The organism is Conexibacter sp. JCM 18997, assembly GCF_055391915.1.
This window is the reverse complement of sequence record NZ_AP043885.1, coordinates 497,904-606,828: the sequence shown is the minus strand read 5'-3', so window position 1 is coordinate 606,828 and position 108,925 is coordinate 497,904. Positions and strand designations below refer to the sequence as shown.

Annotated in this window: 110 protein-coding genes and 5 tRNA genes (2 of these 115 only partly in view); 42 read left to right on the top strand and 73 right to left on the bottom strand. The window is 72.6% G+C overall.

What is annotated here, in order from left to right; genetic code table 11:
* Positions 1-55 carry the final stretch of an MFS transporter gene (locus ACZ5UI_RS03185; RefSeq protein WP_464194140.1) on the top strand. 1,373 nt of this gene lie to the left of the window's left edge, so 55 of the gene's 1,428 nt are visible here — the last part of the coding sequence; the start codon falls outside the window, past its left edge; its stop codon occupies positions 53-55.
* Here the strand turns inward: ACZ5UI_RS03185 and mftF are convergent.
* From mftF to mftA, 7 genes are read right to left on the bottom strand one after another with little or no spacing between them, the layout of a single operon-like run.
* Complete coding sequence (gene mftF, locus ACZ5UI_RS03180; protein ID WP_464194138.1) at positions 52-1,446, bottom strand: mycofactocin biosynthesis glycosyltransferase MftF; 1,395 nt, start codon at positions 1,444-1,446, stop codon at positions 52-54. The two genes, ACZ5UI_RS03185 and mftF, sit on opposite strands and share 4 nt — an antisense overlap.
* Positions 1,443-2,222, bottom strand: coding sequence for a mycofactocin-coupled SDR family oxidoreductase (locus ACZ5UI_RS03175; RefSeq protein WP_464194136.1), 780 nt, complete (start codon positions 2,220-2,222; stop codon positions 1,443-1,445). The genes mftF and ACZ5UI_RS03175 overlap by 4 nt, the downstream gene beginning before the upstream one ends.
* Entirely contained in the window at positions 2,219-2,914 is a 696-nt protein-coding gene (mftE, locus tag ACZ5UI_RS03170) for a mycofactocin biosynthesis peptidyl-dipeptidase MftE (protein ID WP_464194134.1), read from the bottom strand. Before mftE ends, ACZ5UI_RS03175 begins: the two co-directional genes overlap by 4 nt.
* Entirely contained in the window at positions 2,911-4,104 is a 1,194-nt protein-coding gene (mftD, locus tag ACZ5UI_RS03165) for a pre-mycofactocin synthase MftD (protein ID WP_464194132.1), read from the bottom strand. Before mftD ends, mftE begins: the two co-directional genes overlap by 4 nt.
* A complete protein-coding gene (gene mftC, locus ACZ5UI_RS03160) occupies positions 4,104-5,303 on the bottom strand; it encodes a mycofactocin radical SAM maturase (protein ID WP_464194130.1) in 1,200 nt (399 codons plus the stop codon). The genes mftD and mftC overlap by 1 nt, the downstream gene beginning before the upstream one ends.
* Positions 5,300-5,581 (bottom strand): mycofactocin biosynthesis chaperone MftB, encoded by a 282-nt coding sequence (gene mftB, locus ACZ5UI_RS03155; protein ID WP_464194128.1) that lies wholly within the window; start codon positions 5,579-5,581, stop codon positions 5,300-5,302. Before mftB ends, mftC begins: the two co-directional genes overlap by 4 nt.
* Before the next feature lie 10 nt (positions 5,582-5,591).
* Positions 5,592-5,729 carry a mycofactocin precursor MftA gene (gene mftA, locus ACZ5UI_RS03150; protein ID WP_464194126.1) on the bottom strand — a complete coding sequence of 46 codons (138 nt, stop codon included), beginning with the start codon at positions 5,727-5,729 and terminating at the stop codon, positions 5,592-5,594.
* An 87-nt stretch (positions 5,730-5,816) separates the two neighbouring features.
* On the opposite strand from mftA, the gene mftR reads away from it, so the two are divergent.
* Positions 5,817-6,449: a mycofactocin system transcriptional regulator gene (gene mftR / locus ACZ5UI_RS03145; RefSeq protein ID WP_464194124.1), complete on the top strand. Its 633-nt coding sequence runs from the start codon at positions 5,817-5,819 to the stop codon at positions 6,447-6,449.
* Here mftR and ACZ5UI_RS03140 read toward each other — a convergent pair whose 3' ends face one another.
* The 5 genes from ACZ5UI_RS03140 to ACZ5UI_RS03120 are packed head-to-tail and all read right to left on the bottom strand — an operon-like array spanning position 6,450 to position 12,589.
* On the bottom strand, positions 6,450-7,169 hold the full coding sequence (locus ACZ5UI_RS03140) for a hypothetical protein (protein ID WP_464194122.1): 720 nt from the start codon (positions 7,167-7,169) through the stop codon (positions 6,450-6,452).
* 53 nt (positions 7,170-7,222) lie between these two features.
* On the bottom strand, positions 7,223-8,815 hold the full coding sequence (aceB, locus tag ACZ5UI_RS03135) for a malate synthase A (protein ID WP_464194120.1): 1,593 nt from the start codon (positions 8,813-8,815) through the stop codon (positions 7,223-7,225).
* The gene (locus ACZ5UI_RS03130; RefSeq protein WP_464194118.1) at positions 8,812-10,083 is read right to left on the bottom strand and encodes a (Fe-S)-binding protein; all 1,272 of its coding nucleotides are present in this window, start codon (positions 10,081-10,083) and stop codon (positions 8,812-8,814) included. Before ACZ5UI_RS03130 ends, aceB begins: the two co-directional genes overlap by 4 nt.
* A gap of 8 nt (positions 10,084-10,091) precedes the next feature.
* Positions 10,092-11,177, bottom strand: coding sequence for an FAD-binding protein (locus tag ACZ5UI_RS03125; RefSeq protein WP_464194116.1), 1,086 nt, complete (start codon positions 11,175-11,177; stop codon positions 10,092-10,094).
* Positions 11,174-12,589: an FAD-binding oxidoreductase gene (locus tag ACZ5UI_RS03120; protein WP_464194114.1), complete on the bottom strand. Its 1,416-nt coding sequence runs from the start codon at positions 12,587-12,589 to the stop codon at positions 11,174-11,176. Before ACZ5UI_RS03120 ends, ACZ5UI_RS03125 begins: the two co-directional genes overlap by 4 nt.
* Positions 12,590-12,645: 56 nt before the next feature.
* On the opposite strand from ACZ5UI_RS03120, the gene ACZ5UI_RS03115 reads away from it, so the two are divergent.
* Entirely contained in the window at positions 12,646-13,278 is a 633-nt protein-coding gene (locus tag ACZ5UI_RS03115) for a GntR family transcriptional regulator (protein WP_464194112.1), read from the top strand.
* Between the two features lie 10 nt (positions 13,279-13,288).
* Here ACZ5UI_RS03115 and ACZ5UI_RS03110 read toward each other — a convergent pair whose 3' ends face one another.
* Complete coding sequence (locus tag ACZ5UI_RS03110) at positions 13,289-14,050, bottom strand: alpha/beta fold hydrolase (RefSeq protein WP_464194110.1); 762 nt, start codon at positions 14,048-14,050, stop codon at positions 13,289-13,291.
* Between the two features lie 113 nt (positions 14,051-14,163).
* On the opposite strand from ACZ5UI_RS03110, the gene ACZ5UI_RS03105 reads away from it, so the two are divergent.
* Positions 14,164-14,931, top strand: a complete 768-nt coding sequence (locus tag ACZ5UI_RS03105) for a FadR/GntR family transcriptional regulator (protein WP_464194108.1) — start codon at positions 14,164-14,166, stop codon at positions 14,929-14,931.
* Between the two features lie 18 nt (positions 14,932-14,949).
* Here the strand turns inward: ACZ5UI_RS03105 and ACZ5UI_RS03100 are convergent, their stop codons facing one another.
* Genes ACZ5UI_RS03100 through ACZ5UI_RS03035 form a run of 14 tightly spaced genes read right to left on the bottom strand, consistent with a single transcriptional unit; the run spans position 14,950 to position 27,527 of the window.
* On the bottom strand, positions 14,950-15,909 hold the full coding sequence (locus ACZ5UI_RS03100) for an LLM class flavin-dependent oxidoreductase (RefSeq protein WP_464194106.1): 960 nt from the start codon (positions 15,907-15,909) through the stop codon (positions 14,950-14,952).
* Complete coding sequence (locus tag ACZ5UI_RS03095; RefSeq protein WP_464194104.1) at positions 15,906-17,078, bottom strand: acetyl-CoA C-acyltransferase; 1,173 nt, start codon at positions 17,076-17,078, stop codon at positions 15,906-15,908. Before ACZ5UI_RS03095 ends, ACZ5UI_RS03100 begins: the two co-directional genes overlap by 4 nt.
* Positions 17,075-17,536: a MaoC family dehydratase gene (locus ACZ5UI_RS03090; RefSeq protein WP_464194102.1), complete on the bottom strand. Its 462-nt coding sequence runs from the start codon at positions 17,534-17,536 to the stop codon at positions 17,075-17,077. Before ACZ5UI_RS03090 ends, ACZ5UI_RS03095 begins: the two co-directional genes overlap by 4 nt.
* Positions 17,533-17,916, bottom strand: a complete 384-nt coding sequence (locus ACZ5UI_RS03085) for a RidA family protein (RefSeq protein ID WP_464194100.1) — start codon at positions 17,914-17,916, stop codon at positions 17,533-17,535. The genes ACZ5UI_RS03090 and ACZ5UI_RS03085 overlap by 4 nt, the downstream gene beginning before the upstream one ends.
* A gap of 1 nt (position 17,917) precedes the next feature.
* Positions 17,918-18,676 (bottom strand): enoyl-CoA hydratase-related protein, encoded by a 759-nt coding sequence (locus ACZ5UI_RS03080; protein ID WP_464194098.1) that lies wholly within the window; start codon positions 18,674-18,676, stop codon positions 17,918-17,920.
* Positions 18,673-19,761 carry a CaiB/BaiF CoA transferase family protein gene (locus ACZ5UI_RS03075; RefSeq protein ID WP_464194096.1) on the bottom strand — a complete coding sequence of 363 codons (1,089 nt, stop codon included), beginning with the start codon at positions 19,759-19,761 and terminating at the stop codon, positions 18,673-18,675. Before ACZ5UI_RS03075 ends, ACZ5UI_RS03080 begins: the two co-directional genes overlap by 4 nt.
* Positions 19,754-20,914, bottom strand: a complete 1,161-nt coding sequence (locus ACZ5UI_RS03070) for a CaiB/BaiF CoA transferase family protein (RefSeq protein ID WP_464194094.1) — start codon at positions 20,912-20,914, stop codon at positions 19,754-19,756. Before ACZ5UI_RS03070 ends, ACZ5UI_RS03075 begins: the two co-directional genes overlap by 8 nt.
* Positions 20,907-21,230: an EthD family reductase gene (locus tag ACZ5UI_RS03065; protein ID WP_464194092.1), complete on the bottom strand. Its 324-nt coding sequence runs from the start codon at positions 21,228-21,230 to the stop codon at positions 20,907-20,909. Before ACZ5UI_RS03065 ends, ACZ5UI_RS03070 begins: the two co-directional genes overlap by 8 nt.
* A gap of 9 nt (positions 21,231-21,239) precedes the next feature.
* On the bottom strand, positions 21,240-22,772 hold the full coding sequence (locus ACZ5UI_RS03060) for a class I adenylate-forming enzyme family protein (RefSeq protein ID WP_464194090.1): 1,533 nt from the start codon (positions 22,770-22,772) through the stop codon (positions 21,240-21,242).
* Positions 22,769-23,557, bottom strand: a complete 789-nt coding sequence (locus tag ACZ5UI_RS03055; RefSeq protein WP_464194088.1) for an N-acyl homoserine lactonase family protein — start codon at positions 23,555-23,557, stop codon at positions 22,769-22,771. The genes ACZ5UI_RS03060 and ACZ5UI_RS03055 overlap by 4 nt, the downstream gene beginning before the upstream one ends.
* Positions 23,550-23,867, bottom strand: a complete 318-nt coding sequence (locus tag ACZ5UI_RS03050; RefSeq protein ID WP_464194086.1) for an EthD domain-containing protein — start codon at positions 23,865-23,867, stop codon at positions 23,550-23,552. The genes ACZ5UI_RS03055 and ACZ5UI_RS03050 overlap by 8 nt, the downstream gene beginning before the upstream one ends.
* Before the next feature lie 2 nt (positions 23,868-23,869).
* Positions 23,870-25,381: a sugar ABC transporter ATP-binding protein gene (locus ACZ5UI_RS03045; RefSeq protein WP_464194084.1), complete on the bottom strand. Its 1,512-nt coding sequence runs from the start codon at positions 25,379-25,381 to the stop codon at positions 23,870-23,872.
* A complete protein-coding gene (locus ACZ5UI_RS03040) occupies positions 25,378-26,397 on the bottom strand; it encodes an ABC transporter permease (RefSeq protein ID WP_464194082.1) in 1,020 nt (339 codons plus the stop codon). Before ACZ5UI_RS03040 ends, ACZ5UI_RS03045 begins: the two co-directional genes overlap by 4 nt.
* An 8-nt stretch (positions 26,398-26,405) precedes the next feature.
* Positions 26,406-27,527, bottom strand: a complete 1,122-nt coding sequence (locus ACZ5UI_RS03035) for a sugar ABC transporter substrate-binding protein (protein ID WP_464194080.1) — start codon at positions 27,525-27,527, stop codon at positions 26,406-26,408.
* 347 nt (positions 27,528-27,874) lie between these two features.
* Here ACZ5UI_RS03035 and ACZ5UI_RS03030 point away from each other — a divergent pair, with 347 nt between their 5' ends.
* Genes ACZ5UI_RS03030 through ACZ5UI_RS03010 form a run of 5 tightly spaced genes read left to right on the top strand, consistent with a single transcriptional unit; the run spans position 27,875 to position 33,532 of the window.
* Complete coding sequence (locus tag ACZ5UI_RS03030) at positions 27,875-29,047, top strand: CaiB/BaiF CoA transferase family protein (protein ID WP_464194078.1); 1,173 nt, start codon at positions 27,875-27,877, stop codon at positions 29,045-29,047.
* Positions 29,044-29,895, top strand: coding sequence for an HpcH/HpaI aldolase/citrate lyase family protein (locus ACZ5UI_RS03025; RefSeq protein WP_464194077.1), 852 nt, complete (start codon positions 29,044-29,046; stop codon positions 29,893-29,895). The genes ACZ5UI_RS03030 and ACZ5UI_RS03025 overlap by 4 nt, the downstream gene beginning before the upstream one ends.
* The gene (locus ACZ5UI_RS03020) at positions 29,892-30,419 is read left to right on the top strand and encodes a MaoC family dehydratase (protein WP_464194074.1); all 528 of its coding nucleotides are present in this window, start codon (positions 29,892-29,894) and stop codon (positions 30,417-30,419) included. Before ACZ5UI_RS03025 ends, ACZ5UI_RS03020 begins: the two co-directional genes overlap by 4 nt.
* Positions 30,420-30,441: 22 nt before the next feature.
* Positions 30,442-31,590, top strand: coding sequence for an acyl-CoA dehydrogenase family protein (locus ACZ5UI_RS03015; protein ID WP_464197753.1), 1,149 nt, complete (start codon positions 30,442-30,444; stop codon positions 31,588-31,590).
* A gap of 10 nt (positions 31,591-31,600) precedes the next feature.
* Positions 31,601-33,532 carry an oxidoreductase gene (locus tag ACZ5UI_RS03010; RefSeq protein ID WP_464194072.1) on the top strand — a complete coding sequence of 644 codons (1,932 nt, stop codon included), beginning with the start codon at positions 31,601-31,603 and terminating at the stop codon, positions 33,530-33,532.
* Between the two features lie 25 nt (positions 33,533-33,557).
* On the opposite strand, the gene ACZ5UI_RS03005 is transcribed toward ACZ5UI_RS03010, so the two are convergent.
* Positions 33,558-34,682 (bottom strand): LLM class flavin-dependent oxidoreductase, encoded by a 1,125-nt coding sequence (locus ACZ5UI_RS03005; RefSeq protein ID WP_464194070.1) that lies wholly within the window; start codon positions 34,680-34,682, stop codon positions 33,558-33,560.
* 107 nt (positions 34,683-34,789) lie between these two features.
* Here ACZ5UI_RS03005 and ACZ5UI_RS03000 point away from each other — a divergent pair, with 107 nt between their 5' ends.
* Together ACZ5UI_RS03000 and ACZ5UI_RS02995 are read left to right on the top strand one after the other, a co-directional pair.
* Complete coding sequence (locus ACZ5UI_RS03000; RefSeq protein ID WP_464194068.1) at positions 34,790-35,782, top strand: LLM class flavin-dependent oxidoreductase; 993 nt, start codon at positions 34,790-34,792, stop codon at positions 35,780-35,782.
* 156 nt (positions 35,783-35,938) lie between these two features.
* Complete coding sequence (locus ACZ5UI_RS02995) at positions 35,939-36,928, top strand: VOC family protein (protein WP_464194066.1); 990 nt, start codon at positions 35,939-35,941, stop codon at positions 36,926-36,928.
* A 21-nt stretch (positions 36,929-36,949) separates the two neighbouring features.
* Here the strand turns inward: ACZ5UI_RS02995 and ACZ5UI_RS02990 are convergent, their stop codons facing one another.
* Genes ACZ5UI_RS02990 through ACZ5UI_RS02980 form a run of 3 tightly spaced genes read right to left on the bottom strand, consistent with a single transcriptional unit; the run spans position 36,950 to position 39,194 of the window.
* Positions 36,950-37,762: a L,D-transpeptidase gene (locus ACZ5UI_RS02990; RefSeq protein ID WP_464194064.1), complete on the bottom strand. Its 813-nt coding sequence runs from the start codon at positions 37,760-37,762 to the stop codon at positions 36,950-36,952.
* 3 nt (positions 37,763-37,765) lie between these two features.
* Positions 37,766-38,497, bottom strand: coding sequence for a ferritin-like domain-containing protein (locus ACZ5UI_RS02985; protein ID WP_464194062.1), 732 nt, complete (start codon positions 38,495-38,497; stop codon positions 37,766-37,768).
* Positions 38,498-38,510: 13 nt separating this feature from the next.
* Positions 38,511-39,194 (bottom strand): ferritin-like domain-containing protein, encoded by a 684-nt coding sequence (locus tag ACZ5UI_RS02980; protein ID WP_464194060.1) that lies wholly within the window; start codon positions 39,192-39,194, stop codon positions 38,511-38,513.
* Positions 39,195-39,467: 273 nt separating this feature from the next.
* Here ACZ5UI_RS02980 and ACZ5UI_RS02975 point away from each other — a divergent pair, with 273 nt between their 5' ends.
* The 4 genes from ACZ5UI_RS02975 (at position 39,468) to ACZ5UI_RS02960 (ending at position 42,360) form a co-directional block, all read left to right on the top strand.
* Positions 39,468-40,154, top strand: coding sequence for a ferritin-like domain-containing protein (locus ACZ5UI_RS02975; protein ID WP_464194058.1), 687 nt, complete (start codon positions 39,468-39,470; stop codon positions 40,152-40,154).
* A 136-nt stretch (positions 40,155-40,290) separates the two neighbouring features.
* Entirely contained in the window at positions 40,291-40,515 is a 225-nt protein-coding gene (locus tag ACZ5UI_RS02970; protein WP_464194056.1) for a Sec-independent protein translocase subunit TatA/TatB, read from the top strand.
* A gap of 18 nt (positions 40,516-40,533) precedes the next feature.
* Positions 40,534-41,505, top strand: a complete 972-nt coding sequence (gene tatC / locus ACZ5UI_RS02965; protein WP_464194054.1) for a twin-arginine translocase subunit TatC — start codon at positions 40,534-40,536, stop codon at positions 41,503-41,505.
* Between the two features lie 45 nt (positions 41,506-41,550).
* Positions 41,551-42,360, top strand: a complete 810-nt coding sequence (locus tag ACZ5UI_RS02960; RefSeq protein ID WP_464197751.1) for a PhzF family phenazine biosynthesis protein — start codon at positions 41,551-41,553, stop codon at positions 42,358-42,360.
* Here the strand turns inward: ACZ5UI_RS02960 and ACZ5UI_RS02955 are convergent.
* Genes ACZ5UI_RS02955 through ACZ5UI_RS02945 form a run of 3 tightly spaced genes read right to left on the bottom strand, consistent with a single transcriptional unit; the run spans position 42,346 to position 44,769 of the window.
* On the bottom strand, positions 42,346-42,795 hold the full coding sequence (locus tag ACZ5UI_RS02955; protein ID WP_464194052.1) for an N-acetyltransferase family protein: 450 nt from the start codon (positions 42,793-42,795) through the stop codon (positions 42,346-42,348). The genes ACZ5UI_RS02960 and ACZ5UI_RS02955 overlap by 15 nt on opposite strands.
* A gap of 29 nt (positions 42,796-42,824) precedes the next feature.
* Positions 42,825-43,280 carry a universal stress protein gene (locus ACZ5UI_RS02950; protein ID WP_464194050.1) on the bottom strand — a complete coding sequence of 152 codons (456 nt, stop codon included), beginning with the start codon at positions 43,278-43,280 and terminating at the stop codon, positions 42,825-42,827.
* 1 nt (position 43,281) lies between these two features.
* A complete protein-coding gene (locus ACZ5UI_RS02945; RefSeq protein WP_464194048.1) occupies positions 43,282-44,769 on the bottom strand; it encodes an MFS transporter in 1,488 nt (495 codons plus the stop codon).
* A 126-nt stretch (positions 44,770-44,895) separates the two neighbouring features.
* On the opposite strand from ACZ5UI_RS02945, the gene ACZ5UI_RS02940 reads away from it, so the two are divergent.
* A complete protein-coding gene (locus ACZ5UI_RS02940) occupies positions 44,896-45,471 on the top strand; it encodes a TetR family transcriptional regulator (protein WP_464194046.1) in 576 nt (191 codons plus the stop codon).
* On the opposite strand, the gene ACZ5UI_RS02935 is transcribed toward ACZ5UI_RS02940, so the two are convergent.
* The 5 genes from ACZ5UI_RS02935 to ACZ5UI_RS02915 form a co-directional block, all read right to left on the bottom strand.
* On the bottom strand, positions 45,468-46,406 hold the full coding sequence (locus ACZ5UI_RS02935; RefSeq protein WP_464194044.1) for a helix-turn-helix domain-containing protein: 939 nt from the start codon (positions 46,404-46,406) through the stop codon (positions 45,468-45,470). The genes ACZ5UI_RS02940 and ACZ5UI_RS02935 overlap by 4 nt on opposite strands.
* A gap of 13 nt (positions 46,407-46,419) precedes the next feature.
* On the bottom strand, positions 46,420-47,487 hold the full coding sequence (locus ACZ5UI_RS02930; protein ID WP_464194042.1) for a carbon-nitrogen hydrolase family protein: 1,068 nt from the start codon (positions 47,485-47,487) through the stop codon (positions 46,420-46,422).
* 140 nt (positions 47,488-47,627) lie between these two features.
* A tRNA-Pro gene (locus ACZ5UI_RS02925) sits at positions 47,628-47,701 on the bottom strand.
* A gap of 9 nt (positions 47,702-47,710) precedes the next feature.
* Positions 47,711-47,781, bottom strand: a tRNA-Gly gene (locus tag ACZ5UI_RS02920).
* A 23-nt stretch (positions 47,782-47,804) separates the two neighbouring features.
* The gene (locus ACZ5UI_RS02915) at positions 47,805-48,647 is read right to left on the bottom strand and encodes an SDR family oxidoreductase (RefSeq protein ID WP_464194040.1); all 843 of its coding nucleotides are present in this window, start codon (positions 48,645-48,647) and stop codon (positions 47,805-47,807) included.
* Between the two features lie 44 nt (positions 48,648-48,691).
* Between ACZ5UI_RS02915 and ACZ5UI_RS02910 the strand changes: the two genes are divergently transcribed.
* Positions 48,692-48,838 carry a hypothetical protein gene (locus ACZ5UI_RS02910; RefSeq protein ID WP_464194038.1) on the top strand — a complete coding sequence of 49 codons (147 nt, stop codon included), beginning with the start codon at positions 48,692-48,694 and terminating at the stop codon, positions 48,836-48,838.
* Between the two features lies 1 nt (position 48,839).
* On the opposite strand, the gene ACZ5UI_RS02905 is transcribed toward ACZ5UI_RS02910, so the two are convergent.
* Complete coding sequence (locus tag ACZ5UI_RS02905; protein ID WP_464194036.1) at positions 48,840-50,309, bottom strand: flavin monoamine oxidase family protein; 1,470 nt, start codon at positions 50,307-50,309, stop codon at positions 48,840-48,842.
* 158 nt (positions 50,310-50,467) lie between these two features.
* On the opposite strand from ACZ5UI_RS02905, the gene ACZ5UI_RS02900 reads away from it, so the two are divergent.
* Positions 50,468-50,539 (top strand) — tRNA-Trp (locus ACZ5UI_RS02900).
* A gap of 16 nt (positions 50,540-50,555) precedes the next feature.
* On the opposite strand, the gene ACZ5UI_RS02895 is transcribed toward ACZ5UI_RS02900, so the two are convergent.
* Positions 50,556-51,572, bottom strand: a complete 1,017-nt coding sequence (locus ACZ5UI_RS02895; protein WP_464194034.1) for a patatin-like phospholipase family protein — start codon at positions 51,570-51,572, stop codon at positions 50,556-50,558.
* Between the two features lie 87 nt (positions 51,573-51,659).
* Here ACZ5UI_RS02895 and ACZ5UI_RS02890 point away from each other — a divergent pair, with 87 nt between their 5' ends.
* The gene (locus ACZ5UI_RS02890; protein ID WP_464194032.1) at positions 51,660-52,223 is read left to right on the top strand and encodes a TetR/AcrR family transcriptional regulator; all 564 of its coding nucleotides are present in this window, start codon (positions 51,660-51,662) and stop codon (positions 52,221-52,223) included.
* A gap of 125 nt (positions 52,224-52,348) precedes the next feature.
* The gene (locus ACZ5UI_RS02885; protein WP_464197749.1) at positions 52,349-53,704 is read left to right on the top strand and encodes a DHA2 family efflux MFS transporter permease subunit; all 1,356 of its coding nucleotides are present in this window, start codon (positions 52,349-52,351) and stop codon (positions 53,702-53,704) included.
* Here the strand turns inward: ACZ5UI_RS02885 and ACZ5UI_RS02880 are convergent.
* Entirely contained in the window at positions 53,658-54,857 is a 1,200-nt protein-coding gene (locus tag ACZ5UI_RS02880) for a benzoate/H(+) symporter BenE family transporter (RefSeq protein WP_464194030.1), read from the bottom strand. The genes ACZ5UI_RS02885 and ACZ5UI_RS02880 overlap by 47 nt on opposite strands.
* The gene (locus ACZ5UI_RS02875; RefSeq protein ID WP_464194028.1) at positions 54,850-55,407 is read right to left on the bottom strand and encodes a helix-turn-helix domain-containing protein; all 558 of its coding nucleotides are present in this window, start codon (positions 55,405-55,407) and stop codon (positions 54,850-54,852) included. Before ACZ5UI_RS02875 ends, ACZ5UI_RS02880 begins: the two co-directional genes overlap by 8 nt.
* 110 nt (positions 55,408-55,517) lie before the next feature.
* Between ACZ5UI_RS02875 and ACZ5UI_RS02870 the strand changes: the two genes are divergently transcribed.
* From ACZ5UI_RS02870 to ACZ5UI_RS02860, 3 genes are read left to right on the top strand one after another with little or no spacing between them, the layout of a single operon-like run.
* On the top strand, positions 55,518-56,441 hold the full coding sequence (locus ACZ5UI_RS02870; RefSeq protein WP_464194026.1) for a VOC family protein: 924 nt from the start codon (positions 55,518-55,520) through the stop codon (positions 56,439-56,441).
* The gene (locus ACZ5UI_RS02865; protein ID WP_464194024.1) at positions 56,441-57,100 is read left to right on the top strand and encodes an alpha/beta hydrolase; all 660 of its coding nucleotides are present in this window, start codon (positions 56,441-56,443) and stop codon (positions 57,098-57,100) included. The genes ACZ5UI_RS02870 and ACZ5UI_RS02865 overlap by 1 nt, the downstream gene beginning before the upstream one ends.
* The gene (locus ACZ5UI_RS02860) at positions 57,100-58,074 is read left to right on the top strand and encodes an iron-containing alcohol dehydrogenase (protein WP_464194021.1); all 975 of its coding nucleotides are present in this window, start codon (positions 57,100-57,102) and stop codon (positions 58,072-58,074) included. Before ACZ5UI_RS02865 ends, ACZ5UI_RS02860 begins: the two co-directional genes overlap by 1 nt.
* Here ACZ5UI_RS02860 and ACZ5UI_RS02855 read toward each other — a convergent pair.
* The 3 genes from ACZ5UI_RS02855 to ACZ5UI_RS02845 all read right to left on the bottom strand — a co-directional run bounded on the left by ACZ5UI_RS02855 (position 58,053) and on the right by ACZ5UI_RS02845 (position 59,876).
* Positions 58,053-58,883 carry a hypothetical protein gene (locus ACZ5UI_RS02855; RefSeq protein ID WP_464194019.1) on the bottom strand — a complete coding sequence of 277 codons (831 nt, stop codon included), beginning with the start codon at positions 58,881-58,883 and terminating at the stop codon, positions 58,053-58,055. The genes ACZ5UI_RS02860 and ACZ5UI_RS02855 overlap by 22 nt on opposite strands.
* A complete protein-coding gene (locus ACZ5UI_RS02850; protein ID WP_464194017.1) occupies positions 58,880-59,746 on the bottom strand; it encodes a vacuolar protein sorting-associated family 26 protein in 867 nt (288 codons plus the stop codon). The genes ACZ5UI_RS02855 and ACZ5UI_RS02850 overlap by 4 nt, the downstream gene beginning before the upstream one ends.
* A 48-nt stretch (positions 59,747-59,794) precedes the next feature.
* A tRNA-Leu gene (locus tag ACZ5UI_RS02845) sits at positions 59,795-59,876 on the bottom strand.
* A gap of 21 nt (positions 59,877-59,897) precedes the next feature.
* Here ACZ5UI_RS02845 and ACZ5UI_RS02840 point away from each other — a divergent pair.
* Both ACZ5UI_RS02840 and ACZ5UI_RS02835 read left to right on the top strand, forming a co-directional pair.
* The gene (locus ACZ5UI_RS02840) at positions 59,898-60,389 is read left to right on the top strand and encodes a hypothetical protein (RefSeq protein WP_464194015.1); all 492 of its coding nucleotides are present in this window, start codon (positions 59,898-59,900) and stop codon (positions 60,387-60,389) included.
* A gap of 24 nt (positions 60,390-60,413) precedes the next feature.
* Positions 60,414-60,495: transfer RNA gene (locus ACZ5UI_RS02835), tRNA-Leu, on the top strand.
* A gap of 10 nt (positions 60,496-60,505) precedes the next feature.
* On the opposite strand, the gene ACZ5UI_RS02830 is transcribed toward ACZ5UI_RS02835, so the two are convergent.
* Both ACZ5UI_RS02830 and ACZ5UI_RS02825 read right to left on the bottom strand, forming a co-directional pair.
* A complete protein-coding gene (locus ACZ5UI_RS02830) occupies positions 60,506-61,291 on the bottom strand; it encodes an inositol monophosphatase family protein (protein ID WP_464194013.1) in 786 nt (261 codons plus the stop codon).
* Positions 61,288-62,682, bottom strand: coding sequence for an amidase (locus tag ACZ5UI_RS02825; protein WP_464194011.1), 1,395 nt, complete (start codon positions 62,680-62,682; stop codon positions 61,288-61,290). Before ACZ5UI_RS02825 ends, ACZ5UI_RS02830 begins: the two co-directional genes overlap by 4 nt.
* A gap of 114 nt (positions 62,683-62,796) precedes the next feature.
* Between ACZ5UI_RS02825 and ACZ5UI_RS02820 the strand changes: the two genes are divergently transcribed.
* From ACZ5UI_RS02820 to ACZ5UI_RS02810, 3 genes are read left to right on the top strand one after another with little or no spacing between them, the layout of a single operon-like run.
* Positions 62,797-63,879: a hypothetical protein gene (locus tag ACZ5UI_RS02820; RefSeq protein WP_464194009.1), complete on the top strand. Its 1,083-nt coding sequence runs from the start codon at positions 62,797-62,799 to the stop codon at positions 63,877-63,879.
* 40 nt (positions 63,880-63,919) lie between these two features.
* Entirely contained in the window at positions 63,920-65,617 is a 1,698-nt protein-coding gene (locus ACZ5UI_RS02815) for a putative bifunctional diguanylate cyclase/phosphodiesterase (RefSeq protein ID WP_464194007.1), read from the top strand.
* 13 nt (positions 65,618-65,630) lie between these two features.
* Positions 65,631-66,299 (top strand): DUF4389 domain-containing protein, encoded by a 669-nt coding sequence (locus ACZ5UI_RS02810; protein WP_464194005.1) that lies wholly within the window; start codon positions 65,631-65,633, stop codon positions 66,297-66,299.
* A 1-nt stretch (position 66,300) separates the two neighbouring features.
* Here the strand turns inward: ACZ5UI_RS02810 and ACZ5UI_RS02805 are convergent, their stop codons facing one another.
* Positions 66,301-67,011, bottom strand: a complete 711-nt coding sequence (locus tag ACZ5UI_RS02805; protein ID WP_464197747.1) for an alpha/beta fold hydrolase — start codon at positions 67,009-67,011, stop codon at positions 66,301-66,303.
* Between the two features lie 107 nt (positions 67,012-67,118).
* Positions 67,119-68,084, bottom strand: a complete 966-nt coding sequence (locus tag ACZ5UI_RS02800; RefSeq protein WP_464194003.1) for a hypothetical protein — start codon at positions 68,082-68,084, stop codon at positions 67,119-67,121.
* A gap of 26 nt (positions 68,085-68,110) precedes the next feature.
* Between ACZ5UI_RS02800 and ACZ5UI_RS02795 the strand changes: the two genes are divergently transcribed.
* On the top strand, positions 68,111-68,890 hold the full coding sequence (locus ACZ5UI_RS02795; RefSeq protein ID WP_464194001.1) for an enoyl-CoA hydratase/isomerase family protein: 780 nt from the start codon (positions 68,111-68,113) through the stop codon (positions 68,888-68,890).
* 51 nt (positions 68,891-68,941) lie between these two features.
* Here the strand turns inward: ACZ5UI_RS02795 and ACZ5UI_RS02790 are convergent, their stop codons facing one another.
* Both ACZ5UI_RS02790 and ACZ5UI_RS02785 read right to left on the bottom strand, forming a co-directional pair.
* Entirely contained in the window at positions 68,942-70,048 is a 1,107-nt protein-coding gene (locus ACZ5UI_RS02790) for a M28 family metallopeptidase (RefSeq protein WP_464193999.1), read from the bottom strand.
* A 4-nt stretch (positions 70,049-70,052) separates the two neighbouring features.
* Entirely contained in the window at positions 70,053-70,967 is a 915-nt protein-coding gene (locus ACZ5UI_RS02785; RefSeq protein WP_464193997.1) for a hydroxymethylglutaryl-CoA lyase, read from the bottom strand.
* 32 nt (positions 70,968-70,999) lie between these two features.
* Here ACZ5UI_RS02785 and ACZ5UI_RS02780 point away from each other — a divergent pair, with 32 nt between their 5' ends.
* From ACZ5UI_RS02780 to ACZ5UI_RS02745, 8 genes are all read left to right on the top strand, one after another.
* The gene (locus tag ACZ5UI_RS02780; protein WP_464193995.1) at positions 71,000-71,404 is read left to right on the top strand and encodes a TIGR03618 family F420-dependent PPOX class oxidoreductase; all 405 of its coding nucleotides are present in this window, start codon (positions 71,000-71,002) and stop codon (positions 71,402-71,404) included.
* Positions 71,401-72,312 (top strand): 2-phospho-L-lactate transferase CofD family protein, encoded by a 912-nt coding sequence (locus tag ACZ5UI_RS02775; protein WP_464193993.1) that lies wholly within the window; start codon positions 71,401-71,403, stop codon positions 72,310-72,312. The genes ACZ5UI_RS02780 and ACZ5UI_RS02775 overlap by 4 nt, the downstream gene beginning before the upstream one ends.
* Complete coding sequence (gene cofC, locus ACZ5UI_RS02770; RefSeq protein WP_464193991.1) at positions 72,309-72,941, top strand: 2-phospho-L-lactate guanylyltransferase; 633 nt, start codon at positions 72,309-72,311, stop codon at positions 72,939-72,941. The genes ACZ5UI_RS02775 and cofC overlap by 4 nt, the downstream gene beginning before the upstream one ends.
* Positions 72,934-73,686 (top strand): coenzyme F420-0:L-glutamate ligase, encoded by a 753-nt coding sequence (gene cofE / locus ACZ5UI_RS02765; protein ID WP_464193990.1) that lies wholly within the window; start codon positions 72,934-72,936, stop codon positions 73,684-73,686. Before cofC ends, cofE begins: the two co-directional genes overlap by 8 nt.
* A gap of 16 nt (positions 73,687-73,702) precedes the next feature.
* Complete coding sequence (locus ACZ5UI_RS02760; protein WP_464193988.1) at positions 73,703-74,704, top strand: TIGR03557 family F420-dependent LLM class oxidoreductase; 1,002 nt, start codon at positions 73,703-73,705, stop codon at positions 74,702-74,704.
* A complete protein-coding gene (locus ACZ5UI_RS02755) occupies positions 74,701-75,459 on the top strand; it encodes a class I SAM-dependent methyltransferase (protein WP_464193986.1) in 759 nt (252 codons plus the stop codon). Before ACZ5UI_RS02760 ends, ACZ5UI_RS02755 begins: the two co-directional genes overlap by 4 nt.
* Entirely contained in the window at positions 75,456-76,373 is a 918-nt protein-coding gene (locus ACZ5UI_RS02750; RefSeq protein WP_464193984.1) for an acetamidase/formamidase family protein, read from the top strand. Before ACZ5UI_RS02755 ends, ACZ5UI_RS02750 begins: the two co-directional genes overlap by 4 nt.
* 159 nt (positions 76,374-76,532) lie before the next feature.
* Positions 76,533-76,796, top strand: a complete 264-nt coding sequence (locus ACZ5UI_RS02745; protein WP_464193982.1) for a hypothetical protein — start codon at positions 76,533-76,535, stop codon at positions 76,794-76,796.
* Here ACZ5UI_RS02745 and ACZ5UI_RS02740 read toward each other — a convergent pair.
* Positions 76,789-77,205, bottom strand: coding sequence for a TIGR03668 family PPOX class F420-dependent oxidoreductase (locus tag ACZ5UI_RS02740; protein ID WP_464193980.1), 417 nt, complete (start codon positions 77,203-77,205; stop codon positions 76,789-76,791). The two genes, ACZ5UI_RS02745 and ACZ5UI_RS02740, sit on opposite strands and share 8 nt — an antisense overlap.
* 29 nt (positions 77,206-77,234) lie before the next feature.
* Between ACZ5UI_RS02740 and ACZ5UI_RS02735 the strand changes: the two genes are divergently transcribed.
* The gene (locus ACZ5UI_RS02735) at positions 77,235-78,194 is read left to right on the top strand and encodes a TIGR03560 family F420-dependent LLM class oxidoreductase (RefSeq protein ID WP_464193978.1); all 960 of its coding nucleotides are present in this window, start codon (positions 77,235-77,237) and stop codon (positions 78,192-78,194) included.
* On the opposite strand, the gene ligA is transcribed toward ACZ5UI_RS02735, so the two are convergent.
* Positions 78,191-80,185 (bottom strand): NAD-dependent DNA ligase LigA, encoded by a 1,995-nt coding sequence (ligA, locus tag ACZ5UI_RS02730; RefSeq protein ID WP_464193976.1) that lies wholly within the window; start codon positions 80,183-80,185, stop codon positions 78,191-78,193. The two genes, ACZ5UI_RS02735 and ligA, sit on opposite strands and share 4 nt — an antisense overlap.
* 79 nt (positions 80,186-80,264) lie before the next feature.
* Between ligA and ACZ5UI_RS02725 the strand changes: the two genes are divergently transcribed.
* Positions 80,265-80,588 (top strand): ArsR/SmtB family transcription factor, encoded by a 324-nt coding sequence (locus tag ACZ5UI_RS02725; RefSeq protein WP_464193974.1) that lies wholly within the window; start codon positions 80,265-80,267, stop codon positions 80,586-80,588.
* Positions 80,585-81,091: an SRPBCC domain-containing protein gene (locus tag ACZ5UI_RS02720; protein ID WP_464193972.1), complete on the top strand. Its 507-nt coding sequence runs from the start codon at positions 80,585-80,587 to the stop codon at positions 81,089-81,091. The genes ACZ5UI_RS02725 and ACZ5UI_RS02720 overlap by 4 nt, the downstream gene beginning before the upstream one ends.
* Before the next feature lie 4 nt (positions 81,092-81,095).
* Here ACZ5UI_RS02720 and ACZ5UI_RS02715 read toward each other — a convergent pair whose 3' ends face one another.
* Genes ACZ5UI_RS02715 through ACZ5UI_RS02670 form a run of 10 tightly spaced genes read right to left on the bottom strand, consistent with a single transcriptional unit; the run spans position 81,096 to position 95,002 of the window.
* Complete coding sequence (locus tag ACZ5UI_RS02715; RefSeq protein ID WP_464193970.1) at positions 81,096-82,727, bottom strand: alkaline phosphatase D family protein; 1,632 nt, start codon at positions 82,725-82,727, stop codon at positions 81,096-81,098.
* A 36-nt stretch (positions 82,728-82,763) separates the two neighbouring features.
* Positions 82,764-84,965 carry a 5-amino-6-(D-ribitylamino)uracil--L-tyrosine 4-hydroxyphenyl transferase CofH gene (gene cofH / locus ACZ5UI_RS02710; protein WP_464193968.1) on the bottom strand — a complete coding sequence of 734 codons (2,202 nt, stop codon included), beginning with the start codon at positions 84,963-84,965 and terminating at the stop codon, positions 82,764-82,766.
* Positions 84,966-84,987: 22 nt separating this feature from the next.
* Positions 84,988-86,997, bottom strand: coding sequence for a hydantoinase/oxoprolinase family protein (locus tag ACZ5UI_RS02705; protein ID WP_464193966.1), 2,010 nt, complete (start codon positions 86,995-86,997; stop codon positions 84,988-84,990).
* Between the two features lie 13 nt (positions 86,998-87,010).
* Positions 87,011-88,738 carry a hydantoinase B/oxoprolinase family protein gene (locus tag ACZ5UI_RS02700; protein ID WP_464193964.1) on the bottom strand — a complete coding sequence of 576 codons (1,728 nt, stop codon included), beginning with the start codon at positions 88,736-88,738 and terminating at the stop codon, positions 87,011-87,013.
* Positions 88,735-90,309, bottom strand: a complete 1,575-nt coding sequence (locus ACZ5UI_RS02695) for a hydantoinase/oxoprolinase N-terminal domain-containing protein (protein WP_464193962.1) — start codon at positions 90,307-90,309, stop codon at positions 88,735-88,737. Before ACZ5UI_RS02695 ends, ACZ5UI_RS02700 begins: the two co-directional genes overlap by 4 nt.
* A gap of 2 nt (positions 90,310-90,311) precedes the next feature.
* Complete coding sequence (locus tag ACZ5UI_RS02690; RefSeq protein ID WP_464193960.1) at positions 90,312-91,406, bottom strand: branched-chain amino acid ABC transporter permease; 1,095 nt, start codon at positions 91,404-91,406, stop codon at positions 90,312-90,314.
* A complete protein-coding gene (locus ACZ5UI_RS02685; RefSeq protein WP_464193958.1) occupies positions 91,406-92,290 on the bottom strand; it encodes a branched-chain amino acid ABC transporter permease in 885 nt (294 codons plus the stop codon). The genes ACZ5UI_RS02690 and ACZ5UI_RS02685 overlap by 1 nt, the downstream gene beginning before the upstream one ends.
* A 1-nt stretch (position 92,291) precedes the next feature.
* On the bottom strand, positions 92,292-92,993 hold the full coding sequence (locus ACZ5UI_RS02680; RefSeq protein WP_464193956.1) for an ABC transporter ATP-binding protein: 702 nt from the start codon (positions 92,991-92,993) through the stop codon (positions 92,292-92,294).
* Positions 92,986-93,735: an ABC transporter ATP-binding protein gene (locus ACZ5UI_RS02675; protein WP_464193954.1), complete on the bottom strand. Its 750-nt coding sequence runs from the start codon at positions 93,733-93,735 to the stop codon at positions 92,986-92,988. Before ACZ5UI_RS02675 ends, ACZ5UI_RS02680 begins: the two co-directional genes overlap by 8 nt.
* A 4-nt stretch (positions 93,736-93,739) precedes the next feature.
* Positions 93,740-95,002: an ABC transporter substrate-binding protein gene (locus ACZ5UI_RS02670; RefSeq protein WP_464197745.1), complete on the bottom strand. Its 1,263-nt coding sequence runs from the start codon at positions 95,000-95,002 to the stop codon at positions 93,740-93,742.
* Between the two features lie 297 nt (positions 95,003-95,299).
* Here ACZ5UI_RS02670 and ACZ5UI_RS02665 point away from each other — a divergent pair, with 297 nt between their 5' ends.
* Positions 95,300-97,054, top strand: a complete 1,755-nt coding sequence (locus ACZ5UI_RS02665) for a PucR family transcriptional regulator (RefSeq protein WP_464193952.1) — start codon at positions 95,300-95,302, stop codon at positions 97,052-97,054.
* 61 nt (positions 97,055-97,115) lie between these two features.
* On the opposite strand, the gene ACZ5UI_RS02660 is transcribed toward ACZ5UI_RS02665, so the two are convergent.
* The 9 genes from ACZ5UI_RS02660 to ACZ5UI_RS02620 all read right to left on the bottom strand — a co-directional run bounded on the left by ACZ5UI_RS02660 (position 97,116) and on the right by ACZ5UI_RS02620 (position 108,673).
* Positions 97,116-98,204, bottom strand: coding sequence for a DUF917 domain-containing protein (locus ACZ5UI_RS02660; protein WP_464193950.1), 1,089 nt, complete (start codon positions 98,202-98,204; stop codon positions 97,116-97,118).
* Complete coding sequence (locus ACZ5UI_RS02655; protein ID WP_464193948.1) at positions 98,188-99,756, bottom strand: hydantoinase/oxoprolinase N-terminal domain-containing protein; 1,569 nt, start codon at positions 99,754-99,756, stop codon at positions 98,188-98,190. Before ACZ5UI_RS02655 ends, ACZ5UI_RS02660 begins: the two co-directional genes overlap by 17 nt.
* Entirely contained in the window at positions 99,757-100,767 is a 1,011-nt protein-coding gene (locus tag ACZ5UI_RS02650) for an LLM class flavin-dependent oxidoreductase (RefSeq protein WP_464193946.1), read from the bottom strand.
* 12 nt (positions 100,768-100,779) lie between these two features.
* Positions 100,780-103,071: a xanthine dehydrogenase family protein molybdopterin-binding subunit gene (locus tag ACZ5UI_RS02645; protein WP_464193944.1), complete on the bottom strand. Its 2,292-nt coding sequence runs from the start codon at positions 103,069-103,071 to the stop codon at positions 100,780-100,782.
* A complete protein-coding gene (locus ACZ5UI_RS02640) occupies positions 103,068-103,532 on the bottom strand; it encodes a (2Fe-2S)-binding protein (protein ID WP_464193942.1) in 465 nt (154 codons plus the stop codon). The genes ACZ5UI_RS02645 and ACZ5UI_RS02640 overlap by 4 nt, the downstream gene beginning before the upstream one ends.
* Positions 103,529-104,431 carry an FAD binding domain-containing protein gene (locus tag ACZ5UI_RS02635; protein ID WP_464193940.1) on the bottom strand — a complete coding sequence of 301 codons (903 nt, stop codon included), beginning with the start codon at positions 104,429-104,431 and terminating at the stop codon, positions 103,529-103,531. Before ACZ5UI_RS02635 ends, ACZ5UI_RS02640 begins: the two co-directional genes overlap by 4 nt.
* Positions 104,432-104,506: 75 nt before the next feature.
* On the bottom strand, positions 104,507-104,827 hold the full coding sequence (locus ACZ5UI_RS02630; RefSeq protein WP_464193938.1) for a hypothetical protein: 321 nt from the start codon (positions 104,825-104,827) through the stop codon (positions 104,507-104,509).
* Between the two features lie 34 nt (positions 104,828-104,861).
* Positions 104,862-106,634 carry a hydantoinase B/oxoprolinase family protein gene (locus tag ACZ5UI_RS02625; RefSeq protein ID WP_464193936.1) on the bottom strand — a complete coding sequence of 591 codons (1,773 nt, stop codon included), beginning with the start codon at positions 106,632-106,634 and terminating at the stop codon, positions 104,862-104,864.
* Entirely contained in the window at positions 106,634-108,673 is a 2,040-nt protein-coding gene (locus tag ACZ5UI_RS02620; RefSeq protein WP_464193934.1) for a hydantoinase/oxoprolinase family protein, read from the bottom strand. The genes ACZ5UI_RS02625 and ACZ5UI_RS02620 overlap by 1 nt, the downstream gene beginning before the upstream one ends.
* 160 nt (positions 108,674-108,833) lie before the next feature.
* Between ACZ5UI_RS02620 and ACZ5UI_RS02615 the strand changes: the two genes are divergently transcribed.
* Positions 108,834-108,925, top strand: partial view of an ATP-binding protein gene (locus tag ACZ5UI_RS02615; RefSeq protein ID WP_464193932.1) — the start only. It continues 2,224 nt past the right edge of the window; only the first 92 of its 2,316 coding nucleotides appear in the window; the start codon lies at positions 108,834-108,836; its stop codon lies beyond the right edge, outside the window.

The window sequence follows — 108,925 nt, the reverse complement described above, 5'->3', positions numbered from 1 at the left end:
GCGGCGGCCGAGCGAGGCGCTGTCCGGCGCCACGCTGGCCGTCGAAGGCACCTAGCTTCCTGGGTCGCCGGCGTGCGCGCGCTTGCGCCGCGCGACCACCGGAACCAGCGGCGCCCACACCCGCTCGCGCAGACACCCCGCCCACACGCCCAGGCCGTAGGCGGCGTCGTCGGCCAGGCACAGCGCCGCCCAGCGCGCCGGGTCCAGTCGCGGACGCCGGCGGGCCCACTCGGCCAGCGGCGGCGCCAAGGTCAGGGCCAGCCCGGCGGGGCGGCTGCGCCGGTGCAGCAGCAGCGCGACGAGCGCGGCCGGCGCCAGCTGGGCCAGCGCGTGACCGGCACCCTGCACGGCGTAGCCCACGCCGCGCACCGGCCAGGTGGCCGGCTCCCACCCCGGGACGCCGGCGGCCCGCGCCCGGCGCAGCGCCATCACCGACTCGAACACGAGCAGCGCCGCCGCCGGCCGCGGCCGCCGGGCCAGCAGGCACGCGGCGGGCCCGACCGACCACGGTTCCAGAACCAGCGGGGCCATCCGGCCGGGATGCCGACGGGCCAGCGCCGCGGCGGACGTCCCGTAGCGGTAATGGCGCGCCATCAGGTCCCGCCAGCGCTCGGGCTCGCGATGCTCGACGCAGACGGCCGGCTCGTAGCGCACGGCGTGGCCCTGCTCATGCAGGCGCCAGACCAGATCCACGTCCTCGCCGTAGCGCAGCCGATCGTCGAAGCCGGCGTCCAGCGCGCTGCGGCGGACCACCAGCGCGGCGGTGGGGACGTAGGACACGCGCCCCATCGGGACCATGCGCGCGGGTGCCGGGCCGAGGTCCAGCGGCGAGCGGTCCGCGGCGAACGCGGCCAGCGCACCGGGCGCGGCGGCCGGACGGATGCGCGGCGCGACGGCGGCCACCTGCGGATCGGCGAAGTGGCCGAGGAGCCCGGCCAGCCAGTCCGCGGCGGGCCGGCAGTCGCTGTCCAGGAAGGCGACGAGCGGCGTGTCGACCAGCGCCAGGCCGGCGTTGCGCGCGCTCGCCGGGCCCCCGCTGGTCTCCAGTCGCACCAGGCGCGCGCCGTGGCGGGAACAGACCTCGGCCACCGCGGCCGGGTCGCGCGAGCCGTCGTCGACCACGATCGCGGGCGCGGCGGCACTCCTCAGACAGGCGTCGAGCAGCGCCGTCCGATCGCGGACGGGCACGACGACTGTCACGTCGTCAACGCCGGCGGGAGGTGGGGCCGGATGGGCCAACCCACCGTCCACGAGCGTGCGGGCCAGGCGACGCGCGGCGTCGCTCGGACCCGGGCCGCGATCCTCCATCGCCGCCACGGCCGCGGCCCCGGAGGCCGACAGCCGCAGGATGCGCATCGGCTGCCCGCCGACCAGCACGCGTCCCCCGGCCAGCACCCGCACCCCGGCGTCCAGCCGCAGCGGCAGGTCGGCCGGGAACGCCGTCACAGCGCGAGACCGCCGTCGACCGGGATCGTCGCCCCGGTCACGGCGGCGCCCTCCGGCCCGGCCAGCCAGACCAGCGCGGCGGCGATCTCGTCGGGCTCGAGCAGGCGCTCCAGCGGCTGCTGGGCCGAGAACGCCTCGGCGCTCTCCAGGTCGTACAGGCGCGCGCTCTCGTCGAGGATGCGCGTCGCGGTCGAGCCGGGTGACACCGCGTTGGCGGTCACGCCCGTCCCCCGTAGCTCGGCGGCCAGCCCACGCACGAGCCCCGCCACCCCGGCCTTGGCCGCGCAGTAGGCCGCCAGCATCGGCAAGCCGCGCGTCGCGGCGGTCGAGGCGACGGCCAGGAAGCGGCCGGAGCGCGGCTGCGGGCGGCGCAGCAGGGCGGGCACGCCAGCGCGTGCCGCGGCCAGCACGCCACCGAGGTTGACGTCGATCACCGCCTGCTCCTGCTCGATCGGCACCTCCCACAGCGGCACGCCGCCGGCGATCACGCCGGCCACGGCGATCACCGCGTCCAGGCCGCCGAAGCGCTCCTCGGCGGTGGCCACCGCGGAGGCCATCAGCGCCGCGTCGGTCACGTCGCCGATCACCGCCACCGCGTCGCGTGCGGCCGCCACGACGGCCTCGAGCTCGGCCTCGGTGCCCAGGCCGTAGGGCAGGCGCGGGTCGTCTGCGGCGAGGTCGACCGCGACGACCGACCAGCCCGCCGCGTCCAGGCCCGCCACCGTGGCCGCGCCGATGCCGCGGGCCGCGCCGGTGACCAGCGCGACGCGGGTCATGCCCACGCCCCAGGTCCGGCGGGCCAGTCGTCGACGACGCCGGCCAGGGCCGCGGTCGCGCGGGCCAGCAGGCGCTCGCCTTCGGCGGCGTCGGCACCCGTCGGGTCGCCGAGGATCCCGTTGTCGCTGACCGCGGCGACACCGCGCTCGCGCAGCGCGGGCAGCAGCGCGGCCAGCGGCCGCGTCGCGCCGGGCACCGCCCGGTCGGCGTGGACGCGCGCGGGATCGAGGGCCAGCATCACGGACGTCTCGATGTGACCGGCGTGGGCGTCGCCCTCCCACACCCGAGCCGGCGACCAGGCCCACACATCGCGGTCTTCGCCGCGCAGACGCTGGACGGCGCGCGTGACCGCGGGCTCGTTGCCGCCGTGGGCGCAGATCAGCAGCACCCGACCGAAGGTCTGCGTGGCCGAGCGCACGAGCTCGACGACGACGAGCTCGATCGCCTCCTGCCCGATCGACAGGGTCCCGGCGAACGCGCCGTGCTCGCCGCTGGAGCCGTAGGGCATCGCCGGCGCAGTGACGACGTCGGGTCGCGCCTGCGCCAGCCGCTGGGCCAGCGCCGCCGCGATGTCGGTGTCCGTGGAGAGCGGCAGATGCGGACCGTGCTGCTCGGTGGCTCCCAGCGGGATGACGAGCACCGCCTCGGTGGCCTCGAGCTCGGTCCAGGTGCGGTCGGCCAGCGCGGTCACGTCGCGACCGTGGGCGTCGCCTCTCCGAGCGCGCGCTCGAACCCGGGCGCGATCACCAGGTCCGCGGGCGTCAGGTCGTGGATCGAGGTGTGACCCAAGCCGCGCAGCGTCGCGTCCATGCCGCCCCGCAGCACGTCCAGGACGTTCTCCACGCCGGCCTGGCCGTTGGCCGCCAGCCCCCACAGGTAGGCGCGGCCGATCATCACCGCGCGGGCGCCGAGCGCGAGGGCCTTGACGACGTCGCTGCCGCGGCGGATGCCGCCGTCGAGCAGCACCTCGACCTGGTCGCCGACCGCGTCGGCGATGGCCGGCAGCGCCCGGATCGACGCCGGGGTGCCGTCGATGTTGTTGCCACCGTGGTTGGAGACGGAGATCGCGGTGGCGCCGGCCTCGACGGCCCGACGCGCTTCATCGACACGGATCACGCCCTTGACCATGAACGGGCCGTCCCACTGCTCGCGCAGCCAGGCGATGTCCTCCCAGGTGGGTGGCGGCGTGCCCATCCACTCGCCGTAGGCGCCGAAGAACCCGGGCGGCGCCTCACCGCCGACGGCCATGTTCGGGACGGTCAGGTCCGGGAGCGCGCGCGTGCGCGCGTAGTCCAGCAGCCACCGCGGGTGGCGCAGGCCGTCGGGCGCGAAGTCGCGGATCGCGCGCCAGTCCAGCCGCTCGGGGATCGATGGGCTGCCCCAGTCGCGACCGTGGGAGAACGACCAGTCCAGCGTGGCGATCACGCCGACGGCGCCCGCTGCCCTGGCCCGCTCCAGCCGCGCGACGATCTGCTCGCGCGAGCCGCACCAGTACACCTGGAAGAACGTCTGCGGGTTCGCCGCGACGACCTCCTCGACCGGCTTGCTGGCGAAGCTGCTGAGGCCCATCGCGGTGCCCCGCGCTGCGGCGGCGCGCGCCACCGCCACCTCGCCGTCCGGGTGCACGGCCTGCACGCCGGTGGGCGAGATGAGCACCGGCAGCGAGATGTCCTGGCCCATCACGCTCGTGGCCATCTCACGCCCGGCCGACTGGCCGGCGGTCCGCGGCGCGAACCCGAGCTCGTCGAAGGCCGCGAGGTTGTCGCGCAGCGTCACGCCCTTCTCCGCGCCGGCCACCAGCGCGCCGTAGACCGACGCGGGCAGCCGCTTCTTGGCCCGTCGTTCGGCGACGGCGACCGTCTCGAACCAGCCGCCGGCCATCAGGCGACGGGCTCGAAGCCGGCCAGCGGGTTCTCGTCGCAGGCCCGGTCGGGGCGCTCGCGACGGGGCCGGACCTTGGAATGGTCGACCGACGGCTTGGGCACGGACTTGGTGATGCTCAGCCCGGCCAGCGCCGACTCGCCGTGCCCGAGCACGCACTCGGGGTCCGGGCCGTCGAGCGGCAGGCCGGTGAAGAACTTCGCCGCCATGCAGCCGCCTCGGCAGGAGTCGAAGAACTGACAGCCCGAGCAGGCGCCGCCACCCTGGGGCTCGCGCAGCTGCAGGAACAGGTCCGACTCCCGCCACACGTGCTGGAAGCCGCCCGGCGAGCGCACGTTGCCGGCCAGGAACGAGTCGTGGATGGCGAACGGGCAGGCGTACACGTCGCCCACCGGATCGATCAGGCAGACCACGCGCCCGGCGCCGCACAGGTTCAACCCGGGCAGCGACTCGCCGTAGGCGGCCAGGTGGAAGAACGAGTCGCCGGTCAACACGCGGTCGCCGTTGGCCATCAGCCAGTCGTACAGCTGGCGCTGCTGGGCGGCGGTCGGGTGCAGCTCGTCCCACACGTCGGCGCCGCGCCCGGAGGGCCGCAGCCGCGTGATGCGCAGCTGCGCGCCGTAGCGCTCGGCGATCGCCTGGAAGTCGTCGAGCTGGTCGACGTTCTCGCGGGTGACGACGACCGACACCTTGAAGCCGGCCATGCCCGCCGCGTGCAGCCGCTCCATCGCGGTGATCGCGGTGTCGAACGATCCCGGCCCGCGCACGCGGTCGTTGACCGCCGCGGTGGCGCCGTCGAGCGAGATCTGCACGTCGACGTAGTCGCTGCCGGCCAGGCGCTGGGCGATCTCTTCGGTGATGCGGCTGCCGTTGGTGGAGAACTTCACCCCGACCTGATGGGCCGTGGCGTAGTCCAGCAGCTCCCAGAAGTCCTTGCGCACCGTCGGCTCGCCGCCGCCGATGTTCACGTAGAAGACCTGCATGCGCTGGAGCTCGTCGATGATGCCCTTGCACTCGTCGGTGCTCAGCTCGCGCGGGTCGCGGCGGCCGGAGCTGCTCAGGCAGTGCACGCACGCGAGGTTGCACGCGTAGGTCAGCTCCCAGGTCAGGCAGATCGGCGCGTCCAGGCCGCGCTCGAAGTGGTCGACCAGGCGCCCGACGGGCGCCGGCGCGGAGGCGACTGCGGTGGGCGGTGTCATGCCGCCTGCTCCCGCTCCACGATCATGTGCGTGTCGGCCAGCGTGCCCAGCGCCTGGGCGTAGCGGGGCAGCTCGCCCTCGTCGACGCCGGCCGCGCGACAGGCCTCCAGGCCCGTCGGGTGGTCACCCAGCGCTTGGACGACCCGCAGCAGCGTCGGGCTCTTCAGGAAGGACAGCCGGCGCGTGCCGAAGTGGTAGGCCAGCGCGCCGAAGGGCTCCGGACGCAGCGCGACGCTGGCGTCCAGGGCCCACGGCCGGGCCAGGTCGATCGTGGACATCCGCGGCGGCCTAGTAGACGCCGCACATGCCGTCGATCGAGACGTCCTCGACGAGCAGCTCCTCTTCGACGAGCACGGGCTCGGCGTCCTCGCGCGGGGCCTGCGCCTCGGTCTCGGGCGCGGCGACGGCGGTCGGGTCAGCATGCATGGGAAGCTCTCTCCTCACCAAGTGGTCAAATGCCGCCGTCATGATTACAGCATCGAGTGCCAAAAGCCAACCGTCGGGCGTGACGACGTGAGCGAGCGATGGGTCGGCGGTGCCCGAGGGCGGCCGCCGAGCACGAGCCGCGAGCAGGTCGCGCGGGTCGCGCTGGACCTGTTCGCCGAGCGTGGGTTCGAGGCGACAACGGTGGACGACGTGGCCGCGGCGCTGGGCGTCGGGCGGCGCACCGTGTTCCGGTACTTCCCGTCGAAGAACGACATGGTCTGGGGCGACTTCGACAGCGTCCTGGATCGCCTGCGGGCCGACCTGGCGGCGATCGGCGACGACGTCGGGGTGATGGAGGCGGTGGCGCGCGCAGCGGTGTCCTCCAACCGCTACCTGCCCGAGCAGTTGCCCGAGCTGCGCATCCGCATGACGCTGATCACCACCGTGCCGGCCCTGCAGGCGCACTCGATGCTGCGCTACGCCGCGTGGCGCGGCGTGATCGCCGAGTACGTCGCGTCCCGAACCGGCGGCGCCGCCGAGGATCTGATGCCTCAAACGGTCGCCCACGCGGCCCTCGGCGTGTCGACCGCTGCGTTCTCGTGCTGGGTCCACGACGCCGACCAGGACCTCGAACGCAACCTCGTCGAGGGCTACGGCGCGCTCGCCCACGGCTGGCCGACCCTGCCGAACGACCGACAGGCTCCGCCGTCCCGGACGTAGCTAGTCGGCGTAGGCCGTGCTGGCGCGGTCGACGCGGCCGCCCGGGCCGAAGCTGACCGTCAGGCTGTCGCCGTTCAGCGGCCACGCGTTGGCCTCGGGCCCGCCGATGGCCGGCGGGCCGAGCATGTCGAGCACCTCGGCCCGGCTGCGGCCGATCAGCGCGTCGCAGTCGATCAGCGTGTACGCCATCTGCGGGCGCTGGTCGATCTGCGTCGTCCAGCGTGCGTGGTCGAAGGCGAAGCGGTCGCAGTCGGCGTTGGTGGCCTCCACGGCGGCGCCGGCGACGGTGACGCCCAGCCCGGCCAGCACGACCAGGCCGGTGACCACGAGCCCGCCGACCTGACGCGGCGTCGGGCGCCAGACCGCCACGGCGGCGAACGCGACCGCCGCGCAGCCCAGCAGCAGCACGCCGAGGAAGGCGACCCACGTGCCGTCGACGCCCAGCGCCCGTGCGTCGGCCCAGGCCTGCCCGACCTCGACCGCGATCACCGCGCAGACGACGAGCTGCCCGACCGCGACCAGCGCCAGTCCCGCGGTGCCCCGCGCCCGCAGCGCCGGGTCGGCCAGGCCGAGGATCGAGCCCGTCATCGTCGCCGAGGCGGCGACGAGCAGGATGGCCAGCGTCGCGACCTGGCCGTCGCGGAAGGCCAGCGCGACCAGGATGCCCAGGCCCTGCACGCAGGCCAGGCACAACGCGACGGTCAGGGTGGCCATCCGCATGACTCAACCAACGCGAGGCGCCCGGCGAAGTTCCGCCGGGCGCGCCGCGCGCGTCAGTCCAGCAGCGCGTAGGCGGGCAGCGTGAGGAACTCGGGCATGTCGTCGCTGAGGGCGACCTGCTCGAACAGGGCGCGGGTCTCGTCGGGGCGGCCGGCCTGCCAGGTCTGCTCGTCGACGGAGGCGCGGATCGAGGCGATCTCCTCGTCCAGCAGCTCGGTGGCGAGCTCGCGGGTGATCACGCGCCCGTCGGTCAGGGTGGCGCCGTGGCGGATCCACTGCCACACCTGCGCGCGGCTGATCTCCGCGGTCGCCGCGTCCTCCATCAGGTTGTTCAGGCCGACCGCACCGCGACCGCCCAGCCAGAACGAGATGTACTGGAAGCCGACGTTGAGATCGTTGCGCAACCCGGCCTCGGTGATCTCCCCCGGCGTCGCGGCCAGATCGAGCAGCTCGGCGGCGGACACGTCGACCTCGTCGCGGCGGCGATCGATCTGGTTGGGCCGATCGCCCAACACCGCGTCAAACGCGGCCGTCGCCGTGGCCACCACATCCGGATGGGCGACCCAGGTGCCATCGAACCCGGCGGCGGCCTCGCGGTCCTTGTCGGCCTTGACCGCGGCGATCGCCCGATCGTTGGCCTCCACGTCCTTGCGCGACGGGATCAGCGCGGCCATCCCCCCCATCGCGAACGCCCCTCGCGCATGACACGTCTTGACCAGCAACTCGGTGTAGGCGCGCATGAACGGCACCGTCATCTTGATGTCCGTGCGATCCGGCAACACGAACTCGGGCCGGTCGCGGAACGTCTTGATGGCCGAGAAGATGTAGTCCCAGCGGCCCGCGTTCAGCCCGTAGGAATGCTCGCGCAGCTCGAACAGGATCTCGTCCATCTGAAACGCCGCCGGCAACGTCTCGATCAGCACCGTCGCGCGGAACGTGCCGGTCGCCATGCTCAGCGCCTCCTCCGCGAACGTCAGCACGTCGTTCCACAACCTGGCCTCGAGGTGGTGCTCCATCTTCGGCAGGTACAGATAGGCGCCGCGGCCCTGCCCGTGCAGCCGGGTCGCGCCGTGGAAGGCGAACAGGCCGAAGTCGACCAGCGACCCGACCGCCTCACGCCCACCGAACGACAGATGCCGCTCGGGCAGATGCCACCCCCGCGGCCGCGGCACCAACGTCGCCACCGTCTCGTTCAGCGCGTAGTGCCGGCCATCGGAGCTGTCATAGGTGATCGTCCCCTCGATCACGTCGATCAGGTTCACATGCCCGCCGACCTGGTTGCGCCACGTCGGCGAGTTGGCATCCTCGAAATCGGCCATGAACCCACGCGCACCCGAGTTCATCGCGTTGATCACCATCTTGCGATCCGTCGGCCCCGTGATCTCCACCCGCCGATCCAGATAGTCCGCCCGTGGGGCCGGCACCGACCAGTCCCCCGCCCGCACCTCCGCCGTCTCAGCCAGGAAGTCCAACGACCCACCCGCCGCAAGCTGCGCCCGCCGCTCCGCCCGCGCATCCAACAGCCCGTCACGCGTGCGCGCGAACCGGCCGTGCAGCTCCTCCAGGAAGGCCAGCGCCTGCGGCGTCAGGATCTCCTCACGCGACCGATCATCCAGCGTGGCATTGGCGGCGGTATCGGTGGTCATCGAGTGGTCACTCCGGCGTAGGCGCGGTCGAGGAACTGCATCGTGTGCAGCACGGGCAGGGGGCGGCCGAGCGCGCCCAGGTGCGCGCGCACCTGGGTCAGGCAGCCGATGTTGGCCGAGACGACGACGTCGGCGCCGCTGGCCAGCAGGTTGTTGGCCTTGCGCTCACCCAGGCGAGCGGCGACGTCGGGCTTCTCGACGTTGTAGGTGCCGGCCGACCCGCAGCACAGCTCCCACTCGGCCGGCTCGACGAGGCGGACGTTGGGGATCGCCCGCAGCAGCGAGCGCGGCTCGCGGCGCACGCCTTGGGCGTGGGCCAGATGGCAGGCGTCCTGGTAGGCCACGGCCACCTCGCCGTCCAGCGCGGGCGGCGCCTCGCGCAGCCCCAGCGCGGCCAGGAACACGGTCACGTCGACGACCCGCGCGGCCAGCGCCTCGGCGCGCGCCTCCTCGGGCTCGCCGGCGAAGAGCATCCCGTACTCGCGCATGCCCGACCCGCAGCCGGCCGCGGTGGTGATGACCGCGTCGGCGTCGAGGTCGAACGCGTCGAGGTTGTGGCGCGCGGTCGCGCGGGCCTGATCGAACGCGCCCGTGTGCGCGGCCAGCGAGCCGCAGCAGCGCTGCGCGCGCGGGATCAGCGTCTCGACCCCGTTGCGGGCCAGCACCCGCAGCGTGGCCCAGGCGATGTCGGGCTCGAGCACTTGCTGGGCGCAGCCCGACAGCAGCGCGACGCGCGCGCGGCGCTCGCCCTCGGCCGGGTGCACCTCGGGCAGCGGCTGGGCCTTGGGCAGGTCGTCGGGCAGCAGCCGCAGCATCGCCCCCATCGCCTCGGGCAGGCGGCCGGCCAGCGGCCGCGCCACGCGCCCCGCGCGGGCAGCGGCGCGGAAGCGACGCGGGTACGGGAGCGTGCGCAGGATCATCTCGCGCTCGACGCGGCGCATCGGTGGGCGCTTACGGCGCGCCTCGGCCCACCCGCGGAACGGGGTGATCAGCCCGCCGTAGTCGACGCCCGACGGGCACGCGGTCTGGCAGGCCTGGCAGCCGAGGCAGTTGTCGATGAAGGGCAGCGCGACCTCGAGCTCCATCGTGCCTTCGAGCACCTCCTTCATCAGGAAGATGCGCCCGCGGGGCGAGTCCATCTCCTCGCCCATGGTCGCGTAGGTCGGGCAGGTGGGCAGGCAGAAGCCGCAGTGCACGCAGGATCCGACCGCGCCGGCCATGCTCGGCCCCAGCGGCCCGAGCGTGTCGGTGGGAATCGTGTTGTGCATGCGGGCCTCTATGCCTCGGGGAAGCGGTGGTCAGGATCGAGCGCGGCGCGGATGCGCTGGGCGAACGCGCCCCCGCGCACGGCGCCCAGCACCGACGCGTTGCGCTCGCCGGTCAGGGTCATGCCGGCCAGGTCCAACGACCCCAGCACGGCGTCCAGGGCATCGAGCGCGTCGGGCGCATCGGGCCAGGCCACCCAGGCGACGTTGGCCGCGTTGGACAGGCGCCAGGCGGCGCCGGCGGCGTCCAGGGCCACGGCCAGCGCCGGGACCGACCGGGGCCGCAGGCCGACGCGCACGACGCGAGCGCCCTCGGGCACCCACAGCAGCTCGGACACGCCCTGCCAGTACGCCGTCTGCGCCGCCGGCTCGAGCGTCTCGGCCGCCAGGCCGACCAGCTCGGCCAGGCGCTGCGCGCGCGCGGCCAGCGGCGCGGCGCGCCCGCCCAGGCGGACGATCACCCGGCCGGGCGGCTCCAGCTCGATCGCGTCGGCCTCGATCGGGCCGCGCCCGAGCCGGGCGATCAGCGCCAGCGCCGCGGGCAGCCCGCCGGTCTCGAAGGCCAGCGTCGTGGTGGCCTGCGGCGCGGGCAGCACCTTCACCGACAGCTCGGCCAGGATCCCCAGTCGGCCGGCCGAGCCGACCAGCAGCTTGGGCAGGTCGAACCCGGCGGCGTTCTTGACCACGCGCCCGCCCGCGCGCACGAGCTGCCCGGTGCCGTCGACGAACTGCACGCCGAGCACGCAGTCGCGCACGCCGCCGTAGTGGTAGGCGCCCGGACCCGAGAGGCCCGCGGCCACGGTCCCGCCGAGCGTGGCGCCGCGGCGCACCAGCGGCGGATCGAAGGGCAGGTACTGGCCGTGGGCGCTCAGCGCGTCGGCCAGCTCGGCCAGCGGCGTGCCGGCGCGTGCGGTCAGGGTCAGCTCGGCCGGGTCGTACTCGACGATGCCGCGCAGGCCGCGCACGTCGAGCGCGACGGTGCCCGGCGGCGGGCTGCTCAGCGCGGGCTTGGTGCCGGCGCCGACGGCCAGCACGCTGGGCGCGGCCACGACGGCCTCGGCCAGCTCCTGTGCGGTCTCCACGGCCACCGCGCTCACGCGACCACGGCCTCGGGCGCCGCCGGCAGCATCTTGCCGCGGTTGGCCAGCTCGGCCGGGTCCACGGACGCGCGCACGCGGCGCATCAGCGCCAGGTCCTCCGGCGCGAACATCAGCTCCAGGTAGGCCAGCTTCTCGACGCCGACCCCGTGCTCGCCGGTGATCGAGCCGCCCAGCCGCACGCACAGCGCCAGGATCTCGCCGGCCAGCGCCTCGGCCCGCTCCAGCGCGCCCTCCTGGCTGCCGTCGAACAGGATCAGCGGGTGCAGGTTGCCGTCGCCCGCGTGGAACACGTTGGCCACGCGGATGCCGGTCTGCGCCGACATGCGCGCGATGTCGGCCAGCGCCTCGCCCAGGCGGGTGCGGGGCACGACGCCGTCCTGGACGATGTAGTCGGGCGACAGCCAGCCGACCGCGGAGAACGCGCTCTTGCGGCCCTTCCAGATCAGCGCGCGCTCGTCGGGGTCCTCGGTGGTCACGACCTCGCTGGCGCCCGACTGCTCCAGCAGCGCGCGCAGCGGCGCCTTGTCGGCGTCGACGACGTCGCGCTCGCCCTCCAGCTCGACGATCAGCAGCGCCGCGCCCTTGGGGTAGTTCGGCTTGACCGACGCCTCGGCGGCCTCGATGGCCAGCGCGTCCATGATCTCCATGGCCACCGGCAGCATGCCCGCGGCGATCACCGAGGCGACGGCGTCGCCGGCGGCCTCGAGGCTGCCGTAGACGGCCAGCGCCGTGTGCACCGACTCGGCCACCGGCACCAGCCGAACGGTGATCTCCAGGGCGATCCCCAGCAGGCCCTCCGAACCGCAGAACATGCCGGTCCAGTCGGGCCCGACCGGCTCGGTGCTGTCGCCGCCCAGCTCGACCAGCTCGCCGTCGGGCAGCACCGCGCGGATCCCCAGCACGTGGTTGGCCGTCATCCCGTGGCGCAGGCAGTGCGCGCCGCCGGAGTTGAAGGCCACGTTGCCGCCGATCGTGCAGACCGACTGGCTGGAGGGATCGGGCGCGTAGGCCAGGCCGTGGGCCGCGGCCGTGTCGGAGATGCGCAGGTTGATCGTGCCGGGCTCGACCACCGCGATGCGCTCGTCGGGGTCGATGCGCAGGACGCGGTCGAGCCGGTTCAGGGCGATCAGCACGCCGCCCTCGGGCGGCAGCGAGCCGCCCGACAGCGAGGTGCCGCTGCCCCGGGCCACGAACGGGACGCCGTGGCGATGGCAGGCCTGCACGACCCGCACCACCTCGTCGGCGGACTCGACCACCACGACGGCCAGCGGCCGGCGGTGGAAGGCGGTCAGCGCATCGGAGCCGTAGACGGCCATCTCGGCCGTGGACGTGAGCAGGCGCCGGCCCAGCCCGAGGGCCGCGAGATCGGCCAGCAGCGGCGTCGTCGAGGTGTTAGATGCGACTTGCATCTATGCTGTTGTGCCACACGCGCCGGGCGCTGTCAAGGATTGGATATAGATGCAACATGTCGGCAACCGCCACCGCCTACGCCTACGCCAAGCAGGGGATCCTCGAAGGTCGACTCGCCGGTGGCGAGCTGATCAGCGAGGGTGAGGTCGCCGCTCAGCTCGGTCTCAGCCGCACGCCGGTGCGCGAGGCCTTCCTGCTGCTGGAGGCCGAGGGCCTCCTGCGTCTCTACCCGAAACGCGGCGCGTTGGTCGTCCCCGTGTCGGCCACCGAGGTGTCCAGCGTGATGGAGACGCGCGTGCTGGTCGAGACGTTCGCGATCAACCGCGCGGCCCGGAGCGGCAGCGACCTGTCCGGCGCGCTCAGCGCCGCCATCGCCGCGCAGGAACGCTGCGTGCGCGACGGCGACCCGGCCGGCTTCGTCGAGGCCGACCGGGAGTTCCACCGGCTGCTGGTCGACGCCGGCGGCAACCCGATCCTGCTGTCGCTGTACGACTCGCTGCGCGACCGCCAGGCCCGCATGGGCCTGGCCGCGATGGCCCGCAGCGACGCGCGCACACGCCAGATCCTCGACGAGCACCGCGCGATCGCCGCGGCGGTGACCGAGGGCCGCGCCGCCGACGCCGTCGCCGCGCTCACCGCGCACCTGGCCGAGACGTTGCGCCTGCTGCGCGAGCAGCCGGCCGGCTGACGGGCGGCCGTCAGCCACGCAGGAACCGATCGACGGCCGCGACGAACGCGTCGGGCTGCTCGTCGACGACGAAGAACCCGCCCTCGGCCAGCTCCTCGTAGGTGATCCGGTCCGACAGCTCGGCCGCCTGCTCGCTCTGGTCGCGCAGCATCTCGCGCGGCCCGGCCAGCGACAGCATCGGCACGGGCAGCTGCTCCAGCAGCGCCGTGATGTCCGCCCGGCCCAGCGCGTGGTGCGCCTCGGCCCGCCGCTCACCGGTCTGCAGCACCTCGGTGATCGAGCGCACGACCACGTCGGGCAGCGGGGCGCCGTCGGCGCGATCCCAGAACCACTTCCAGCGCGCGATCACCTCACCCGCCGAGCGGTCGTAGGCGGGCGGCGCCTCGGTGGCCATCGCCTGCGCGGCGGCCTCGTCCATCAGCGGGACCCCCCACCCGACGATGCGCCCGACCCGGTCGGGGTGCGCCGCGGCCAGGGCGGCGGCGACGGCCACGCCGGCGTGATGTCCGACCAAGTCGTATTGCGCCACTCCAAGTGCCTGAGCGGTCGCGGCCACGACCGCGGCGTAATCGGACACGGTCGGCGCACCGGACGGCCACGGGTCCGACGTGCCGTGGCCGGGCAGGTCGAGTGCGATCACGTCGTAGCCCCGCGCGGCAAGGCCCGGCAGCACCGGATCCCACATGGCGTGGCTGGACGGCGACTGGTGCAGCAGGAGCAGCCCGCGGCCGCCGCCGGCGCGCCGATAGTGCACCTGTCCGGTCGGCGTCATCGCATACCCGCGATGCGGCGTGGCGGGCGGAATGTCTGACGTCGTCATCGACGTGTGCCTCCGATCGGTAGACGTTGTTCCCGTCCGTCGCGAAGGACAGATAGGGTGGCGCTGTGGCCGCGACCCCACAGACCAAGAGCCCCGTGTCGGTCCAGCGCGTGCGCAAGGCCTACGAGCAGGTCGCCGACCAGCTGCGGGAGCTGATCCTCGGCGGCGAGCTGAAGCCCGGCATGCGCCTGCCCACCGAGGTCAACCTCGCGCACGAGTTCGGCGTCAGCCGCGCGACGGTGCGCGAGGCGCTGCGCCTGCTGGCGGCCGAGCGGCTGATCGAGACGTCCAAGGGCACCGGCGGCGGCAGCTTCGTGACCGTGCCCAGCGTCGACCACATCTCGCAGTTCCTGCACGCCAACATCAACCTGCTGACCGCGCAGCAGGAGGTCTCGCTGGACGAGTTCCTCGAGCTGCGCGAGCTGCTCGAGGTCCCGGCCGCCCGCCTGGCCGCCAGCCGCGGCGACGTCGACATCCTGCACCGGCTGGACCTGGCCACGCCGGAGGGCAAGCTCGGCCTGACCCACAGCGAGCAGTTCGGGTTCAACAAGGAGTTCCACTCGATCCTCGTCGAGGCCTCCGGGAACACGCTGCTCTACGTCGCCGCCCAGCCGATCTTCACCGTGCTCCAGACCGCCCTGCAGCGCACCGCGCTCGGGCCCGCCTTCCACGAGCAGGTCCACCGCGACCATCAGCGCATCGAGGCCGCCGTGCGCGAGGGCGACGCCGACCGGGCCGAGCGCGAGATGCGCGAGCACCTGGCCTTCCTGCGCCCCCAGTACGAGCGCGTCTGGCGTCACGCCCGGCGGCGCGCCGACGACACCGCGGCCTGAGGCCGGACCCACCGGCGCTCAGGCTCCGGCCAGGCGCTCGAGCTGGTCGATCATCCCGTCGACCCCCTCGCGCTCGGCGTCGATGAAGTAGCAGGCGACCTCGTCGATGCCGTCGCCCCGCAGCGCGGTGATCTGCGCCTTCGCGGTCGCCGCGTCGTTGACGATCGACAGGCGCGCGCACATCTCGTCGCTGATCGCCGCGACCGCGGCGTCCTGGTCGCGGCGCTCCCATGCGGCGGCGACAGCGTCCATCTCCGCCCCGAAGCCCTGACGGCGGAAGTGCGCGCGGTAGGCCTTCGACGACCCGTACCAGGCCAGCTCGCGGCGCATCCACCCCCACGCGGCCTCCCGGTCGCGGTCGATCGCGATGCGCACGTAGGCGACGAGCTTGGCGCGGCCCTTGCGCTGCGCGATGCCGGCCAGGTGCTTGCGCGAGGAGAGCGTCAGGATGATGCCGTCCGCGCAGCGGGCGCCCAGCTCGACGGCCTTCGGCCCCAGCGCGGCGACGTAGATCGGCGGCGCCGGCACGCCGGTGACCGTGTGGTGGAACCCGTGCGAGCGCACCCAGCGCCCGTCGAAGGGCTGGCCCGCCCACGCCGCCCGGGTCGCGCGGATGGTCTCCTCCAGCTGGTCGAGCAGCCGGTTGGCGTCCTGGCCGTGCCAGCCGGCGACGATCGCCGGCGTGGAGGCGCCCAGGCCCAGCACCGCCCGGCCACCGGACAGGCCCTGCAGCGTCGCCGCGCCCATGGCCATCAGCGGCGGCGTGCGCGTGGCCACCGGGATCACGCCCGTGCCCAGCCGGATGCGCTCGGTCACCGGCGCCGCGGCGCAGGCCAGGCCGATCGCGTCGGCCCCCGCGATCTCGGTGAACCAGGCGGTCCCCAGCCCGAGCTCGTCGGCCCGCCGGGCCAAGCGCAGGTACTCGGGCAGAGGCTGCGGGTAGCGCGTCGGGAGGACGACGCCGATGCCGTCCGTCACGCCAGGCGCTCGACGATCATCGCCTGGCCCTGCCCGCCGCCCACGCACATCGTCTCCAGGCCGTAGCGGCCGCCGGCGATGTCGAGGTCGTTGAGCAAGGTGGTCATGATCCGCGCGCCGGTCATGCCGAACGGATGCCCGAGCGCGATCGCCCCGCCCCGCGGGTTCAGCCGCGGGTCGTCGGCGTCGCTGCCCAGCTCGCGCATCACCGGGATCACCTGGGCGGCGAACGCCTCGTTGAGCTCGATCGCGTCGAGGTCGTCCAGCGTCAGGCCCGCCCGGGTCAGCGCGCGGCGGACCGCCTCGACCGGGCCCATCCCCATCAGGGTCGGATCGAGCGCCGACACCGCCGAGGCGACGATCCGGGCGCGCGGCTGCAGCCCGAGCTGCTCAGCGCGCCGTTCGGAGACCACCAGCAGCGCGGCGGCGCCATCGTTCAACGGCGAGGAGTTGCCGGCGGTGACCGAGCCGGCCTCGTCGACCACCGGCTTGAGCTGGGCCAGCCCCTCCAGCGTCGAGGACGCGCGGGGCCCGTCGTCGACGGCGACCGTGACGCCCTCGGGCGTGGTCACGGGCACGATCTCGGCCGCGAAGCTGCCGTCGGCCTGCGCGGCGACCGCGCGCTCCTGGCTGCGCTGGCTGTAGGCGTCCATCTCCGCCCGCGAGATGCCGTAGCGCTCGGCCACGATCTCGGCGGTCTGGAGCATGGGCATGAACGCGTCGGCGATCACGTCGGCGCTCTGGCCGGTGTCCAGGCGCGGGTTCAGCGGCGCCAGGTCCAGGCCGCGGCCGACCCGGCTGACCGACTCCACACCGGCCACCACGTACGCGTCACCCTCCCCCGCGCGGACCGCGTGGTCGGCGCTGCGCAGCGCCTGCAGCGACGACGCGCAGGCGCGCGCCACGGTGTAGGCGGGCGTCGTGTCGGCCAGCCCGCTGAGGAAGACGACCTGACGGGCGACGTTGTAGCCCTGCTCGCCCCACGGGTACGCGCACCCGCAGATCAGCTCGTCGATGCCCGCCGCCTCGACCGCCGGGTGGCGGTCCAGCACCGCACGCACGACGCCGCCGACCAGGTCGTCGGCGCGGATCGTGGTCAGCGAGCCCTTGTAGGCGCGCCCGATCGGCGAGCGTGCCGCGTCGACGATGACCGCTGCGCCAGCGCTCATGCGGGCGCCCGCCAGCCGCGCCCCTTGATCAGGTAGACGTGCTCGCCGTCCAGCAGCCGCTCACCATCGCTGTTGATCACCGTCACGCGGATGCGCACGATCGCCTTCTCCCCGCGCTTGGGCTCGATCGACGTGACCTCGAAGCGCGGGGTGATCGTGTCACCGATCAGCGCCGCACGCTGGAACGTGGTGCGCTGCTCGACGAACGCGAGCATCGAGTCGTCCAGCTCGATCGAGATCGCCGAGCCGCCCAGCGCGGTCATCGAGGCCAGCAGCAGCCCGTGCGTGACGCGCTTGCCGAACGGGTGCTGGGCCGCGTAGTGATCGTCGTAGTGGATCGGGTGGTTGTCGCCCGTCAGCCCGGCGAAGGCGAAGAAGTGGGCGTCGTTGAGGGTCCGCGACGGGGACTCCCACGTCTCGCCCACGACGAAGTCCTCGTAGAAGCGCTGCTGCGTCACGACGCCAGCACCGCGACGAACTCGATCTCGATCAGCGCCCCGGGGCGCAGCAGGCCCGCGACCTGCACGCCGGTGGCGGCCGGGAACACGTCGCCGAAGAACTCGCGGCGGACCTTCGCGGTCCCGTTGTAGCCCTCGGTGGTGGTGAAGAAGTCGCGCGTCATGACCACGTCGGCCATCGACCCGCCCGCCACCTCCAGCACGTGCTTGGCCTTCTCGAAGATGTACCGCGTCTGGCCGACGATGTCGCCCGGGCAGGCGATCTGGCCGTCGTCGGTGGACGCGGTCATGCCCGACAGGTACAGGTGGTCGCCCGCGCGCACGGCCGGCGCGAACGTGTAGCCCTTGAAGTGATCCCAGCCGACGTCGAGGACCTCCATGTCAGCGGCCCTTGGCGAAGAACGCCTGGCCCGCCGCGGCGGAGTCCGGGTCCTTGCGCAGCTCGGCGGTCAGCCCGCACTCGTAGGCGTAGCCCTCCTTGAGCTCCATCATCTCCGTGCGGTTGAGCCCGTCCTTGGCCATGCGCACGGCGATCGGCAGCTTGGAGGCGATCTCCTCGGCGATCCTGCGCGCCGCGGGCATCAGCTCGTCGGGCTCGTGGATCGACTCGACGACGCCGAGGCGGTAGGCCTCCTGGGCGTTCATCGGCCAGCCCGTGTACATCATCAGGCGCGTGATGCCCTGCGGCGCGATGCGGGCCAGGTGCTTGGACCCGCCGAGCACGCCGAGGTTGACCTCGGGCAGGTGCAGCGTGGCCTTCGTGCTGGCCAGGCGGATGTCGGAGGCCGAGGCGAACGCGACGCCCGAGCCGATGGCCGGGCCGTTCATCGCGCAGATCACCGGTTGGGGCAGCTCGTAGACGAGGTCGACGCAGGCCTGGATCAGATCGGTGTTGGTGATCGCCGTCTCCGGCGTCATCGCCGCCAGCTCGTTGACGTCGGCGCCGGCCACGAACGCGCGCTGGCCCGCCCCGGTGAGGATCACGACGCGGACGGCCTCGTCGTCGGCGATCCGCTGGAACGTCTCGGTGATCTTCGCCACGTCGCTGAAGCGCAGGGCGTTGACCGGCGGGCGATCGATGGTGACCGTGGCGATGCCGAGGTCGTCGATCTCCAGGTGGACGGCGTCGTCGGTGCTCATGGGGTCTCCTTGTCGTGGAAGTCAGGTGCGTCGGCGCCCAGCGCCGGCGCGGGTCGGCGCAGCGACCACGGGCTGGCCGCCATGCGCCAGGGCGGGCCCGGGTGCACGGGACCGTCACCGTCGGGCAGCGCGGTGAAGAACTCGCGCGAGGCCAGCTGTCCGTCCTCGGCGTGCAGGTCGGCCATGTCGCGCACGAGCCCGACGGGCACCCGGCCGGCCTTCATGGCCGGGTAGATCTCCTCGGTGCGCAGCGCGGCGAACGTCGGCGCGGCCAGCGCGTCGACCTCGTCGGCGTGCGCGCGGCGCAGGTGCGGGCTGTCCCAGCGCGGGTCCTGCGCCCACGCGGGCTGGCCCATCTGCTCCTTGACCGTCTCCCACATGCGCGCCTGGGGCAGCGTCCCGACGAACAGCCAGTGGCCGTCGGCCAGCTGCTGCATGCCGACCCCGTGCACCGCCGGATGGTGCGTGCCCATCCGGCCGCGGTTGTGGTCGTCCATCTGCAGCGGCGTGACCGCGCACTCCAGCAGGATCGTGGCCACCTCCTGCAGCGAGACGTCGACGTGCTGGCCCTCCCCGGTGCGGCGGGCGTGCCAGAGCGCGATGAGCGTGGCCGAGAACGCGCTCAGCCCGGCCAGGTGCCACACCTGGTGGCCGCCGGGCACGAGCGGGGCGCGGTCGGGCAGGCCGGTCACGTGGGCCAGGCCGCCGGCGGCCGCGGCGATCAGGTCGCCGCCGCGCCAGCCGGCCCGCGGGCCCGTGTGGCCGAAGGGCGTGATCGTCGTGGCCACCAGCTGCGGGCGGCCGGCGGGCAGCGCCGCCAGCGCGTCGGGACCGAGGTCGCAGACCAGCACGTCGGCCTGTTCCAGCAGGCCCGCCAGCTGGGCGTCGTCGGCCACGACGGAGCGCTTGTTCGTGTTCAGGCCGGCGAACCAGTCGGGGTCCAGCTCGCGCAGCGGATCGCCCGCGGGCGGCTCGACCTTGACCACGTCGGCGCCGTAGTCGCCCAGCAGGCGGGCGCACAGCGGGCCCGAGGCCATCGACGCGAGCTCGACGACCCGCAGGCCGGCCAGCGGTCCGTCAGGCATGGGTCAGCTCCGCGAAGACCTCGTCGCTGTGCTCGCCGATCAGGGGCGCGGGGCGGCGGACGGTGGCCGGCGTGGCCGACAGCCGGGCCACCGGACCCTGCACCGTCAGCTCGCCGACGATCGGCTGGGGCAGCGTGCGCCACCAGCCGCGCGCGGCCAGCTGCGCGTCGGCCAGCACGTCGACGGTGTCCAGCACCCCGCAGGCGGGCACGCCGGCGGCCTGGAGGCGTTCGGCCAGCGCGTCGCGCTCCTGGGTGCTGGTCCAGTCGGCGATCTCGCCGTCCAGATCGCTGCGGCGGGCCAGCCGGTCGGCCAGCGTGGCGAAGCGGGCGTCCTGCGCCCAGCCCCGGCCGCTGACCTGCGCCAGCGCCAGCCACTCGGCCTCGTCGTGGCACTCGATCGCCACCCAGCGATCGGCTCCCGCGCAGGGGTAGATGCCGTGGGGCGACCACAGCGCGCTGGCGTTGCCCAGCGCCCCGGGCGAGACGCCGGTGCGCGCGTAGGCCATCAGCGGCTCGACCAGCAGGGTGGCGGTGATCTCCAGCATCGACAGGTCGATCCACTGGCCTTCGCCGGTGCGCTCGCGATGCAGCAGCGCGGCCATCACCGCGCCCACGCCGGCCAGGCCCGCAACCGAGTCGGGATAGGAGACGCCCGGCTTCATCGGCACGCCGTCGCCGTAGCCGGTCAGGGACATGAGCCCGCTCTCGGCCTCGATCTGCTGGCCGAAGGCGACGGCCGCGCGGTCGGGCCCGGTGGCGCCGAAGCCGGAGATCGAGAGCATCACCACGTCGGGGTTGCGGGCCCGGATCACGTCGTAGGACAGCCCGAGGCGGTCCAGCACGCCGGGCGCGAAGTTCTCCACGACGACGTCGGCCCCGGCGGCCAGCTCGAGCGCGCGGGCGACGTGGCCGGGCTCGCGCAGGTTCAGCGAGATCGAGCGCTTGTTGCGGTTGAGCTCGATGAAGTAGCCGGACGCGTCGAGGTCGGTCCCGTCGGGGTACGGGCCCATCGTGCGCGACACGTCGGGGCGCGTGTCGGACTCGACCTTGACGACGTCGGCGCCGAAGTCGCCGAGCATCTGCGTGCACATCGGCCCGGCCCAGGCCTGGGTGAAGTCCAGGACGCGCAGGCCGTGCAGGGCGTCAGTCAAGCGCGAGCTCCTGTTCTTCCTCGATCGTCACGTACAGGTTGAGCTCGCCGACCCAGGGACCGGACTCCGCGGCCAGCTCCTGGCCGGCAGGCGAGTTGACCGCCGCCTCGAGCGCCTCGACGTCGTCGAAGTACTGCTCGGCCATCCGGAACATCGGCGCCCCCAGCACGACCTGCTGCACGAGCGTCGTGGTGTACCGGCGCATCCCGGGCAGCTGCTTGGCCAGGGGCACGTGATGGTTCCAGTACCAGTCGTCGTACTTGGCCATGTCCATGCCCTCGGGCAGGGTCCAGGTGACCACCCACTTCGCGGCCATCGTCGTCTCCTAGATCTGCGCCTCGTGACCGGCCCACTCCCGGTCACGCAGGACGCGCTTGAGCAGCTTGCCGGTGCTGTTGCGGGGCAGCGCATCGGTCACCTCGACGTCGCGCGGGCGCTTGTAGGCGGCCAGGTGCGCCGTCGCCTCGGCGACGACGGCCCCGCCGTCGGCGCCGGGATCGGCCAGCACCAGGTAGGCCTTGATGCGCTCGCCCCAGTCGGGGTCCGGGATGCCCAGCACCGCGGTCTCGGCGATCGCCGGATGCGCCAGCAGCGCGTCCTCGATCTCCTGCGGGTAGATGTTGACCCCGCCCGAGATGATCATGTCCTTCTTGCGGTCGACGATGTAGACGTAGCCGTCCTCGTCCACGCGCGCGAGGTCGCCCGCGCTGACCCAGCCGTCGACCAACGCCTCAGCGGTCGCGTCGGGCCGGTTGTGGTAGCCGTCGAACAGGTACGGCGAGCGCGAGAACAGCTCGCCCACCTCGCCGGCGGGCAGCGGGCTGCCCTCCTTGTCGCGCACCTCCACCTCGGTCAGCAGCAGCGGCTGGCCGGCGCAGCGCACCTTGCGCAGCTGGTCGGGCGGGCGCAGGTTGGTGACGATGCCCGCCTCGGTCGAGCCGTAGAACTCGTGCAACTGGAGACCCGGCGCGACGCGCAGGATCGCCTCCTTGGTCGGCGTCGGCAGCGGCGCGGCGTTGGAGACAAGGACGCGCAGCGACGGGGGCGCGGCGGCGACCCCGTCGCGCGTCTCGGCCATGCGGCCAAGGATCGTGGGCACGACGAACGCGTTGGTGATGCCCTCGCGCTCGATCGTCTCCCACGCGACGTCGTGGTGGAAGCGGCGCATGATCACCATGCGCCCGCCGACGACGACCGGGGCCAGCACGAACACGAGCGGCCCGCCGTGGTGCATCGGCGTGAAGGTCAGCGTGACGTCGTCGGGGCCCAGGCCGTACTCGGCGCAGGCGGTGATCGCGGTCAGCACGCGCGAGGCCTGCGTGATGCGCGCGCCCTTGGGGCGCCCGGTGGTGCCCGACGTGTAGCCCAGGTAGAACACCGGCTCGTCGGACGGCGGCGGCGGGGTCGGTGAGCCGGCGGCGCTCCAGTCCAGGTAGGGACGCGTGTCGGCGGGCGCGTCGTCGCCGACGCAGATCAGCGCGATCTCCGCCACCCAGTCGCCGAGCTCGAGGATCTCGCGGACCGTGGTCGCGTACTCGGCGTCGTAGATCAGCGTGCGCGAGCCCGAGTCGACCAGCAGGTTGGCGATCTCGGCGGCCGAGGAGCGGAACGACAGGTGCGTGGCGACCACGCCGGCGCGGGCCAACCCGAAGATCACCTCGGCGTAGTCGACCGAGTTGGCCAGCAGCACACCGACGCGCTCACCGCTGCGCACCCCGTCGTCGAGGATCGCGTTGGCCACCCGGATCGAGCGGTCGCGGTACTCGGCGTAGGTCAGGCTGCGGGTCTCGTCGCTGACCGCGGGGCGGTCGGGGTAGCGGCGAGCGGAGACATCGAGCAGGTCGGTGACGCGCATCATGCGTACGACCCTCCTTCCTTCCAGCCCAGCTCCCCGAAGGTCTCTGGGTCATGCGTGTGAAACCAGCGGGCGTTCTCGGCCTCGCCGAGGGCAAGCAGGCGACGGCGGCTGCGCACGAACGCCGACGGGAACCAGATGATGCTGGGCAGCACCATCTCGTCGCGCGTGGAGTCCGACTGGCAGGCGTCGCCGGTGATGATCAGCGGCCCGGTCTCGGGCAGGCGCACGAGCAGCGACTGGTGGCCGGGCGTGTGGCCGGGCGTCTGCAGCAGCTGGATCGTGCCGTCGCCGTACAGGTCGTGGTCGCCGTCCAGCAGCTGGTAGCGCAGGTCGTCGAGCATCAGCTGGTCGAGCGGGTACTCGCGGACCATCGACGGGATGTCGGGCGAGCGGGCGTAGTCGTGCTCGACGCGCTGGACGACGAACGTCGCGTCGGGCAGCTCGGCGTTGGCCCCGCCGTGGTCGCCGTGCAGGTGGGTCATGACGACGTAGCGCACGTCGGAGGGCGCGATGCCGATGCTCTCCAGCTGCTTGGTCAGCTGGCGCTCCGGCGGGAACTCCGGCACGCCGAGGCGGTCCTCGCCGGTCCCCCAGGCCTCCGCCGCGGCGGTGATCACGCCGGCGTTCAGGCCGGTGTCGACCACGACGATCCCCTCGGGGTGGCGGATGACGCTCCAGGTCGTGGTGACCTTGATGCGCGTGCCACAGCCGACGCCGTTGGTGATGATCGACTGGTCCAGCCAGAAGTGGGCGGAGTTGAACGGGTGAAAGGTCAGCTCAGTCATCGACGTACACGCCCACGTTGGCGTTGGACAGGACGGGGACCCAGCGGTTGAAGTCCGCGCTGCAGGCCTCGCGCTGCGGCGTGGCCCAGCCGGCGGCGAACGCCTCGACGCTCTCCAGCTCGTACACGTTGAGGTACTTGGCGCCGGTGTCGGCGTTGGGGAACGGCCCGGCGTTGCGGTAGCGACGCACCCCGCGGTAGCCGGGCAGCGCCAGCGCCTCGGGCACGTGCACCTCGCTGTACCAGCGCTCGAACTCCGGCTCGCGGGCGGCATCGACGTCGAACGACGCGACGAACAGCGTGCTGGTCATGCTCAAAGCACCTCCTGGGGATCGCGCGCGCCGGTCATCTCGCCGACGATCGCGTGCTCGGTCACGTCTTCGCCGGTCAGCTCGGCCACCAGCGCGCCGCTGCGGAACACGAAGACGCGGTCGCACAGCAGCGACAGCTCCTCGGGCTCGCCGGAGCCGATGATGCAGGTGCGCCCCTCGGAGGCGAACCGGGCCAGCAGGTCGTGCAGGCCCTGGCGGGCGCCGACGTCGACGCCCACCGTCGGGTCCTCGAACACGAGCACCCGGCTGCCGCTGAGCATCAGCCGGCCGAACAGGACCCGCTGCTGGTTGCCGCCCGACAGGGCGCTGATCGGCTTGCGCAGGTGCTGGTCGACGGCCAGCTCGGTGGCGATCGGGGTCGCGGCGGCCAGCTCGCGGCGGCGGCTGATCATGCCGCCGCTGCCGACGTCGTCGAAGCTGGAGATGACCATGTTGCGCGCGACGCTGTCGTCGCTGAGCACCGCGTCGCGGCGGGCGGGCGGCAGGTACCCGACGCCGGCGCGCACGGCCGACCGGGCCGAGCGCACGGTCACGTCGCCCACGCGCACGCTGCCGCTGCTCGCCGGCTGGGCGCCGGAGATCGCGCCGAAGACGTCTTCCACGCCGGAGCCGGGCAAACCGGCCAGGCCGACGATCTCGCCGGGCCGGGCCACCAGGTTGACGTCCTGCACGCGCTCGCCGCAGACGCCCTCGAGCACGACCGCGGCCTCTTCGCCCATGCTCGGCTCGCGCACGGTCGGGCGCGCCTTCTCGGCGTCGGGCTCGCGCTCGCCCTTGGTCAGCTGGGCGGCCAGCGCGGGGCGGGTGATCGCGGCGTCGCGCATGACCTCCACGACCGCGCCGTCGCGCATGACCGTCACCACCGGGCACAGTCGCACGACCTCGATCAGGCGGTGGGAGATGTAGAGCACGCCGAGGTCGTGGTCGCGCAGACGCTCGACGACCTCCAGCAGCGGCTCGGCGTGGTCGGGCGACATGCCCGCGGTGGGCTCGTCGAGCAGTAGCAGGCGCGCCTCGCGGTGCAGCGCCTGGGCGACCATGATCGCCTTCTGCTGGGAGGGCAGCAGCTCGCCCACCGCGCGGCTGACCGAGATGTCCAGCCCGAGGCGGTCGACCGCCGCCTGCGCGGCGCGCTTCTCGGCGCCGCGGTTGACGAAGCCCGCGCGCCGCGGCTCAGCGCCCAGGCAGACGGTCTGGGCCACCGACAGCTCGCCCGGCACGGCCAGCTCCTGGGGCACGGTCACGATGCCCCGGCCCAGGCCGTCGCGCATCGAGCTCAGCGAGATCTCCTCGCCGCCCAGCACGACGACGCCCTCGTCGGGGCTGAGCCGGCCGGTGAGGATGCCCACCAGCGTGCTCTTGCCGGCGCCGTTGGGCCCGATCAGCCCGTGGATCTGGCCGCTGCGCACCTCGATCGAGGCGTCACGGACGGCCTGCGTGCCGCCGAAGCGCTTGGAGACCCCGTGCGCCGCGAGGAGGACCTCGCCGCTCATCGGATCTGGCGGGCCAGCAGCACGGCGATGGCGAGCACGCCACCCTCGATCACCTGCACCTGCCAGGCGGGCTGGCCGAGCATCGTCAGCCCGGTCTCCAGCACGCCGATGAAGGCGACGCCGAACAGGGTCGACAGCGCGCCGAACCGGCCGAGGCCGACGGCGGCGGCGCCCAGGAAGGCGGCGGTGTAGGGCGACAGCAGCAGGCCCGCACCGCTGTCGGGGTAGTACTGCGAGGCCTTCGACATGAGGACCACGCCGGCCAGGCCGGAGAGGCCGCCGACGATCACGAAGGCGAGCACGCGCTCGCGGCCGACCGGGAGGCCGGCCAGCTCGGCGGCGCGCCGGTTGGCGCCGATCGCCCGCAGCCGGCGGCCGAAGGTCGTGAACTCCATGAGCACGTAGACGGCGAGCGTCACGACCAGCGCGATCAGCACCGCGCGGGGCACGCCCAGCGTCTCGCCCTGCGTCAGGTCGATGAAGTTCTGGGGCAGGCCGGGAACGACCTCGTCACCGCTGATCAACCGCTCGATGCCGGTGGCTATCGAGCCGAAGGCCAAGGTGATGATGAAGGCCGGCGCCTTTCCGTAGGCGACGGCGAGGCCGTTGCACAGGCCGACGGCGATGCCCACGACGATCGCGGCCACGATCGACAGGGCCATCGGCCAGTCGTTGTTGACCATCGTCAGCACGGCGGTCGCGCCGCTGAGCCCGACGGTCGCCGCGAAGGACAGGTCGAACTCGCCGATGGCCAGGACGACGGTCAGGCCGGCGCCCAGGATGAGCAGGATGCTCATCGAGTTCATGATCGCCTTGGCGTTGTCCCACGTCGGGAACGTCTCCGGCCGCAACGCGGCGAACAGGATGATGATCCCGAGGAAGAGCAGGATGCCGCCGCCGCGGGTGGCCTGCTTGAGCACCCGCTCACGACCGACCTTCCCCGGCCCGCGTCTGCGGGCCGGGGTCGGGGCCGAGGAGCCGGAGACCGGCGGCTTGATGCTGGCAGTCTGCTCCATGATGTCTCCTACTTGACGCCGTATTCCTGCTGCCACTGCGGCAGGAACTTGTTGACGTACTCCTCCAACGGCAGAGGTCCGTCCTGGCCCTCCGGCGGGATGTTGTCCTGCGTGATGATCTCGTAGGTGATGAGATCGGCCGGCGGCGTCTTGGGGATCGCCTCGCCGGTGGCGAAGTTCGCCGCCAGGCGGTCGGCGGCGTACGTGGCGCCGTAGGCGTGCGTCGTGTCGGTCAGCGCGACGATGTTCTTGTTGGCCCGCATCAGCGGGTTGTTGACCGAGTCGGCGTAGAACGAGTAGACGTCGGTCTGATCGGACTTGCCGGCCGACTTGATCGCCTGCACCGCACCGGCGGTGAACGTGTCGTAGACCGGGATGATCGCCGCGAGGTCCGGGTTCTGGGACATGATCGCCGCCGTCTTCTGCTCGGCGTCGGCGAAGGTCTGCTCGGTGGCCGGCTCAGCGACCACGTCCAGGCCGCAGTCCTCGGCGGCCTTCTTCATCACGTCGCCGCGGATCTTGCCGCTGTAGAACAGGTCGAAGCGCAGGATCGCGACCTTCGAGCCCGGCTTCTGGTCGGCGCAGACCTTCTCGCCCAGCACGTCGCTGAGCTTGGTGTCGTCCTCGTTGTAGACGCCCGACATCAGGTCGTCCAGACCGTGGGTGTTCTCGCCGCCCATGTTGATGACGGGGATGCCCTTCTTCTTGGCCGCCTCGAGCGGCGCCTTGATGAGGGCCGGCTCGGCCGTGGTGACGATCGCGTCGACGTTGTTGTTGATCGCCGCGGTCATCTGCTGGCTGACCGTCTGACCGTCGCCCTTGGCGTCGGTCGTGGTGACGTCCCAGCCCAGCTTGTCGGCGGCCATGTTGAAGACGTCGTTCATGCGCTTCTCGACCGGCGCCTGCAGGAAGATTTCGACGTAGGCGATCTTCTTGCCGCTGACGTCCTTGGTGCCGCTGGCCGTGGTGGAAGCGGCGGCGGTCGTCGACGCCGCCGCGGTCGACGCGTCGGATGTGGCCGACGTCGAGCTGTCTGAGTCGCTGCCGCATCCTGCGGCGACGAAGGTGATCGCGAGCGCCAGCGGGGCGAGCGTGAGACTCGAGAACCGGCGGACCGGCGAACTGCGCATCTGTGCTCCTTCGGGAGAGGACAAGTCGGCCTGTGTTCCGCCGGCCGAGACTTCGGAGGTCGGACACCTGACTGAGCACTTCCTATACGAGCCTCAGTTGCGTTGTCAACCCGATGTCGGACATCCACTGTCACCGCACGGACGCCCTTAGTGGAGCCAATGCCGACAAAACGCCGCAAACAAGCGACGCTTCGACATCATGGCCATACAGCTGAACACCAGGGCCAAAATTCGGGCGAAATTCCCGAGCAGAGAGCCGATCCAGGTGGCGCCGCGACCCGAGACGGTCATCGACGCTTGTCAAGCGATTCGACCGCGTATAGGTTGATGTCAGACTTATGCCTTCGATGGATGCACCACTGGCGGATCTGCGGATCCTGTCGATCGAGCAGTTCGGCGCCGGTCCGTGGGCGACGATGCAGCTGGCCGATCTCGGCGCGGACGTCGTCAAGATCGAGCACCCTGCCGATGGCGGCGACGTGGCCCGCGACGTGCCGCCGTACGCGACGGGCCAGGGCGACTCGCTCTACTTCGAGAGCTTCAACCGCAACAAGCGCAGCATCGCGCTGGACCTGCGCACCCCGACGGACCGCGGCGTCTTCGAGGACCTGGTCGCCCAGGCCGACGCCGTCTTCAGCAACCTGCGCGGCGACAAGCCCGCCGGCCTGGGCATCACCTACGCCGACCTCGCGCCCGTCAACCCGCGGATCGTCTGCTGCTCGCTGAGCGGCTTCGGGCAGACCGGGCCGCGCGCCGCCCAGGGCGCCTACGACCACGTGATCCAGGCGCTGTCGGGCTGGATGAGCATCACCGGCCAGCCCGACGGGCCGCCGTTGCGCACCGGGCTCGGCCTGGCCGACTTCGCCGGTGGCTACGCCGCCGCGCTGACCCTGCTGGCCGCCGTGCACCGGGCACGCCGTGACGGCGTCGGCGCCGACTGCGACGTGTCGCTGTTCGACACCGCGCTCTCGCTGCTGAACTACCAGGGCACCTGGGCGGCCACGCGCGACCACGTGGCCACCCGGCTGCCCGACTCGGCGCACGCCAGCGTCGTCCCCTTCCAGACCTTCGCCGCCGCCGACGGCTGGCTGGCCGTCGCCTGCCCCAAGCCGATCCTGTGGGAGCGGCTGTGCCAGGCGCTCGGTCGTCCCGACCTGCTGTCGGACCCGCGCTACGCCGACTACGCCGGCCGCGACGCCCACCGCGACACGCTGATCCCCGCGCTGTCGGCCGAGTTCGCCCGTCGCACCGTGGCCCACTGGCTGGAGCTCCTGCACGCGGCCGACGTCCCCGTCGCCCCGGTCAACGACATCGCCGAGGCGCTCAGCGACCCGCAGGCCGTGGCCCGCGGGGCGGTCGTCTCCTACGAGCACCCGCGCCTGGGCACGGTGCGCCAGCCCGCCTCGCCCCTGCGCGTCAGCGGCCACCAGGCGCCGACCCGGCCCGCCCCGGCGATGGGCGCCGACACCGACGCCGTGCTGGCCGGCTGGTGTGGCGTCACCCGGGAGCGCGTCGCGTGAGCGCGGTCGCCGAGCGCCTGGCCCGCGCCACCACCCTCCTGTTCACCCCCGCCGACAGCGGGCGCCGCCTGACCAAGGCGTTCGCCTCGCGGGCGGACATCGTGATCGCCGACCTCGAGGACGCGATCGCCCCCGACGCCAAGCAGGCCGCCCGCGACGGGCTGGCCGCGTTCGCCTGGCCCGCGGGGCCCGGACCGCTGCGCGGGGTGCGCATCAACGCGCCCGGCACGCCCGAGCACGCCGCCGACCTCGCGCTCGTGCAGGCGATCGGCGCCGACGTGGTGATGGTCCCCAAGGCCGATCCGGCCGCGCTGGCCCGCACCGACTGGCCCGCGCCGCTGATGCCGATCGTCGAGACCCCGGCCGCCGTGCGTGAGGCCTACGCGATCGCCCGCACCCCGGGCGTCGCGCGCATCCTGTTCGGCTCGATCGACCTGGCCACGACGCTGGGGGTCGACCACCGCGCCGGCGACGACGCGCTGCTGTTCGCGCGCTCCAGCCTGGTCGTCGACTGCGCCGCCGCAGGGATCGCGCCGCCGATGGACGGCGTGCACCTCGAGCTGCGCAACCGGGAGTCGCTGACCGCCGAGTGCGCCCGGGCCCGCGCGCTGGGCTTCACCGGCAAGGCCTGCCTGCACCCCGACCAGCTCGACACCGTCGCGCAGACCTTCGCGCCCAGCGCCGCCGAGGCCGACTGGGCCCGCCGCGTCGTCGCGGCCGCCCGGGCGGCGGCGGCCGACGGGCGCGGGGTGACCGTGGTCGACGGCGCGATGGTCGATGCGCCCGTGCTGGCCCGCGCCCAAGCCCTCATGCACCAGACCACGACACAGACCCGGAGAGCGCAGTGAGCACCGACACAGCCCCCAAGGATTGGCGCGGCCGGTACTTCGAGGACATCGAGGTCGGCGACGTCTACACGAGCCGGCTGGGCCGCACGGTGACCGAGACCGACAACGTCTGGTTCACCTGCCTGACGATGAACACCAACCAGATGCACTTCAACGCGGAGTACGCCAACGGCACCGCGTTCGGAAAGCCGCTGGTCAACAGCTGCCTGACCGTCGCGCTGGTCACCGGCCTGAGCGTCCCCGACACCAGCGAGAACGCCGCCGCCAACCTGGCCTGGACGGACATCACGCTGCCCCGGCCCGTCTACGTCGGCGACACGCTGTGGGCGCAGAGCGAGATCCTGGGCACGCGCGCGTCGGAGTCGCGCCCCAACGCCGGGATCGTCGACATGCGCACGCGCGGCATCAACCAGCGCGGCGAGGTCGTCATCGAGTTCAAGCGGACCTTCCTGCTGTACCGGCGCGACGCGCCAGAGGTCAGCGCGATGCACCCCACACCCAACGAGGAATGGCGAGTCGGATGAGGACAGAGCAGTGAGCTCGGCGATGACGGACGAGCTCAAGGAGATCCGCGCCGGCGTGCGCGCCCTGTGCGAGCGCTTCGACGGCAAGTACTGGCAGGCGCTGGAGCCCGACGGCTACCCCGAGGCGTTCGTCGCCGCGCTGACCGAGCACGGCTGGCTGGCGGCGCTCATCCCCGAGCAGTACGGCGGTGCCGGGCTGAACATCAGCGCGGCCAGCGCGATCCTCGAGGAGATCAACGCGTCGGGCGCCAACTCGAGCGCCTGTCACGCGCAGATGTACATCATGGGCGTGCTGCTGCGCCACGGCAGCGAGGAGCAGCGCGAGCGCTACCTGCCCGAGATCGCCTCCGGCGCCCTGCGCCTGCAGGCCTTCGGCGTGACCGAGCCGGGCGCCGGCTCGGACACCACGCAGATCGCCACCACGGCCAAGCGCACCGACGACGGCTGGGTGGTCAACGGCCAGAAGATCTGGATCTCCCGCGCGGAGCACTCCGACCTGATGCTGCTGCTGGCCCGCACCACGCCGCTGGACCAGATCGAGAAGAAGACCGACGGCCTGTCGACCTTCCTCGTCGACATGCGCCACGCCCGCGAGAACGGCATGACGATCACGCCGATCGACGTGATGCTCAACCATCACACGACGGAGATCTTCTTCGACGACGTGCCGCTGCCCGCCGATGCGCTGGTCGGCGAGGAGGGCAAGGGCTTCAAGCAGATCCTCACCGGCATGAACGCCGAGCGCATCCTGCTCGCCGCGGAGTGCGTGGGCGACGGGCGGTTCTTCATCGACCGCGCCGCCACCTACGCCTCCGAGCGCCAGGTGTTCGGCCGGCCGATCGGGGCCAACCAGGGCGTGCAGTTCCCGCTCGCGCACGCGTACGCGTCCGTGCGGGCCGCCGACCTGATGCGCCAGGAGGCCGCCCGGCTGTACGAGTCCGGTCAGCCCTGCGGCGCCGAGGCCAACATGGCCAAGCTGCTGGCTTCTGAGGCGTCGTGGGCTGCGGCCAACGCGTGCCTGGACACGCACGGCGGCTTCGGGTTCGCCCGCGAGTACGACATCGAGCGCAAGTTCCGCGAGACGCGGCTCTACAAGGTCGCGCCGGTCTCCAACAACCTCGTGCTCGCGCACCTGTCCCAGCACGTGCTCGGCCTGCCCCGCTCCTACTAGGAGGAATCGGATGACGATGTTCCCGGCGCTGGCCCAGCCGCTGCGGGTCGGCCCGCTGACCCTGCGCAACCGCCTGGTGCAGACCGGGCACGCGACCGCCATGGCCGACAACGGCCTGCCGGGCGAGCAGCTTGCCGCCTACTACGGCGAGCGCGCCCGCGGCGGGGTGGCGATGATCATCACCGAGGCCCAGAGCGTCCATCCGACCGCCTCGACGATGGCGCCGACGGTCGGCCTCTACCAGCCCGGGATCGTCGAGGCCTACCGGGCCATCTCCGACGACCTGCACGCCCACGACACGCGCTTCGTCGCGCAGCTGTGGCACTGCGGCAACAACACCGACAGCATGGTCATCGAGCGCGCCGCCTGGTCGTCGTCGGCCGTCGCGGGCCCGCTGAACCACGAGATCCCCCACGTGGTCTCCGAGGCGGAGATCGCCGAGCTCGTGCGCGCCTACGCCGACGGCGCCGCGGTGGCCCGCCGCGGGGGCGCCGACGGCGTCGAGATCCACATGGGCCACGGCTACCTGCCCCACCAGTTCCTCTCGCCGCTGTGGAACCAGCGCACCGACGCCTACGGCGGCTCGCCCGAGAAGCGGTTGCGGTTCCCGCTGGAGGTGCTGCTGGCGGTGGTCGAGGCGATCGGCCCCGACATGGCGCTCGGCGTGCGGCTCAGCGGCGAGGACGGGGTTCCCGGCGGCATGCAGCTGGCCGACACGATCGCCGTGGCCCGTCTGCTGACCCAGACCGGGCACGTGTCCTACCTGAACGTGTCCTACGGGACCTACGCGAACATGGAGATCCAGACCGCGCCGATGGGCATGCCGGCCGGGCACCTGGCGCCGCTGGCCGCCGCGGTCAAGGCGCAGGTCGACGTGCCGGTGCTGGCCGTCGGGCGCATGCTCAGCCCCGACGTCGGTCAGCGCCTGGTGGCCGACGGCTCGGCCGACCTGATCGGCATGGCCCGGGAGCTGATCTGCGACCCGGAGTACGCGGCCAAGGCGCTGAGCGGCCGCGGCGACGAGATCCGCCCGTGCATCGGGTGCAACCACTGCCAGTCGCGCCTGTGGTCGGCCAAGCACGTGACCTGCATCCACAACCCCGCGGCCGGGCGCGAACGCGAGCTGGGCCGGGCCACGCGGGCGGCCACGACCGCGCCCCGCGACGTGCTCGTCGTCGGTGGCGGCCCCGGCGGCATGGAGGCGGCGGTCGTCGCCGCCCAGGCCGGTCACCGGGTGCGCCTGATCGAGCGCGGCGCCGAGCTCGGCGGGCAACTGCGCTTCGCCTCGCGGCCGCCCTCGCGCCAGGAGGTGGCGAAGGTCATCGCCCACCGCATCGACCTGCTCGAGCGCCTGGCCGTCGACGTCTCGCTGGGCGCCGAGCTGGCGCCCGACGACATCGCCGGCCTGGACGTCGACGTGGTCGTGCTGGCCACCGGCTCGACGCCCAGCGCGCCCGGCGCGCTGACCAGCTGGGACGTGCTCGACGGGCGCCTGCCCGACGGCGACGGGACGGTGCTGGTCGTCGACCACGAAGGGCACGTGCAGGCGCTGGCGGTGGCCGACTTCCTGCTGGACGCCGGGCGCGACGTCGAGCTGGTGACGCCGCTGCCCCAGGTCGGGCTGCACGTCGGCGGCACGGCGTGGGCGCGGCTGATGCAGCTGGTCAGCCGGCGCGGCGCGCGCCTGTCGCCCAACACCGCGCTGGCCGAGGTCCTCCCCGGCGGCCGCGTCGAGCTGGCCGACACCTTCGGCGGACCGGGCCGCACGCTCGACGGCGTCGATGCCGTCGTGGTCTGCGGTCAGGCGGTGGCCAACGACGCGCTGCTGGCCCCGCTGCAGGCTCGCGCGGACCTGCAGGTGATCGCGGTCGGCGACTGCGTGGCCCCGCGGCACCTGGACATGGCGATCCTCGAAGGCCATCGCGCCGGCCGCTCGATCTGAGCGGCCGGCCCGGGCCGGGCGGCGCTCAGGCCGCCGGCGTGCCCACCGGGACGCGCAGCCCCGCCTGCTCGAGCAGCGGCAGCACCTGCTCGGCGAACAGGCCGATGCCCTCCTCGTAGTTGACCCACGAGAGGGTCGTCCCGTCCAGGCCCACCTCGGCCATGTCGATGAACTCCTGGGCGATCATCTCCGGGGTGCCGACGATCGCGCGCCCGCCCCAGCCGGCCACGGTGCGCTCGGCCATCTCGTTGCGCTCGAACACGGCGCCCGCGCCGCTGTTGACCGCGTAGATGTCCATCAGGTTGCGGCACGCGTCCCAGTCGCCGTTCTGGTGGACGTAGTAGTCGTAGAAGTCGCGCGCCTCCTGCTCGGTGTCGGCGCAGACGATCTGGCAGGCGGTGAACACGCGCAGGTCGCGACCGTAGGCGTCGCGCGCGTTGGCCTTCGTCTCGCTGACCATCGAGCGGGCGCGGTCCAGCGTGTCGACCGCGATGAAGCTGACGTCGGCGTGCTTGGCGGCGAAGTCGCGCCCGCGGGGGCTGACGCCGGCGGCCATCACAACGGGGTAGGGGTCCTGCAGCGGCCCGGGCTGCGAGTAGGCCGACGGGATGTCGAAGAACTCGCCGTGGAAGTCGAACGCCTCGGTCGACGCCGCCAGCTGCTTGAGCAGCGTCACGAACTCGTCGGCGTAGGCGTAGCGGCCCTCGTGGTCGCGCTGGTCGACGCCGAACATGCTGACCTCGTGCGGGTTCCAGCCCGCGACGAAGTTGATGCCGAAGCGCCCGCCGGAGATGTGGTCCAGCGTGGCGATCGCCTTGGCCATGCGGATCGGGTGCGCGGTGGGCATCGCGAACGTCGCGAACACGTCGATCTCGCTGGTCGCCGCGGCCAGGCCGGCGGCCCAGGTGAGCGTGTCGAACGACTCGCCGTTGAAGTTCGTCTCGCCGCCGAAACCGCGCCAGCGGTCGACGGGGATGACCGCGTCCAGGCCGGCGCGCTCGGCCGCCAGCGCGATGCGCAGGCTCTGGTCCCAGTCGGCCTCGACCGTTCCGGGGATCTTCGTCATGGTCAGGCCGCCGCGCATGTTGAAGCCGAACGCGGCGAGCTTGAACTGGTTGGGTCCGTCCAGGATCTTGGGGCGAGTCGACATGAGTCTGACTTTAGACAGCGACGCCTCGTATTGCCAGCATCAAAGCGCCGAATCATCGGCCATGGTCCTTGTACGTCCGGTCCAACGCGAATGTCATACTTCTGCCCATGCGCCTCGGCCTGACGCTCTCCCCGCTCTCCAACCATGGTCCCGATCCGGCGGCGCTGACCGCCTTGGCCCAGTCCGCGGAGGCCAACGGCCTCGACTCCGTGTGGATCGGCGAGGCCTACGGCTCCGACGCCGCGACCGTGCTGGCCTGGCTGGCCGCGGGCACGTCGCGGATCGGGCTGGGCTCGGCCGTCCTGCAGCTGCCGGGGCGCTCGGCGGCGATGACCGCCATGACCGCCGCGACGCTGGATCGGCTGTCGGGCGGGCGCGTGCGCGTGGGGCTCGGCGCGTCCAACGCGCTGGTCAGCGAGACCTGGCACGGCGTCGACCACGCGCGGCCGCTGACCCGCATGCGCGAGTACGTCGCCACCGTGCGCCAGGTGCTGGCCCGCGAGCGCGTCGGCGGCGGGCCGCTGCGGCTGACCATCGCGCCGGTGCAGGAGCGCGTGCCGATCCTGCTGGCCGGGCTGGGGCCGCGGGCGATCGCGCTGGCCGGCGAGATCGGCGACGGATGGCTGGGGATGTTCGTCGTGCCCGAGCACTTCGGCGCCGCGCGGGCCGCGTTGGAGCAGGGCGGGGCGCGCGCGGGGCGCGCGCTGGGCGAGGCCTTCGACGTCTCCCCCTGCGTCCCGCTCTGCCTGGACGACGACCTGGCCGGCGCGCGCGACGCGGTCCGCCCGCACGTCGCCCTGTACGTGGGCGCGATGGGCGCACCCGGCGCCAACCCGTACAACGCGGCGGCCGCCGGCTACGGGTTCGCCGACGCGGCCCGGACGGTCCAGGAGCACTACCTGGCCGGCCGCCGCGACGAGGCGATCGCCGCGGTGCCCGACGCGCTCGTCGACCTGCTCGCGCTGGTCGGTCCGGCCGACCGTGTGCGCGACCGCCTCGACGCGTTCCGCGCGATCGGCACCGGGACGCTGCAGCTGATGCCGTTCGAGCACGCGCGGCCGGCGGCCGAGCAGCTCGCCGTCGTCGCCGACCTCCTCTGACCGACGCTCGAGCCGCATCTGAGTCTCGGTCAGCGGGACCGAGATGCACCTCGGCGCGAAAAGCGCTCGGGCGGTGGCGTGCCTTGACAGCGGTCCGAGCCGCGCCCTAATCTTGGAACTCGAACTTGGATTCGGTTAATCGAGGAGAGAATCGGTATGACTGACGTGCTTCTGTCCCAGCTGGCGCACGCGGAGATCACCAGCCCCAAGCCGCAGGAGTCGCTGGACTGGTTCGTCAACGTGCTCGGCTTGGAGCTGACCGAGCAACAAGGGCAGTCGGCCTACCTGCGCGGCTGGGGCGACTACCTGCACCACACCCTGGTGCTCACCGAGGGCCCGGAGTCCACGCTGGACCACATCGGCTGGCGCACGTACGGCCCGGCCGACGTCGACACCATCGCCCAGCGCATCGACCCGGCGCTGACCGAGGGCCTGGGCTGGGTGGACGATTCGGTCGGCCACGGCCGCTCGTTCCGCTTCCGCGCGCCCATGGGCCACGTCAACGAGGTCTTCTGGGAGACCGACCTGTACGAGGCGCCGCCCGAGCTGCAGACCGACATGCAGTCGCGCCCGCAGAAGTACACGGGCCGCGGCGCCGCCGCGCGCTACATCGACCACGTGACGATCAACGCGCCGCAGCTCAAGGAGGAGATCGCGTTCTACAAGGCCAACCTCGGCCATCGGCACACCGCGTCGATCACCCCGGAGCCCGGCGTCCCCATGTTCTCGACGCTGACCTGCAACGCGATCCGCTCGACCCACGACCTCGCACTCGTGCCCGATGCTCCGTTCGCCCGCGGCCGCCTGAACCACGTCGCCTTCCGCGTCGACCAGAAGCTCGACGTCGAGCGCGCGGCCGACATCTTCCTGGCCAACGACACGCCGCTGGAGTTCGGTCCGGGCATCCACGGCATGGACGAGATCCAGTACCTGTACGTGCGCGAGCCGGGCGGCATCCGCATCGAGATCAACTCGGGTGGCTGGCAGAACTACATGCCCGACTGGGTCCCGCCGGATCACCTCCCGACCGAAGGCCCGACGACGTACTTCCGCAACGTCGTGATGCCCGACTCGATGATGGAGTCGTTCCCGTCGCTCGAGGTGGCCCGCGAGCACTTCACGAAGATCGGGCAGTTCGCCGAGTAGCCGGCGCCGCGCTGGGGGACGTCAGGCGCGGATGCGCACCGGCGTCCCCAGCGGCAGCTCGCCCGCGAGCTTGCGGATGACCGCGTTGCGCACGCGGATGCAGCCGTGCGAGACGTCGCTGCCCAGCGCGCTGGGCGCGTTGGTGCCGTGGATGCCGACCTGGCCGTCGCCGCCGGCGAAGCTGGTCAGCACGGGCGAGTAGGCCGACAGCCCGAACGCGTACGGACCGTAGAAGCCGTCGGGGTCCGGTGGCTTGAGCAGGTCGGTGATGAAGTAGGTGCCCTTGGGCGTCGGCGTCACCGACCGCCCGACGCCGATCTCCGCGCGGGCGATCACGCGCTTGCGGTCGTAGGCGATCAGCCGGTGCTTGCGCAGCTCGATCACGACGCGGTACGGCGTGGTCTGCAGGCGCACGCTCGACGCGCGCACCCAGGCGCGCTGGTCGCGGGCGCGGACGGGCACGTCCACGCGCAGCCAGTTCCCCTGACGGCGCAGCACGCGGAAGACGACCGGCAGGCGGTGGCCCTCCACGGTGCGACGCGTGATCCGCCGCTGCGGGCGCGCGTCATCCGGGCTGGCATAGACCGGCACCGATGCCGCCCGTCCGCGCGCGACGACCGCCGTGCCGCGGCCGGGATCGGCGGCCGCGGCGTCCGGCGAGAAGTCCGTCGAGCCGCCGACCGGCTCGGGCAGCGCAGCGGCGGAGGGCGTACCGCCCCCGCCGCCGCCACCCGACCGGTTGCTGCCCCCGTCGCCACTGATCGCGCCGCGCAGGACGAAGGTCCCGGCAGCGACGATCAGGACGACAAGTACGCCGACGACGACCCGGCGCATGACTCAGCCGGTCATCGCGGGCTGACCGCTGACCGACGAGCCACCCTCGGCCGAGGACGCGGTCGAGATGAACCCGGTGGCCTGCACCGCGGCCAGCACCTGGTCCATGGTCAGCGCCGGGTTCAGCGGCGTCGGAGAGGGCGACGGCGAGCCGCTGCCGTTCCCCAGGATCGAGGTCACCCAGGCGGCGTGCCGCGCTTCGACCGGATGGATCGTCAGCGCCGTGGCCAGGATGTCCTTGTTCTTGATGTTCGTGGCCTGCCCCTGGTAGGCCGAGACGCCGGTGTCCTCGAGGGTCTTGGCCGTCGTGGCGAACGTGTCGGGATCCGAGGTCGTGCCCTTGAAGTCGAACGACGGCTTCTTGACCGCCTTCGACCCCAGCGCCTTCTCCAGCGCGGCGACGTGCGCGTCCTCGTGCTCGCCCACCGTCTCACCGAACCGCTTGAGCTGGTCCTTGAGGCCGGCCTTGGCGTTGGCCTCCTTGTAGAAGGCCGCCTCCAGGTACTCGAGCGTGAGCGCGTAGTTGAGGATGTCGATGTCGCTGGAGCTCTGGGCGAACGCGGAGCTCGCCGCGAACCCACCCGGCACCGCGGCCACCGCGACGGCGCCGCCGGTGATGGCCAGGGCCCGGCGCAGGAACGCGCCGCGGGTGACCGGGTCGACCCGGGACGCGGCCTCGGCGATCGCCCCGTCGCGATCGAGCTCGTGCAGGGTCGGTCGAATGATGTTGCTCATGGTGTCGGCCTCCTCAGGACTTGATGAAGCCGGTGCCCTTGACGGCGTCGAGCACCGCGGACATCGACATGGGCTTGCTGAAGGCGTCCGGCGCGGGCAGTGGGCCCTTGCCGCCGCCGATGATGTCCGTCACCCACGCGGCGTGACGCGCCTCGACGGCGAGGATCGCCGCGGCCGCGGTGAGCACGGCGTCGGCCTGGATCTCCGGACCCTGGCCCTGGTAGGCCGCAACTCCCGTGTCCTCGAGCACCTTCGCGGTGTCGAGGAACGAGTCCATCGCGTCCGTGGTTCCCTTGAAGTCGAACTTCGGCTCGGCCACCGCGTCGGAGCCGAGGGTCTGCTTGAGCGCCGCCACGTGCGCGGCCTCGTCACCACCGGCGGTCTGCGCGAACACCAGCGTCTCGCCGCTGAGCTTGCCGCTGGCGATCGCCTCCGCGTAGAACGCCGACTCGAGGTACTCGAGCGTCAGCGCGTAGTTGAGGATCTTCTTGTCGGTCTTGCTCAGACCGCCCTGGGCGCCGGCCAGCGCCAGCGGGATCGACCCCAGCGCGAGGCCTCCGCCGAGCAGCGCTCCGCCGCGGACCAGGAACGACGAGCGGGTGTGTCCACCCTGCGCGACCGCCTCCTGCGCCTCATGTTCTGCCGAGCGGATCGCCTCGTCGCGATCCAGCTCGGACAGCGTGATCGAGTCTTCCATCCTGTGCCTCCCATCGTGTGGAATTCACAGGGGTTGCGCTGAGTTCCGCGGTGCCAGATCACGACGGACCCGATGTTGGCGCAATGGTCACGCATCCCCGCAGGGCCGCGATCGAGCGGTGCTGCGCCAGCTTGGTCGGGGCTTTGGGACGCACGTACCCCCACCCCGCCAACGGTTATCCGAATCGGTCGATTCCCAATCCCCCACTCTGATCCGAAAGCGAGCGGCAACGCGCAACAACCGACAACTCAACCGACGAGAGGAGCTCTTCACATGGCATCCCATGACATGGTCGATCTCGAGCAGTTTGATGCAGACGGCGCGCTGGCCGAGACCGGCAGCAAGCTCGACAACCACACCCGCGGCGCGTTCCTGCGCCGTGCCGGGATCGGCGCTGCCGGTCTGGCCGGTGCCGGCGCCCTCCTGGGCGGCGGACTGCCGAGCATGGCGTTCGGCGCCACCCCCAAGAGCGACATCGCGATCCTCAACTACGCGCTGACGCTGGAGTACCTCGAGGCCGAGTTCTACGCCCAGGCCAAGAACAACATCAAGGACGGCCCCCTCGGCGCATTCGCCGCCCTCGTGGCCGCCGACGAGGCCGCACACGTGACCGCGCTGAAGAAGGCGCTCGGCTCCAAGGCCGTCAAGAAGCCGACGTTCGACTTCGGCGCCTCGGTCACCGACCAGACCACGTTCCAGAAGACCGCGTTCACGCTGGAGAACACCGGCGTCGGCGCCTACCTCGGCCAGGCCGGCAAGATCAAGACCCCGGCCCTGCTCGGCGCCGCCGCATCGATCCTGACCGTCGAGGCCCGCCACGCGGCCGCGATCGCCACGATCATCAACACCAACCAGCTGTCGGGCGCCAACGGCATCACCCCCAACGGCCCGTTCGACAAGCCCCTGTCCATGAAGACGGTCCTCGCGGCCGTCAAGGGCACCGGCTTCATCACCGGCTAGTTGCTCCACCGCGCTGGCGGCGGTCCCGGTTGATCCGGATGGCCGCCGCCACGCGCAGTACTTCACAAGCAGGCGCCCGTCCACCCCGGACCCGCGTCGACCTCGAAAGGAGGGCCAGATGCCCAACATCGGCCCCATGGAACTGATCATCGTGCTGGTCATCGCCCTGCTGATCCTGGGCCCGAAGAAGCTGCCCGAGGTCGGGCGCTCGGTCGGGCGTGGCATCCGCGAGTTCAAGGGCTCGATCACCGGCGACGACAAGGACGACGACGTCCAGCCGGCGACGCTGACGGCCGCCCAGGCCGACGCGACGCCGACGCCCGCGCCGCAGCCCGTGCGCGAGCCCGTCGCCCACTCGTAGGACAGGGGCGCCGCCGCCATGGCCACCAACGCACTGCGCTCACCGCTCGGGTATGACGAGCGGCTCAGCATCGTCGGACATCTCGACGAGCTGCGCACGCGCCTGATCATCTGCCTGGCGGCGGTTGTCGTGGCGTTCGGGCTCTGCCTGTGGCAGAACGATGCGCTGCTCAGCGTCGTCAACCACCCGCTGGAATCCCAGACCCAGAAGCGCATCGCCAAGGGCGAGGGCACCGCGGGTGAGCTGGCCCAGACGCAGAAGTCGCTGAAGGCGCTGGCCATCTCCGACCGGGACACCGCGGCCGCGCTGGCCGCTCCCGGTTCCGGGTTGTCAGCCCAGGCCCGTTCCGCGATGGCTGCGCGTGTCGCGCAGCTCAACGTGGCGATCGAGAACGTGCCCGACAAGGTCGAGGGCGCCAAGCCCGTGACCCTCGGGATCGGCGAGCCGTTCACCATGACGTTGGCGGTGTCCGGCATGTTCGCCCTGCTGTTGGCGATGCCGCTGATCCTGTACCAGTTGTACGCGTTCATCGTGCCCGCGTTGTCGCCCAAGGAGCGACGCACCGCGATCCCGTTGATCTCGATGGTGCCGATCCTGTTCGCCGGCGGCGTGGCCTTCGGCTACGTGCTCGTCCTCCCGGCCGCGGTGCGGTTCCTGCAGAACTTCAACACCGACGAGTTCAACGTCCTCGTCCAGGCCAAGGACTACTACAAGTTCGTGGCCATGACCTTGCTGGCCACGGGTCTGGTGTTCCAGATACCCGTGGGCATCCTGGCCTTGACCCGGCTGCGCGTCATCACCGTCGAGCAGCTGCGCAAGAACCGTCGCTACGCCTACGTGGCCTGCGCCGTCGTGGCCATGCTTCTGCCGGGCACCGACCCCGTGACCATGCTCGTCCTGATGGCCCCGCTCGTGTTCCTGTACGAGCTGAGCATCCAGCTGGCCCGGTTCTTCAAGCCCAGCGATGATCCCGTGGCCGAGGACTACTAGCTCGGTACGATCGGGCGCGTGGCGCCCGATCCCGAGATCCTGCGGATGGCCGCCTTCACCGACCACGGTGAAGGCGGCAATCCCGCCGGCGTCGTGCTCGACGCGTCGGCGCTGAGCGACGCGCAGATGGCGCAGATCGCCCGCGACGTCGGGTTCTCCGAGACGGCGTTCCTGACGCCGGCCGGCGGCGGCGTCTACGACGTCCGCTACTTCAGCCCGGACCTCGAGGTGCCGTTCTGCGGCCACGCGACGATCGCGTCGGCCGTGGCGATCGGCGACGGGGACTGGGTCTTTCGCACGCGCGCGGGCGAGGTTCCGGTGGCGGTCCGCGAGGGCGCGGCGACGCTGACCAGCGTCGCGCCCGCCGTCGAGCCGGTCAGCGCCGCGGATCTCGACGCGGCGCTGGGGCTGCTGCGCTGGTCGCGCGCGGACCTGGACCCCCAGCTGACCCCCGCCCTGAGCTACGCCGGCGCGCGCCACCTGGTGATCGCCGCCGCCACCCGCGAGCGGCTCGCCGATCTGTCCTATGACTTCGACGGCCTGCGGGCGTTCATGTTGGCCCGCGACCTGATCACCGTCGCCCTGTTGTGGCGCGAGGACGCGACGACGTTCCACGCCCGCAACCCGTTCCCCGTGGGCGGCGTGGTCGAGGATCCGGCCACCGGCGCCGCCGCGGCGGCCGTCGGCGCCTACCTGCGCGCTGCCGGCGCCGTCTCGGCGCCGGCGCGCATCACGATCCTCCAGGGCGTGGACATGGGGCGCCCCAGCCGCATCGAGGTCGAGATCGCGGCCGACCGGCCCGAGCTGCGCGTGTCCGGCGCCGCCGCGGCGCTGGATCCGTCAGAGGTCGTGTGAGTACATGATGTACGAGGACAGCCGGCCCACCGTGTCGTACAGCGAGCGCGCCGCCCCGTTGAACTGCTGTGTGTGCCAGTACACGCTGGTCGCCCCGCGCCCGCGCGCGGCCGCGTAGATCGCGTCGAACAGGCGCGTGGACAGACCCGAGCCGCGCCGGTCGGGGTCCACGTACAGGTCCTGCAGGTAGCACGACGGCTCGATCGCCCACCCGGTGGGGTGGAAGATCAGGTGGCTCAGGCCGGCCGCGGCGCCGTGGGCATCGACGGCCAGGAGCCCGAGCATGTCGCCATCGACATCGCACAGCCGCGCGAACGTCGCGTCGTAGACCTCGGGCGACAGCTCGGTTCGATAGAAGCGCAGGTACTGCTCCCACAGCGGCTGCCAGGTCGCCCGGTCGCTCTCGCGCAGGGGCCGGATCGTGTAGGGCGTCATTGCGGGCCACCCTACGCCCTCGGCCCGCGCTACGACGCGTCCGGCGCGGGCACGATCAGCACGGCGCGCGGCGAGTGATGCGCGACGGCCTCGCTGACGCTGCCCTGCAGGTGCCCGAGGATGCCGCTGCGCCGGTGGGCGCCGAGCACGATCAGGTCGGCGCCGCAGGCGTCGGCGATCTCGCAGATGCCCTTCCAGGTCGGCGAGGCGTTCACCGTCGTGCCGCGCGCACGGAAGCCGGCCTGCTCGGCCAGCGCCACGCCCTGCGCGACGGTCGCCTCGGCCGCCGCTTGGACCGCGGTCGCGTCCTGGGCGTCGAAGTGCTGCTCGGCCACCGGGACGAACCCGACGTCGACCGGCTGCCAGGCGCAGACGACGACGGCCTCGCGGCCCGGGACGAGCTGGCGCCCGGCCTGCTCGATCGCACGCTGGGCCAGCGCAGAGCCGTCGTAGGCCAGGAGCACCGGTGCGGCGGTGGAGGCCATGTCAGTCCCCGCTTTCGGTCATGGGCCGGCCCAGCGCGGGGCGTCCGCGCAGCTTGGCCAGCAGCGGCGGCGAGTACCACGCGGGCCGCTCGCCCTGCAGGAACGTGTCGATGTCCGGCGGCTGCGGTCGCGCACCGCCGACCGCGTAGAGGGCGACGCCGGCCAGCGCGCCGAACACCGCCAGGCCCAGCCCGATCCACAGCGCGATGCCCACGCCCTCGGCCGGGCTGCTGCCCACCGTGGCGGCGAAGTGGACGAAGATCGGCGCGATCATGAACGCGGCCACCGCGCGCAGGAGCTCGACGATCGCGAACACGCGCTGCAGGTTGGCCGAGGGCAGCGAGAAGCCGGCCACGAAGAGCGCGGGCGCCACCGTCGCCCCCAGGCCGATGCCGGTCAGCCCGGCGCCGAGCAGCGTCAGCGCCTCGGTCGAGGGCACCTGGATGCGGAAGACCAGGATCCCCGCGGCCAGGAAGGCCATGCCGACCAGCGGCAGGTAGTGCATCGACTTGCGCGTGATGACCGCGCCGAACGCGAACGCGGTGATGATGGCGCCGGCCACCTCGGGGAGGTACAGGATGCCGATGTGCAGCGGGCTGTAGCGGTCGGCCAGCGCGCCGGCGGTGAGCACGGTCGCCGACACCGATGCGGCGGCGGCGAACAGGGCCACGACGACGCCGGCCACCGGGATCGTGCTGTTCAGCAGCATCCGCACGTTGAGCAGCGGGCGCGGCGCGACGTACTGGTAGGTGATCAGCACGGCGATCGCCGCCAGGCCGCCGACCAGCGGCACGATCACCTCGACCGACAGGAAGCTGTGGCTGGTCAGCTCGGAGACGCCGAAGAACGCGGCGGCGCAGCCCACCGCGGCCAGGCCCAGCGCGGGCAGGTCGCGGGGCGAGTCGGGGTTGGCCGGCGGCGCGTCCTCGAAGGTCAGGACCACGAGCGCCAACGCCGCGGCGGAGATCGCGGCGACGATCCAGAACAGCGGGCGCCAGGCGTCGGAGTTGGCCTGCAGCCCGCCGATGAACGGCCCGAGCGCCACGGCGCCGAAGATGCACATGTTCATCACGACGGCGGTGTCGCGCAGCTTGTCCTTCGGGAAGCCGATGGCCAGCGGCGGCACCGCGGCGATCAGCAGCAGGCTGGTCGACAGTCCCTGGATCACGTGGCCGGCGATGAACATCCCCGCGTTCTGGGCCGACGCGGCCAGGATCGAGCCGAACAGCAGCATCACCGCGTAGACGAGCAGCACGCGGCGCTGGGGCAGGTGCTGCGCGAGCATCACGGCCAGGACCGTGCCCACCGCGTAGGCGGCGTTGCCCATGCCCACGCCCAGGCTCATCGTCTGGGCGCTCATGTGCAGGTCGCTCATGATGATCGGCGACAGCGGGTCCAGCGCGGCCGACAGCGCCAGGAACGGGATCAGCGCGAGCATCACCATCGCCGCGACGGCGGGGTAACGGCCTGCGAGTGGTCCTTGGCGCATCAGCAACGTCCTCTGGGTCAAAACGGACAGTCCTGTCCGCCGCCTCAGATTTAAGCAGACTTGATGATCGTCCCGATTCCTTGACCATCCCATGTGCGGGATCGCACAACGTGTACGCTGCCTCCCGTGGAGACCGGGGTCGAGGCCGAACCGCAGCGCAAGGACGCCCGGCGCAACCGCGCGGCGATCCTCGCGGCCGCGCGCGAGCTGTTCGCCGAGTCCGCCGACGTGCCGATGTGCGAGATCGCCCGCCGGGCCGGCGTCGGCCAGGGCACGCTGTACCGCCACTTCCCCAACCGCAGCGCGCTGGCGGCCGACATCCTGGCCGAGCAGGTCGACCGCCTGTCGCTGCTGGCCGCCGCGCACGACGGCGACCCGGACGCGTTCTTCCTCCTGCTGCGCGCCCTCATCGAGGGCACCGTGCAGACCTACGCGCTGGCCGACCTGGCCCGCGAGGACGTGTGCGCCGGCTCCCGCCTGGAACGCGAACGCGAGCGCCTGGCCGGCCTGCTGCAGGGCCCGCTGCGCGCGGCCATCGCCGCCGGCACGCTGCGCCGCGACGCCTCCGTCGACGACGTCTTCCTCGTGCTCCTGATGGCCCGCGGCGCGATGCAGCGCACGCCGGACGCCGCCTCCCGCGCCGCCGCCGCCGTGCGGGTGCTGGCGCTCACGGTCGACGGGCTCGGGCCCGCAGGGCGTTAACCCGCGGTCGACCCGCGCCGCTCCGCACGCGGACTGCAGCCGAAGGCCGACCGGTACGCGCGGCTGAAGTGCGCGTGGCTGATGAACCCCCACCGGTCGGCGATGCGCCCGATCGACAGGTGCGCCAACCGCGGATCGCGAACGTCCGCGCGGGCCCGCGCCAACCGGCGGCCCCGGATCACGCCCGACACCGTGTCGCCCTCCGCCGCGAACACGGCCTGGAGGTGACGCACCGACACGGCATGAGCCCGGGCCAGCGTCGACGGCGACAGTCGCCGGTCGCCCAGCCGTGCCTCGATGTCCGCCCGCACGACGAGCGACAGCATCGCGGGCGTCGCCGCCGGTGGGAGAAACCGCCCTGCGCCCGCGGCCTGCACGCTCCGCGCCGTGCGGGCCAGCGCTTCGACGATCTCGCCGGGGTCGCGTCGCGTCGCCGGATCGGCCCGCCACAGCGCGCGCAGGAAGGCGGCATCGGCGCGGGCCGCCGGGCCGTCAGCGCGGGTGGCGGTCGGCCCGCCGCTGGCCACCCGGTCCCGTGGGATGCTGGCCAGGAGCAGGTCGAACGCATCGCGATGGGGCACCGCGAACGGCTGCGAGCTCTCCCAGGTCGTGAGATCTCCGGGCCGCAACGTCGTCCGGCGGCCGCCCTGACAGACGACGCAGTCACCGTCCAGCGCGAGCGCGACCACCACGTGGTCCGGGTCGGCGCGACGGATCATCCGCGGGGTCCGGTGCACGGTCGACGCCTGTCCGCGAAATCGCAACAGCGACGCCTCGCCGAACACCTGCGCCTCCGCCCGGCCCACGAACGCGGACGCGCGCGTGAACTCGATCGACAGGGGGAACAGCGCGCGGGCGTGGACCTCGGCCCACGCTTCGCGCCGGTCGGGTGCCGCCACGCTGCGGGTGTCGAGCAGGAGCGCCGTATCGCGCACGGTACCGGTCAGCTCAACCCTCGGCCGAGGGCGCGGTCAGCAGGCGCGGCTCGTACTCGCCGGCGATCTCTCCGTCGACGGTCTCCTCGGGTGCGCCCAGGACGGTGAGCCGGTCGACGCCGCCGCCGGGCGCGCCGGTGATCGGGGTCTGGGCGCGGGTGTCGATGCCGAACGAGAAGACGTCCGGCCGCGCGTAGTGCCCGGCGGAGTCGGCGAAGAACTTCGCGAAGGCGATCATGCCGAGGTCGATCTCGCCGTACAGGATCGCCTCGTCGTCGCGGTGCGGGCCGGCGACGTAGGTCGCGTTCGGCGCGACGATCGCCGAGAGCCCGCCGCCGACGCGGATCTTGTCGTCCTGGCCGGTCAGCCCGATGCGCTCGATCGCACCCTCGTCGATGCGGCTCTGGACGCACACGACGTACACCTGCGCGGCCATCGCGTGGTACTTGATCGCGGTCTCGGTCATGTTGTCGAAGTTGCTCGAGTTGGGGTCGGCGGTCATCGCCGAGATCGCCGGCCACGCCGATACGTGGACCTGCTGACCGAGCGCGGTCAGCGCGTAGCGGTTGAGGTCCATCGTGTGCTCGAAGCAGATCAGCCCGCCCAGGCGGCCGATGTCGGTGTCCAGAACGAACACGTCCCGCCCGTCGCCGCGACCCCAGATCGTGCGCTCGACGTTCGTCGGCTGCAGCTTGCGGTGGCGCGCGACGAGCCGACCCTGGTCATCGAACCAGGCCAGCGTGTTGTAGAGCGTCCCGCCGTCGCGCTCGTTGATGCCCATGCAGACCCAGGCATGCGCGTCACGCGCCGCCTGACCGATGCGTCGCGTCGCGTCGCTGGGCAGCTCGACCGACTGACCGAACAGCTCCGCGAAGAGCGGAGCGCTCTGGGCGGGCGTGTGCGTCCAGATCCAGAACGGATAGCCCGGCAGGAACGACTCCGGGAACACGACCAGCCGCGCGCCCGCCTCCCCGGCCTCGCCGATCAGCCGGCAGGCCTTCTCGACGCTGGCGTCGAGGTCGAGGAACTCGGACGCCGCGTGCACCGCGGCGACGGTGAATGGTTGGATCGGCTTCGACATGCGCGGGACGCTACGCCCGCGCCACCGGTGCGATTTGCCTATACGCGCACGATCCCATCCGTGGCGGAACACGCGCTCCCGCGAGCGCATCACGGCCTCGGTAATCAGAAAAGGCCTGCATATGCAGGCCTTTTCGTTGATCGGGGAGACAGGATTTGAACCTGCGACCGCCCGGCCCCCAGCCGGGTGCGCTACCAGACTGCGCCACTCCCCGTAGATACAAAGCGGGCGACGGGAATCGAACCCGCCCTAAGAGCTTGGAAGGCTCCTGTGCAACCACAACACTTCGCCCGCGGGCGCGAGCTCCGGGAGGGATCCTAGCGGTCGGCCGGGCGAGGTTTGCGCTCCTCGGTCGGAACCTCACCCGTGCGCTCGGTCAGACCGGTGGGTGGCCACGGGCCGAACCAGTTGTCGCGGGCGCCGTCGAGGGTCACGACCGAGCCGCTGAGGCGCCGTCCCAGAGGCGACGCGAGCAGCGCGATCAGCCAGGCGTGCTCCTCGGGCTCGCCCATCCGACCGAGCGGGACGCTGAAGTCGACCGAGGCCTGCACCTCGGGCGGGTACTTGCTCATCGCGTCGGTCCGGTAGTGGCCGGCGGCCACCGCGACGACGCCGATGTCGTCGGCCTCCAGTTCGGCGGCCAGCTCGCGGGTCGCGCCCTCGACGGCGGCGCGAGCCGCGCTCGAATGCGTCATCCCGGCCAGGCCGTGATGCGGCGACAGCGTCACGTTGACGACCATCCCGCCGCCGGCCGGGCGCAACCCGCGCTCGACCGCCTCGCGGGTCATCAGCAGCGTGCCGCCGACGTTCAGCCGGCTGACCGCCTGCCAGCCCTTCAGCGCGATCGACTCGGCGGGCACGAAGTACTGGCCGCCGGCGTTGTTGACCAGCACGTCGAGGCGGTCGTGGCGCTGCAGCACCGCTTCGATGATCCGGGCCGCGTCGTCGCCGTCGCGGATGTCGCCGGCCACCCACGAGCAGCCGTCGCCGAGCTCGGCGGCGGCCTCCTGGAGCACCTCCTCGCGTCGGCCGCAGATGACCACCGACCCGCCGCAGGCCACCAGCTCCGCGGCCGCCGCGCGGCCCAGGCCGGTGCCGCCGCCGGTGATCAGGATCACCTGTCCGGCGAGCAGGTCGTCAGCGAAGATCCGCGAGCTCATCGTCGGGCAGCGTACGCGTCCCGCGCGGGGGTAGCATCGCGTCCATGCGCCCCGACGATGACGACGACCTGTTTGACGACCCCGCCGCCGACGAGGTCGAGGACTTCGGTGAGGACCACCGCACCGGCAACCCCGGCTACGACCTCGACGAGCAGGCGGCGATCGAGGAGCTCGAGGCCGAGGAGGACTGACTCAGAGCTGCCGCCCGACGACATCGGCGACCGCTTCGCCGGCGCGCACCGCGCCGTCCATGTAGCCCGCCCACACGGTGGCGGTCTCCGTGGAGGCGAAGTGGATCGCTCCGTCGGATGCGTGCAGCGCGTCGGTGTAGCCGGTCAGGACGCCCGGGCCGGGAACGGTGACGGGGCAGCCGCGATGCAGCGGCTGCTCGTCCCACAGGATGTCCTGGTACTCGCGGGGCGAGCGCGCCGCGTCACCGAAGTAGGTGGCGAACTGCGACAGGCAGGCCGAGCGTCGCTGCTCGGCGCTGAGCTGGCTGAAGTCACGCGCGTCCTGGCCGTCGATGAAGCCCATCATCACGCCGGGCTTGCCGCCGTCGGGTGAGATGTCGAACGTCGCGTTGATCGGGCCCTGGTCGCTGGTCGCCTGCCCGGTCAGGCCAGCGTCGCGCCAGAACGCGGTCGGGTACACGGCGATCGCCTTGCCGATCGAGCCGAACGGCAGGTGCTGGTAGAGCTGGTCCTTGCGCGCGGCCAGCCCGGGCTGGTACTCGATCCGCGTGGCCATCGTCGGCGGGACGGCGACGATCACGCGCTTGGCCTGCACGGTGATCAGGTCGCTGACCACCGTGGTGGCGCCGTTGGCGGTGATGATCTTGCGCACCGGCGAGCCGGTGGTCACCCGCCCGAGCCCGACGAGCTTGGCCAGCGCCATCGGGATCTGCTGGCTGCCGCCGGCGAACTGGCGCTCCTGCGCGCCGCCCGCCGTGTCGACCAGCAGCTCCAGCGAGCCGGCGGAGCGGATGTAGAACAGGACGAACAGCAGCGAGACGTCGCGCGACTCGACGCTGAACAGCGCGTTGATGGCCAGGTCCAAGAGCTTGCGCGTACCGGGCAGCGGCGTGTTGGCCAGCTTCCAGGTCTCGAACGTCTGGCCGTCGTACTCGTCGGCCTTGGCGGCGGCCCACGGCGCCGCCGGATCGATCTCCTGGCTCATGCGGTTGATCTTGAGGATCAGGCGCTGCGCGTCCAGCAGCGTGGCCGGGTCCAGCGGCGGCACCGTGCCGGTGTAGGTGCTGCGCTTGCCGTCGAAGTACAGAACGTTGTTGCCCGTGTTGTACGTCGCGTAGGTCTTCACGCCGAGCTCGGCGGCCAGCGCGGCGATCTTGTCCTGTCCGGGGCCGATGAACGTGGCGCCGTAGTTCAGCGGCGTGCCGTCGGACGCGGCGCCGGTCCACACCCGCCCGCCGACCCTGCTGTCGGCTTCGATCACGTGGACGCTGCGGCCCTGGTCCTTGAGCTTGCGCGCGGCGGTGAGGCCGGTCAGGCCCGCACCGACGATCGCCACATCGACCTGCTTGGCGGCCGCTTCATCGGGCGTGGCCGCCTGGGCCTGCGCAACGCGCGGAAGCGCGACGCCGACCGCCCCGACGCCCGCACCGGCCAGGAACCGCCGCCGCGAGACTCCGTGTTCCGTTCCCATGACCAGCGAGAACGCGCCCGCCGCGGGGAACTTGCGCGCTCTCGATCGCGTTGCTTGTCAGGTTCGTGCCCGCAGAGGGAACGAACCTGACACGCAACGCCTCGGGACCAGCGGGGCGGCTGCCGGATAGGCCTCGATACACTCCGCCACCGAGTTCGGGGGGACTGGTCCATCGGCTACGACGCCGGTCTCCAAAACCGGAAAGCGAGGTTCGATTCCTCGGTCCCCCGCCTCTTTCGCGCCCCGTTACGCCGCCTGGCGAAGCGGGGCGCGACGCTTTGCGGGCTTGAAGTCGAAGTCCGGCAGCGAGCGGCGGCGCAGGGAGCGGGCGACGCTGCGGTAGGCCTGCTCGGTGACCTCGGCGCGGCGGCCGCGGGACATCAGGTTGTGGCCCATGACGGCGAGGTCGGCCGCGGACGGCTCGATGTTGACGACCTGGATGCCGGCGGCGCGGAGCTTGCGCGTCTCGGCCTCCAGGCGCTTGTGGGCGGCGCCGCGCATGACGCCCGCGGCCTGGCCGAACGGGCTCAGCGTGCGCGGGCCGTGCGCGGTGGAGGACGACGGGTTCAGACAGATGGCCACGTCGATGTCCTCGCGCGCGAGCAGATCGAGGTTGGAGACCGAGCACACGCCGCCGTCGACGTAGCGGCGGCCGGCGATCTTCACCGGGTGGTAGAAGCCGGGGATCGCGCAGGAGGCGGCGACGGCCTCGGACGCGCGGGCCGCGGGCGCATCGACACCACCGAACACGATGCGCTTGCCCGACCGGTAGTCGCAGGCCACGACGCGCAGGCGATCGGGCCACTCGTCCCCCACGAGCCGATCCACCAGCCCACGGATCGGCGCGGTCGAGAACACGCCACGCGGCAGCCAGCCGCCCACCACGGCCGCGGGCGAGTGGCGCATCGGATGACGCAGCGTGGAGAGCGCCATCCGCCACGAGCCGGGACCGATCGGCGGCAGCGCCAGCTGCAGGCGGAAGCGGTCGGGGCTCTCGCGCTCGATCTCGTCGAGCTGCTCGGACAGCGCCTCCTCCAGATCGGCGAAGCCCCGCAGCGGCTCGCCCGAGGCGTAGGCGGCCAGGAGCGCGGGCGGGATGCCCGCGGCGACCAGCGATCCGACGACCGATCCGGCGGACGTGCCGACGACCACCGAGGCATCGCCAGGGGCGATCCCGGTTTCCGACTCGAGCGCATCCAACGCTCCGATCAGCCATGACGCGCCGACGACGCCGCCGGCGCCGAGCACGAGACCCACGCGCATGAGCGGCAAGCTACCCCCTTAGTCGGACACCGAATCCAGGTTCGCGTCCTTGACAGGACAGGTGAGTGAGTGCATACTCACTCCTGCATGGCGATGACCACCCGCACCCTGTCCACCGCCGAGGTCCGCCGCGAGGAGCTCCTCCAGGCCGCCGCCCACGTCTTCGCGACCCGCGGCTACCACGGGACGCCGACCACCGAGATCGCCAAGGCGGCCGGCATCTCACAGGCCTATCTCTTCCGCCTGTTCCCCACCAAGCTCGACCTGTTCGTGGCCTGTGTGGAGCGCTGCTTCGCGCAGACCGCCGACCTGTTCCGCGCGGCCGCCCGACAGGGCCGCGCCGACGGCCTCGCGCCGCTCGACGCGATGGGCCAGGCGTACGGCGAGATGCTGCAGGACCCCGACCAGCGCCTGCTGCACCTCCAGATGCAGACCTACGCCGCGGCCGCTGACCCCGTGGTGCGCGCGGCCGCCCGCGACGGCTACCGGTCGCTGTACGAGCTGGCCAAGCAGGAGTCCGGCGCTGAGGACGAGGCGATCCAAGCCTGGTTCGGCACCGGGATGCTGATGAACGTGCTGGCGTCGATCGGCGCCTTCGAGGTCGACGAGGCGTGGGCCCACGCCCTGCTCGCCGACAAGGGTCCGTGCTGAACCTCTCTTTTTTTGTCACTTCAGTGAGTAACCGATCACACACCACACCGAAGGAGGCCCCCGTGCCCACCTCGTCTCGCCCGCGTGCCGGGTGGACCTTGGCGATCGTCTCGATCGCGCTGTTCATGACCGCGCTGGACAACCTGGTCGTCGGTGTTGCGCTGCCGTCGATCCGGGCGGACCTCGGCGGCTCGCTGGAGTCGCTGGAGTGGACCGTCAACGCCTACACGCTGTCCTTCGCCGTGCTCCTGCTCACCGGTGCCGCGCTCGGCGATCGCTTCGGCCGCAAGCGCATGTTCGTCTTCGGCCTCAGCGTCTTCACGCTGGCCAGCGCCGCCGCGGCGCTCGCGCCGTCGATCGACGCGCTCGTCGCGGCTCGCGCCATCCAGGGCGCCGGCGCCGCGATGGTCGCTCCGCTGACGCTCACGCTGCTCAGCGAAGCCGTGTCCGCCGAGCGCCGCAACGCCGCGCTGGGCATCTGGGGCGGCGTCACCGGGCTGGGCGTCGCATTGGGGCCCGTCGTCGGCGGCGCCGTCGTGCAGGGCATCTCCTGGCACTGGATCTTCTGGCTGAACGTGCCGATCGGCGTCGCGCTGCTGCCGTTGGCCCTCGCCCGCCTGACCGAGTCGCACGGCCCGACCAGGACGCTGGACCTGCCGGGCCTGCTGCTGGCCGGCACCGGGCTGTTCGGGCTGACCTTCGGGATCGTCCGCTCGCAGGAGCTGGGCTGGGGCAGCACGACCGTGACGGGCAGCCTCGTCGTCGGCGTCGCCCTGCTGATCGGCTTCGTGGCCTGGGAGCTGCGCGCCCGCGCGCCGATGCTGCCGATGACGCTCTTCCGCTCCCGCGGCTTCAGCACCACCAACGGCGTGTCGTTCGCGATGTTCTTCGGGTCCTTCGGCGCCATCTTCCTGCTGTCGCAGTTCTTCCAGATCGCCGGCGGGCTGGATCCGCTCCAGGCGGGCCTGCGCACGCTCCCCTGGACCGCGGCGCCGATGATCGTCTCGCCGCTGGCCGGGCTGCTGATCGATCGCGTCGGCCCGCGGCCGCTGATGGCGATGGGCATGGCCCTGCAGGGCACGGCGCTGGCCTGGCTGGCGATCGTGCAGGAGCCGACCACCCCCTACGTGCAGCTGATCGCGCCGCTGGCGCTGGGCGGGATCGGCATGGCGCTGGTGTTCGCTCCGGCCGCCAGCGCGATCCTGGCGTCGGTGCGGCCCGAGCAGGCTGGTCAGGCGTCGGGCGCGCTGAACGCGATCCGCGAGGTCGGCGGCGTGATGGGCGTCGCGGTCCTGGCCACGGTGTTCGCCGCGCACGGCTCCTACGTCAGCCCCGACGCGTTCACGGACGGCCTCGTCGCGGCCCTGCCGATCGGTGCGGCGGTGCTGTTCGCCGGCGCGCTGCTGGCGCTCCTGATCCCCGGTCGGAGCGCCGCTACGCAGGCGGACCGGACGCCGGTGGGCGAGCCGGTCGCGGCCTAGCGACGACCAGTCGGGCGGTCAACCAGGCCAGCCCAGCCACCAGCCCCCAGAACGGGGCGCTGATCGAGGCCAGCGTCACCCCCGAGGCGGCGACGACGAAGGTGATCGTCGCCGCCTCGCGGTGCGTCTCGTCCGCCAGCGCGTTGCTCAGCGCCGCGCTCAACGCGCCCAGCAGCGCCAGGCCGGCCGCCGCCTCGATCAACACGGGCGGCGCCGCCGCGACCAGCACGGTGGCCGCGCCGGAGACCAGCGCGAGCACCAGGTAGGACACGCCGCTGGACACCGCGGCCACCCACCGGCGGTCCCGATCGGGGCCCGCGTCGGGCCCGGCCACCAGCGCCTGGGTGATCGCGGCCAGGTTGATCGCATGGGCCCCGAACGGCGCGCCGATCGCCGTCGCCGCGCCCGTCGAGACCAGCAGCGGGCGCAGCGGCGGGCGGTAGCCGTAGGTGCCGAGCACGGCCATGCCCGGCACGTTCTGCGAGGCCATCGTCACGATGAACAGCGGCAGGCCGAGGCTGATGAGCGTGCCCACGTCCACGTGCGGCATGGTCAGCTCGACCACCGGCCACGGGTGGTCGAAGGCGCCCGCCGGCACGTCGCCACCGACCACCACGGCGACGATCGTGACCAAGACCGCGCCCGGCACCGCCCAGCGCCGCGCGACGAAGGTCAGGACCGCCCAGGTGGCGATCACCGGCGCCGCCTGCCACGGGACCTCGACGAGCGCCTTGACCGGGGCCAGGCACAGCGGCAGGAGGACGCCGGCCAGCATCGCCGAGGCGATCGGGACCGGGATCGCGGCGATCCAGCGGCCCAGCGCCGTCCACAGCCCGCACAGGATGATCAGCACCCCGCAGAACGCAAACGCGCCCAGCGCCGCGGCGTAGCCGCCCGACACCGCACCCGAGGAGATCAGCAGCGCCGCGCCCGGGGTCGACCAGGCGATCGCCACCGGCATGCGCAGGCGCAGGGCGATGGCGATGACCACGACGCCCATGGCCACGCACAGGTAGAGCAGACCGGAGGCCGCCTGGTCGTCGTCGGCGCCGACCGCGCGCAGGCCGGCGAGCACGAGCGCGAACGTGCTGGCGAAGCCGACCAGCGAAGCGACGACGCCCGACAGCAGCGGCTGGACGTCGCCCTCACGCACCGCCGACCCCGTAGAGCATCAGGTTCAGCAGCCGGGTGTCCTCGAGCGCGACGTAGTGGTGGTCGCGGTCGGCCACGAACCACACCGACTCGCCCGGTCCGATCTCGACCTCCTCGCCGATCGGCCCGATGCGGATCCGGCCGCTCAGACAGACGAGGACCTCCTCGGTGCCGGGCAGATGCGGACCGGTGCGCTGGTCGGTTCCGGCGGGCACCTCGAGCTCGTAGAGGTCGGAGCGGTGCTCGCGGCCCTCCGCGTGCACGAGCCAGGCCCGCATGCCCGAGTCGGCACGGAGCTCCTCGGTCTCGCGCGCGGGGATGTGACGGATGCGCGGCGCCTCGTCCTCGGCCAGCAGCGTCCCGAACGGGACGTTCAGCGCACGCGAGACCCGCCAGAGCGTCTCGATCGACGGGTTGCCGGCGCCGGACTCGATCCGCGTCAGGATCGTCCGCGACAGGCCGCACGCCCGCGCCATCTCGGCCACCGAGAGGCCCTGGGCGGTGCGATGGGCACGGATCGCCGCGCCGATCCGGCCCGACAACTCCCCCATGTCACTCTCGTACACGCCCTGCACACTACAGTTCGCATAGTAGTTGCGCGCACAATTACTTGCTATAGTTGTGCATGCAAGTACTGACACCGGGGAGAATGGAGCACCAGATGAAGCTCGAGGGCCTGCACCACATCACGATGATCACCGCGGACGCGCAGAAGAACGTCGAGTTCTACGCGGACGTGCTCGGCCTGCGGCTCGTCAAGAAGACCGTCAACTTCGACCAGCCCGAGGCCTACCACCTGTACTTCGGCGACGAGACGGGCGCGCCCGGCTCGATCCTGACCTGGTTCGAGTTCCCCGGTGCGGCGCAGGGCGCCCCCGGCGCCGGTGACATCCACACGCTCCAGCTCGGCGTCGCCTCGCCCGCCGCGCTGGACTTCTGGGCCGCCCGGCTGGACAGCAAGGGCTACGGCTCCGTGCGCACCGAGCGCACGCTGCGCTTCGCCGACTACGACGGCCTGCGGTTCGAGCTCGTCGTCGCCGACGACGGCAACCCGCCGCTGCGCGCCGAGCACCCCGAGATCCCCGCGGAGCACGCGATCCTCGGCCTGGAAGGTGCCCGCGCCTACGGCACGTTCCACAACGTCCAGGAGAACCTGCTGACCGACGTGCTCGGCTTCGAGTACCTGGGCGAGGGCGAGTACCGCCTGCAGGGCGAGCAGCGCCACTTCCACTGGGCCTACGACGCGCCCGAGCAGATGGGCCGCCAGGGCGCGGGCTCGGTCCACCACATCGCCTGGGCCTCCCAGGACGCCGACCACCTGCGCTGGCAGGCGCGCGTGCGCGAGGCGGGCGGCTTCGTGACCGACGTTCGCGACCGCGACTACTTCGACGCGATCTACTTCCGCGAGCCCCGCGGCGTGCTGTTCGAGATCGCCACGATGTCGCCCGGGTTCGCCGTCGACGAGGACCCCGAGCACCTCGGCGAGGCGCTGCGCGTCCCGAAGATGCACGCGCACCTGCGCGAGCACCTCGAGGAGACGCTGACGCCGGTCGTCAACCCGCGCACGACCCAGCAGGTGGCCTGATGAGCGCCCTGACCTATCGCGAGCGGCCGGCGGCGGGTGACCCCGCCGGCCTGCTGGTCCTGCACCACGGGCGCGGCGCCGACGAGCACGACCTGCTCTCCCTGGGCGACGTGCTGGACCCCGCGCGGCGCCTGCACGTCGTCACGCCGCGAGGTCCGCTGACCGTCCCCGGCTGGCCGGGGAACCACTGGTACGTCGTGCCGCGCGTCGGCTACCCCGACCACGAGACGTTCCACGCCGCGTACGACCGTCTGTCCGCCTTCCACGACGAGCTGTGGCAGCGGACCGGCCTCGCGCCGAAGCAGACCGTCTTCGGCGGCTTCTCGATGGGCTCGGTCATGAGCTACGCGCTCGGCCTCAGCGGCCCGCGCCCGGCACCGGCCGGGATCCTGGCCTTCAGCGGGTTCATCCCCACCGTCGACGAGTGGCAGCCCGACCTGGGGTCGCGCCCCGACCTGCGCGCGTTCATCGCCCACGGGCGCAACGACCCGATCATGGACGTCGAGTTCGCCCGCCGGGCCCGCGACCTGCTGTCCGCGGGTGGCCTCGATGTCGAGTACCACGAGTCCGACGCCGCCCACCACATCGATCCGGCACACGTGCCGGCCGCGGTCGCCTGGGTCGGCGAGACCCTGAAGCTGGCCACCCCCACCACCTGATGACCCCGCCCGCCTTCCGCCACGTCGACCACGAGCGCACGATCGTCTTCGGGGACGGCGCGGTGCCGGCGGGCGCCGACCTGCTCGGGGAGGGCTACACGCTGCTGACCACGCCGCGCGCCGCGCAGGCCGCCCCGGGCGTGGTCGCCCGCGCGGGCGCCCGGGTCGACGTCCCGAGCGGCCTGGTCGACGCGATCGCCGCCGACCTGCGCGACGCGGTGCGCGGCGATCGTCTGGTCGCGCTCGGTGGTGGCCGCGTGGTCGACGTGGCCAAGGCGCTGGCCGCCGCGGACGCGCCCCGACAGCTGATCGCCATCCCGACGACGCTGAGCGGCGCGGAGATGACCGGCTCACATCGGCACGCGCGGGGCGTGGCCCCGGACACGCCGCGCAAGCGCGCCGACGTGGTGATCAACGACCCGGCGCTGAGCGCCTCTCACGACGTGCCCGAGCTGGCCGCCAGCAGCGCCAACGCGCTGGCCCACACGCTGGTGGCCATCGCCAACGACGACGTCTCGCCGATCGCCGCCGCGGTCGCCCTGCAGGCCGCGCGGCGCATCGCCGCCGCCTGGTCCGAAGACGAGCCCGACCGCGGCGAGCTGGCGCTGGGCGCGCTGCTGGCCGGCTGGGGCGTCGACCATGCCCGCATCGGCTTCCATCACGCGCTGGCCCAGACCGCCGTGCGCGAGGCCGGCGCGTCCCACGCGGGCGCGAACGCCGCGCTGCTCCCCCACACCGCGGCGGCGATGCGCGCCCGCCGGCCCGCGGCGATGGCCCGCGCCGATGCCGACCTGGGGATCGGCTTCGAGGACCTCGCGGCGCGCCTGCGCGACCGCGCCGGGGGCGAGCGCATCGACGCCGGCGCCATCGAGCGCCTCGTCGAGGTGGCCGGGCAGCGGCCGGAGCTGGAGCGCGTCCCGCCGCCGCCGGACGCCGCCGAGCTGCGCGCGCTCTACGGCGCCGCCGCCACGTAGACGCGGATGTACTCCGCGAGGTCCTTGCGCATCCGGCGGGCCGCGGTCACCTCCAGCCAGTAGACGACCTCGTTGTGGGCCGAGACGAACGTCGGCCAGGCGTCGGCGGGGATGTCGATCGCGAACGGCAGTTCCTGACGCCCACCCGGGGACAGCTCGAGCGAACCCGACAGCCGCTGCGTGCCGATCGTCACCGATCCGGCTGCGCCGTTGTCGTCGCTGTGGGCTCGATACAGGAGCACGCTCACTTCCGACAGCTTCGTGCGCTCCTGTGGGGAGACGACCACGGCGCCGGTCAGCCGCTCTCCGGCGACGCCGACCGCAGGACCGCCGGGAACGCGCAGCGACAGCAGCTCGCCTTGCGTGCCCTGGCCGCTGTAGCGCGCCGCGTCGGCCTGCGCCCGGGTCGTCCGCACGACGACCGGCGCCTCGGCCTCCCCGCCGCGGAACACGCGCAGCACCCAGTCGATCACCGTCGGCGTCGTCGGCTCCGCCGCGGCGGGCACCGGGATGCGGATCTCGCGGGTCCCCTCGACCGCGCCCAGCTCGAGCTGCGCGACCACGTCGACCTGCGTCCGGGCCTCCGACGGCGCCGCCGTGGCCATCAGCAAGAGATCCTCGGCGTTCTCGAAGGCGGTGTTCGTGCTGGTCGGCCCGTTCTCGATCGGCTCCTCGGCCTTGCTGCGGTAGGCCTCCGTGCGCACGAGCGCGACGGCCACGCCGTCCAGCGGCTCGGTCGCGACGAGCGTGGCCACCAGCGCCTCGCCGGGAGCGACCGGGCCGGCCACCGTGAGCGACAGGGCGCTCATGCGGCGCCGCTCAACACGTACAGGTGCACCGACGACTTCAGGTCGGAGCGCAGGCGCCGGGCGGCCGAGACGTGCAGGACGTAGGAGACCGCGTTGCGGGCGGTGCGAAACGACGGGGGCAGATCGGCGGGGATGGCCAGCGTGAACGGGAGCTGCTGCACGGTGCCGCCTTCGAGCTCGAGCGCATCGGACACGTCGATCTCGGCGATCGTCTCGATGCGCCGGAAGTCGACCGTGTCGCGGTGCAGCAGCTCGAGCCTGACGCGCACTTCGGTGAGCTTCATCGACCGGCCGGGCTGGACGACGAGCGCGCCGCTGAGCACGTCACCGGCCCGCACCATGGCCACGCCGCCCGGGAAGTCGAGACGCAGCTGCTCGCGGTCGCCGTCCCCGGTGCCGGTGTGCGTGGCCGCCTCCTCGGCGGGCACGCGCGCGGACACCACCACGACCGGCGCTTCGACGGGCGCGGGACCGTCGCCGGCGCCGGCCCCGAAGGCCCGCACCGTCCAGGCGATCAGGTCGGTCGTCGTCGGGGGCGCGTCGTCGGGCAGCGCGAAGCGCACCTCACGGGTGCCGTCCAGCGCGCCGACCTCGATGGTCTGGACGACCTCGACGTGCTCGACGAGCTCGCTGGGATCCGGGATCAGATCGACCAGCAGATCGACCGACTGCTCGATCAGCGGCGGGTTCGCGCCGGTCTGCGACGGGGCCGCTGTCCCGGCCGTGGGCGTCTGCGCGCGGTGCTGCTCCGTGCAGACCAGCGCGACGCGCAGATCGGCGACGGGCGCGCTGGCCGCGACGGTGACCACCAGCTCCTGTCCGGCGACGGCGGGGCCTGCGGATGCCGACAGCGTGGCGGTCATGGCGCGACCCTACGCCGCACCGCAGGTTCCGTGCACGGGAACCGTTCATGCGGGCGGAGGGACTCGAACCCCCACAGCTTGCGCCACTGGGACCTAAACCCAGCGTGTCTACCAATTCCACCACGCCCGCAGGGAACGTATGATCACCGACATGGCCGGAGAGGGGCAGCAAGAGGTCGTCATCGAGAAGCCAAATCGCCGCAAGGCGTCGTCGAAGGCGACGCGTTGGATCGTCGTCCTGCTGCTGCTGGTCAGCGCGGCGATGATGGCCTTCGTGCTGATCGGCGGCTGGTCGGCGCTCGACGGCGCCCAGGGCATCCTGATCGCCTACATCGCCGTCTACGTCGTGATGGCCTTCTTCTGCGCCCGCTGGTCGCGCGGCACCCTGCCGCTGTCGGCGGCGCTGGGGATCATCCTGCTGATCTTCGCCGCGCTCGCCGGGCCCCAGTGGCTCCAGCGCGACGAGACCGGCTACACCGATCCCGACGTGGCCTCCAGCGTCCTCGGGCTCGTCTGCTTCCTGCTGATCCCGGTGCAGGTCCTGCTGATCGCCTTCGCGATGCGCGCGTTCACGCAGAACTGGAACGTCGAGGTCGAGCGCCGCGTCGACGGCCCGCGCGAGCCCACGCCCGCGACCGCCTGACCTTCTACGCTTCTCCCATCACCTGCCCGGGTGGTGGAACGGTCTACACGGAGGACTCAAAATCCTTTGCCCTTTGGGCTTGCGGGTTCGAATCCCGCCCCGGGTACTCGGTCGCGTCAGCGGCCCAAAGCGCTGAGCAGCTCGGCCAATAGCCCGCGCTCGCCGGTGGCCAGGCCGGTCGGCAGCGGGCCGTCGGCGGCCAGCTCGACGACCTCCAGGCCGAGCTCGCGGCAGATCAGCTCGCCCGCGGCGATGTCCCAGCGCCGGACGCCGAACTCGTAGTAGAGGTCGTGGCGGCCCGCGGCGGTCCACACGAGATCCAGCGCGGCGCTGCCCGCGCGGCGGATGTCGCGGATCTGGGGCAGCAGCTCGGCGACCAGCGCGCCCTGCGCGCGGCGCACCTCGGCGTCGTAGCCGAAGCCCGTGGCCACCAGCGCCCGGGCCAGCGGCGGCGGCGCGGCGGCCCGCTCGTTGCGCAGCGGCATGCCGTTCAGCGTCGCCCCGGCGCCGCGGACGGCGGCGAACTCCTCGGCGCGCGTGGGATCGACGACCACGCCGGCCAGCGATCCCTCGGCGTCCTCGACGGCCACGCTGACGCACCATTGCGGGATGCCGTACAGGTAGTCGGTGGTGCCGTCGAGCGGGTCGACGACCCAGCGCAGGCCGGTCGTGCCGGCCACGTCGCCGGTGCCCTCCTCCCCCAGCAGCCCGTCGTCGGGCCGGTGCGCGTCGATCACCGCGCGGATCGCGCGCTCGGAGGCCAGGTCGGCCTCGCTGACCAGGTCGGTCGGCGTCGACTTGGCGTGCAGCGCGCGCTCGGTGCCGAACCGGGGCAGCAGCACCGCGGCGCCCGCCCGGGCCGCCTCCAACGCGACGCCGAGCAGCGCCTGGCCGTCGCTCATCCGAGGTCCGGCCGGCGGTCCGCCCACGGCCGCTCGGCCTCGAGCTGCGCGGACAGCTTCAGCAGCGTCGCCTCGTCGCCGGAGCGACCGACCAGCTGCGCGGCCAGCGGCACGCCCTCGGGCGTGAACCCGGCAGGGATCGAGGCGGCCGGCTGGCCGGTCATGTTCCACGGGCCCAGGTGCGGGACGAAACGGCCGGCGCCGTTGAACGTCCACAGCGCGCCGCGCCCCTCGTACTTGCCGATCGGCAGCGGGAGCGAGGCCAGCGTCGGCGTCAGCAGCACGTCGACGTCGTCCCACAGGCGCCCCAGCCGCTGCGTCATCGCCGCCTCCTCGGCGCGCGAACGAGCCAGGATCGACTTCGGCGTCAGCTGACCCAGGCGGGCCATCGCCTTCGTGCGCCGCTCCAAGCGGTCCGGGCGGTCCTTGGCCCGCGCGTCGTCGAGCACGCCGCGCGTGTAGCGGGCCAGGCCGCGGGCCGTGGCACCGGCGTCGTAGTCGGGATCGCGCTCGATCACGGTGTGGCCGAGCGAGCGCAGCAGGTCGGCCAGCTCCTCCACGCCGCGACGCACGACATCGCCGATCGGCGCCATCAGCGGCGGCGGGACCTTGAACGACAGCGCGATGCGCAGCTGCCCGGGTGCCGTCGCGGCCGCCTCGGAGAACGTGCCCCAGGACGGGCGGTCGGCGACGACGTCGAAGAACAGGGCACTGTCGCGCACCGAGCGTGTCACGGTGCCGTAGTGCACCAGGCCGTGCCACACGTCGTCGCTGGCCGGCGCCAGCGGGACGCGGCCCTTCTGCGCCTTCAGGCCGAACAGGCCGCAGCAGGCGGCGGGAATCCGGATCGAGCCCAGCCCGTCGGAGGCCGTGCCCGCGGCGATCAGGCCGGCCGCGACCGCGGCGCCGGTGCCGCCGCTGGAGCCGCCGGGCGTGCGATCCAGATCCCACGGGTTGCGCGTCGCGCCGTAGGTCGCGGTCTCGGTGAACGGCCACATCGTCAGCTCGGGCACGTTCGTCTTGCCGATCACGATCGCGCCCGCCTCGCGCAGCCGGCGGACGATCTCGCTGTCGGCGGCGGCGGGCGTCCGGGCCGCGGCGGTGCCCTGGGCGGTGATCTCTCCCGCCACGTGCATGTCGTCCTTGACGGCGACGGGCACGCCGAGCAGCGGGCGGTCCGCGGCGCCGCCGGCACCGCGTCGGCCGTCGGCCTGGTCGGCCTCGGTGCGCGCGCGCTCGGCGAACACGATCCGGAAGGCGTTGATCCGAGGGTCGATCCGCTCGATGCGCGAGAGCGCCACGTCGACCAGCTCGCGCGAGCTGACCTCCCCGGCGGCGACCAACTCGGCCTGGCGGGCCAGGCCCGCAAAGGCGAGGTCTGCAGCGTCCATTGCGGCGGGACCATACCTTTCACGGCCATCGAGCCCGACCCGATCGAACTCGCCTCGCGCCTGGCCGCGATCACGCCGCGCGGCGCTTGCTCCGACGGAGAGCGGCGCGCCGCCGTGCTCCTGCGCGACGAACTGCGCCGCGCCGGGCGCCCCGCCCGGCTGGAGACCGCGTGGGTGCGACCGGGTTGGCCGGCCGTGTACGCGCTGCTCTGCGTCGCCGGCGTGGCGGGCAGCCTGGCCGCGATCTCGTGGCCGCCGATCGGGCTCGGCGTGCTCGTCGTGGCGCTGGTGCTGCTGGCCGGCGACCTCAGCGGCCGGCTGGGCGTGGCCCGCCTGGTGCTGCCTCGGCGGGCGACCGTCAACGTGGTCAGCGAGCCGCCGCCGCGCCGGCCCGGCCTGCCGCCCCCGCGCGTGCGCCTGATCGTCACGGCGGCCATCGACGCCGGCCGCGGCGGCCTGATCTACCGGCTGGCGCCGCTGGAGACCCGCCTGCGCCGCGCGCTGCGCGGCCACCTGATCTCCCCGCCGGCGCTGCTGTGCCTGTGCCTGGCCATCGACGCCGCGGCCGCGGCCGCGCGCCTGGCCACCGACGACGCCGGCTGGCCCAGCGTCGTCTCGCTGCTGCCCACGATCGTCCTGCTGGTCGGCGCCGCCGCCTACCTCGACATCGCGCTGGCCGGCTTCACCCCCGGCGCCAACGTGCACGCCGGCGCGGCCGCGAGCGCGCTGGCGCTGACCGCCGAGCTGGACCGCGACCCGCCGCGCCACCTGGCCGTCGAGCTCGTGCTGACCGGCGCGGCCGAGGGCGGTCAGCTGGGCATGCGCGACTACGTGCGCCGCCGGCGGCGCGACGCGCGGCCCGAGGAGCTCGCGGTCCTGGCCCTGGGTCCGTGCGGAGCGGGATCGCCCCAGGCGCACGTGACCGAGGGACGCCTGTGGCCCCAGCGGCTGCACCCGACGCTGGTGGCCCTGGCCCTGGCCACCGGCGCGCAGCCGCTGCGCCGAGGCGTGACCAACGCGGCTGTCTCCCGCAGGACAGGCTGGCCGGCGATCGCGCTCAGCGCGCTCGATGAGCGGGCACGCCCGGGGAGCGGCCACACAGCAGGCGATGTGGACGCCCGCCTCGAACGTGCGTCCATTGCAGGGACGTTGGCGAGTGCCGTTCGATTGGTCAGGGGACTGGACGGTCAGCTATAACCGTCGGACAGGGGATCCGGCTGGACGGAAGGGAGAGCTGTTGCTGGACCAGGAAGGCAAGCCAGCCGGCGGGCATCTGCTCACCGCGCTGGAGTTGCTCGACGAGGGCGTCATCTCACTCGACGAGCAACTGCGGGTCGTGGGCGCGAACGGGAGCGCGCTACGGATCCTGGGCCTTGATCGCGCCGCGCTGGACCAGCCCGGATGGTGGAACCTCGTGCGGCCGCGGCGGATCGACGGCACCACGCCGGACCTGCCGCAGATCTTCCGCCGGCGCGCCCGTGACGTGACCGTGCGCATCCGGCGGGCCGGCGACGGCCGCGCGCGGGTGCTGCTCGTGCACCATCAGCCGCTGGACACGGGCGGCACCGTCGTCGCCTTCCGCGACTGCACCGACGAGCGCCGCACCCGCGAGCGGCTCGAGGCCACCGTCCTGCGCGACGCGCTGACCGGGCTGCCCAACCGCACCGCCGCGCTGCGCGCCGTCGACGACGCGATCGGCGATCCAGCGCCGTTCGTCCTCCTGCTGGTCGACGTCGACGGCTTTCGCGCGGTCAACACCGGGCTGGGTCAGAACGCGGGCGACGCGGTCCTGCGCGAGGTCGCCGGCCGGCTGCGCGGCGCCCTGCCGCGCAGCGCCCGTGCGGCCCGCTTCGGCGCCGACGACTTCCTGATCCTGGCCGCCGCCGCCGGCGAGGCCGAGGCGCGCGCGTGCGCCGAGCGCGTGCGCGACGCCTTCTCGGCGCCGTTCACCGCGGGCCAGGGCACGCACCTGACCGCGTCGGTCGGGATCGTCACGCACGACGCCGCGCCCGATTCGGCCGGCCTGGTCGCCGCCGCGGAGGCGGCGCTGGCCCGCGCCCAGGCCCGCGGCCGCGGCCTGGTCGAGGTCTTCGACGACGCGCTGCGCCGCTCGACCGACGACCGCCTGGCGCTGATCGCCGACCTGCGCGAGGCGATCGAGTCCGACCGCATCGAGGTGGCCTACCAGCCGATCGTCACGCTCGACGGCGCGCGCCCCACGCTCGTCGGCGTCGAGGCGCTGGCCCGCTGGACGCATGCCTCGCGCGGATCGATCCCGCCGGGCGTGTTCGTCACGCTGGCCGAGGACTCGGGCCTCGTGCGCGCGCTCGGGCGCCGCGTGCTGGCCCGCGCCTGCTCGGAGGTCGCGGCGCTGCGCGACGCGATGCCCCGCCAGGCCGGGGACATCGAGCTGGCCGTGAACATCTCGGCACGTCAGGTCGCCACCGGCCTGCTGGAGCACGACGTGCGCGCCGCGTTGTCCGCTTCCGGACTGCCGCCGCGCACGCTCGGCCTCGAGCTGACCGAGACCGCGTTGATGGACGACGCGGGACCGCGGATCGACGCGCTCGTCGCCCTGCGCAACGTCGGCGTGCGCCTGGTGATCGACGACTTCGGGACCGGCTACTCGTCGCTGGCCCGGCTGCGGCGCCTGCCGCTTGACGGCCTGAAGATCGACCGTTCCTTCGTCTCCGGCTTGGGATCGGTGCCGGTGGACACCGCGATCGTCGAGGCCGTGCTCACGATGGCGGCGGCCCTGCGGCTGCCCGTGGTGGCCGAAGGCGTGGAGACACGGGACCAGGCGCGGATACTCCGAAATCTGGGCTGCCCGCGCTCGCAAGGCTTCCTGCACGGGCGTCCGATGGGGCTGGACGAGCTACGACTTCGGTTGACATCTGAAGACTGGGCCTTGCGCCCCGTCCGGTTGAGCGGTTAGAACACGCATCACCATGTATCCCGTTCAATACGAGGCGGATTACGTCGAGAAGCGCAGCCGGCTTACGACCTTCTTCCGCCTACTCACCTTCGTCCCCGCCGCAATCCTGACGTACATCTACGTGCTCGCGGCCGAGGTGGTGGTGTTCATCGCGTGGTTCGCGCTGCTGTTCACCGGGCGCTACCCCGAAGGGATGTACAACTTCGTCTCGGGCGCTGTACGCAACTCGACGCGCCTGCAGGGCTACTTCTGCCTGCTGACGGACCAGTACCCGCCGTGGAACGGACAGGACGAGCCGGGCTACCCGGTGCGGGTCCACATCGCCCCGCCGAAGGCCGAGTACTCGCGGGCGAAGGTCTTCTTCCGGATCTTCCTGCTGATCCCGGTCTTCATCATCCAGTACGTCTACAACATCATGATGCAGGTCGGCGCGCTGTGCGCGTGGATCGTCATCGTGATCACCGGCAAGCAGCCGGAGGGCCTGCAGAACTTCATCAACATGGCCATGCGCTACCACGTCGACGCGCTGGCCTACCAGTTCCTGCTGACCGAGGACTTCCCCCCGATCACCGTCGAGTCCCGTCCCGCGTCGATCCCGCCCGCCCCCGCGGCCGGTGCCGTCGGCGGCCTGTCGACCGACAGCCCGGAGACCCCGACGTACCAGCCTCCCGGCCAGCAGTAGGTCAGGCCGCGGTCGAGAACAGGTCGCGAGCGCGCCGGGCCACCAGCTCGGGGCGCTCGTCGACGACGAAGTGCCCGGCGTCGACGAACTCGACGCCGGGGAAGTTCTCCACCAGCGCAGGCGCGATCGCGATGTCGCGGCGCCCGAACAGCAGGTGGGTCGGCACCCGCAGCTCCGGCTCGGGCGGGCGCCACGGTGACGTGGCGAACAGCTTGAGGTAGGAGCGATACAGCAGCTGGGTCGCGCGCGCCCGCTCGGGCGCGCGCCACTGGCCCACGAACGCGTCGAGGTCGGCGGCGTCGAAGCCGACCCCGCGCGTGTCGCGCAGCAGGCTCTGGCGGACGAGGTCGGTGCGGCGCAGCAGCGGCGGCCCGAGCGGGGACGCCAGCACCATCGCGTAGATCGAGCGCCACGCCTCCTTCAGCAGCGCCGGGCGCACGTCGGGCCAGGGCGTCGGCGTGTTGCAGGCCAGGTAGGCGCGCACGCGGTCCGGGTGGCGGGCGGCGAGCAGGAACCCCGTGAAGCCGCCCCAGTCGTGGCCGATCAGCGCGACGCGCTCCACGCCGAGCGCGTCCAGCAGCGCGATCTGGTCGCGCGCGAACTGGTCGGGGTGCATGCCGTGGCCGGGCGCCTCGGTCAGGCCGTGACCGCGCAGGTCGGGCATCAGCACGCGGTGGTCGTCGGCGAACAGCGGCCAGACGTTGCGCCACAGGCGGTTGCTCTGCGGCCAGCCGTGCAGGAGCAGCAGCGGCGGCGCGTCCGGCGGTCCGGCCTCGGCCAGGTGGACGCGCAGACCGCCGGCGTCGACGAACCGCGAGGTCAGAGAAACGGGTCGGGCGGCGGGTCGAACGGGCGCGTCGGCGCCTCCGGCGCGTCGAGGTCCGGCGACGGCGGCGCCGCGGTCGTCGGGCGCAGGCCCGCCGCGATCGCCAGCCCGCCCAGCAGCAGCAGGATCAGTGGCCACCACAGGAGGTTGCCCTCCCCGGCGAGCAACACAAACGCGATCAGCACCGCGACACCGAGCCAGATCGGCCCGCGCTCGCGGTCGACGGCCCCGTAGGCGACCAGGCCGAAGCCGACGGCGAGCAGGACGAGCTTCCATCCCCAGCCGACGCCCGGCGCGGTCGCGTTGGCGCCGAGCAGTCCGGATGAGTCCGAGATCACGTCGAACGCGGCGTCGATGCTCAGCAGCCCGGCCAGCAGCAGCGCGGTCAGGCCGGCGACGTCGACGAGCGCGACCGCGTGCGGACGGTGGCGATCACGCTGGCGGATCGCCTGCACCGCGAGCCCGGCGATCATCACGAGGCACAGCCACTGCAGCCCGGTCGGGCTGTCCGGGTCGAAGATCCACGTCCAGGCCGCCAGCAGCGCGACGACCCAGGACGCGGCGCCCAGGAACGTGGCGATCGGCGACCCGCGCGTCCAGGCCATCCAGATGCACGTCGCGCCGAGCGCGAAGGCGACCCAGGTCAGCGTGCCCGCGGAGCTGGCCGACCCGCCGAGCAGGTCGGCCAGCTCGAGCAGCGCGAAGGCCAGCAGCGGGAAGGCCGACACGAGCAGCGCGGAGACGTACATCCGTGGCGTGTGGCCCTCGACGGGCGCCAACCAGGCCATCGTCAGCAGCAGCGCGGCGCCGGCCAGCATCAGCACGAAGCGCACGCCGACCGGCCAGTCGTCCTGGACGCGCGTGTCCAGCAGCACCAGCCCGACCGACAGGGACGCGGCACCCGCGGCGATCAGGTCGCCACGAAACGGCTTGGGCGCGAGTGCGTTCCACGTCGCCATGGCGGCAGCGTAACTACTGTCCCGGTATGTCCATCGTCACCACCGAGGACCGCGGACCGGTCCGCCACGTCGTCCTCAACCGGGCCGAGAAGCGCAACGCGATGAACGACGAGCTGGTCGAGGGGCTGCACGACGCGCTCACGGCCGCGGCCGCCGACGGCGACGTCCGTGTCGTCGTGCTCCGGGGCGAGGGCGCGATGTTCTCGTCGGGCATGGACCACGGGTCGCTGGGCATGCTGGCCGCCGACCCGTCCCGGCTGCGCGAGCTGCGCCGCGGCATCCTGGCCACCTGGAACCTGTGCGAGGAGATGACCAAGCCGACGATCGCCCAGATCCACGGCGCCTGCCTGGGCGGGGCGATGGAGCTGGCACTGGCCTGCGACCTGCGCGTGATGGCCGCCGATGCGGTCATCGGGCTGGTCGAGACGCGCGTCGGCCTGGTGCCCGACGTGGGCGGCTCGTCGCGCCTGCCCGCCGTCGTCGGCCTGGGGCGGGCCAAGGAGATGATCATGGCCAGCAAGGTCATCGACGGCACCGAGGCCGAGCGCATCGGCCTGGTCAACCGCGTCGCCCCGGCCGACGGCCTCGACGCCGCGACCGAGCAGCTGGCCAACGAGCTGCTGGCCTGCGCGCCGGTCGCCGTGGGGCTGGCCAAGCGGCTGCTCGACGCGGTGGCCAAGCCGGCGCTGTCGACCACGCTGGAGATGGAGGTCACCGCGCAGGACCTGTGCGCGCACACCGAGGACTACCGCGAGGCGATCGCGGCGTTCGTCGAGAAGCGCCAGCCGGAGTTCAGCGGCAAGTAGGGCCGTGGCTGACCTGCGACCGGCGCGACGGCGACGTGTGGTGACGCGCCCTCAGAGGCGGCGGGCCACGGCTTCGGCGATCGCCACGCAGCGCTGCACGCAGTCGTGGTCGACGCGGTCGGGCGTGTCCTGGGGCACGTGGTAGTTGCTGTGGTGGCCCTCGGCGTCGACCGACAGCAGCGAGACGGTCGGCAGGCCGCGGTAGGTGGCCAGCACCGGATCGGTCCAGGCGCCCATGCGCCAGCGCTCCGGCGCCGGCAGCCCGGCGTCCCGGGCGGCCGTCTCCACGAAGGCGACGTCCTCGTCGCGGTAGGCGTGCGGCGCCAGCGTCGCCTCGCCGGTGGCCACCACCGGTCGCCCCGAGCCGACCGTGTCGAGGCCCAGGACGAAGGCGGTGGCCGGCTCCAGCGGGTGCTCGTCCAGGAACGCGGCCATCCCGCCCATCCCCGACTCCTCGGAGCCCGGGAACACGGCCAGCACCTCGACGCCGTCCAGCGGCGCGGCCACCAGCCGGCGGCACAGCTCGAGCACGGCCGCCACGCCGCTGGCGTTGTCGTTGGCGCCCGGCACCGTCGGTGAGCGGGCGACGTCGAGCAGCAGCACGGCGCTGGTGGCGAACAGCAGGCCGCCCAGCGCCCGGCCGGCGCGCGTGCGCGTGGCGATCGCGGCCGCGGCGAGCACCAGCGGTCCGGCGGCGGGATCGGTCGCCTGGCGGCGGTTGCGCCGGCCGACGCCGGCCTTGACCACCCGCGGGTCCCACATCCAGCCGGTGCGGGCCGCGTCGTGGTGGGCGACCAGCACCAGCGTGCGCCGGCGCGGCCCGTGCGCGGGCAGCAGCGCGACGACGTTGTCGCCGGTGCCGCGGGGCAGGAAGCGGCGCACCCAGGGCGCCCGCCCGCTGACCTCGAGCTCGTAGGAGGCCAGGGTCCCCAAGGCCAGGGCGCGGCTGCCGCGCACGGCCGCGGCCACCCCGGCCAGCGCGTGCGCCAGGTGCGCCCACGCGTAGGTCCGCGGCGCGCGATACGGCTCGATGGCCACGTCGTCGACGCCGATCGCGGCCAGCCGCTCGGCGATCCAGCGCGCGCTGGCGCGCTCTCCCGCCCCGGCCGAGTCGCGCGTCATCGCGGCCAGCGCCGCGATGTCGTCCGAGACGCTCACGGCCCTACTTCCAGTCGACGGGCCCGGCGACGATCGTGTGCGAGCCCAACGGACGGCCGAGCACCTGCTGGGCCTCGCGCGCGGCGCCGATCAGCGCCTCCAGGTCCACCCCGGTCGAGATGCCCATCTCCTCGAGCATCGAGACGAGATCCTCGGTGGCGATGTTGCCGGTCGCCCCGGCCGGGACCGGGCAGCCGCCCAGCTCGCCGAAGCTCGACTCGAAGCTGTCGCAGCCGACCTCCAGCGCCGCCAGCACGTTGGCCAGCCCCTGCCCGCGCGTGTTGTGGAAGTGCGCGGTCAGCTCGACGCCCACGAGCTCGTCCAGCGCGCGGTCGAAGAACTCGCGCACCTGGCGTGGGTTGGCCATGCCGGTGGTGTCGCCGAAGCCGATCTCCGTGGCTCCCGCGTGGATCAGCCGCTCGGCGATCGCGAACACGCGCTCCGGGGCGACGTGGCCCTCGTAGGGACAGCCGAAGCTCGTGGCGATCACCGCCAGGCCCTCCAGCCCCGCCTCCCGCGCCCGGGGCAGCACGACCTCCAGCCCCTTGAGCGACTCCTCGATCGTGCGGTTGACGTTCTTGCGGTTGTGCGTCTCGGACGCCGACAGGAACACGCTGATCGCGTCGATGCGGTCGCGCGCGGCCAGCGCGCCGTCCAACCCGCGCTCGTTGGGCACGAGCACGGACACCGCCACGTCCTGGGGGATGTCCGCGCGCTCCAGCACCTCGGCGGCGTCGGCCAGCTGCGGGATCACGTCGGCGCGGACGAAGCTCGTGACCTCCAGCCGCCGCAGCCCCGTGCGGGCCAGCAGCTCGATCAGCCGCACCTTGTCATCGGTCGCGATGACCTCGGGCTCGTTCTGAAACCCGTCGCGCGGGCCGACCTCACGGATGTTCACGCGGGCGGGCAACGCAGCCATGGTTCGGACTCTACGCGGTGTACCTTTGGCCGATGCCCGACACGCTCGAAGGTCCCGCGCTCGATCTCCTGAAGGCCCCGAACTACGCGACGTTCTCGACGTTGCGCAAGGACGGCACCATCCAGTCGGTCGTCGTGTGGGCCGATGCGGACGCCGACGGGCAGATCGTGGTCAACAGCGCTGAGGGCCGCGCCTGGCCCGCGAACCTGCGCCGCACCGGCCACGGCACGATCACCGTCGTGAACCCGGAGAACCCGATGGAGTTCGTCGCCGTCACCGGCGATCTCGCCGTCGACACCAACGACGACGGCGTCGACGTGATCAACCAGCTGTCCAACAAGTACATCGGGAGCGACTACCCGTGGCTGCAGGACGGCGAGACCCGCGTGACCTTCCGGCTCAAGCCGAAGAAGGTCAGCTACCAGAAGCAGGGGTGACCGGCCCGGTCGTCCTGCTCACCGGCGGGACCGGTGGCGCCAAGCTGGCCCGCGGTCTGGCCGACGTGACGGACGACCTGGTCGCGATCGTCAACACCGGCGATGACGTGGAGGCCTACGGCGGCCATGTCTCGCCGGATCCCGACCTGGTCAGCTTCTGGCTGGCCGATCGCATCGACACGCGCGGCTGGGGTCTGGAAGGCGACACCTTCCACGTGATGGACGGGCTGCGAGAGCTCGGCGACGAGGTGTGGTTCAACCTCGGCGACCGCGACCTGGCGCTGTGCCTGCGCCGGGCGCGCCGGCTGGCCGAGGGCGCGACGCTGACCGAGGCGATCGACGAGCAGACCGCCGCCCTGGGCGTGCGCGCCCGGGTGCTGCCGATGTCCGACGCGCCGGTGCGCACGCGCGTGCGGGCGCGCGGCACCTGGCAGGGCCTGCAGGAGTTCCTGATCCTGGGCCGCGGCGAAGGCCCGGTCGAGGACGTCGCGTTCGACGGCGCCGCCGCGGCGGCGCCGACCGCGGCCGTGCTCGAAGCCATCGCCAGCGCCCAGGTGATCCTCATCGGCCCGTCCAACCCGCTCATCTCGATCGGTCCGATCCTCGCGCTGCCCGCGCTGCACGACGCGCTGGCCGCCGCTGCCGCCCCGGTCGTCGCGGTCAGCCCGATCGTCGGCGGCGCGGTGCTCAAGGGGCCGACCGCCGCGTTCCTGGCCTGGGCCGGCCAGCCGGCGACCAGCGCGGGCGTCGCCGCCCACTACGGCGCGCTGCTGGACGGCTTCGTGTGCGACGAGCGCCTCGACGACCCGACCGTCCCGGTGCTCGTCACCGACGTGGATCTGCGCTCGCCACCGCAGCGCGCGCGGGTCGCCGCCGACGTCCTCACGTTCGCCCAGGGGCTCGTGTGAGCACGCTGGCGATCCTCCCGGTCAAGGGCTTCGGCCAGGCCAAGACGCGGCTGCGCGAGCGGGTGCCCGACGGCCCGCGCGCCGGCCTCGCGGAGGCGATGGTCCGCGACGTGCTGCGCGTCCTGCGCCGGGTCGACGGACTCGACGGCCTGATCGTCGTCACCGCCGAGCCGCTCGCGGCCGAGTTCGGGCGCGACGCGGGCGCCGAGGTCGTCCATGACCCGGCCGAGACGGGCCAGAGCGCGGCGGTGGCGCTCGGCATCGCTCGGGCGCTGGAGCGCGGCGCCGACCGCATCCTGGCCGTGCCGGGCGACTGCCCGGCGCTGGATCCGGGTGAGCTGGGCGCGCTGCTGCGCGGGCCCGAGGCGATCATCGTCGTGCCCGACCGCCACGGCAGCGGGACGAACGCGCTGCTCCTCGCCCCGCCCGACGCGATCGCGCCGTCGTTCGGCCCCGGGTCGCGCGAACGCCACGTGGCCGCGGCACAGGCCAGCGGGCTGGCCTGGGCCGTGCGCGAGGTGCCCGGGCTGGGCATGGACGCCGACACGCCCGAGGACCTGGCCACGCTGGAGGCCAGCGGCCGGTTGGGCCCCACGACCAGCGCCATGTTGGAGCACCTCGATGGGTGAGGTCCGCGCCTTCGCGCTCGCCGGTCTGCCCGAGATCCGTCCCGGCGACGACCTGTCGGCGCTGCTGGTCGCCGCCGCGCCGGCCGATCTGGGCGACGGCGATGTGCTGTGCATCGCCCACAAGGTCGTCTCCAAGGCCGAGGGGCGCGTGGTCAACCTGGTCGATGTCGAGCCGGGCCCGCGGGCGCTGGAGCTCGCCGCCTCCCACGGCAAGGACGCCCGCCAGATCGAGGTCGTGCTCGGCGAAGCGGCGTCGATCGTGCGCGAGCGCCCCGGTGTGCTGATCTGCCGCACGCGCCATGGCTTCGTGTGCGCCAACGCCGGCGTCGACGCGTCCAACGCGGGCGGCGAGGAGCGCCTGGTGCTGCTCCCGGTCGACCCCGACGCCTCGGCCCGGGCCATCCGCGCGGCGCTGCGCCGCGAGCTGGGCGTCGCTCCCGCGATCGTCATCACCGACTCCTTCGGGCGGGCCTGGCGGCGCGGCCAGTGCGAGATCGCCATCGGCGTGGCCGGGCTGACGACGATCGAGTCGTGGGACGGCCGCAGCGACAGCGACGGGCGCGAGTTGCGCGCGACGGCGATCGCCGTGGCCGACGAGGCCGCCGCCGCCGCGGACCTCGTGCGGTCCAAGGACTCGCGCGAGCCGGCGGTCGTCGTGCGCGGCCTGCAGCGCCACGTCGGCCCCGAGGACGGACCCGGAGCGCGTGATCTTGTGCGATCCGCCGAGGAAGACCTTTTCCTCTAGCGGTAGCGTCCCGCGCATGGGCATCAAGATTGGCTACAAGGCCTCGGCCGAGCAGTTCGGTCCGCAGGAGCTCCTGGACTTCTCCGTGCGCGCCGAGCAGGACGGCCTCGACATCGTCTCGACCTCCGACCACTTCCAGCCGTGGCGCCACAACACCGGGCATGCCCCGAACGCGCTGGCCTGGCTGGGCGCGATGACCCAGGCGACGTCGAAGGTCACGCTGGGCACGAGCGTGCTCACCCCCACGCTGCGCTACCCGCCGGCGATCGTCGCGCAGGCCTTCGGCACGCTGGCCTGCCTGGCGCCCGGCCGCGTCTACCTGGGCGTCGGCTCCGGTGAGGCGATGAACGAGACGCCCGCCACCGGCCAGGAGTTCCCGGGCCGCAAGGAGCGCCGGCTGCGCATGGCCGAGGCGATCGAGCTGATCCGCAAGCTGTGGACCGAGGATCGCGTCGACTTCGAGGGCGAGTACTACCGCACCGAGAAGGCGACCATCTACGACAAGCCCGAGGTGCCGGTCCCGATCTACGTGGCCGCCTCCGGCCCGTTGGCCGCGAAGCTGGCCGGCCGGGTCGGCGACGGCTTCGTGTGCACGTCGGGCAAGGACCCGCAGCTGTACCTGGACCTGCTGGACAACGTCAAGGAGGGCGCCGAGAAGGCGGGTCGCGACCCGTCCAAGATCAAGCGCCTGATCGAGATCAAGGTCGCCTACCACCGCGACCGCGAGGTCGCGCACGAGTCGTGCAACTGGTGGGCCGCGCTGGCGCTGACGCCCGAGCAGAAGGAGGGCGTCGAGGACGCGCTGGAGATGGAGCGCCTGGCCGACGAGAACGTCGAGAAGGCCCACACCCGGTTCATCGTCTCCAACGACCCCGAAGAGGTCGTCGAGAAGATCGCCACGTACGTGGACCTCGGCTTCGACGAGCTGCTGCTGCACGCCCCGGGCCCGGACCAGAACACGTTCCTGGACCAGTTCGGCGCCGACGTGCTGCCGCTCATGCGCTCCCGCTGGGGATGACCGAGCTGACCCCCCACGCCGCGCGCAACCGCGCGGCGTGGGACGCGTTCGCCGACGAGTACCAGGCCGTGCACGGCGAGCAGCTGGAGACGTCGGGCGGTGACGCCTGGGGCATGTGGCAGCTCCCGGAGGCCGAGGTCGGCGCGCTGGGCGAGGTGGCGGGGCTGGACGTGCTCGAGCTCGGCTGTGGTGCAGCGCGCTGGTCGGTCGCGCTGGCCCGGCGCGGCGCCCGCTGCACCGCGCTGGACGTCTCGCCCCGCCAGCTGGAGCTGGCTCGCCAGACCGTGGCCGCCGCCGGCGTCGAGGTCACGCTGATCGAGGCGTCCGCCGAGTCCGTCCCGCGCCCGGACGCGAGCTTCGATCTCGTGTTCACCGACCACGGCGCGTTCACCTACGCCGATCCCCTCCTGCTGATGCCCGAGTGCGCCCGCCTGCTGCGCCCCGGCGGCCGCTTGGCCTTCAGCACGATGACGCCGATCGTCGACCTCGTGTGGCCGCTGGACGCCGAGGACCCGACCGAGTGCTTCACCCGCGACTACTTCGACCTGCGCACCGGCGACGACGGCACCATGACCGGCTTCCAGCTGCCCTACGGCGCCTGGATCCGCCTGTTCGGCCAGCACGGCTTCGTGGTCGAGGACCTGATCGAGCTGCGCCCGCCCGCCGACGCCACGTCGAGCTACCGCTCCGCTGCCAGCACCGCGTGGGCCCAGCGGTGGCCGGTCGAGCACATCTGGAAGGCGCGCCGCCCATGACCGAGCACGTGATCGACGCGACGCGCGTCCACCACGACTGGGATCGCTCGCTGGAGCCGACGCTGCGGATCGCGTCCGGCGACGTGGTGCGCTTCGACCTGCGGATGGCCGCGCACGGCCAGGTCGGCGAGGGCGATACGACCGCGGACTTCGACTTCGCGACGCTCTACCACCTGCTCGGGCCGATCTACGTCGACGGCGCGGGGCCGGGCGACACGCTGCGCGTCGACGTGCTCGAGCTGACGCCCGGCGACTGGGGCTGGGCGTCGATCCAGCCGGGGCAGGGGCTGCTGCCCGACGACTTCGACGAGCTCGTGGTGCGCACGTTCGACCTGCGCGATGGCGCGACCGTCGAGGCGGCACCGGGGATCCGGATCCCGACGGCGCCGTTCCTGGGCACGATGGGCGTGCATCCGAGCGAGCCGGCGGTGGCGACCGTGTTCCCGCCCCATCGCGGCGGGGGCAACGTCGACACGCGCCACCTGACCGTCGGATCGACGCTGCGCCTGCCCGTGTGGTGCGACGGCGCGCTGTTCTCCTGCGGCGACCCGCACGCCGCGCAGGGCGACGGCGAGGTGTGCGTCACCGCGATCGAGTGCGACATGCGGGCGACGCTGCGCCTGAGCGTCGAGCACCAGACGATCCCGGGCCCGCAGTTCGTCACCGCCGGGCCCTTGGCCAGCATCGACGAGTCGGCCGGGCACTTCGGCGCGATGGGCATCGACGCCGACCTGATGGAGGGCGCGCGCACCGCCGTCCGCTCGACGATCGAGTGGCTGGGCCGCGAGCACGGCCTGGATCCGGTCGACGCCTACATCCTGTGCAGCCTGGCCGGAGACCTGAAGATCTTCGAGATCGTCGACGCCGGCGTGTGGAACGTCGGCTTCACGCTGCCGCTGTCGCTCTTCGGGTAAGAACGCGCCAACCATCGCGCAACGATCGCGGCAACCTGCGACGATCGCGCACTTCTGCTCCATACGCCCGGAGGCGCCTTTCCCATGCTGTCGGTCTCGTCCCGCCGTTCCGCCCTCGTCGCGGGTCTTGTGTCCCTCTCGATCGCCGGTGTCGCCGCTGTGCCCGCCAGCGCGCACGACTACCCGTCGTCGGTGAACAAGAACTTCATGACCAGCTGCCAGAAGTCCGCGCTGGCCTCCAACTCGCAGATCACCAAGTCGCAGGCCAAGCGCTACTGCCAGGCCGCCCTGGACTGCATCTCCGACAAGCTCACGCTGAAGCAGTTCTCCGAGGCCGACGCCGCCGCCCAGGCCGGTCGCAAGAGCAAGTACGACAAGACGATCAACGCCTGCGTCAAGAAGGCCAACTCGATCATCAGCTAGCGGCCCAGCCGCTCCAGCGCTCGACCGCGACGACGATCACCGGCCCCGCCGGCGGCGTCTCGCGGTAGGGCGCGTAGCGCTCGACGAGCGCCGCCACGGCCGCGGCGCCGTCGGGTGTCTCGACCCCGACGACCCGCGCCCGCCCGTCGGCGCGCGCCCACCACAGGGCACCCCAGTCGTCGTCGTATCCACCGTCGGCCAGCAGGCTCACCGACGGGTTGGCCGCGATGTTGTCCAGGCGCCGCAAGGCGCGTGTGCGCTTGGGCTTGTGGTCGACCGCGTGGACGATCGTGTCGCCCACGACGGCGAACACCATCGGCACCAGGTGCGGGACGCCGTCCTCGCCCACGGTGGCCAGTCGGGCCATCCGCGCGGCGGCGAACCGGGCGCGTGCCTCATCGCTCGTCATGACCAGAGGATTGCGGGTACAACCATCTCATGCCCTCTTCCTCTCCGATTCGCCTCGGGCTGCAGATCCCGAACTTCAACTTCCCCGATGTCCCCGCTGAGCAGCTGTACGACAAGCTGACCGACATCACCACGACCGCCGAGGCCGCCGGCTTCGAGTCCATCTGGGTGATGGACCACCTCAACCAGATCCCGGGCGTCGGCCCGATGGAGAACTGGATGCTGGAGGGCAACGTCGCCCTGATGGCGCTCGCGGCCCGCACGAAGAAGCTCCACGTGGGCCTGATGGTGGGCGGCGTCACCTACCGCAACCCGGCGTTCTTCGCCAAGCAGACCACGACGATCGACGTGCTCAGCGGCGGCCGCGCGATCTTCGGCATCGGCGCCGCCTGGTTCGAGGCCGAGCACAAGGCCTTCGGCTACCGCTTCCCGCCCATCGCCGAGCGCTTCGAGCACCTCGAGGACGCGCTGCGCATCTCCCGCGCGATGTTCACCGAGGACCAGCCGACCGTCGAGGGGACGCACAGCAGCGTCCACGAGATCTACAACAACCCGCGCCCGATCCGCGGCGACATCCCGATCATGATCGGCGGCAGCGGCGAGAAGAAGACCCTGCGCATGGTCGCCCAGTACGCCGACGCCTCGAACATGTTCGGCGAGCCCGAGAAGATCCAGCACCTGGTCGGCGTGCTGCAGGGGCACTGCGACGACCTGGGCCGCGACATCGGCGAGATCACCAAGACCAAGCTGGCGTCGTTGGTCATCGACCCCGACGAAGCAACCGCCGCCCGGCTGACCGCCCCGGTCAACGAGGCGATGGGCGAGCGCGCGGCCGGCTTCGTCATCGGCGGCACCCCCGAGCAGGTGGCCGAGCAGGTCCAGGCCAACCTGGACGCCGGCCTGGACGGCATCGTCGTGAACATGCCCTACGTGCACGACATCGAGCAGGTCAAGCTGGCCGGCGAGACGCTGGCGAAGGTGATCGCCTAGGCCACGCCCGCCTGCGCCAGCCAGGCCCACAGCTGGTCCTGGCCGACGACCTCGACGCCGAGCTTGTCGGCCTTGTTGGTCTTGGCGGCCCCGACGTTCTCGCCCGCGAGCAGGTAGTCGGTGGCCGCCGAGACCGACGAGGCGGTGAGGGCCGCGGCCTGCTCGACCAGGCGGGTGACGTCGGGGCGGCTGACCTTGGCGCCCGAGCGGGGATCGGTGAAGGCGCCGGTGATGACGACGGTCTTGCCCTTCAGCGGCGAGTCGCCGGCCGCGGCGGTGTCGACCGGGCGGTCCTCGTCGTGGACGTCGAGGTCGACGCCGTGCTCGCGCAGCGCGGCGATCTCCTCGCGCACGTCGGGACGGGCGAAGAACGCCGCAACCGACTCGGCCACCTTGGGGCCGATGTCGCGGATCGCCACCAGCTCCTCCTCGGTGGCGTCCATCACGTCCTCGAGCCGCTCGTAGCCGGCCAGGCACAGCCGCTTGGCCACGCCCTCGGAGGCCATCGGAATGGCCAGGCCGAACAGCGCGCGGCGCAGGCCCAGGCCCTTGGAGCGCTCGATGGAGTCGACCATGTTGCGCGCGCTGACCTCGCCCATGCGCTCGTAGCCCAGCAGCTGCTCGGCGGTCAGCTCGTAGAAGTCGCTGCGGCGGCGCAGCACCCCGTCGTCGGCCAGCTTCTCGATCCACACGTTGCCGACGCCCTCCATGTCCGCGGCTGGGCGCGAGGCCCAGTGCATCAGCCGACGCGTGGCCTGCGCGGGGCACTGCAGGTTCGTGCACCAGCGCTCCTCGCCCGTGCCCCGGATCTCCAGCTCGCTGCCGCACGACGGGCAGTGCGTGGGCGGGACGATCTCGACCTCGGACCCGTCGCGGTCCTCGGGGATCGAGCGCCCGGCGAACGGGATCACGTCGCCGCGGCGCACGACCGCGACCGTGTCGCCGATGCGCAGGTCGCGCTCGCGGATCAGGCGCGGGTTGTGCAGCGTGATGTTCTCGACGGTGACGCCGCCGACGAAGACCGGCTCGACCCGAGCCCGTGGCGGGACGCGGCCGATCTTGCCGACCGGCCACGTCACCTCCAGCAGCTTGGTCAGCTTCTCCTCGGGCGGGAACTTGAAGGCGATCGCGCCGCGCGGCTCGGCGCTGTTGAAGCCGGCGGCGGCGAACGCGGCGGGCTCGTGCAGGCGCACGACGGCGCCGTCGATGTCGTAGTCCAGCGCGTCGCGGCGCGCGCCGATCGCCTGGATCGCCGCGAGGATCTCGTCGGCGTCCGGGCTGACCACCTGCGCCGCGGGCTCGATTCCCGCAGGGATGTCGAGCGCGGCGCCGTCGCGGTCGGCGCCGAAGGCGAAGAAGCGCAGCAGCCGGCCGGCCGCGGCGGCCGCCTCGGGGTCCTTCTGCATGAGCGTCCCGGCGGCGCCGCTGCGCGGGTTGGTCAGGATGCGGTCGGGATGCGCCTCGTTGTAGGCCTCCCAGACGGAACGCAGCATCACGGCCTCGCCGCGCACCTCGATGCGGCCGGCCACGTCGATCTCGGGCGGGAGCCCGGGGATCACGTGGCGGACCTTCTCGGTGACCAGCTCGCCGATCTCGCCGGTGCCGCGCGTGGCCACGTAGTCCAGCCGGCCGTCCTCGTAGACGATGCTCAGCGAGAGCCCGTCGAGCTTCTCGGAGACGCGGAAGGTCTGGCCGCCGAACCGGGCCAGGAACGTGCGGATCTCGTCCTCGTCGGTCGCCTTGGCCAGCGACAGCATCGGCCGCGCGTGGCGGACGGTCGGGCCGGTCAGCTGTGAGGGGGCGTTGACCTTGCCCAGCGGGCTGTCGGCGGGCTCCAGCTCGGGGTGCTCGGCCACGAGCGCGGCGAGCTCGTCCTTGAGCGCGTCGTAGTCGGCGTCGGGCAGCGTGCTGTCCCCCGCGCCGTAGTAGGCGTCGTTGAGGCGCTGGACCTCGGCGGCCAGCTCGGTGATGCGGTCACGGACGTCGTTCATCGCTGTTCATCCTGACTGCTGGAGCGGCGGGTTCTCATCGCTTGACATGTGACCTTTTGGTCACCTATCGTAGCGGGCGATGGACGACGACGACCGTGTGTTCAAGGCGCTGGCGGATCCCTCGCGGCGCTACCTGCTCGACCTGCTGTTCGCGCGTGACGGCCGCACGCTGAGCGAGCTGGAGGGCGAGCTGGAGATGACCCGCTTCGGGGCGATGAAGCACCTGAAGGTCCTCGAGGAGGCGGGTCTGGTGGTCACGCGCAAGCAGGGCCGGGAGAAGCTGCATTTCCTCAACCCGGTCCCCATCCGCCTCGTCCACGACCGCTGGATCGACAAGTACACCGAGCGCCAGATCACGGCGCTCGCCGACCTCAAGCACGAGTTGGAGGAGAAGGGAACATGAGCACCAGCACCGCGACCATGACGCAGGTCCACCGGGTGTGGATCAAGGCCACGCCCCAGGCCGTGTGGGACGCCGTGACCAAGGCCGAGTGGGTCGACCGCTACGGCTACGGCGGGCTGCCCGACTGGGGCGACACGCCGTCGCCCGGGCCGTTCGAGATCGCGGCCGGCACGGCGATGCAGCAGGAGGGCATCCACGGGGCGATGATCGACGGCGAGATCCTCGATGTCGACGCACCCCGCCGGCTGGTCATGACCTGGCGCATGCTGATGGACGACGGCGTCAAGGCCGAGGGCTTCACGCGGCTGACCTACGACGTGACCGAGCTCACCGACGGCGTGACCCGCCTGACCATCACGCACGAGCTGGACGGTGCGCCGGACACGTTCGCGCTGGTCTCGGGCGACCTGGAGGGCACCGGTGCCGGCGGTGGCTGGGGCTGGATGCTCAGCGACCTCAAGTCGCTGCTGGAGACGGGCCAGCCGCTGCCCCGCTGGAGCTAGCCAACTACAGGTCGCGCTCGAGCACGCACTCGAGCCCCGGCTGGTCGGGCGACGTGCGCTCCAGGCGCATGGTCGCCCGGCGGCCGGTGAAGCGCATCGTCACGACCTGGTTGTCGAACCAGGGACCGCCGCCGACCCGCTCCCACTGGATCGGTGACGGCTGCACCCGGGCGGCGCGGGCCAGCGCGCCCATCACGACCGCCGAGAAGCGCGACGCGGCCAGGCGGATCATCCGCCGCTCGCGCTTGTCCAGGGGATTGCGGAAGGGCGAGCAGGTGGCCTGGTAGATCCGCGAGCGCACGCCCTCCTGCGGAGCGACCTCCATCAGGTAGGCGTGGTGGACGTCGCCCGACAGCGCGACGATCGTCTCCGGCGGGGTGCCGTGGCGACCGGCGCCCACCGCCGTGACGTGGCGGCTCAGGCGCCGGAAGGACTGGTTGAACGCGGCCCAGTGCTCGAGGTCCAGCGCCTGGCGCACCTTCTCCCCCAGCTGGGCCGCGCGCGGGCCCCACGCGCCCTCGGCCACCGCTTCGTTGAAGGCCTCGAGCTCGTGCATCCCGCGCCCCAGCAGCCAGGGCAGCGACGTGCCCAGCAGCAGGTGGTCGTGGTCGCCGGTCGCGGTCTCCTCGACCCAGCGCCACTCGGCCTCGTCGAGCATCGAGCGCTTCGGCGCGAGCACGCGGCTGGCCCGGGAGTCGATGACCACGAGCCGCACGCCGCCGAAGTCGCGGCGGTAGCTCCACTGGGCGCCGTCGGTCTCGGCGTCGGCCCGGCGGGCGAAGTCGCGCACCAGCGCGCCCTGGTCGCCGGCGCCGGCCGCCCGCACCTGTTCGTACAGCTCGTCCTCGGCCAGATCCTCGGGCGACAGGTTCCCCAGGTGCTGGTAGCACCAGTAGGACATGAGCGCGCCCTCGATGCGCGGCTGCCACCACGGCTTGGCCCGCATCGTCTCCACCCAGGTGATCGACGTGTTCCAGTCGTCGTGCACGTCGTGGTCGTCGAAGATCATCGCCGAGGGCACCGTGGACAGCAGCCAGCGCATCGTCGGCTCGCCCCACGACTCCAGGTACAGCCGCGTGTACTCCTCGAAGTCGGCGATCTCCTCGCCGGGCGGTTCGCTGGTGCCGCGGCGCTGGCGGATGAACGCGGCAGTCTGCGGCGAGACCTCGTCGGCGTAGACCTGATCGCCCAGCAGCAACAGCGCATGCGGCCAGTCGGCGGGTTCGCGTTCGAGCATGCGCTGGGCCAGCGTGCGCAGCGCGTCGACCTCCCGGCCGCGCGGATCGTCGTCCTTGCGCTGTGAGTAGGGCGCGACGTGCGGCACGCACACGCGACAGGAGCCGAACGCGAGCTCCAGCGGCGCGTCGGGCGCGGGCGTGCGGATCACCGGCTGGGGAAAGCGCGAGTCGGCGGGTGGCCACACCACCTCGCCGTCGATGCGCACCTCGTACGGCGTGGTCGTGCCGGGCTCCAGGTCGTGGATGCAGACGACCGCGAAGTGATGCCCCTCGACGGTGAACGTCGTGTCGGTGTGCCCGAGCACCTCGACCTCGCACGCCGCGTCGGTCTCGACCCACACCGTCGCCTTGGTCGCGCCCGCGTAGCGGAGCATGGGCCCGAGCAGCAGATCAGTCACGGAGGCGTCTTGCCCGGGGACGTCCCCGGGCACGCATCACGCGGCAGCGGAGAGCTGGCCGCGGATCTCGTACAGCGTCGTGCGTTCGACGGCGGGGCGGCCGGCGGCGTGCGCGGCCGCGATCAACTGCGGCGGATCGAGCTTGGTGCCGTGATAGGAACCGGCCAGACGCGAGATCGACTCCTCCATCAGCGTGCCGCCGAGATCGTTGACGCCCCACCTGAGCGACTCGGTCGCCGTCTCGACGCCCATCTTCACCCACGAGGCCTGCAGGTTGGTGATCGTCTTGCCCAACGCCAGGCGGAACACGGCGGTGTGCTTGAGGTTCTCCTCCCGGGATATCTCCTCCACCCCGTGCGTGCGGCCCAGCAAGGTCATGAACGGGATGAAGCTGAGCGGCACGAACTCCGTGAACCCACCCGTCTTCTCCTGCAACGAGCGGATCACCCGCATGTGCTCGGCCAGCTCCCACGGCTCCTCGATATGCCCGAACATCACGGTGCTCGTCGACCGCAACCCCGCGTTGTGGGACGCCTCGATCACCTCCACCCACCGCGCCACCGGCAACTTGTTCGGCGAGATCCGCTGACGCACCCCGTCATGCAGCACCTCGGCCGCGGTGCCGGGCGTGCTGCCCAAGCCGGCGTCCCTGAGCTGGGCGAAGATCTCGCTCAACGGCAACCCGCTGATGTCCTGCATATGCGCGATCTCCATCGGAGAATACGCGTGCAGATGCAGATGCGCCGCCTCATCCTTCGCCACCCGCAAATACGACAGGTAGTCGTCAAACGACCAATCCGGATGGATGCCCGACTGAATGCACAACTCGCTGGCCCCGTACTCCACCGCGTCGCGGATGCGGGCCCGGAACTCCTCTTCGGGATGCTGATAGGCGTCGGGTGAGCGCTTGCCCTGCCCGAACCCACAGAACGCACACCCCACGATGCACACGTTGCTCACGTTGATGTTGCGGTTGACCACGTAGGTCACGGTGTCGCCCGCCAGCTCCGCCCGCAGCTCATCCGCCGCCTGACGGATGTCCTCGATCGCCTCCGGCCGCGTCTCCGCAAACAACGCCGTCAGCTCATCCTCCGACAACCAGGCGCCCTCACGACCCTTGGCGATCGCCGCGGGGACGAGGTCCGTGCGGATCGCCCGCTCCTCGCGCCGGCCCGACCCCTTGCGCGGGATGAAGCTCCAGTACTTCGTCTTGATGACGTCCAGGACGCCCTGGGCGACCCACTCCTGATCGATGTACTGCGGGTACACACACAGGCGCTCCGTCAGCGCATAGCCCAACGGCTGCAGCGTCTTGCGCACCTGATGCGGGCTGGGGAACGGATGCTCCGGAGAGATGTGATCGCCGTTGGCGCTCAACCCACCCAGATCCGTGGCCCCGGCGGCGATCAGCTCCGGCCACCAGTCGGCCAGGTTCGGCGGAATCTGGATCCCCACACCCGGCATCAGCTCGTGCGCCACGGCGACCAGGTCGATCATCTCCTCGATCGACACCGGCGAGGCCCAGTCGGGCAGCGGCAGATCAGGATGCGTGTCCAGCCCGGTCTTCCAATAGCGCTCGGCGGCGTCGGTGGCCACCTCCGCCGGCTCCTCGCCGTAGTACTTCCGATGGGGCACGAAGTTCTGCAGGATGACCTCCTGCAAGTGGCCGTAGCGCTCGTGCAGCCCGGCCAGCGCCTCGAGCGCGTCGACGCGATCCTGCGGCGTCTCGCCGATCCCGACCAGGATCCCCGACGTGAACGGGATCTGCAGCTCACCCGCCGCCCGGATCGTCTCCAGCCGCAACGCCGGCACCTTCGTCGGCGACCCCTGATGGGCGACCAGATCATCGCGCACCGACTCGACCATCAGCCCCTGCGACGCCGTCACCTCACGCAACCGGGCCAGATCCGCCGACGACAACGCACCCAGATTCGTATGCGGCAGGATCCCCCGCTCCAGCGCCCGCTCACACGACCACACCACGTAGGCCACGAAGTCCTCGAAGCCCAGCGCGGCCAGCCGGTCACGCACCCCGGCATGATGCCCCGGCTCGTCCCCCGTCAACACCAACAGCTCCTTGACCCCACGCCGCGCCGCGTTGTCGATGATCTTCTCGACCGCGGCGGGCGTATGCAGATGCGGCTGATGCGTCTGAAAGGCGCAGTACTTGCAATGGGAGACGCAGGTCCGCGACAGCGACAACGTCACGTTGCGGGAAAAGGTCACTCGACGGCGCATTGAGGAAACCCTACCGAGGCGATCAGTCCGGCTTGATGGCGCGCAGCCACAGGCTGCCGTCATCGAGGACCGACAGGTCCCACCCTGCGTCGAGGTAGATCGTGGTCGTGTCCTCGAGCAGGATCGCCGGACCGCTGGCCTCGTCGCCCGGCGACAGCGTCCCGCGATCGACCAGGGCGAAGTCCGCCCAGTCGTCGCGCTCGAACGACCACGCGCGCGTGGTGCCCTGCGCGCCGCCGGCGCCCGGTGCCGGCGGCAGGGCCGCCGCGCCGCCCAGGTGCGCCCGCCGCTCGCAGCGCACGGACACGATCTCGATCGGACCCTGGATCGGGTCGCCGAACGTGCGCCCGTAGGCATCGGCGAACCGCGCCCGCAGGCCGTCGGGATCGACGGCGATCGCGCCGTCGGCCCAGGGCACCGCGACGGTCAGGAAGTGCTCCTGGCCGACGTAGCGCACGTCGAGCGCGACGACCGTCTCGACGTCGGCCTCGCCCAGGCCGGCCAGCAGGCTGGCCGCGATCTCGCCGGCGGCGGCCAGGCCCTCGGCCCCGCCGGTGGGCGCCATGCTGCGCGACGCCGCCTGGCGCACGTCGGCGCCGACCAGCCCCAGCGCGGAGAAGTTCCCGGCGTGGGCGGGGATCAGCATCGACGTCATGTCGAGCTCCTCGGCGATCAGCGACGCGAACAGCGGCCCGGCGCCGCCGAACGGCACCAGCGCGCACTCGCGCGGGTCCTCGCCCTGCTCGACGGTGATCTCGCGGATCGCGCTGGCCATCGACGCCGCCGCGATCTGCAGCGCGCCGCGCGCCGTCTCCTCCACCGTGCGGCCGAGCGCGTCGGCCTCGGGGGCGTAGGCCGCGCGAGCACGGTCCAGGTCCAGCTGCAGCCCGCCGGCCAGCTCGCCGCCGGCCAGCATGCCCAGCAGGGCCGCCGCGTCGGTGGTCGTGGCCTGGGTGCCGCCGCGGCCGTAGCAGGCGGGGCCCGGCTCGGCACCCGCGCTCTGCGGGCCGACGCGCAGCAGACCGCCCTCGTCGACGCGGACCAGCGAGCCGCCGCCGGCGCCGATCGAGCGCACGTCGACCCAGGGCGCCTGGATGGCCATGCCCTCGATCGAGCCCTCGTACAGGACGGGCAGCTGCCCGTCGCGGATCAGGCACGTGTCGAAGCTCGTGCCGCCCACGTCGGCGGTGACCAGGCGCGCCAGCTGGTGGCGGGCGGCCAGCGCCGCCGCGCCCTGGGCGCCGGCGACCGGGCCGGACATGATCGTCTCGAAGGAGCGCTCGGCCGCCTCGACGAACGTCATCGCGCCGCCGCCCGAGCGCATCAGCAGCTCGTGCCCGGCGAAGCCCTCGGCGGCCAGGCCGTCCGAGAGCCGCTGCAGGTAGGTGCGCACGCGCGGGCGCACGTAGGCGTCGATCACCGACGTCGACGTGCGCTCGTACTCGCGGTACTCCCCGGAGGCGTGATGCGACAGCGACAGCTCGCCCTCGAAGCCGGCGGCGCGCAAGGCCGCGGCGGCGGCCAGCTCGTGGTCGGGGTTGGCGTAGGCGTGCAGGAACGCGATCACCACGGCGTCGACGCCGGCTTGGGCGAACTCGTCCGCGGCCGCGGCCACGGCCGCCTCGTCCAGCGGGATCAGCACCTCGCCCTGGAACGTCACGCGCTCGGGCACCTCGAGGCGCAGCCGGCGCGGGACCAGCGGCTCGGGCGGCTGCCAGAACAGGTTGTACGGGTCGCCGCGATCGCCGCGGCGCAGCTCGAGGATGTCGCGGAAGCCCGCGGTGGTCAGCAGCCCGACCGTCGCCCCCGTGCGCGTCAGCAGCGTGTTCAGGCCGACCGTCGTGCCGTGCAGGAAGTAGGCCACCTCGGGCAGCGGCTCGTCGATGCCCTCCAGGACCCCGGCCAGCACGCCCAGCTCGGGCGCGGTCGGCGTGGTCGGCACCTTCGCGGTGGTGACCGCACCCGTCTCGTCGTCGTAGGCGATGACGTCGGTGAACGTGCCACCGACGTCGACGCCAATGCGCGTCGTCATGTCCTGGTGCTCCTCAGCTCTGGAAGGCGTGCGGGTAGTGCTCGCGAGCGTGCGCCTCGCTCAGGTAGCCGGCGGCGACGTCGTCGCGCACCGCCTGCGGATCGCGCTCGGCCGCCGGCCCGTAGCCGCCACCGCCGCCGCAGTGGATCTCCACCGCGCACCCGACGGGCAGCGCCATGCCGGTCACCTTGGGCTGCGGGCGGCGGTTGCCGTCGGGGTCCTCGTAGATGACCAGGTTGGGCAGCGCGTCGCCGCCGCCGGCCAGGCCCCACGGCGCGTTCTTCGTGCGCTCGACCGTCGACGTGCACGAGGACGGCTCGAGGATCTCGTAGCGGATCCGGGCCCCCAGGCCGCCGCGCTGGCGCCCCGGGCCGGCCGAGTCCGGGCGCAGCTCGTAGTAGCGCACCAGGAACGGGTCCTTGGTCTCCCACACCTCCACCGACGAGCCATGGACGGCCGACTCGATGTGGTGGACGCAGAAGATCCCGTCCTGCTGCGCGCTCGCGCCCTGACCGATCGGATACACCGTCCCGTCGGCCCAGAAGGCCCCGGTCTTCTGCCGGTAGCCGTAGAACATGATGTGGCAGAGGTCGCCGCCCGAGCAGGCCACGACGCCGTCGGGCAGCGCCTCGGCGATCGCCTCCAGCAGCGCGTCGGTGGCCTGCATCGCCGGCCAGCCGTACATGTAGCACGAGGCCGGGCGGGCCGGGTGGAACAGCGTCCCCGGCCGGGTGATGACCTCGATCGGGCGGAAGTGGCCCTCGTTGGGCTGGTCGCCGCCGCCCGCGATCATGGTCATGATCACGCGCGCCGCGGAGATCGTCGAGGGCAGCGGGCAGTTCATCGGGCCGACGCTCATCGGCGGCGAGCCGGAGAAGTCCACGCGCGCCGTGGAGCCCTCGATCTCCAGGACCACCTCGAAGGGGATCTCGTCCTCGCTGACGCCGTCGGAGTCGACGATCCCGTGGCCGGTGTAGCGCCCGTCGGGGATCTGCTCGATGTAGGCCCGGATCACGGCCTCGCCGTGGTCGAACATCCGCTCGACGGCCTCCCAGAAGCGCTCGGCGCCGTAGCGCTCGACCAGGCGCACCAGCTCGGCGGCGCCGGTGCGCACGCACACCGACTGGGCCTGGATGTCACCGTCGACCTGGTTGGGCGTGCGCGAGTTGGCCCGCGCGATGCGCACGATCTCGCGGTTGAACACGCCGGCGGCCTGCACCTTGACGCCCGGGAAGACCGTGCCCTCCTGGTAGACGTCGATCGTGTCGGTGCAGTACGGGGCCTGCGCGCCGACGTCCATCCAGTGCGCCTTGACCGCGGAGTAGCCGATCAGCTCGTCGGCCACGAACACGGGCATCACCACGGCCGCGTCCTGCGGGTGCGAGCCGGTCACGTACGGGTCGTTGACCAGGATCAGGTCGCCGTCGTCGAGCGCCTCGACGCCGCCCACCGCCTCCACCGCGCCCTCGATGCAGAACGACATCGAGCCCATGAAGAAGGGCAGCGTCGGCGCCTGGGCCAGCATCCGGAAGTGCTTGTCGTACAGGACGACGGAGAAGTCCAGCGTCTCGTAGACGATCGGCGAGAACGAGACGCGGATCAGCGCCCGCTTCATCTGCATCGCCGCCGAGTTGAGGCCGTGGCGGATGACCTCGGTGAGGATCGGGTCCGCGTCGGCCGCGCCGTCGGCGCCGCCGATCCCGGCCCGGTGCACGATCGTGTCGGTCAGGGTCTCGGTCATGAGGTCGCTCCAGCGTCGAGGCGGTCGAGGTCGAGGTCACCGACGGCCTTGACGCGGATGCGCACGGCGTTGCCGGGGACGTAGGCGAGGGCGAGCTCCTCCACGTCGACGACGCGGATCGACTCTGGACGGGCACCGGCCGCGGTGGCCCGCGCGGCCGCTTGGTCGCGTGCCTGCTCGATCGCGGCGTCGCGGCTGAGCTGCGGCCCGATCGAGAACAGCTGGTCGGTCTCGCCGCCGACCTGTGCGATGGCCGCGCCCACGGCGTTGGCCACCGACGCGTGGGCCGGGCGCAGCACGCGGCTGGCGCCCGCCATCGTGTCGCCCAGCAGCACCGCGCCGCCGCCGACCACGACGACCGGGATGTCGTTGGCCACGAGCTTCATGCGGTCGACCGTCTCGGCGATGCGCGTCTCGATGTTGCGCAGCGTGGCGGCGACCTTGGCCGGGTCCAGGTGCGCGACCCGCGTGGGATCCCCCATCTCGGCCAGGCCGCCCGCGACGGCGACGTCGCTGGCGGTCAGCACGTCGCCGCCGAAGACCAGGCCCTGCTCGATCAGCGCGTAGCCGACGCTCTGGGGGCCGACCTGCACGCCGTCCCCGTCCCAGGCGATGCGGCTGCCGCCGCCGATGCCCAGCGACAGGACGTCGGGCATGCGGAAGTTCGTGCGCACGCCGCCGATCTCGACGGTCGACTGCGCCTCGCGCGGGTAGCCGGCGACCAACATGCCGATGTCGGCCGTGGTACCGCCGATGTCGATCACCGCGCAGTCGTTCTCGCCCGACAGCAGCGCCGCGCCGCGCATCGAGTTCGTCGGCCCCGAGGCGAACGTGGCCACCGGGTAGCGCTCGGCGAAGTCGACGGTCATCAGCGTGCCGTCGTTCTGGCTGAGGAACACCGGGGCGCTGATGCCCGACGCGGCCAGCGACGACCGGAACGCGTTGGCGATCTGATGGGCCAGGTCGGCCAGGCAGGCGTTCAGGATGGTCGCGTTCTCGCGCTCCAGCAGCCCGATGCGGCCCAGCTCGGTCGACAGGCTGATGGCCACGTCGGGGACGTGCTCGGCGATGATCGCCGCCGCCTCCTGCTCGAACGCCGCGTTGACCGGCGAGAACACCGACGAGATGGCCACCGCGCGCAGGCCGCGGCCGGCGATGTCCTCGGCCACGCGGCGCAGCTCGCCCGGATCCAGCGGCGCCAGCTCGCGGCCGTCGAACTCGTGGCCGCCGTGGCACAGGAACACGTGGTCGCCGATCGCCGCCTTCAGCGCCGGCGGCCAGTCGACCGTCGGGCGCAGCGCCAGCGTGGCGGGCAGGCCCAGGCGCACGACGCCGACCTCGAGCAGCCGCCGCGCCTCGACGACCGCGTTGGTGAAGTGCGTCGTGCCGATCATCACCCCGCGGATCGCCGCGGGCGCGACGCCGCTGTCGGCCAGCAGCGAGTCCAGCGCCTGCTGGATGCCGGTGGTCACGTCCGCGCTCGTGGGGCGCTTGACGGCGGCCATCACGCGGTCGCCATCCATCAGGACGGCATCCGTGTTGGTGCCGCCCACGTCGATCCCGATGCGCATGGCTACCCCTGTCCGGCCGGCGCGGGGACGGCGTCGTCGACCGGCACGGCCACCGGGTCGCCCCCGTCGCTGCGCGGACGCCGGCGCAGGCGCGGGAGCGTCAGCTCGCGTCCGCCCATGATCCCGGCGGGGCGCAGGATCAGCAGGAGGATGAAGACGACCGCCAGGATCGTGTCCGACAGACCCGGTCGGGGCGTGACGTCGAACAGCCCGAGGACGTCGCCGCCCTCGGCGCGGTCGAGCACCTCGCGCAGGACCGACACGAGCAGCGCGCCGATCACCGCGCCCGACAGCGAGTTGCGCCCGCCGATGACCACCATCGAGAGCACGATCAGCGTCGTGGCCAGGTAGATCGAGTCGGGGCTCATCGTGCCGACGGTCATCGCCCACAGCGCGCCGCCGGCGCCGGTGAAGAACGCGCTGAGCACGAAGGCCACGCCGCGCTGGGAGGGGATGTGCACGCCGATGCCCTGCGCGGCGATCTCCTCCTCGCGCGTGGTGCGCAGCATCAGCCCGAAGCGCGAGCGCTGGTAGAGGAACGCGACGATGATCGCCACCGCCAGCCACGCGAACGCGCTCCACATCGTGGTCGACACCGGGATCGGGAAGATCCCCTGCGGGCCGTTGGTGACCGAGGTCAGGTTCAGCGCCACGTTGTGCACGACCAGCAGCAGCGCGAACGTGGCCAGGCCGGCGGTCAGCCCGGACACGCGCATCAGGGGGATCGCCACGATCAGGGCGACGAGCGCCGCGATCGCACCGGCGATGATCGTGGCCAGCACCGGTGAGGCGCTCAGGTTGACGATGAAGTCCGGCGCCGAGCGCAGCGTCTGGCCCTTGATCACCGGCGGCAGCACGAACAGGCTGCCGACGTAGCCGCCGATCAGGGCGAAGCCCATGTGGCCGAAGGACAGGACGCCGGAGTTGCCGACGAACATGTACAGGCCGACGGCCAGGATGCCCAGGACGGTCGATTGCACGGCGACGGTCTTGATCGACTCGGCGCCGCCGGAGGCCAGCACCAGCGCGATCGCGACGATGCCGATCAGCAGGAACGGGGTGGAGATGCCGCGCGTGGCGGCTTGCAGACGCGACATCAGACGCGCTGGGCCTGGGAGCGAGACACGATGAGCCCTTGTGGACGGAGGACGAGCACGAGGAAGACGGCGCCGAACAGGAAGGCGTCGCGGTAGGGCGCCAGCGACTCGGGCAGCGCGACCTGCAGCACCGTCGCACCGACGCCGAGCAGGAGACCACCGACCGCGGCACCGACCAGCGACCCGAGGCCGCCGAGGATCGTGGCGATGAAGCCGTACAGGACGGGCGTCACGCCGCTGGTCGCGGTCACCGTTCCGGTCTGGGCCATGAACAGCACCGACGCGGCGCCGGCCAGCAGGCCGCTGATGGCGAAGGCCGCGGCGACGACGCGGTTGGCGTTGACGCCGAGCAGCCGGGCCATCCCGAAGTTCTCGGCCGAGGCGCGCATCTGCACGCCCAGCCTGCTGCGGCTGAGGAACAGCGCCAGGCCGCCGACCAGCACGAGCGTGGTCAGGATCGTGACGATGTCGAGCTTGCCGACGGTCACGCCGCCCACCTCCCACGACTGGCGGAAGAACGGCGACAGGTCGGTCGACTTGGGCAGGCTGCCCTGGCTGACGATGATCAGGTTCTGCAGCCCGAAGCTGAGCGCGAACGAGGTGATCAGCATCGTCGACGGATCGGCCCCCCGCAGCGGGCGGAACGCGATGCGCTCCATCAGCAGCGCGGCGACGATCGTGGCCGCGAGGCAGACCACGATGGCGATGGCCAGGTTCTGCGACCCGACCCAGACCAGCGTGTAGCCGCCGATCACGATCAGCTCGCCGTGGGCGAAGTTGATCAGCCGCATGATCCCGAAGATCAGGGCGATGCCGATCGCGTAGAGCGCGTACAGGCTGCCCAGGTCGAGGGCGTTGATGACGTGTTCGATGAACTCGCTCATGTCAGATCCCCAGGTAGAGCTCGGCGACGTCGGTGGTGGTGGCCAGCTCCTCCGAGCGGCCGGAGGCGACGATCTGGCCGTTGCGCAGCACGTAGGTGCGGTCGGCGAACTCGATCGTGCGGGCGGCGTTCTGCTCGACGAGCAGGATCGTCACGCCGGTCTCGCGCAACTGGCCGAGGACCTCGAAGACGAGATCGACGATCAGCGGCGCCAGGCCGAGCGACGGCTCGTCCAGCAGCAGCAGCTTGGGGCGGCTCATCAGCGCGCGGACGATCGCCAGCTGCTGCTGCTCGCCGCCCGACAGCTTGGCCGCCGAGCTGCGGTAGTAGCGGCGCAGCACCGGGAAGCGGTCCAGGTGCCCCTCGAGGTCGGCCTGCACCTCGTCGTCGCGGCGGATGGTCGCGCCGATGGCCAGGTTCTCCGCGACGCTCAGGCTGCCGAAGATCTCGCGACCCTCGGGCACCAGGGCGATGCCGGACTTGACGATCTTCTCGGGCCCGCGGCCGATCAGCTCCTGGCCCAGGAACGTGACCGAGCCGCTCTTGGGCGAGACCTGCCCGGTGATCGTGGACAGCATCGTCGACTTGCCGGCGCCGTTGGGGCCGATCAGGCCGACGGCCTCGCCCTCGTCGACGCGCAGGGACACGCCGCGCAGGGCGGCGATCGGGCCGTAGCTGACCTTCAGGTCATCGACCTCAAGCATGGGGCGCCTCCGTGTGGCCGGTGCCGAGGTAAGCCTCGAGCACCTTGGGGTCGCGGCGCACCTCGGCCGGCGTGCCGACGCAGATCGTCTGGCCGTGGTCGATGACCTGGATGCGATGGCACAGGCGCATGACCAGCGCCATGTCGTGCTCGATCAGCAGGATCCCGCAGCCGTCGGACTCGGGCATCTGCTGGAGCACCTGGAAAAGCTCTTCGCTCTCGCTCTCGTTCAGACCGGCGGCCGGCTCGTCGAGCAGCAGGAAGGCGGGCTCGGAGGCCAGCGCCCGGGCGATGCCCAGCCAGCGCTCCTCGCCGTAGGGCAGCGAGCCCGCCATGTGCTCCGCCTTGGCGCCCAGGCCGAAGCGCTCGAGCAGCGTGTTGGTGCGTTCGCGCGCCTTGGCGCCGTGGACGCCGGCGCCGAACGCCGCCGCCTCGACGTTCTCGAAGACCGTCAGGTGGCGGAACAGGCGCACGCTCTGGAACGTGCGGGCCAGCCCGGCCTTGAGGCGCCGGGCGGGTGAGCGGCCGGTCACGTCCGCTCCGGCCAGCCACACCGACCCTTCGGTCGGGGGCTGGTAGCCGGAGAGGACGTTGACGACCGTCGTCTTGCCGGCGCCGTTGGGGCCGATCAGGCCGAGGATCTCCCCCGGGGCCAGCGAGAGGTCGACTGAGTCGACCGCTCGCAGGCCACCGAAGCTGACGGAGATGCCCTCGGCCCGCAGGCCGTTGTCCGGCGCGTTCATCGGTTCAGCAGGTCTTGTCCGGGACGTCCGTCGCGGTGACTTCCTCGACGAACTTCTGCTTGCCGTTCTCGTAGGCGACGACCGCCTCCGGACGTCCGACCGGGATGTGGCAGTCGGCGGTGTAGGTGGTCGGGCCCATCAGCAGCGGCTCGTCCGTGAACGTCTCCAGGGCCTTGGCCACCTCGGCGCCGTCGGTGGAGCCGCCGGCCTTCTCGATGCCCTTGGCGATCGTCTCGACCGACTCGTAGCCGCTCATCGTGTAGAGCGCGCTGGTCGCCTCGGCACCCGTCTCCTTCTGCACCGCGGCGAAGAAGTCGTTCTGGGCCTGCGACGCGTTGCCACCCACGCGGGAGGCCGCGGTGGTGATGTAGAAGTCGCTGATCCCGGGGACCGTCTTGACCCAGTACTCACCGTCGTAGGCGCCGGTGCCGAGCACCGGGACATCCGGCATCGCCGAGCGCAGCTGGCGCAGGGCGGTGACGCCGCCGGTCGGGTAGGAGCACAGCATCACGACGTCGGGGTTGGCGGCCTTCACGTCAGCCACCTGCGAGGAGAACGACGTGTCGGTGTTCTGCATCACGTCGGTGCCCAGCACCTTGCCGCCCAGGGCCGTGAACTCCTTGTCGAAGTTGTCACAGACCGAGGTGGTGAAGGCCAGCGAGTCGTCGCGGATCAGAAAGGCCGTCTTGTAGCCCTGCTTGTTGGCGAACGTGGCCAGCGACGAGCCGTGGGTCGGCGAGCCGACGTACGTGTTGAAGACGAGCTCGCCCAGACCCTGCTTGCCGAACAGCGGACCGCCGGCGCAGCCGATCGACAGCACGCCCTCCTGGCTGGCCGCCTGGGCCGCCGGACCACCGATGTCGTAGTCGCACGGGGGAACGACGAACTGCGCGCCCTTCTCGATGACCTGCTGCGCGGCGGTGCGGCTCTTGGCCTGGTCGCTCGCGCTGTCGGCCGCGACGATCTCGATCTTGCGGCCGTCGACGCCGCCCGCGGCGTTGATCTCGTCGGCGGCCACCTTCATGCCGACGGCGACCTGATCGTCGAACGTCTTCATGAAGCCGGTCGAGGACCCAGCGTGACCGATGATGATCGGCTCGGTGCTGGCGGCGGTGGTGGATGAGGCGGCTGCGGTGCTGGCCGACGTGCTCGAGCCGGTACTACCCGAGTCGTCACTGGAGTCGCCGCACGCGGCGAGTCCTGCCGACAACGCCGCGGCGCCGAGCAGCGCAGCGACGCGCCGCGTGGTGAACGCGCGGTGGTGCATGGTCACGGTCCCTTTCCTGGGGGAGGCTGACGGGGTGGAGCAGTTGCCGTGCGGGAGGCCATCGAGGCGATCCCTGGTCACGTTGGCGGCAACTGTAGGTCGACCTTCCGGCGCCGACTTCGGCGCATCTGACGAACTCGCGCCCCGCTTCTGGGCAGCCCGTCCAACCCCTCGAAACCACCCGCGTTCAGCCCGTTTTGAGCGGGTGTACCGGCGGTCGAGGCCCCGGTGCCTCACGCTGTACACGCAGGCCGATAGAGACCCCGGCGTATCGAATTAGGCTGGGCCACCTACCCCATGACGCCGCCTGGAAATCTCACTCGCACCCCCGCCGCGACGGTCATCGCCGACCATCGCGCCCACCGCGACCGCCGGGTGGCCGCGCCCCCGCGGGAGGTCGATGGGGAGACGAGCGGGACGCCGACGATCGAGCTGCTGCTCGACCGCCTCGGCCCGCCGGTGCTGGACGTGATCGCCGCGCCGCACGGCCTGGCGCTGCCCGTGCGCGCGCCGGTGATCTACGACGCGTCGGCGCCGCCGTCGATCCGCGACGGCGACCTGCTGCTGGCCGTCGGCGTGCCCGCCTCCAGCGCGCAGGGCGTGACGCTGCTGCAGCACGCCGGGCGCAACGGCGCGGTGGCCGTCGCCTTCAAGGCCACCGACGACCTGGATCTGCTGGCCACCGCGGCCGACCGCGCCGGTGTGGCCGCGCTCGTCGTGCCGCCCGAGCTGGCCTGGGACGACCTGCACGGCCTGCTGCGCACGGTGATCGCCACCGCCGGCGAGGCCTCGACGCTGGGCGTCGGGTCGCCGCTGGGCAGCGAGCCGCTCAGCGACCTGTTCGCGCTGGCCAACGCGGCGGCGGCCAACCTCGGCGGGCTGGTCGTCCTGCACGACCATCGCCTGCAGGTGATCGCCTTCTCCACGCTGGAGTCCGACACCGACGACCTGGCCACGACCTCGATCCTGCGCCGGATGCCGCCGGAGTGGTTCACCGCCTGGTTGGAGTCCTCGGGCAACCTGCGCCGGCTGCTGTCGGACGACGGCTGCGTGCGCCTCGAGCCGCCGGGGGCGCAACCGCGCCTGATGCGAGCGATCCGGGCCGACCGCGAGATCCTCGGCTGGGTGTCGGTCATCGTCGGCGAGGGTTCGCGCCCGGACGAGTCGATCCTGGCCGAGGCGGCGCGCGTGGCCTCGCTGGAGCTCGTGCGCCTGCGCGGTGCCGAGGACGTGGACCGGCGGCTGCGCACGGAGATCCTGCGCGGTGTGCTGGCCGGGCGCTCGAGCGTCGGGCTGCTGGCCGGGCGCATCGGCAGCGCGACCGATCAGCCCGCGTGGCTCGTCGCGCTGGCGCCCGAGCCGGGCCGGGCCGCCGACCATCCGACGGCGATGGAGGTGACCTGCCGGCGGCTGGCCGACGTGTGCGCGCTGCGCGCGGAGTCGCTGGAGCGCCGCTCGGCCATCGCGGTCGAGAACGGCCGCCTGTACCTGCTGGTCCCGGGCAGCGCGAGCCGTTCGGCGGTCAGCGACCTCGTACGCCACGTCGTCGACCACGCCGCGTCGCGGCTCGACGTCGAGGTCGGAGCCGCGTTCGGCGAGGTCGGGCGCCTGGACGCGCTGCAGATCGCCCGTGCCGACGCCGACCGCTCGCTGCGCCGTCAGGCCGAGCTCGGCGTGGCCGACATCGACGCCTGGGACGAGTTCTGCGCGAGTTCGGTGCTGGAGGAGCTGAGCGAGTACGCCGCCCAGCACCAGCGCCTGCTGCGCGGCCCGATCGCCACCTTGGCCGAGCTCGACCGCAACGGCCGCGGCGGGCAGCTGCACACCTTGCGCGTGTTCCTGGACTGCTCGGGCGACTTCACCGCCGCCTCGGCCCAGCTGCACGTGCACCGCAACACCCTGCGCTACCGCATCCAGCGCATCACCGAGGCCACCGGCCTGGACCTGGCCGACCCGACCGAGCGGCTCGTGGCCGAGCTGCAGCTGCGCCTGCTCGAGCGCGCCGGCGACGCGGCATTCGCGTCAGCCGAGCGCCAGGCCGCCGCTTCCTGAGCGCGCCGCGCTCGTGCCGAGCGACGTCGGCTCGGGCGCGCGGCGGGTACGACGGGCAGCGTCAGCCCGCCGCGCCCATCCGCTGCTCGATCGGCACGAAGTCGAACCCGTAGCCGAAGTACCGCGGGCCGACGATCTCCAGGCCCGCCGGGCTGCGCCAGCGCTCGTCGCAGGGCACGGCCAGGACCGACGTGCGGTAGCCGTAGCGCATGTCCTCGGTCATCACGGGCTGGCCGCTGTCGCTCTCCAGGACGATGATCAGATCCGGAACCGAGGCGACGAGCTCGCCGTCGCGCTGGGCCACGAGGTGCTCGTTCTGGGAGTACAGCCACAGCGTCGAGCCGGCGTCGGCGCCCAGGCCCTCGATGGCCACCTCGGCGCGGGCGAACCCGCCCTCGGTGCGGCGGTGCACGTCGACGACCTTGCCGTCGAAGATGCGGTAGCCGCCCAGGCGCTGGGCGATCGCCGACACCGGGTCCTCGTGCGCGGCGCGGGTCTCACGCACGAGCACGCCGAGGTCGCGGGCGATGGTCAGCGAGCCGTCGATCGCCCCCTCGCGCATCTCCGCCACCGTGGCCGGATACAGCGCGATCAGGGCGGCGCAGCCCATGTCGATGGTCAGCGAGCGGGCCAGGCGCTCGGTCCACTGGTTGTCAACGGCCTCGATCGTCGAGGCGTTGCCCTTGTCGTCGGCGATGGCCATCGGCGACGCGGTGCGGCCGAACACGCCCGGCAGGACCATCTGCAGCTCGGGGAAGGCCCGGCCCATGAAGTCGGCGTCGATCAGCGGCACGTGCGCCTGCGCGGCCAGCGAGATCGGGATCATCGAGTTGATCCCGCCGATCTCCATCGGCACGGTCGCCACCGCCTTGCGGCCCAGGTGCGCCTGCAGCGTCTCGAACGCGTGCAGCACCTCGTCGCCCCGCGGCAGCTTCTCGACCATCACGGTCGGCGCGCCCATCATCGCCACCGGGATGATCAGGTCGTCGTCGTCCAGCTCGTCCAGCGACACGAGCGACACGGGGCCGTGCTCGCGCATCGCCTCGCGGGCCAGCAGCTTGCCCACGTACGGGTCGCCGCCGCCTCCGGTTCCGAGGATGCCGGCGCCCAGCGCGATGTCCTCCAGCTCCTGCTCATCGATGAGACGCAACGCGCTCCTCCTTGGTGTTGAGGTCCCCGACCGCCTTGGCCCGCACGCGCATCGCGTTGCCGGGCACGTAGGCGATCGACATCTCCTCCACGTCCACGATGCGCACCGACCCTGGCGCCGCACCCGCATCCACGGCCCGCTCGGCCGCCAGCTCACGCGCGCGGTCCAGCGCCTGCGCGCGCGTCAGCCCGTGCCCGAGCGAGAAGATCTGGTCGACCTCGCCGCCGACCTGCGCGATCGCCGCGCCCAGCGCGTTGGCCACCGCGTAGTGCGACGGGCGGATCAGACGGGTGGCGCCGGGCAGCACGTCGCTGAGCAGCACGCCCCCACCCCCGACCAGCACGACCGGCACGTCGCCCGACGCCGCCGTCTTGACCCGGTCCAGCGCGTCGGCCACGCGGCCGTCGATCTCGGCCAGCGCGATGCCCAGCGTGCGCCCGTCGATCTCGCGGGCCAGCTCGGGCGAGCCGATCTCGGCCCGCCCCGCGGCCACGGCCACGTCGGTCGCGGTGACCGTGTCGCCGCCGAAGACCCGCGCCCGGTGCACGAGGTCGTAGCCCACGCTGCGCGGCCCGATCGTCGCGCCGTCGTCGGTCACGATGCTGCCCCCGCCCAGGCCCAGCGAGATCAGGTCGGGCATGCGGAAGTTCGTGCGCACGCCGGCCAGCTCCGCCGTCGCGCGCGCCGCCCGCGGGAACCCGTTGACGAGCATCCCCAGGTCGGTCGTCGTGCCGCCGATGTCGATCACCGCGCAGTCGCGCTCGCCCGACAGCACGGCCGCGCCGCGCATCGAGTTCGTCGGCCCGGAGGCGAAGGTCAGCACCGGGAAGCGCTCGGCGAAGGCGGCGGTCATCAGCGTGCCGTCGTTCTGGCTGATGAACACCGGGCACTGCACCTGCAGCTCCTCCAGCGCGTCGCGCAGCGCGCGGGTGATGCGCGCGCCCAGCGCCGACAGCGAGGCGTTGACGATCGTCGCGTTCTCGCGCTCGAGCAGGCCGACCCGGCCGATCTCGCTGGACAGGCTGATCGACGCCTGCGGGACCGCCTCGGCGATCAGCTCGGCGACGCGCCGCTCGGACTCGTCGTTGGCCGGGGAGAAGATCGACGAGATCGCCACTGCGCGCAGCCCGCGCGCGGCCACGTCGTCGGCCACCGCGCGCACCGCGCCCTCGTCCAGCGGCGCCAGGCGCCGCCCGTCGTACTCGTGCCCGCCGCTGACCTGGAAGGTGTGGTCGCCGACCGCCGAGCGCAGCCGCGCCGGCCAGTCGATCAGCGGGCGCAGCGCACCGGTGGGCAGACCGACCCGCACGCAGGCCACCTCGAGCAGGTCGGTGCCCTGGGCCAGCGCGTTGCCGAAGTGCGTCGTGCCGACCATGACCGAGTCGACGCCGGCGGGCGACACGCCGCTGCGGTCCAGCAGCGCGGCCACCGCCTCGCGGATGCCCTCCAGCACGTCGGCGCTGGTGCGCCACTTGACCGCGGCGAGCACCATCCCCGCCTCGACGAGGACGGCGTCGGTGTTGGTCCCTCCGACGTCGATCCCGATCCGCATTCAGCCTCGCAACTTGGGCAGGACCTCGGCCGCAGTGAGCTCGAGGACCTCCACCGATCGGTCCTCGGGCATGGGGAACAGCGCGACCGAGTCCGAGCCCGCGTCCAGCAGCGCCTGGATCTTCTCGGCGCACTCGTCCGGGGTGCCGGCGATGACCAGGTCCTCGAGCCACTGATCGGGCATCTCGCGCGTCACGACCTCGGCCGCGTCCGCGCCGCCGCGCTCCACCATCTCGGTCAGCTCGTCCTGGATCCCGTACACGGAGGCCAGGGCGGATTGGGACATCGTGGCGAGGTAGAAAGCGGTCACGGGGCGAATGATCGACTTCGCCTTCGCGCCGTCGAGATCGGGAGCGTAGAGGGCGAACGTCGTGACCTTGTGCGGCGCGCCCTCGCGACCGGCCTTGGCCTGGCCCTCGGCGACGCGCTCGCGCAGCCACTTGACGTACGCCGTGCCGGCCAGGACCGAGATGATCGTGCCGTCGGCCACCTCGCCCGACAGGTTCAGCATCTTCGGCCCGACGACGCCCATGTGCAGGCCCGGGACCGTCTCGGGTGGGTGCACGAGCTTGATCGCGTCGAACGAGAAGATCTTGCCCTCGGCGGTCACCTCCTCACCCGACAGGAGCGCGCGCACCGAGCCGACGCCCTCGCGCAGCGCGGCCAGCGTCGACTTCGGCATCAGGCCCATCTGGCCGACCCAGTGCGGCACGCCGAGGCCGAAGCCCGGCATCAGGCGCCCGGGGTACAGCCGCTCGAGCGTGGCGATCTCCATCGCCGACACCGCCGGATGGCGGGCCATGACCGAGATGATCCCCAGGCCGACGGGGGTCGACTGCGTGGCGGCCAGGGCGGCGGCCGCGGTGGCGATGCCGCCGTTGAAGAAGTAGTCCTCCGGCGCCCAGATCTCCCCGAAGCCGAGGTCCTCGACCTTCTTCGCGGTGGGGGCGATGAGCTCGGGCGGCAGGCTGCTGCCGATGACGGCTCCGACGGGAGCGCGATCGCTGGCCATGGTGAGTTCCTTTCAGTGGGTGGACGACGCGAGCGCTTCGAGCACGCGGAACGGGGTCATCGGGAAGGCGGGGGTGGCGCCGATCGCGTCGGTCACCGCACAGGCGATCGCGGCGGCGACGGGGACGATCGGCGGCTCGGCTGCGCCCTTGACGCCGAGCGGGCCGTACTCACACGGGATCTCGATCAGCGCCAGGTCGATCGGGACGACGTCGGCCACAGTCGGGAGCCGGTAGGACTCCAGGCTGCCGTCGAGCACGTTGCCGTCCTCCACGCGCAGCTCCTCGAACAGCGCGTAGCCGATGCCCTGCATGACGGCGCCGTGGACCTGGCCCTCGATCATCTGCGGGTTGATCGCCTTGCCGACGTCCTGGACGATCGCGTAGCGCAGGATCTCGACGTGGCCGGTCTCGGGATCGACCTCGACCTCGACCTGGTGGGCGTGGAAGCTGGGCGCGCCCAGCGCGGTGAGCAGGCCGCCGGTCATGCAGGCGGCGTCGAAGGGCAGCGGCGGCGTGATGAACTTGCCGCTGGCGCTGATCGGCCCGCTGCCCCACAGCGCCGTCTGGGCCACCGCGGCGAGCGCGACCTTCGAGTCGGGCGAGCCGACGACCGCGGCGCCTCCGTCGCGCAGCTCGATGTCGTCGGGGCTGGCCTCGAGCATGTCGGCGGCGATCTCGGCGATCTGCCGGCGCACGCCCTCGGCCGCGTCCTGCGCGGCCGCGCCGACGCCGAACGTCGTGCGGCTGCCCTGCGCGCCGCCGTCGTAGGTGCCGGAGTCGGTGTCGGTCTCGGCCAGGTAGACCTCCTCGACGGACAGGCCGAGCTCGTCGGCGACGATCTGGCGCACGCTGGTGGTCATCGCGCCGGTGCCGATCTCGGTGCCGCCGCTGATCACGGTGACCGACCCGTCCTCGTTGAGCTTGACGTTGGCGCCCGCGGGATTCGGGTTGGTCAGCCACACGAGCGGGACGATCGCCGTGCCCCGCAACCAGCCCGGCCGGGTGGGCGGCGCGTCGGGCGCCCACGGCGCGAGCTCGGCCAGGCGCGCCATCGCGCCCTCGATGAAGGCGTCGGGCAGCGGCTGGCCGTTGACCATCGACTCGCCGGCGACGAGCACGTTGCGCGCGCGGAAGGCCCGGCGGTCCAGGCCCAGCTCGCGGGCCACGTGGTCGAGGTGCAGCTCCTGGGCCAGCACGCAGTACGGCCCGCACACGCCCCGGAAGGCGGCGGTCGGCGGGGAGTTGGTGTAGGCGACCTGGACGTCGTAGGCCACGGCGGGGATCCGGTAGGGCCCGGCGGTGACCAGCGGCGCGGCGGTCGCGCAGCCCGGGGTCTCGCCGGAGTAGGCGCCGTTGTCGACGACGAACCAGCCCTCCTGGGCCAGCAGCTCGCCGTCGGCGGCGACCGCGGTGCGCAGCCGCACGGTCGCGTTCTCGCGCGGCCCGGCGGTCTCCAGCTCCTCGCGGCGCGTGTTGGACAGGCGCACCGGGCGGCCGGTGGCGCGGGCCAGCATGGCGGCGTAGGGCTCCAGCAGCGCGTCGAGCTTGCCGCCGAAGCCGCCGCCCACGGTCGGCACGATCACGCGCACCTTGGCCGGCGGGATGCCGAACAGCTCGGCCACGCGGTCGCGGACCAGGTACGGGTACTGCGTCGAGGTGTGGATCACGAAGCGACCGCTCTCGTAGCGGGCCACGGCCACGTGCGGCTCGATCGGCGACTGGTGCTGGCGGGGCACCGCGATCTCGTCCTCGACGATCAGGTGGGCCGCCGCGAAGGCCGCGGCGACGTCGCCGCGGTCGATGCGCGAGTGCCACACCACGTTGTTCTCCCGCGGGCCGCTCTCGCCGACCGCCCCGTAGGACGCGACGTCGGGATGGATCGTGCGCGCGCCGGGTGCCAGCGCCTGCGCCGGCGTGGTCAGCGCCTCCAGCTCCTCGAGCTCGAGCTCGATCGCGGCCACCGCCGCCTCGGCCTGGGCCAGCGTGTCGGCGGCCACCGCGGCGATCGGCTCGCCCCGGTAGCGGATCTCCTCGGAGGCGAACGCGGGCTGGTCCTTGACCATCCACCCGCTGATCACCGCCGGCACGTCGGCGGCGGTCAGGATCGCGCGCACGCCAGGCAGCGCCCGCGCGGCGGTCACGTCCAGGCGCACGATCCGCGCGGCGGCCACCGGCGAACGCAGCAGCCGCGACTGCAGCATGCCGTTCTCGACGTGGTCGAAGGTGTAGATCGCGTCGCCGCGCACCTTGGCGTCGCCGTCGGAGCGGCGGACGCTGGCGCCGACGGCCGGGGCCAGGCTCATCGGCTGGCCCCCGCGGCGGCCAGCGCCCCGTCGACGATCTTCTGGTAGCCCGTGCAGCGGCAGATGTTGCCGCTGAGCGCGGTCTCGACGTCGCCGCGATCGGGCGGGGGCTCGCGTTCCAGCAACGCGGTCAGCGACATCAGCACGCCGGGGATGCACGCGCCGCACTGCACGCCGCCGTGCTCCAGCAGCGCGTCCTGCAGCGGCGACAGCGACGCGTCCGGCGCGCTCAGCCCCTCGACGGTGCGCACCTGGCGCCCGTCGGCCAGGACCGCGGGCGTCAGGCAGGCGACGACCGGGTCGCCGTCGATCAGCACGGTGCACGAGCCGCAGCGCCCCTCTTCGCAGCCGGGCTTGGCCCCGGTCAGCGCGAGATCGTCACGCAGCACGGTCAGCAGCGAGGTCAGGCCGTCGACCTCGACCTCGTGGTTCTGCCCGTTGACGGTCAGGCGGGTGGTCACGCCGTCGCCTCCTCGGTCGTGGTCAGTCGCCGCAGCGCGCGGCGCACGAGCACCGGCAGCACCTGGGCGCGGTACCAGGCCGGGGCGTCCAGGCCGTCGCGCGGGCGGACCTCGGCACCGGCCGAGGTGGCCGCCGCCTCGATCGTGTCGTCGCTGAGCGGCGCCCCGAGCAGCGCGCCGGCGGCGCCCGTCAGCAGCCGCGACGTCGCCTCGACCGAGCCGGGTGCGATGCGCGCGTCGACGACGGTGCCGTCGGCGGCGACGTCGACCGACACGGCCACGGCGGCGACGGCGTACTCGCCCCCGCCGCGCACGGTCAGGCGCTCATAGGTGGAGTGGCGTCCGGCGGGCAGGGGCACCCGCACCGAGGTGATCAGCTCGCTGGTCGAGCGCTGGCCGCGGATGGGCAGGAAGTCGGCGACCGCGAACTCGGCGCGCGTGTCGGCCGCGGTCAGGCGCACCGTGGCCTGCGCGGCCAGCAGCGCGGGCACCAGATCGGCCTCGGCGAAGGCGATCGTGGCCAGGTTGCCGCCGATCGTGGCCATGTTGCGCACGGCCGGGAAGGCGGAGATCGCCGCGGCCCGGCGCACGACCTCGTAGGCCGCGCCGGCGGCGGGCACGGCCGCCAGCTGCGTGTGGGTGCTGAGCGCCCCGAGGACGATCCCGTCGGCCACCAGATCGGTGCCGCGCAGCTCGCGCGCACCGGCCAGCGCGACCTGCACCGGCGCCAGCGAGCGACCCAGCTGGGCGGCGCGCATGACCCAGGTCGCGCCGGCCAGCGGCGCCGCGTCGGGTCCGAGGTCGTCGAGGAGCGCGACCGCGGCGTCGACGCTCTCCGGCCGCCGCACCTCGACGCCCTGGAGGTCCAGCGCCGGGGTCGGGGTCCGCGAGATCTGCATGGACCGGATGCTGAAGCGCGGACCCCGGCCTTTCTTCATCGCGCCGCACGAACCCGGCGGCGCGATGAAGTGCAATTAGACGATCAGCTCGCCGTGCACGGCGACCGACGACGCCACGTAGGTGGCCCACTCCTTCAGCAGCTGGACGACCTCCTCGTCGGTCGACAGACCGGTGGTGTAGGAGTCCAGGTCGGTGATCTCGACCACCTCGAGGTACTGGGCGGGCAGCGCGTCGTCGCTGCCGTCCAGGTTGCCCTCCAGGCGCGTCACCTCGTAGCTGAGGATCGGCTCCTTTGAGCGCGCGATCGGGTAGTCGACGCGTCGGATCCAGGCCTCGTACTCGGCGGGATCGGTGCCCTCGTGGAGGGTGTTGAGGAAGAAGACGCGGTTGGCCATCGGGGTGCGGTCCTTTCGGTTGTCGGGGTGGGTCTCAGGCGCGGCGGGCCGCGCGCTCCTGCTGGGTGGCCGCCTCGTCGACGGACCAGTCGTCGTAGCGCAGGCCGGGCGTCAGCACGACGACGCCGTACTCGCGCAGCGCGGCAGCGGTGCTGACGTAGTCGTCCTTGACGTCCTCGAGCACGAGCGCGGGATCGCGGTCCAGCGGATCGCCGAACCCACCTCCCCCGCCCGACCAGTAGTCGAGGAAGTCGCCGGACTCGGCGTCGTGACCGGTGGTCATGACGCCGACGTTGTTCTCCTTGTCGGTGCCCCGGTTGATCGAGAACCCCTGGTTGCCGCCGTGCTGGCCGCCGAACAGGCCCCAGGCCGGATGCTTCTCGCGGTCGCCGAAGCTCGACAGCGACGCGCCGTCGGTGTTGGTCAGCTTCAGCCGGCGCAGGTCGCCCAGGCCGCCGCGCTGGCGACCGGGGCCGCCGGAGTCGGTGATGAACTCCATCCGCTCCCACAGCACCGGGTACAGCTGCTCGTACAGCTCGGCCGACTGGTTCATCGAGCCCGACGCGAACAGCGTCATGAACGTCCCGTTGTCGCGATCGTGGCGCGCCCCGTAGCCGCCCTCCGTCCACACGTAGAAGATGTAGTCCTCGGTGAACGTGTCCTCGCGCAGGTCCTTGCCCGCCCCCACGAAGTTCGTCTCGGTGGCCGGGCAGGCCATCACCCGTTCGGGGACGATCTGGGCCATGCACCCGTAGACCAGGTCCACGGAGCGCTGGAAGGGCGCGCCGCTCATGCCCGACACCGGCGCCGGGCGCAGCGCGTGGAAGATCGAGTCGGGGATCGTCTTGATGGTGATCGCCCGGTTGATCCCGCCACACATCTCCAGCTCGGGGAAGATCGACTTGACCGCCGTGACCACGCCGGACGTGGTCACGGGCAGCGGCGCGTTGACGGCGCCCTTGGCCCGCGGATCCGAGCGCGTGTAGTCGAACGTCAGCTGGTCGCCCTCGACGACCAGGTCGAGGATGCAGGTGATCGGCGCGTCGCTCTTGGAGCCCGGGTCGTGGTCGATGTAGTCGGTCATCGAGTACGTCCCGTCGGGCAGCCCGGAGACGATGTCGCGCAGCCCCTGCGCGTTGGAGGCCATGTGCTCCTCGAACATGGCCAGGATCGTGTCGCTGCCGTACTTGTCGATCAGGCCGCGCATGCGGCCCTCGCCCAGCTCCAGCGAGGCGGCCAGGCCGAGCAGGTCGGCCCGGTTCATGTCCGGCAGGCGGCAGTTGGACAGGAAGATCTCCAGGATCCGGTCGTTGCGCTTGCCCGCCTCGACGAACTTCACCGGGGGCATCAGCAGGCCCTCGGCGTAGATGTCCTTGGCGTTGGCCACGAAGCTCGACGGCAGCGCGCCGCCCACGTCGGTGAAGTGGCCGCAGTTGATCAGGAACGCGATCAGCTGGTCGCCGTCGAAGATCGGCTTGACCATGCGGATGTCCGGCAGGTGCGTGCCCCCGCGGTGCGGGTCGTTGGTGGTGAAGACGTCGCCCGGCTGGATGTCGCCGCCGAAGTCCTCGAGGATCGCCTGGACCGTGAAGGGCATCGTGCCCACATGTCCCGGCAGCACCAACGCGCCCTGCATCACGAGCTCGCCGTCGGCGGTCAGCACCGCGCCGCTGAAGTCGCGGCCCTGGGTGATGACCGGCGACATCGCACAGCGCATCAGCATCACGCCCATCTCGTCGACGATCGAGGCGAACGAGTTGCGCAGCACCTCGATCGTGAAGCGGTCGACGGGTTGCACAGGCTCCATCAGGCGATTCCTTCGATGTCGATGCGGATGTTGTCGGCCTCGTCCAGCCAGGCGGTCATGCCCGGCTCGACCACCGTGGTCGCGTCGTACTGCTCGATCACGGCCGGCCCGGGGATGCGCTCGCCGGGCACGAGCGCCTCGCGGCGCAGCACCGGCGTGTCGAAGGCGCGGCCCTCGTCGGCGAAGTACACCTCGCGCGTGTACGGCTCGCCGGCCTCCACCCGCTCGGCGCGCTTCAGCGTCGTCGCGTCGATGCGGCCGATGCCCTCGACGCGAACCGACTCGATCTCCACCGGGTAGTTGCGGGCCGAGTAGCTGAAGCGCGTCTCGTGCACCTCGTGGTAGCGGTGCGTGAGCTCGTCCAGCCAGGTGCGCGACGGCTCCAGCAGCGACACCGGGATCGGGATCGTCTGCGCGTCGATGCCCCCCGCGTACTTCATGTTCAGCGTGTACTCGACGTCGATCGCGCTGGAGGCGAAGTCGCGCTCCAGCCGGGAGCGCACCTCGCGCGCCCCGCGCTCGAGCGCCTCCAGGAGCGCCTGGGGCTCCAGGCGCGGGATCGCCACGCCGACCGACTCGATCGTGTCCGTGCGCACGTCGGTGGCCAGCAGCCCGATGGCCGAGGCCACGCCGGGGCGCGGCGGCACCAGCACCTGCGGGATGCGCATCGCCTTGGCCACCGCCGCCGCGTGCACCGGGCCGGCGCCGCCGAACGCGACGAGCGTCAGGTCCCGCGGGTCGTGTCCGAGCTCCAGCGTCATGCGGCGCACGCCCTGCTCCATGATCGAGTTGGCCACGCGGATGATGCCCGCGGCCGTGACCATCGGGTCCTCGCCGAGCTGCTCGGCCAGCGCCTCGACGGCGGTGAAGGCCGCCTGGCGATCGAGGTCCATCTGACCGGCCAGCAGCGATTGCGCGCCCAGCGTGCCCAGCACGACGTGCGCGTCGGTGGTCGTCGCCTGCGTCCCGCCGCGCCCGTAACAGGCCGGGCCGGGACGGGCGCCCGCCGAGTGCGGACCGGAGCGCAGGTGGCCCTGCTTGTCGACCCAGGCGATCGAGCCGCCGCCCGCGCCGATCGTCTCGATCAGCACGCTCGGGAACAGGACCGGGATGCCGAACTCGACCTCGGACTCGTCGGTGATGATCGGCTTGCCGTCGCGGATCACCGAGATGTCGCAGCTGGTGCCGCCCATGTCGAAGGACACCAGGTCGGCCAGCCCGACCGAGGCGCCCGCCGCGGTGGCGGCCACGACGCCGGCCACCGGGCCGCTGTTGGCCGCGCGCACCGGCGTGGCCGCCGCCGCGTCGGCCGGCGCCACGCCGCCGTGGGACTGCATAAGCATCAGCGAGCCGCGCAGGCCGCGCTCGCGGCAGCCGGCGTCGACGCCGTCCAGGTAGGACTGCATCTGCGGCCCGACGAAGACGTTGGCGGCCACCGTCGAGGTGCGCTCGAACTCGCGGGCCAGCGGCACCAGCGCGTGCGACAGCGTCACGTAGGCGTCGGGCAGCAGCTCGGCGATCAGCTCGCCGACGCGCCGCTCGTGGGCCGGGTTCTTGAAGGCGTTGATCAGCGAGACGGCGACGGCGTCGACGCCGTTGGCCACGCAGCGCTCCAGCACGGAGCGCACGGAGTCCTCGTCCAGCTCGATCAGCACGTCGCCGCGGTAGTCGATGCGCTCGGTGATCGTGAAGCGCATCCGGCGCGGGATCAGCACGGCCGGCGGGTCCCACTGGATGTCGAGCATGCCCTCGCGCGGGCGGTGGGCGCGGCGCAGCTCCAGCACGTCGCGGAAGCCGTCCGTCGCGATCAGGGCGCACGTGGCGCCCTTCTTCTCGATGAGCGCGTTCGTGGCCATCGTGGTGCCGTGGATGAACAGGTCCACGGTGTCCATCGAGCCGATCGCGTGGTCGATGCCCGCGAGGATGCCCGATGGGTCGCCGGGGGTGCTGGAGGGGACCTTCTCGACGCGCAACGTGCCGTCGTCCTCCACCGCCACGATGTCGGTGAACGTGCCCCCGGTGTCGATGCCGAGTTTCATGCGGCCAGCCAACCGGGCCTCACGCGCGGTGTATCCCCGGTGATCGCCTAGTCGTGCCCCGGTCATCGCCCAGGCTGTGGGACCGACGGTCGAACCGGTGTCGACCCTCGGCCGGAACGTGGGCGTTGAGCGGTCGCCGCCGACTACCGTCGCCCGGGCGATGCGCACGGCGGCGATCGACCATGACGAGTGCGAGGTGCGCCTGCTGCGGGCCCTGGCCTCGGCGATGAGCGCCGGCCTGTCGCCCGAGCG

Excerpts from the sequence above, each read along its gene's own strand:
- ACZ5UI_RS03080 (WP_464194098.1), bottom strand. The coding sequence starts at position 18,676 with ATGAGCACCGACGACGCCGTCCACCTGGAGATCGACGACCTCGGCATC.
- ACZ5UI_RS02700 (WP_464193964.1), bottom strand. The coding sequence starts at position 88,738 with ATGACCGAGACCCTGACCGACACGATCGTGCACCGGGCCGGGATCGGC.
- ACZ5UI_RS02650 (WP_464193946.1), bottom strand. The coding sequence starts at position 100,767 with ATGGCCAGCGATCGCGCTCCCGTCGGAGCCGTCATCGGCAGCAGCCTG.
- ACZ5UI_RS03140 (WP_464194122.1), bottom strand. The coding sequence starts at position 7,169 with ATGCGGATGGCCACCCTGACCGTCGCGTTGTGCCTGGCCTGCGTGCAG.
- ACZ5UI_RS02825 (WP_464194011.1), bottom strand. The coding sequence starts at position 62,682 with ATGGACGCTGCAGACCTCGCCTTTGCGGGCCTGGCCCGCCAGGCCGAG.
- ACZ5UI_RS02830 (WP_464194013.1), bottom strand. The coding sequence starts at position 61,291 with ATGAGCGACGGCCAGGCGCTGCTCGGCGTCGCGTTGGAGGCGGCCCGG.
- ACZ5UI_RS02795 (WP_464194001.1), top strand. The coding sequence starts at position 68,111 with ATGTCCATCGTCACCACCGAGGACCGCGGACCGGTCCGCCACGTCGTC.
- ACZ5UI_RS03085 (WP_464194100.1), bottom strand. The coding sequence starts at position 17,916 with ATGGAGGTCCTCGACGTCGGCTGGGATCACTTCAAGGGCTACACGTTC.
- ACZ5UI_RS03120 (WP_464194114.1), bottom strand. The coding sequence starts at position 12,589 with ATGCAAGTCGCATCTAACACCTCGACGACGCCGCTGCTGGCCGATCTC.
- ACZ5UI_RS03040 (WP_464194082.1), bottom strand. The coding sequence starts at position 26,397 with ATGGAGCAGACTGCCAGCATCAAGCCGCCGGTCTCCGGCTCCTCGGCC.
- tatC (WP_464194054.1), top strand. The coding sequence starts at position 40,534 with ATGGCCACCAACGCACTGCGCTCACCGCTCGGGTATGACGAGCGGCTC.
- ACZ5UI_RS03030 (WP_464194078.1), top strand. The coding sequence starts at position 27,875 with ATGGATGCACCACTGGCGGATCTGCGGATCCTGTCGATCGAGCAGTTC.
- ACZ5UI_RS03095 (WP_464194104.1), bottom strand. The coding sequence starts at position 17,078 with ATGAGCGCTGGCGCAGCGGTCATCGTCGACGCGGCACGCTCGCCGATC.
- ACZ5UI_RS02885 (WP_464197749.1), top strand. The coding sequence starts at position 52,349 with ATGACCGCGCTGGACAACCTGGTCGTCGGTGTTGCGCTGCCGTCGATC.
- ACZ5UI_RS03015 (WP_464197753.1), top strand. The coding sequence starts at position 30,442 with ATGACGGACGAGCTCAAGGAGATCCGCGCCGGCGTGCGCGCCCTGTGC.
- ACZ5UI_RS03045 (WP_464194084.1), bottom strand. The coding sequence starts at position 25,381 with ATGAGCGGCGAGGTCCTCCTCGCGGCGCACGGGGTCTCCAAGCGCTTC.
- ACZ5UI_RS02740 (WP_464193980.1), bottom strand. The coding sequence starts at position 77,205 with ATGACGAGCGATGAGGCACGCGCCCGGTTCGCCGCCGCGCGGATGGCC.
- ACZ5UI_RS02980 (WP_464194060.1), bottom strand. The coding sequence starts at position 39,194 with ATGGAAGACTCGATCACGCTGTCCGAGCTGGATCGCGACGAGGCGATC.
- ACZ5UI_RS02635 (WP_464193940.1), bottom strand. The coding sequence starts at position 104,431 with ATGCAGATCTCGCGGACCCCGACCCCGGCGCTGGACCTCCAGGGCGTC.
- cofH (WP_464193968.1), bottom strand. The coding sequence starts at position 84,965 with ATGCGCCGTCGAGTGACCTTTTCCCGCAACGTGACGTTGTCGCTGTCG.
- ACZ5UI_RS02950 (WP_464194050.1), bottom strand. The coding sequence starts at position 43,280 with ATGGCCTCCACCGCCGCACCGGTGCTCCTGGCCTACGACGGCTCTGCG.
- ACZ5UI_RS02905 (WP_464194036.1), bottom strand. The coding sequence starts at position 50,309 with ATGGGAACGGAACACGGAGTCTCGCGGCGGCGGTTCCTGGCCGGTGCG.
- ACZ5UI_RS02875 (WP_464194028.1), bottom strand. The coding sequence starts at position 55,407 with ATGGGGGAGTTGTCGGGCCGGATCGGCGCGGCGATCCGTGCCCATCGC.
- ACZ5UI_RS02955 (WP_464194052.1), bottom strand. The coding sequence starts at position 42,795 with ATGACGCCCTACACGATCCGGCCCCTGCGCGAGAGCGACCGGGCGACC.
- ACZ5UI_RS02735 (WP_464193978.1), top strand. The coding sequence starts at position 77,235 with ATGCCCTCTTCCTCTCCGATTCGCCTCGGGCTGCAGATCCCGAACTTC.
- ACZ5UI_RS02945 (WP_464194048.1), bottom strand. The coding sequence starts at position 44,769 with ATGCGCCAAGGACCACTCGCAGGCCGTTACCCCGCCGTCGCGGCGATG.
- ACZ5UI_RS02665 (WP_464193952.1), top strand. The coding sequence starts at position 95,300 with ATGACGCCGCCTGGAAATCTCACTCGCACCCCCGCCGCGACGGTCATC.
- cofE (WP_464193990.1), top strand. The coding sequence starts at position 72,934 with ATGGGTGAGGTCCGCGCCTTCGCGCTCGCCGGTCTGCCCGAGATCCGT.
- mftC (WP_464194130.1), bottom strand. The coding sequence starts at position 5,303 with ATGACACCGCCCACCGCAGTCGCCTCCGCGCCGGCGCCCGTCGGGCGC.
- ACZ5UI_RS02625 (WP_464193936.1), bottom strand. The coding sequence starts at position 106,634 with ATGGAGCCTGTGCAACCCGTCGACCGCTTCACGATCGAGGTGCTGCGC.
- ACZ5UI_RS02720 (WP_464193972.1), top strand. The coding sequence starts at position 80,585 with ATGAGCACCAGCACCGCGACCATGACGCAGGTCCACCGGGTGTGGATC.
- ACZ5UI_RS03010 (WP_464194072.1), top strand. The coding sequence starts at position 31,601 with ATGACGATGTTCCCGGCGCTGGCCCAGCCGCTGCGGGTCGGCCCGCTG.
- ACZ5UI_RS02675 (WP_464193954.1), bottom strand. The coding sequence starts at position 93,735 with ATGAACGCGCCGGACAACGGCCTGCGGGCCGAGGGCATCTCCGTCAGC.
- ACZ5UI_RS02690 (WP_464193960.1), bottom strand. The coding sequence starts at position 91,406 with ATGTCGCGTCTGCAAGCCGCCACGCGCGGCATCTCCACCCCGTTCCTG.
- ACZ5UI_RS02645 (WP_464193944.1), bottom strand. The coding sequence starts at position 103,071 with ATGAGCCTGGCCCCGGCCGTCGGCGCCAGCGTCCGCCGCTCCGACGGC.
- ACZ5UI_RS02995 (WP_464194066.1), top strand. The coding sequence starts at position 35,939 with ATGACTGACGTGCTTCTGTCCCAGCTGGCGCACGCGGAGATCACCAGC.
- ACZ5UI_RS02915 (WP_464194040.1), bottom strand. The coding sequence starts at position 48,647 with ATGAGCTCGCGGATCTTCGCTGACGACCTGCTCGCCGGACAGGTGATC.
- ACZ5UI_RS02760 (WP_464193988.1), top strand. The coding sequence starts at position 73,703 with ATGGGCATCAAGATTGGCTACAAGGCCTCGGCCGAGCAGTTCGGTCCG.
- ACZ5UI_RS02865 (WP_464194024.1), top strand. The coding sequence starts at position 56,441 with ATGAGCGCCCTGACCTATCGCGAGCGGCCGGCGGCGGGTGACCCCGCC.
- ACZ5UI_RS02685 (WP_464193958.1), bottom strand. The coding sequence starts at position 92,290 with ATGAGCGAGTTCATCGAACACGTCATCAACGCCCTCGACCTGGGCAGC.
- ACZ5UI_RS02680 (WP_464193956.1), bottom strand. The coding sequence starts at position 92,993 with ATGCTTGAGGTCGATGACCTGAAGGTCAGCTACGGCCCGATCGCCGCC.
- ACZ5UI_RS03110 (WP_464194110.1), bottom strand. The coding sequence starts at position 14,050 with ATGACGCCGACCGGACAGGTGCACTATCGGCGCGCCGGCGGCGGCCGC.
- ACZ5UI_RS02855 (WP_464194019.1), bottom strand. The coding sequence starts at position 58,883 with ATGAGCGCCCTGTCGCTCACGGTGGCCGGCCCGGTCGCTCCCGGCGAG.
- ACZ5UI_RS02930 (WP_464194042.1), bottom strand. The coding sequence starts at position 47,487 with ATGTCGAAGCCGATCCAACCATTCACCGTCGCCGCGGTGCACGCGGCG.
- ACZ5UI_RS03060 (WP_464194090.1), bottom strand. The coding sequence starts at position 22,772 with ATGATGCGCGTCACCGACCTGCTCGATGTCTCCGCTCGCCGCTACCCC.
- ACZ5UI_RS02960 (WP_464197751.1), top strand. The coding sequence starts at position 41,551 with ATGGCCGCCTTCACCGACCACGGTGAAGGCGGCAATCCCGCCGGCGTC.
- aceB (WP_464194120.1), bottom strand. The coding sequence starts at position 8,815 with ATGACCACCGATACCGCCGCCAATGCCACGCTGGATGATCGGTCGCGT.
- ACZ5UI_RS02695 (WP_464193962.1), bottom strand. The coding sequence starts at position 90,309 with ATGCGCATCGGGATCGACGTGGGCGGCACCAACACGGATGCCGTCCTG.
- ACZ5UI_RS02780 (WP_464193995.1), top strand. The coding sequence starts at position 71,000 with ATGCCCGACACGCTCGAAGGTCCCGCGCTCGATCTCCTGAAGGCCCCG.
- ACZ5UI_RS03005 (WP_464194070.1), bottom strand. The coding sequence starts at position 34,682 with ATGTCGACTCGCCCCAAGATCCTGGACGGACCCAACCAGTTCAAGCTC.
- ACZ5UI_RS02705 (WP_464193966.1), bottom strand. The coding sequence starts at position 86,997 with ATGACGACGCGCATTGGCGTCGACGTCGGTGGCACGTTCACCGACGTC.
- ACZ5UI_RS03050 (WP_464194086.1), bottom strand. The coding sequence starts at position 23,867 with ATGACCAGCACGCTGTTCGTCGCGTCGTTCGACGTCGATGCCGCCCGC.
- ACZ5UI_RS02785 (WP_464193997.1), bottom strand. The coding sequence starts at position 70,967 with ATGGCTGCGTTGCCCGCCCGCGTGAACATCCGTGAGGTCGGCCCGCGC.
- ACZ5UI_RS02725 (WP_464193974.1), top strand. The coding sequence starts at position 80,265 with ATGGACGACGACGACCGTGTGTTCAAGGCGCTGGCGGATCCCTCGCGG.
- ACZ5UI_RS03055 (WP_464194088.1), bottom strand. The coding sequence starts at position 23,557 with ATGACTGAGCTGACCTTTCACCCGTTCAACTCCGCCCACTTCTGGCTG.
- ACZ5UI_RS02800 (WP_464194003.1), bottom strand. The coding sequence starts at position 68,084 with ATGGCGACGTGGAACGCACTCGCGCCCAAGCCGTTTCGTGGCGACCTG.
- ACZ5UI_RS02850 (WP_464194017.1), bottom strand. The coding sequence starts at position 59,746 with ATGACCGCCACGCTGTCGGCATCCGCAGGCCCCGCCGTCGCCGGACAG.
- ACZ5UI_RS02910 (WP_464194038.1), top strand. The coding sequence starts at position 48,692 with ATGCGCCCCGACGATGACGACGACCTGTTTGACGACCCCGCCGCCGAC.
- ACZ5UI_RS03065 (WP_464194092.1), bottom strand. The coding sequence starts at position 21,230 with ATGGCCGCGAAGTGGGTGGTCACCTGGACCCTGCCCGAGGGCATGGAC.
- ACZ5UI_RS02990 (WP_464194064.1), bottom strand. The coding sequence starts at position 37,762 with ATGCGCCGGGTCGTCGTCGGCGTACTTGTCGTCCTGATCGTCGCTGCC.
- ACZ5UI_RS02840 (WP_464194015.1), top strand. The coding sequence starts at position 59,898 with ATGGCCGGAGAGGGGCAGCAAGAGGTCGTCATCGAGAAGCCAAATCGC.
- ACZ5UI_RS02755 (WP_464193986.1), top strand. The coding sequence starts at position 74,701 with ATGACCGAGCTGACCCCCCACGCCGCGCGCAACCGCGCGGCGTGGGAC.
- ACZ5UI_RS02970 (WP_464194056.1), top strand. The coding sequence starts at position 40,291 with ATGGAACTGATCATCGTGCTGGTCATCGCCCTGCTGATCCTGGGCCCG.
- ACZ5UI_RS02620 (WP_464193934.1), bottom strand. The coding sequence starts at position 108,673 with ATGAAACTCGGCATCGACACCGGGGGCACGTTCACCGACATCGTGGCG.
- ACZ5UI_RS02630 (WP_464193938.1), bottom strand. The coding sequence starts at position 104,827 with ATGGCCAACCGCGTCTTCTTCCTCAACACCCTCCACGAGGGCACCGAT.
- mftD (WP_464194132.1), bottom strand. The coding sequence starts at position 4,104 with ATGGCCGGCGGCTGGTTCGAGACGGTCGCCGTCGCCGAACGACGGGCC.
- ACZ5UI_RS03115 (WP_464194112.1), top strand. The coding sequence starts at position 12,646 with ATGTCGGCAACCGCCACCGCCTACGCCTACGCCAAGCAGGGGATCCTC.
- ACZ5UI_RS03130 (WP_464194118.1), bottom strand. The coding sequence starts at position 10,083 with ATGCACAACACGATTCCCACCGACACGCTCGGGCCGCTGGGGCCGAGC.
- ACZ5UI_RS02860 (WP_464194021.1), top strand. The coding sequence starts at position 57,100 with ATGACCCCGCCCGCCTTCCGCCACGTCGACCACGAGCGCACGATCGTC.
- ACZ5UI_RS02870 (WP_464194026.1), top strand. The coding sequence starts at position 55,518 with ATGAAGCTCGAGGGCCTGCACCACATCACGATGATCACCGCGGACGCG.
- ACZ5UI_RS02890 (WP_464194032.1), top strand. The coding sequence starts at position 51,660 with ATGGCGATGACCACCCGCACCCTGTCCACCGCCGAGGTCCGCCGCGAG.
- ligA (WP_464193976.1), bottom strand. The coding sequence starts at position 80,185 with ATGAACGACGTCCGTGACCGCATCACCGAGCTGGCCGCCGAGGTCCAG.
- ACZ5UI_RS03000 (WP_464194068.1), top strand. The coding sequence starts at position 34,790 with ATGCGCCTCGGCCTGACGCTCTCCCCGCTCTCCAACCATGGTCCCGAT.
- ACZ5UI_RS03035 (WP_464194080.1), bottom strand. The coding sequence starts at position 27,527 with ATGCGCAGTTCGCCGGTCCGCCGGTTCTCGAGTCTCACGCTCGCCCCG.
- ACZ5UI_RS02750 (WP_464193984.1), top strand. The coding sequence starts at position 75,456 with ATGACCGAGCACGTGATCGACGCGACGCGCGTCCACCACGACTGGGAT.
- ACZ5UI_RS03175 (WP_464194136.1), bottom strand. The coding sequence starts at position 2,222 with ATGACCCGCGTCGCGCTGGTCACCGGCGCGGCCCGCGGCATCGGCGCG.
- ACZ5UI_RS02670 (WP_464197745.1), bottom strand. The coding sequence starts at position 95,002 with ATGCACCACCGCGCGTTCACCACGCGGCGCGTCGCTGCGCTGCTCGGC.
- mftB (WP_464194128.1), bottom strand. The coding sequence starts at position 5,581 with ATGTCCACGATCGACCTGGCCCGGCCGTGGGCCCTGGACGCCAGCGTC.
- ACZ5UI_RS02655 (WP_464193948.1), bottom strand. The coding sequence starts at position 99,756 with ATGCGGATCGGGATCGACGTCGGAGGGACCAACACCGACGCCGTCCTC.
- mftA (WP_464194126.1), bottom strand. The coding sequence starts at position 5,729 with ATGCATGCTGACCCGACCGCCGTCGCCGCGCCCGAGACCGAGGCGCAG.
- ACZ5UI_RS02895 (WP_464194034.1), bottom strand. The coding sequence starts at position 51,572 with ATGCGCGTGGGTCTCGTGCTCGGCGCCGGCGGCGTCGTCGGCGCGTCA.
- ACZ5UI_RS02810 (WP_464194005.1), top strand. The coding sequence starts at position 65,631 with ATGTATCCCGTTCAATACGAGGCGGATTACGTCGAGAAGCGCAGCCGG.
- ACZ5UI_RS02985 (WP_464194062.1), bottom strand. The coding sequence starts at position 38,497 with ATGAGCAACATCATTCGACCGACCCTGCACGAGCTCGATCGCGACGGG.
- ACZ5UI_RS03075 (WP_464194096.1), bottom strand. The coding sequence starts at position 19,761 with ATGCCTGACGGACCGCTGGCCGGCCTGCGGGTCGTCGAGCTCGCGTCG.
- ACZ5UI_RS02975 (WP_464194058.1), top strand. The coding sequence starts at position 39,468 with ATGGCATCCCATGACATGGTCGATCTCGAGCAGTTTGATGCAGACGGC.